Raw genomic sequence first — 115,343 nt, 5'->3', positions numbered from 1 at the left:
GCGTTGTTCTGACCGACAAGGGGGCCATCAGCTTTACGCCCAATCAGGGGCTGCAAATGAACCCGATCTGGCTGCCCGCGCCGGAAACCGTTGTGGCCAGATTCTTCGAGATCGCCAGCGAAGGTTACCAAAACTTCTCGCTGTGGCAGCATCTGGGATGGTCTTTGCTGCGTGTCATCGCAGGGTTTGTCGCCGGTGCATTGGTTGGTATCCCGTTAGGCTATGCCATGGGTCTGTCAGGCTGGTTCCGGGGTTGGTTCGATCCGATCGTCGAGTTCATGCGGCCCGTACCGCCCTTGGCTTTGATCCCGCTGGTCATCATCTGGTTTGGTATTTGGGAAACCGGCAAGATCGTCCTGCTGTTCCTCGCTGCGCTTTGGATCATGACCATTGCGGCGCGGGCGGGCGTATCTGGTGTGAATATCTCGAAGATTCACGCGGCCTATTCTTTGGGAGCATCAAAATGGCAGATCATGCGCTATGTGATCGTGCCGAATTCGCTGCCCGAGATTTTCACCGGTGCCCGCGTGGCCATGGGGGTGTGCTGGGGAACGGTTGTCGCGGCTGAGCTGGTTGCGGCGCAAAAAGGGGCAGGGATGATGATTATCGCTGCGTCAAAATTCCAACTGACCGATATCGTGATCATGGGCATCGTTCTGATCGGCGTCATCGGCTATGGCATCGACATCCTGATGCGCAAGGCCGAGAACTGGTTGGTTCCATGGAAAGGTCGCAGCTAGGCCAAGCTGCGATAGATGTGACACAAAACGGCCCGCGCAATTAAGCGGGCCGTTTTTACATGTCAGACGTTTTTCAGTAGTCCGCTACCAGAAGGAAGTCAGGAGTCGTATCTTCCTCGATGGTGGCAAAACGTGGAATGGGGTCTTCAAAGACATTATCGGTCCGGTCATCATTGACGGTCGACACTTCACCGATCAGACAATCCCCCCGTTCGGCCCAAAATGCGTGCCAGACGCCAGGCATCAGGGTGACGCTTTGGCCGGGTTTCAGGCGCATCAGCTCTCCGGGTTGAACAGTGACCGGGCATCCGTCACTCGGTACAGTCACCGGCGTCTCCCGATCTATCCCGCCTTCCGGGTCCGAGGCATAAAGCTCCATCACCAGATCACCTCCGCCCCGATTGATGATATCTTCGGCTTTCAGGATATGGCGGTGCATTGGCGACAACTGTTTGTCACGGGAAATCAAAAGCTTTTCCGCGTAGAGCATTCCATGTCCTTGGCTCAGGTCATTCACATCACCATTGCGCAGGGTAAACAGAAACAGACCAAGATCGTCGAACCGGCCTTGTCCATAATCCGTAATGTCCCACCCCAGACCGCGCGCACGAATGCCGTCTGCCTCAGAGCTGCGCATTTGTTCGGCAGACCAATCCGCAAACGGAGGCAGAACCGCACCGAAGGATTGAATGAAGGCCTGCGCCTCGGTCTTGATTTGGTTGATTTCAGAACGTTTCATCAGCTTGTCCGATTGTCAGATTTCCTGCGCCCATGGTGGGTTTGCCCCAGCGCGTGATACGGTGATAGCAGCCACCTTTGCGCCCTTTTCCAGCGCGGCTTTCAGATCCTCCGTCGTCAGACTGCGCAAATCCGATTTGTTTAGATGCCCAAGACGATCAAGCTCGGCGAGAACACCGGCGTTGAATGTGTCTCCTGCACCCACGGTATCCACAACCTCGACCGAAGGCACAGGTACAGACACTTCAGAGCCGTCCGCCAGATAACCTGTCGCCCCGAGGCTCCCACGCGTTACGATCACAATTGCCGGGCCAGCCTCCAGCAGCAATGGCACTTTCTCCCCATGGCCTTCCGGACCCGGAATAATCCAGTCAAGATCTTCGTCCGATACTTTGACGATGTCGGATTGCGCAATCATCTGGTTCAGCCGTGTGCGATAGCGCGTTTGATCCTGAATGAATCCGGGGCGGATATTCGGGTCGATCATAACGGCACACTGCGCCCCGTGTTTTTCCAAAAGGGCCGCATAAGCGTCGGCGCAAGGCTCGCAGGCTAGACTGATGCCGCCAAAGTACAGGGTCGTGACCCCCGGCAGCTGAACCGGCATGTCGTCGGGTTGCAGCATTCGCGCTGCCGAGTTCTCGTCGACAAAACTGTATGTGGCGTGCCCGTCTTTCAATTGGACAAACGCCAAAGTCGTCGGTCGGTCCGAGGTGATGACATGGCTGGTATCGACATGGCTGATCTGCAGAGTAGCAGTCAGTTGTTGCCCAAACATGTCACTGGACAGCCCTGTCAGCATTCCTGCCCGCGCGCCAAGACGGCCCAGTGCGATGGCGGTGTTAAAAATGGCACCGCCGGAATGAGGTACAAAACCCTGTTCACCAGACACTGTTGGCGCGCCGATCATATCGATCAGGGCTTCGCCGCAACACAGGATCATCCCAATACCCTCTTCCATCGCTGAATATGCGCAACAGATTTAGTGCGCGAGTGCATTTTTGCAGAAATTGTTAGCGCCAACAATGCCAAATTCATTTTGTTCGGACACGTAAAGATTCATCGATTGCCGCAGCGCCTCGAACCGCCCTCCGGCGTTGAATGCATTCAGGAACGACTGCCCGAACAGCCAACGGTTTTTCTCGGCAACGCCGCCAACCAAAAAGACGCCACCCGACGGGACCAGCGCTGTCGCCAAGTCTCCCATAATGGCCCCGAGATGTTCGGTGAACATCTGTGCGGTCCGAACCGCGCAGGCGTCGGTACCCTCGCGCGCCGCCTGCAAAATTTCCTTGGCCGAATGTGTCCTTGCAACCGGGTCGCCTGCGGCCAGGCCGACCGCCTGATACAGAATGGGAAGTCCTGTTCCGCTCAGGAACATCTCGGCCTCAAGCGCCAGGCTGTCACCAAAGAAACATTCAGGCGCGATCCGTCGGGCGGCGTCAAAGACATCGACTTCGTCGCGGTGTCGGGGTGACAGGCCCATATGCCCACCTTCTCCGGACACCGTATGGTAGTGCCCCTCGGAAAACACCAACGCGCCGACGCCCAAACCGGTGCCAGGCCCAACCACCAGTCTTGTGCCAGCCGGGGGTGTTGGATCGCCTTGCAGAACCTGCACGTCCGAACCGGTGATTTCCGCCACGGACCAGGCGGCAGCCGTAAAATCGTTAATTACGAAGGTGTGCTGGGCCCCTGTCGCCTGGGCAAGTTCCACCTCGGACAATTCAAGATGTGCATTGGTCAGATGGATTATGCCGTCACGCACTGGTCCCGCACCCGCCGCGACCACCGCGCGTGGGTTCGTGCCCACCTCGTCGCGCAAGTCGTGCAGAGCGGCGCGCAAATCCCCCAGGCTGCCAGTTGGATGTCTGCGCAAATCCGTCAATATGCCGTCTGTGACAACGCCCAGCCGGGTATTTGTCCCGCCGATATCTGCAACAAGGTTCCAGTCGGAGCGGGGCGCACCCGAGGGCTGCGCCAAAGGCTCGGGCCCTTCGTCAGAGGAAAGGGCAGATTGCAGACCATCAAGGGCTTCGCCCGAGCGATTTTCCAAGGTGTGCCTCTTTGTAGCAACGGATCGGTTCCCTGCAGCATGTATCAAATCCAGCCGCGCAATTAAATCCGCTTTGATGTCTGTCGAGGTCAAAACGTAAAGCTCAGGTTTTTGGTATGTCGTTGGGAAAGCCGCGCCAAATCAGCGCGTGTTGTATCACCAGAGATGATCCCCCACCAATCCACGGTACCAGAAAACGAATATTATCATATGCTTCGCATCTTCCAACGGCAGTGACGGGCTCAGAAAGGACTCCATCGTGAAAGTTTGAGTGTGCGAATTCCATGCGTGCGACCTGTCAGACGGTGGGCCAGAATATGCGTCACCTATCAGGAAATGTTAGCGTTATCAATTTTTGAATTCAGAGTGTGCAGACGAAATTCAGTCCAACTTGCGGTCTAAAAAGACCACATCACAAGCGCTCAGAGATGTTCCTTCCCAAACCACCGAATGGGCGTTGTAGTTAATCAGAACCTCGTGGGTTGCCGTCTCTCTGCGCCGCAAACCCTTTGGCATGGGACGAAGTTGCAGATCGACGCGGTCCGCCGCTTGTTTGATTATTCTGTCCCAAAGCGTATCGTCCGGGAAACAGGCAAGATACCACAGGCTTTCGCCCCCCTTGAGGACGGATGATCCATCGTCGAACACCATCAAATCCAAAGCCGCGCCCGATAGGCGTTCGACCCAGTGCACACCGGCCCCACCGCCCAGAACCGGGCGTTTTGTGCCGGGGGGTAGGGTTTCAATCAGATCCACCCTGCAATCAAGCTGCGACAGTCCGGGGCGGCCTTGCCGGGGAATGCTGAAATCCTGCGTAATGGCACCGGCGCGCGGTCCATAAATGACCAGATCACTGTCCTTGAACCGTTCTTGAACAGCGTTATCCAGTGTTGCCAGACCCGGCGCAAGAACCAGCTTGTAGGCGTGCGGCGCGGGATCAGTCGCGGATACAAAATCGACAGATAGTCCGGCCCGCCGAAGGGCGCGATAGGCCGAAAACACCAATCTGAAATAGTCGAACCCAGCCCCCTGTGGTTGCGTGGCCCACGCCCAGTCCGAGGCGTAGTCGAACACGATGGCAACCCGCGCTTGACAGGGGTCCAGCTTTCCCAACGCTTCAAGCTCGGTCGCGGTTTGCCTGGCCTCTGCCAGACCCGGCGCATCCCGGTTGTCTGGTGTCAGCAATCCCGCATGCATCTGCTCTTGCGCGAACGGAGCCTGACGCCAGCGGAAGTAGCTGACGACTTCGGCGCCATGAGCGATCGCTTCCAGTGACCAAAGACGAACCATTCCGGGCAGGGGGGCAGGGTTGTAGGGCGCCCAGTTCACGGGTCCGGGCTGTTGCTCCATCACCCACCACCGACCGCGACCAACCGCTCGGTAGAGGTCATGATGAAAGGCCTGCAAATCCGGATCGCCCTGCTGAAGAAAGGCGGTCTTATGCGCCTCGCTGCCCTCAAGCCGGTCCGACAGGAACCCGATGGGATAACTGTCCCATGTGGCGATTTCCAGATCAGCGCCGACCGAGAAATGATCAAATTCCAATGTACGGCCCATATAGTTATGCGACAGCGGTGCATCGGTCAGCGGGCGCAACACCTCGACCTGTGCCTTGTTGAACGCAACCACCTGATCCGAACTGAACCGTCGAAAGGCCAGAACATGCGCTGGGTTGGGCTCGGTCACGGTCAGATTGGGCAGATCGATCTGGTCGAAACGGTCATAATCCATGGACCAGAAGATGTTTCCCCAGGCATCGTTCAGCGCGGTGACGCTGCCATACCTGTCCTGTAGCCAGCCTTGAAAGGCGACCCGTGCTGCATCACTGTAGCTAAGCGCTGTGTCGTGGCAGCTGTATTCATTGTCGATCTGCCACGCGGCAACATGCGGGTTGCGCCCATAGCGTTCGCCCAAAAGCCGGGCGATGCGCCTGCATTCCTCAATATAACCTTGATTGCTGAAGCAGTAGTGTCGGCGAGAGCCGAACTTGCGGGGGTTCCCCTGCGCATCCACGGCCAGCATGTCCGGGTGTTTGTCCAGCATCCAACGGGGCGGCGTTGCAGTGGGGGTGCCCAGCACTATTTTCAGACCGGCAGCTCCAAGCGTTTCGATGGCGCGATCCAGCCAGTCAAAGTGCAGCTCACCCGGCTTGGGTTCGATCCGGCTCCATGCGAATTCGCCAATCCGGACCCAGGACAGCCCAGTGTCGACCATGCGGGCCGCATCTTGCGACCACATGTCCTCGGGCCAGTGTTCCGGGTAATAGCAAACACCAAGTTCGGGTTTCATAGAATAACTCTGTGCTCTGCCTGTCCCTTGCCAGCGTTTTTCACGAGAAAGGTCAGACCGTTCGAAGGTTGGGTGGTCAGTGTTTCCGCATCCAGTCCCTGACGGGCCGTGGTGCAGAACAACGTTGTCAAGTCATGCCCGCCGAATGCGGGGCAAGAGGTGTGAAAGGCGGGAACATCCACGACATTCACCAAAGCCCCATCGGAACCATAGACGGCCACGCGGCTCGCGCCCCATTGCGCAACCCAAAGCTGGCCGTCGGCATCCACGACCGCACCATCGGGGTTGAGCCCCTCGGCACGTAAATCCAGAAAAACGTCACTGTCCCCTTTGGGCCAACCGGTCTCCGGGTCCAGCGCGCATCGCATCACCTGCTGCGTCGCGGTATCCGTATAATGGGCGTAAGTCCGATCAGGGGTAAAACAGATCGCGTTCGAAACCGTGATGCCCCGAAACAGCGGTCTCAGTTCACCCTTCCAAAACCGATAGATTGATCCCGCGCCGTGTTCGGCACGTTTTCCCATCGTCCCGATCCAGAACCCACCCCACGGGTCCGCGCGCCCGTCATTGGATCGGGTCTTGGGCATGTCAGCCTCCAACGAGGCAACCAGTTCCTGCTGCCCGGTCTGCAGATCAAAACGCCACAGTCCGGTTTCCGAGGCGATCAAGAGCGTCTCCTGATCCACCCAGCCTGCCGCTGACACATGTTCTGAAAAGTTCCAGCTTTTCTGTTCTTCGTTTTCCCGAGTCATCAAACGCTTGCCGAGGATATCGAACCAGAACAATTGCTGCCGTGCGGGATGCCACAAAGGACCTTCTCCCAAATCGCAGGGCCTGTCATCAAAGATTACACTCATGCGGCGTCCGTATCATAAGCCGAGACGATCTGTTGCGCCCGATCTGCGATTTCAGATATTGTCATGCCCGGTTTGAACAGGGCAGACCCGATGCCGAACCCATCCGCGCCGGCCTTGATCCAGTCGTCGAAGTTCTCGGCGCCCGCACCACCGACCGCATAGACCTGAGTTCCTTTTGGCAATACCGGGCGCATTGCGGCCAAACCGGACGGGCCCGCCATAACTCCGGGAAACAGCTTCAACCCCGTTGCTCCGGCCTTGAGCGCCGCAAACGCCTCGGTCGGAGTATAGACACCCGGCCAGCTTTGTAGGTTCAGCGCGACCGAGCGCTGGATTACGTCGACGTCGCAATTGGGCGAAACAATTAGCTGCCCCCCAACCCCCGCGACCTGATCAACCTGCTGCGCAGTCAGGACAGTTCCCGCCCCGATCAGAGCGTCCTGACCAAAGCGTTCTGCCAGTATCCCGATGCTTTTGAGGGGGTCCGGCGAGTTCAAAGGCACCTCGATCCGGTCGATCCCTGCCTCAATCACGGCGTGGCCGACCTCGGCCGCCTCATTGGGGGTGAGGCCACGCAGAATGGCGATAATAGGACGGCTCATGCAGATTGCCTCGTCAAGGTTCGGGCGTGCAACAAACCCGCCAGAGTGGATTCCGTATCATTTGCGACCTCGACCATGGCCCCTTGCTGTTTCAGCGCAGTGGCATACACATCCGAAAGGTCTTTGGCACCGATGATCGCCAGTTGTTGTCCCAGCCAATAGGGACGGGTTGCGGCCAGCTCTGCTCCGATCAGATACCCTGACAGACGCGCCCGCGCGGTACCGCCGTCCTGTTGATGCAGCAAGTCTGCGGCGCGCAGGCCAAACAGACGGGTCGCAAGCTGTTCGGGTTTTGAGAGTGAATCGGCCACGGCCTCGGCGAAAGCGGTCGCGTCCCAGCCATCGCTGACCGAATGTCTGAGCACCGATTGACCGCGCAGTAGATCAAACATCTCGCCGGTCATGCAGGTCCGAAAACTGACGACCTCATTGGCGCTGATATGTGCCCACTTGGTATGCGTACCGGGCAGGCAGATCACCCCGTCCCAGTTCTGGCGGCGCGACAGGAAACCGGCAATTTGCGTTTCTTCCCCGCGCATGACATCGGGTGGCATGATCTGTTTCAACCCCGGTACAACAAAGGCGCGAATACGCGGGTCCGTGTTTGGCACGCGAATTGGCGCGTCAGGCAATGGAGCAGTCGGCACGGTCGAATAGGGGGCCTCAACCCAGCCCTGACGCGCGCCAACCATTCCGCAGGCCAATACGTCCACAGGCTCAGCCCCCAGCCAGCCATCGATCAGGCCCATCAGCGCGGGTTGAAATTCGGATTTTGCCAGCCGCGACATACCCTCGTCAGATTGTACGTGATCCCGAACATCACCGCCCTGCATAGCCCAGACCCGCAGGTGAGACGTCCCCCAATCAACAGCGATCCATTCTGCTTTCATCGCGTCACCCCGTCACCACAACGCCGCCATCGACAACCATGCATTGACCGGTCATTGCGCGGCTGGCCTGCGAAGCCAGAAACAATGTGGGGGCGATCATATCTTCGGGTTTCAGGTGTTCCTTCAGACATTGGCGGTCCAAATGCGCAGCCAGATCTTCCGGTGTGGCCCATTGATCAAGCTGTTTTTGCGTGAGAACCCAACCGGGTGCCAGGGCATTGACCCGGATATTATGCGGGCCCAGCTCTCGGGCCAAGGAACGGGTCATCCCGGTGATCCCGGCGTTCGAGGTTGTGTAGATCGGGTAACCGGCATTGCCCATCATGTAACTGATCGAGCTGAAATTGACGATGGACCCGCCTTTGTCCTGCATTTGACGGGCTGCTTCCTGACAGGCGAAGTAATAGGCTTTCAGGTTCACCTCGATCATCCAGTCCCAGAATTCGAGGCTGGTTTCCTCCAAGGAATGCCGCTGATCGTTGGCCGCATTATTGACCAGTACATCGAAGGGCCCGTGGGCTTGGGCAGCTTTGGTCATTGTGGCGTGCAACAATTCGGTGTCGGTCATGTCACCTTGCAAAAACAAGGGCGCGCGTCCGTGTTTTGCGCGCATCTCTTCAACAAAAGCGCTGGCGTCTGAACGCCCTATGAAGGCGACATTAGCGCCTTGGGCAAGGAACCCGTCGGTCAGGGCGGCGCCGACACCCGACCCCCCGCCGGTGATGTAGACAGACGCCTGATCGAGGTCTGGGAAAGTGGCGGTGGATGTCATTTCAGCGTCCCGGTGTTGGATGTCCGCCTGCGTCGCGGTTTTTTTGATTCTGCCAGTGTTGTGCGGTGTTTCATAGCTGCGGCGTGTTTGTTGCAGGGTCAGATTTGAGTATTTTTGAAAAGGTGAAGATCAGGCTGCCCGCGCCGGGCGGCACCAGTCGGGCAGCCAATCGGCATGGGCGGTCAGGAGGTCGTTGACCAGATTTCGGATCTGGCGCAGGTCCAGCTCGGCCGCCGTGTGGGGATCCATCATGGCGGCGTGGTAGATATGATCGGGGTTCTGTTCCGTCAGAGCGCGCACCGTCAGTTCCTGCACATTGATCTGCGTGCGCATGAGCGCGATCAATTGTGGCGGGATATCTGTGACCACCGAAGGCTGAATGCCGTTGGCATCCACCAGGCAAGGGGTTTCCACCGCTGCTCCCAGCGGCAATTGCGGGATTTGGCCGGTGTTGGGCAGGTTGCCATAGGCTGTATAGGGTGTATCTGTGACGATAGCGTTCATCAGATCGGCGGCGAATTCGTGGCTGCGGATCACTTCGATGTCGCGGCCATCGGTCAGGGTCTTGGCTTGCTCTTTCCAGCCGGCGATTTGTTCGATGCAGCGGGTGGGGTATTCGTCCAGCGGGATCGAGAACTGGTCGATCAGGTCCTGCCGGCCGTCCTTGATGAACCATGGCACGTATTCGGCCAGGTGCTCGGAACTTTCAGTGCAGAAATAGCCCAGATGGTCCATCACCTCGTAACGGACCTTGTTGGGGCAGCGAGGCATCAGCAGCGGGGCCTTGGGTAGTTGGCCACTGGCGTATCCCTGACGCAGCGTGGGATAGAGATCGCGGCCATTGTGTTCCAACCGCAGAAAGAACGCGACATGGTTGACGCCTGCGACTTTGAAGCTGAACTCGTCCTGCGGCAGGTCCAGATCATGGGCCAATTCCTCGACCGTGTTCTGGACGGAATGGCACAGGCCCACGTGTTTGAGGGCAGGGAACCGATCCGCCAATGCCCATGTGTTGATGGCCATCGGGTTGACGTATTGCAGCAGCGTTGCATGCGGGCAAAGCTGCATCATGTCCTGAGCCACACCCCACAAAACCGGTACAGTCCGCAGTCCCCGCATAATGCCGCCGATGCCCAAAGTGTCGGCAATGGTCTGACGCAGACCATATTGTTTGGGGATTTCAAAGTCTGTCACGGTGCAGGGTTCGTAGCCGCCCACCTGAAAAGCGGTGATGACAAAATCCGCGCCGTCCAATGCCGCGCGGCGGTCAGTGTGGGTTGAAACCGTGGCCCCTGTTCCGACTGAGCGGATCATGGCCCGCGCCACGGCTTCACTTTCACCCAAGCGTTTCGGGTCGATATCCATCAGCGCAAAATGGCTGTCGGCCAGCGCCGGGGTCAGTAACGCGTCGCCCACGATATTCTGCATGAAAATCGTGGAGCCCGCTCCGATGAAGGTAATCTTATTCATTTTGCAAACCTTTGGTTTGACGTCATTTGACTGCACCGAGGGTCAGGCCCGCGATAAAATGCTTCTGCATCAGAAAGAACATGGCCACCGGCGGCAGGGCCGCGACGATGGAACCGGCGCTCATCAATTGATAGGCGGCGCGGAATTGCGCGTTAAAGCTGGTGATCCCTGCTGTAACAGGCTGGCTCTCGGCACCCTGGGTCAGGACGACAGCCCAGAAATAGTCGTTCCAGATGAAGGTGAAGATCAGCACGCTGAGCGCCGCAATCGCAGGCTTCATCAGGGGCAGGACCACGTACCAGAAGATGCGGACCTCGCTGATGCCTTCGACCCGGGCGGCTTCGATCAATTCAAAGGGCAGGGCGCGGATGAAGTTGCGCATGAAGAGGGTGCAAAAGCCGGTCTGGAAGGCAATGTGGAACAGCACGAGGCCGGTTTTGGTGTTGTAAAGCCCAAGATCGAGTGTCAGGTCGCGCACTGGCACCATGAGGATCTGGAACGGGACGAAGTTGCCTGCCACGAACATGAAGAAGATCCATAGGTTCGATTTGAACTTGTAGATCCCAAGCGCAAAGCCAGTCATGCAGCTGAGCGCTACGGCTCCGATCACAGTCGGGACGGTGATCATGAACGAGTTCAGCAGGTATCGCGGCATGTCCGAGTTAAAGAACACCTGCCCGTAGTTGAAGGCCCCTTCAAAGCTGGAGGGCAGCCCCCAATAATTGGCATTGGTGAAATCTGCCGCCGGTTTGACCGAGAACAGGGCAACTGCCAGCAATGGGCCAAGCCACAGCAACAGCGCCAGAGGCAGCATGGCCTGATAGGTGATCTGCGCCGCGCGGGGTTGTTTTTCGATGGGTTTGGGAAACATCTCAGTGCCCCTTTTCTTCGCGATACATCGACCACAGGAAATAGGCGATGAAGCACAGCATGATGAGGAACAGGATCACGGCAATGGCGGCGCCGTAGCCCATGCGGAAGCCATACTCGGACAGCGCGACTTCGAACATGTAATAGGCCAGCACGCGGGACGACCCAAACGGCCCGCCTTGGGTCATAATCGAAATCAGGTCAAAGGATCGCAGCGCGCCGATGATGGTCACGACGAAGGCGATGAAGGTGGCAGGGCGCAGTTGCGGCAGGATGATGTGCCACAGCATCCGCGCGCCTTTTGCGCCGTCCAGACGTCCGGCTTCGATCTGTTCGGGGTCCACAGCGTTCAGGCCGGTCAGATAGAGGATCATGCAATAGGCGGTTTGCGGCCAAAGGCCTGCGAAGATGATGCCGTAGGTGACGAAACGCTCATCCCCCAGCACGTTCAGCGGGCCCAAGCCGAAAAAGCCCAGGAATTCGTTCAGCAGGCCGAAAGTGGGGTCATAGAACCATGTGAAGACAAGTCCTACAACGACCTGAGAGATGACGAAGGGAAAGAAAAACAGCGATTTATAGAGACGGATGCCCCAGACGGTCTGGTTCAGGAACAGGGCAATAAACAACCCCGCCGGGATCGCTGCGAGATACAGGATCAACCAGATCAGGTTGTTTTTGAGCGAGATATAGAAGGCATCCCGATCGACCCATTCCCAATAGAGGTCTTCATAATTGCGGAGGCCCACATATTCCGCAGCACCCAGCCCGTCCCATTCGTATAGCGACAGGTTGAAGGACTGAAAAACCGGGATGATGACATAAACCATAAAGAACAGCAGGCCGGGGGCCAGAAACAGCCACGGGGCGATGCGCTGCTGGTTGCGGTGGAACCAGCTTTCCTGCTCAGGAGCTTCGATGGCAATGGTCATGGGGACACTCGGATTAGGTCAAAGGAGTAAGGCGGGTTAGGACCCGCCTTACGCAGGTTTTGGTACAGACCGGGCATTGGCCCGGTCTGACCTGATCAGTTGTCGTAGATGCGCTGACGGGCGCGTTCCAGCTTGGCGAGGATGCGGTCTGCATTGTCCGGCTTGACCATGAATTCCTGGAAGCCTTCCATCGATACTTTGGCCATTTCAGCCGGTGCGTCGCGATCCCAGAACTGGGCGACGCCGCCGGGGCTGTTTGAGGACAGCATCTCGAAGCCCTGGTTCAGGAACTTGTCGTCATCCACGGCCGACTGTGCGTTGACCGGAAGCTGGCCGAGGTTTTTGCCATTGTTGATCTCGGTCTGTTCGTCCGGGGACACAACAAAGCGCAGGAACTCGCGCGCGGCTTCCTTGTTCGAGGCGTTCGACGGGATGTGGAACGTGTCGGTGGGTGCGTCTTCGGCCAGTTCAACGTCGGGGTTGATCGCCACGAACTGGTAGAAGTCCAGCTGATCATCGCTCAGACCGGCTTCGCGCAGGGGGGCCACGGCAAAGTTGCCCATCAGGTAAGCGGCGGCTTCGCCATTGACCATGAAGGGCAGGGCCTCTTGCCAGCTATAGGTCTGGTGGTTGTCGATGAAGGCACCCATATCGACCAGCTGTTTCCAGTTGGCGAAGGTCTGCTTGACGCGGTCGTCTTCCCAGCTCACCTCGCCATTGGCCAGTTGCTGGTGGAAGTCGAACCCGTTGGTGCGCATGTTCAGATAGTCGAACCAGCCGCCTGCGGTCCACAGGAACTTGGTGCCGATGGTATAGCAGGCGCGGCCCGAATCCACGATCTTCTGGCAGTTGGCCAGCTCTTCTTCCCATGTGGTCGGCTCGGTCAGGCCCAGCTCGTCAAAGATGTCTTTGCGGTAGTAGACGCCCCACTGATAGTAGGTATAGGGCACGCCCCACTGCTTGCCATCGATGGTCATCGCGCCTTTGGTCGAGGCCAGATTGTCGCCAATTTCGGCTTCGGCCCACAGGTCAGAGACGTCTTCGAACAGGCCAGCGTCGACATAAGGCTTCATGCGGTTGGCGGCATACCATGTGGCAACGTCCGGCGTATCCGCAGTCAGGAAGTTGCGGATCTGGGTCTTGTACGCCTCGCGGTCGATCACGGTGGTTTCGATTTCCAGATCGGGGTGCTGAGCGGCGAACCGTTCGATCATCGCTTCCATCGTCGCGCGCGGCGCCGGGTTGGATGTATCCAGGAAAATCCGCAGCTCGCCGCTGAGTTCAGCTGCTGCCGGAGCAGCAAGTGCAACGCTCATGGCCAGCGCGGCCGTTGTGCGCTTGAAGATGGAATGCATGGTTTCCTCCCTTAGCTTCCATTTATGGTTCCAAATAATGAAACATTGTTTTACATATTGAAAACTACACATCGAATCGGTTACCGTTGTCAAGACCCTCGTGGAGGAGTGAGACGGTCAGCAGGAGGAGGACAGGTACCCGTGGCAGGTGACGGAACAATCGGCAAGGCATGTGACGTGCTGGACCAGGTGGCCTCGTTTGGTCGCCCGGTGCGTTTTGCGGAACTGCTGGAAAGCAGCAGCTTTCCAAAGGCATCGCTTTACCGGTTTCTACAGACCCTGACCAATCAGGGCATGTTGCACTACGATCCCGACCGTCAGACCTATTCACCGGGGCTGCGTCTGGTGCGGCTAGCACATTCTGCGTGGACGCAAAGTTCGCTCGCGCCGATTGCGCGCCCTATTCTGGACCGGCTCAGCCTTGAAACGGGCGAGACCGTGCATCTGGCGCAGCTGGATTCCAGCCAGGTTCTGTATGTCGACAAGCGCAATGCGAAAAACCCGGTTGAAATGTATTCCGAGGCCGGCAAGGTCGGCCCCGCGTATTGTACAGGTGTTGGCAAGGCCATGTTGGCCTTTCTGGACCAGGATCGTCTGGACAAGGCGATTTCATTGCAGAGCTTTCACCGGTTCACCGAAAAGACACTCGCCTCGGAAGAGGCGCTGCGCGCGGATCTGGATGTGATCCGTGACCGCGGCTATGCGGTAGATGATGAAGAGCATGAGCCCGGCATCATCTGCATCGCCTGTCCGGTCCTGTCATCCACAGGTCGCCCCCTGGGAGCGATCTCGGTGACAGGTTCGACCGAACGGATGGGTTTTGATCAACTCAAGGAATGGGTTCCACGGGTTCGGCAATCTGCCGAACAGATCGGAACCGAAGCACAGGCATGGCGGTTCCCCGAGAGCCAGAAAAACAGGATGCAAGCATAATGACCGGCGTGACACTCAACAGCGCAATCAAACGATATGGCCAGACGCAGGTCATTCACGGAATTGATCTGCAGATCGAAGATGGCGAATTCTGCGTGTTCGTGGGGCCTTCGGGCTGCGGCAAGTCCACGCTGCTGCGGATGATCGCAGGGCTGGAGGAGACCTCGGAAGGGGAAATCCATATCGGCCAGCGCGATGTGACCCATATGGACCCGGCCAAACGCGGTGTGGCGATGGTGTTCCAGACCTATGCCCTCTATCCGCATATGACAGTGGCCGAGAATATGGGATTTGGCCTGCGCATGAACGGCGTGCCCAAGGCCGAGATCGACACCAAGGTTCAGGAAGCGTCGAACATCCTGAAGCTGGACCAGTATCTGAAGCGCAAGCCCAAAGCTTTATCCGGGGGTCAGCGCCAGCGGGTTGCCATCGGGCGCGCCATCGTGCGTGGCCCTGAGGTATTTCTGTTTGACGAGCCGCTGTCGAACCTCGATGCCGAACTGCGGGTCGAGATGCGGGTTGAGATTGCGCGCCTGCACAATGAGATCGGCGCGACGATGATCTACGTGACCCATGATCAGGTCGAAGCGATGACCATGGCGGACAAGATCGTTGTCCTGCGCGATGGCCGGATCGAACAGGTCGGCGCGCCGATGGATCTGTACCGCGACCCGGACAATCGGTTTGTTGCCGGTTTCATAGGCTCGCCAGCGATGAATTTTCTGGATTGCGATGTGGTTGACGGTCAGGTGATCCACCCTGCGATCACTCAACCCCTGCCGGTGACGGCCTCTGTCCCGGACGGGATGGGCCGGGTTACACTCGGAATTCGCCCCGAACATATCGGTGTGGATCGGACCGGCGACACCTGCACGGTCGATCTGACCGAGGCACTTGGCGGTGTCAGCTATTCGTATTTGCTGACGTCGAATGGCGACAAGCTCATCGTTGAAGAACGCGAGGACGAGCGCAGCAGGCAAGGCGCGCGGATCGGGATCACGATCCGGCCTGAACGAGCGATGATGTTTGACCCGGAGACTGGTCAGCGCCTGCGATAAGCTTCAAAACAGTAGGTGCGTTTTACGAACGCACCATTACTCTGGATTTTGTATCCAATATCCTTTAGGCACACCGCAACGACAAAGATCGCCTAAGTTCTGCCGTTAAAGGAGCAGCCGATGCCAACCAACATATTCTCGGGTACAATGCCCGCCCTGATGACACCCTGCACCCCGCAGCGACAACCTGATTTCGATGCGCTGGTTCGAAAGGGTCGCGAGATGATCGATGCAGGCATGTCTGCCGTGGTCTATTGTGGATCGATGGGGGATTGGCCATTGCTGAGTGATGAACAGCGCATGGAAGGGGTCTCGCGTCTGGTTGAAGCGGGCCTGCCCGTCGTTGTCGGTACCGGAGCGATCAACACGAAATCCGCAGTGGCTCATGCCGCACATGCACAAAAGGTCGGGGCTGTTGGTCTGATGGTGATACCACGGGTGCTGTCACGCGGCAGCTCTGCGATTGCGCAACGCAACCACTTCAATGCCATTCTGGGCGCCGCACCACAGGTGCCTGCGGTCATCTACAACAGCCCACATTATGGCTTTTCGACCCGCGCCGAATTGTTTTTCGACCTAAGAGCCGCGCATCCCAATCTGATCGGCTTCAAGGAGTTCGGCGGGGCTGCCGATCTGCGCTATGCCGCCGAAAACATCACCAGCCAGGATGACCAGGTGACCTTGATGGTGGGCGTGGACACTGAGGTTTACCATGGGTTCGTCAATTGTGGTGCAACCGGATCAATCACCGGTATTGGTACGGCTCTGCCCCGCGAAGCGCTGCTGCTGGCCGAGCTGTCTAGGAAAGCGGCGAAAGGACATGCCGAGGCCCGTCGGCGCGCCCAAGAATTGACCGAGGCCATTCATGTCTTGTCCAGCTTTGACGAAGGCCCGGATCTGGTGCTCTATTACAAGCATCTTCTGGTGTTGAACGGAGAGGATGAATACCGTCTGCATTTCAACGAAACGGATAAACTGACGGATGCGCAGCGAATCTACTGCGAACAGCAATATGCTCTGTTCGGTGCATGGTTTGCGGACTGGTCTAAACAAGGTGGTGTCATCGCTGAATGCATGTAATCGATAGCCATACGGGCGGTGAGCCGACGCGCGTCATTCTGAATGGCGCGCCAGACCTTGGGTCCGGGACGTTGCAACAGCGCGCGCAGTCTTTGGCAACCGAGCACAGGCAGTTTTATCGCTCGGTCATGTTGGAGCCGCGCGGGCAACCCGCAATGGTCGGCGCGTTGCTGGTTGAACCCATTGATCCAACCTGCGTGACCGGCGTCATTTTCTTTGATGTCGATGCAGTCCTTGGCATGTGCGGCCACGGAACCATCGGCCTTGCGGTCACTCTGGCGCATCTGGGCCGGATCGGCTTGGGGACCCACCGGATCGAAACGCCTGCCGGTGTGGTGACAATAGTCCTGCACGATCCAAACACCGTGACGGTGAAGAATATCGAGAGCCGACGGGTGCATAAGGCCATCACTCTGGACGTCCCCAATTATGGCGCAGTGACAGGCGATGTTGCCTATGGCGGCAATTGGTTTTTCATCGTCGACCCCAGTCCGATACAAGTAGAGCCGGGCAATATCGACGCCCTGACCGATGCGGCTATTGCCATCCGTCAGGCCTCGATCGCGCAGGGGATCGGCGGAGAAAAGGGCGAACCGATTGATCACGTGATCTTTCAGGGAAGCTCGGACACCGAAGGCGTGCACAGTCGGAATTTTACCCTTTGTCCTGATGATAATTATGACCGCTCGCCCTGTGGCACCGGAAGCTCGGCCCGACTTGCGTGTCTGGCGGCGGACGGGGACCTTTTGCCGGGCGACGAGATTGTTCAGGAAAGTGTCATCGGCAGTTCTTATCGCCTTTCGTTTGAGCCCGGGCCAAGGGGTGGGGTCGTCCCGTCGATCAAGGGGCAGGCCTATATCTTCGCCGAAGCAACGCTTTATTTCGCGCCGGAGGATCCGTTTCGCCTCGGGATTGAAACGTGAGCGACCAGATCATTGTGATCGGGGCTGGGGTAATCGGGCTTACGACGGCTTTGGAACTGCAGCGACGCGGTCACTCTGTGCTCATCCTCGACCGCGATGGCGTTGCCGCCCGCTGTTCGGTGGGTAATGCCGGGGCGTTTGCCTTCGCGGAAGTCGAGCCGTTGGCCACGCCGGGTATCCTGCGCAAAGCGCCGAAATGGCTGTTGGACCCTTTGGGTCCGCTGTCTATTCCGCCCTCTTACGCAATAAGGATCGCTCCTTGGATGCTTCGGTTCTGGAAGGCCAGCCGTCCGAAGCGCTACGCGGAATTGCTTGGCGCGCAGGCCGACCTAATGGACTTTTCCAAGGCCGCATTGGATCGCTTGCTTCCCCGGATTTCGGGCGAACACCTGATACAGCGCGACGGGCAAATGCAGCTATACGAAAGCGAAGCGGAATTCCGCGCCAGTCTGCCCGCATGGACCCTTCGCCGCGCACATGGAATTCCTTTCGAACTCCTCACCGACCCCGCCGCGATCGCTGAACGGCAACCCGGTCTGAGCTCCCGGTTTACCCATGCAGGGTTTACACCGAATTGGCTGAACACCCTCGATCCCAAGCTTTGGTGTCAACATCTGGCGCAGAATTTTCGCGACCGTGGCGGCCGGATCGAACGGCAAGAGGTGCTGGCCATCAAGCCTCTTGCTGCCGGGGTTCGGGTGCTGTCGCAGGGAGACAGCCTGGATGCTGCCCGTGTCGTTCTGGCGGCGGGCGCGTGGTCGCATCATCTTGCCCGGACTTTGGGTGACCACATCCCGCTGGATACCGAACGGGGATACAACACGACCCTTCCGCGAGGAGCGTTTGACTTGCGTACGCACCTTACGTTCTCGGGGCACGGATTTGTGGCCAGCCGCATCAACGGAGGCGTACGCGTCGGCGGAGCGGTTGAGTTGGGTGGTCTGACTTTGCCGCCGAACTTCAAACGCGCCGAGACATTATTGAACAAGGCAAGACAATTCATGCCGGGGTTGAAGACCGAAGGCGGCACGCAATGGATGGGGCACCGACCGTCCCTGCCGGACAGCATCCCGGTTATTGCGGCCTCGGAACGGTTGCCCGAAGTGATCTATGCGTTTGGCCATGGCCACCTGGGCCTCACCCAATCCGCCGGAACCGCCGAGTTGGTGGCCGCATTGATTGATCGGCAAACACCACCGATTTCCCTGCAGCCCTTTTCCGCCAGCCGGTTCTGAGGAGCATCCATGCGCAGTTCTAAAACCGTCCACATTGTGTCAGCCCACGCAGAAGGCGAGGTGGGGGATGTGATCGTTGGCGGGGTCCAACCCCCTCCCGGCGATACATTGTGGGAGCAACGCGCCTTCATTGCCCGCGACCAGACCCTGCGCAACTTTGTTCTGAATGAACCGCGGGGCGGAGTGTTCCGGCATGTCAATCTGCTGGTCCCGCCCAAAGACCCCAGAGCCGACGCGGCGTTCATCATAATGGAACCTGAAGACACGCCGCCGATGTCTGGGTCAAACTCGATTTGCGTTGCAACTGTGCTTTTGGATTGTGGCATCATCTCGATGCGCGAACCGGAAACACATCTGACTCTCGAGGCTCCGGGAGGGTTGGTGCGAATCCGAGCCGAGTGCCGAAACGGCAAGGCCGAGCGCATCCATGTGCAAAATCTGCCCAGTTTTGCGGATCGCTTGGGCACCCCGGTTGACGTGCCGGGGCTTGGCACCTTGACGGTCGATACGGCCTTTGGCGGAGACAGTTTTGTTGTGGTCGATGCCGCAGCGCTTGGTTTGGAGATAGCCGAGCACGAGGCCCGGGACATTGCCCGTCTTGGGGTCACCATATCGAAGGCGGCAAATGCTCAGATTGGCTTCGTGCATCCGGACCTTCCGGACTGGAACCATATCTCTTTCTGCGCCTTTTGTGGGCCGCTGCAGCACACAAAATCCGGTCTGATGGGCAAATCCGCAGTGGCAATCCAACCCGGCAAGGTTGATCGTTCGCCCACCGGCACCGCCGTGTCAGCGCGAATGGCATTGATGGCGGCTAAAGGGCTCCTGGCAACGGGGCAGACATTCGAGGCCGTTTCGATCATCGGTTCGCGGTTTACCGGCAGGATCGTGGGGTCCACGCGGGTCGGCAAAGCGCAGGCGATTATCCCCGAGATCAGCGGTCGCGGCTGGATCACAGGCACATATCAGCACATGCTGGATCCGGATGATCCCTGGCCACAAGGGTACAGGCTCAGTGACACTTGGGGCGTTTAGGCCAGAAGCGCCAGAAGATCGGCGTGTAGTTGGGCGGATATTTCAGCATATCCACGCCGCGTATTGCGCGCCCGCGCAGCGTAACGGCGCTGCGACGGAAGCCGCGCGCCTTGATCCAGAATGTCCGCAAACAGGCGTTCTGCGCGCGCTGAATTGTCCTCACCACGCCCGCCACTGAATTGATCAGGCTCAAAGGCCAGAACGATCTGACCGTGAAACGGCGCGCTTCCGTCACCTTTCGCATACGCCATGCTCTCGAGACTGGTCATGTCATCGATCAGGGGCCCGGCCAACAGCTCTATCATGATGGACAGGGCCGAGCCTTTGTATCCGCCAAAGGTCAACATCGCGCCATCCAAAGCCGCCTGCGGGTCTGTCGTTGGATGGCCCTGCGCATCAATCGCAACACCGTCGGGCAGGGGTTTGCCGGCCCGTCGATACAGCTCGATCTCACCACGGGCAAAAGCGCTGGTCGCAAAGTCGAATGTGAACGGGTCGGCATTGTAACGCGGCCAGCTGAACGCCAGCGGGTTGGTGCCCAGGCTGCCTCGCATCCCTCCGGCAGGTGCCACCCAAGAATGGCTGGGCACCATTGTCATAGCTGCCAGTCCGGCCGCCGAAAGACGCTCGACCTCGGGCCAGAGCGCCGAGAAATGGTAGCACCGATTGACAGCCATGGCTGCGATTCCGTGCGTTTTGGCCTTTTCAATCAGAACCGGCAAACCTTGCTGGAAAGCCAGCAACGACATTCCACCCCGGGCATCCACCCGCACGATGGCGTTGTCCGATGGCGCGACAATGGGCACCGCGTGGCCATCAATCTGACCTGCTTTCATAGTCTGGGCACACATGAACAACCGAAACAGGCCATGAGACTGGCAATCGTCCATCTGACAGGTGGTCAGCATTCTCGCAATAGAGTGCGCGTGATCGGACCCAAAACCCGATGCGGTCAGGACCCGAAACGACAGGTCGTGCATTTCGTCCGGTGTCATTCTGACCGTTGCGCTCATCTGGCTGTCTCCTGTCTGCACCTGTTTGGAAAAAGGGATAGCGGGGATTGGCCGCCATGTTCAACCAAAGCTGGCCGGTTAAGTGTTGGAAAACGGGGACAGGGTCGGTATTTGTATCCAAAATTCAAAGACGGAAATTCCATTGGCCGCGCGTATCATAGCCCGACAAAGCCTTCCTGATGTTATCGCCCATGATCTGCGCGAGCGTATTTTGGGCGGCGAGTTGGCGGCGGGCGAGGTCATTCGCCAGGAAGCGCTGGCCGAGGAATACGGTGTCTCGCGTATGCCGGTGCGCGAGGCGTTGAAAAAGCTGGACGCCGAAGGGTTGGTGGTTCTTACAAATAACCGCGGCGCAACTGTCAGCCAGCATTCCCGCACGGAAATTGCCGAGATTTTCGATTTACGCATATTACTTGAGGTCGACCTGTTTCGTCGTTCGATCCCCAATATGACGACAGTGGACCTGACCGCGTGTCAGTGCATTCTTGATCAGATGGAGACGTCGTACGATGCCGATGACGTGGGCGAGTGGGGCGCGTTGAACCAGCGGTTCCATGCGGCTCTTTATGCAGCGGCCGGGCGAAGCCTGACCAATGAAGTGCTGTATAAGGTGTCGTTGCAGTCGGATCGATACGTCCGCATGCATCTGAGCGTGATGAAGCAACGCGAACCCGCCCGGAAGGAGCATCGTGAACTGTTGCGCCTGGCACAGGCGGGCGAGGTAAATTCCGCCTGTGCCGTCTTGCAGGCTCATATCGCCCGCGCCCGGGATCAATTGCTTGATCTTATGGCCGAGCGCTAGGTCCGAGCCAGCCAGTTAACCGTTCAGATTGAACATCAGCCGGGCCGTGACCGGGACTGTGCGGGTAATTCCCGGCAGTTGGGCCAACTCCATCAACTTGTCCACACCAGCGGTGACGCCAGCATCTTCGGCGCTGATGAAGACCATATCATTGGTGGATACCATCACCTGATCTTCTGATACGCGCAGAACATACATGCCGGTGGAGAAATCAACATCCGTGCCGACAAAAGACAGCTTTGCGTCTACTTCAACTACGGTGGACTGGCCCACTGCCAGCGATGAAACAGCCTCCATATCAATCTCTGCCGTCAATTTCGCTGTGGTCGCTTTGCGGAACACATGTTCGATCATCCGTTCGTTGCGGATGTCGATATTGGTTTCCACTGACGACAATTCTATTCCGATTTCGACATGGCCGTCCTGGTTGACGTGCCCGGACAGGTTCCGGAACGAATTGACCTCGCCGATGTCGTCGATCTTGACCGTTCCATACGCCAGATGCGAGGCATCCGAGTTCAGTTCCCAGTTTGCTGCAAGTACCGGTGTTGCAACAATTGTCGACGCAATCGTGATTGCCTTGAGCAGAAGTTTCATTTCTTTCCTCCAAAGTATATGCAAATCCTGACCGCGTGGGCACGGCCCATGACAAAGCAAACACAGATGGGTTGCGATTTATTCGATGGTCGCTGAAATTACTTCCGAACAAGCGGTACGCACTGCGATCCAGACTCATTCGAAACGGGTCTGGCGGTTTGCCCTGGCATTGTCCGGGGCATCTGATGTTGCGGATGACCTGTTACAGTCGACCTGCGTGCGTGCTCTGGAAAAATACCATCAGGTGACGTCATTTGATCGACTGGACAGCTGGCTGATGACGATCTGCCGTTCGATCTGGTTGAATGAGGTGCGCGCGCGCTCGGTGCGCAAGGCGCAGGCCCTGTCTGTCACGCCCGAGGCCGAATTAATTGCCACCGGCCCGGATGCGGAAACGAATATTTTCGCCGCTGAGGTGTTTACTCAAGTGATGCAACTGCCAGAGGCGCAGCGAGAGACCGTTATGCTTGTGTTTGTCGAAGGATATAGCTACCGCGAAACGGCTGCCCTATTGGAAGTTCCCATCGGCACGATCATGAGCCGGTTATCCAATGCCCGGCAAAAACTGAAAGCGGTTGTTCAACAGGACGCCGCTGATACCGTTCGACGGAGTGGCAAATGAAGTTTTCCGATGAAACGCTTGTTGCGTATCTGGAAGGCACCCTTGACGAAGACAGCGCCCGCGCGCTGGAAGAGGCTGTGGCTGAAGACACCGAGCTTGAGGCTCGATTGATGGCGCTTGATCCGTTTGCGCCGGTGGTCCGCCAAGTCTTTGAAAATGTGCCTGCCGAGGCCCCGCAAATCAATTTGCCTGCCCCCGTCCGGGCAGGCGGATCGACAAGCCCGTGGCGTTTGCTGGCAGTGGCAGCATCGGTTGGGGTGATTGCGGTGTCCGCAACATTCTGGGCAACGCGCCCGGCAGAGCTGGGATGGGCTGCACAGGCTGCGATCTATCAATCGCTCTATGTCCCGGAAACCATCGCGTCGCTGGACAATTCCAACCCGGCGCTGGATGCACAATTTGCGCAGGCCGAGGAAAAACTTGGCCGGTCGCTGAACCGAGACACTCTGGAAGGGTTGCCGGGGCTCGACCTCAAGCGCGCACAGGTGCTGTCATTCAAGGGTAAGCCACTGATTCAGATCGTTTTTGCCGATGAACAAGGGCAACCCTTCGCGTTTTGCATCATTAAGCAAGGCGCAGGCGCGCCGAACAAGGACGTGAACCGTGCCATCCTGAGCGGTCTTGCCACGGCCACCTGGGCTCAGGACGGCTATGGCTACATGTTGATCGGCAATGACGGCCAGACGGACCTCGACGGTGAACTGGGTATTTTGACAAACGTTTTCGCAAGCTGAGCGGAAATACGGCGAAAACCTCTTGTGAACATCCGGGATTCTTCGAAGAATACCCGGCATGAAGCCAAAAAACGTCGTGCCAGACTCGGATGACGAGTCCGAAGCCGAGTGGTCGCGCAGCATTTATGACGTCGATCCTCCGGACGATGATGACCTGTGGTTCCTGCCACCCGAGGATGAAGACGAGCCGCAGGACTTTCTGAACCCCAATCGCAAGCCTGCCCAGACTCTGCTGTTCGACCCTCGCGAATGGCGCGCGGCCCAGTCTGAGTTGTCGGTCGAACTGGCTGAATTGGCAGTTGTTTTCGGGGCGCTGGACGAACGACTTCGGGCCGGTCCCGCAGGGTGGACGCATCGTTTGGCTTTGATGGACGTGTCCGATCTGGGGTGGTGGACCGGAGATCGCATCAGCGTGGATCGGCTGGCCCTGTGGACCGGCCTTCGGATTGGGTCCACCGGGGACGATGTTCAGGCCCTGTTTCGAGCGGGCTGGGCGGTTCGGCGTCTGAACTCGGGTATGTCCCCGTCCGAAGAGGGATGGGAGGTCGGGCTGACCGCCTTTCTGGACAGGCAGGGGCAAGGGATGGACGATGTGCCCCAGGCCGTCGCCGATTTGGCGGAGGTGATGGAAAACTGCGACGGGTTGCATCCGGCCACACAGGCCGCTGTCGGATTTCACGCATGGCGCGCCTTGTCGCCCGGGATCGGGCAGGACACGGAAGCGGCCATTATCGCGGCTCGACACGCGGCCAGCATGGGGCGGGGTGGGGCGATGTTCATGCCGCTGGCCTTGTCCGGACCCGGGGCTTTGCGCGGGGTGGGCTCAACCGAAGAGAAACTCTCGGCTTGGTTCAGAGGCGCAAATCAGGCCTCACTGGCGGCACTGCTGCATCTGGAGCGCATCAGCCAGTGGGAAAAGCACGCGCGCCAGACAACCGAAGACCTGAGCGGCAGGACACCGCCCTTGTTAATTGATGTGCTGACAGGTTGGCCAATGGTGTCAGCGCCTCTGGCCGAGAAACTGACACAAGCGTCCCGGGCCACGGTGCAGCGAAATCTGGACAGGTTCTCTCGGCGCGGTTTGATACGCGAAGTCACCGGGCAGGGCAGATACCGAGTTTGGACGGCAGCACTGTAGACGACAGGTAGAATCGTCGCGTTTTGCGAGATTGAGGGCACAAAAGGGCCGGGTTGCAATCCTTCGGGTCTTGCTGTTTGTGGAAGGAAAGGCCGAAAAAGTGAACCGTCGGGGTATAGCATGACCAAAAAAGCGCTCATTACCGGGATCACCGGTCAAGACGGCTCGTATCTTGCGGAATTCCTGCTGGAAAAAGGGTATGAGGTGCATGGTGTCAAGCGGCGGGCATCCTCTTTCAACACCCAGCGCATTGACCACATCTATCAGGACCCGCACGAACCGGACCCCAAGCTGCAGCTTCACTATGGCGATCTGGCCGACACATCAAATCTGACCCGCCTGATGCAGGAAGTGCAGCCGGATGAGGTGTATAATCTTGGAGCCCAGTCCCATGTGGCGGTCAGTTTTGAGGCCCCGGAATACACAGCTGATGTGGATGCGTTGGGGACGTTGCGCTTGCTGGAGGCCATCCGGTTTCTGGGTCTCGAAGGCAAGACGCGATTTTATCAGGCATCGACCTCTGAACTGTATGGGCTTGTGCACGAAACGCCTCAGCGGGAAAGCACCCCGTTCCATCCACGCTCACCTTACGCGGTTGCCAAGCTGTATTCCTACTGGATCACCGTCAATTACCGCGAAGCGTATGGGATGTATGCCTGTAACGGTATCCTGTTCAATCACGAAAGCCCGCGCCGGGGCGAAACCTTCGTGACCCGCAAAATCACCCGCGGGTTGGCCAATATCGCACAGGGCCTCGAATCCTGTCTGTATATGGGAAACATCGATAGCCTGCGGGATTGGGGCCATGCGCGAGATTATGTGCAGGTACAATGGTTGATGTTGCAGCAAGACGCGCCCGAAGATTTCGTGATCGCAACAGGGGTTCAGCATTCGGTACGTCAGTTTATCGAGTGGTCGGCGCAGGAATTGGGAGTGTCTTTAGAGTTTTCCGGCGAAGGCGTGGACGAAATCGCCGTTGTTGCGGATATTCAAGGCGACCGCGCCCCTGCTTTGAAAACCGGAGATGTGGTTATGCGGATCAACCCCCGCTATTTCCGCCCCGCCGAAGTGGATAGCTTGCTGGGCGATGCATCCAGGGCGAAACAGAAACTTGGCTGGGAACCGCAGGGGTCCGTTCAGGACATGTGCGCCGAGATGGTGGCCGAAGATCTGGCAACTGCCAAGCGCCATGCTTTGCTGAAGCAGCACGGTTATGAAACCCCAGTCAGTCTGGAAGCTGGTTGAGAGGCACGCGTGCATAAGATCTACATAGCGGGCCATCGTGGCATGGTCGGGTCAGCGATCCTACGCCAGCTAGAAGCGCGCAAGTCGGCAGGTGCGCCGATTGACCTGATTACACGCACCCGAACGGAGCTGGACTTGTCTGATCAGGCCAGTGTCCGCGACTTCATGCAGGAAGAAAAGCCCGATGCGGTCATATTGGCTGCTGCAAAAGTAGGAGGTATTCTCGCCAACAACACCTATCCGGCAGAGTTCATCTACGAAAACATGATGATCGAATGCAACGTGATCCATCAGGCGTTTTCAGCGGGTGTTCAAAGCCTTCTGCAGTTAGGTAGCTCTTGCATCTACCCGCGCAACGCAGAGCAACCGATGCGGGAAGATGCGCTGTTGACCGGTGTTCTAGAGCCTACGAACGAGCCTTATGCCATTGCCAAGATCGCAGGCATCAAGCTGTGTGAAAGTTATAACCGCCAGTATGGGGTGGATTACCGCTCGGTCATGCCGACTAACCTGTATGGGCCCGGTGATAATTTCCATCCTGAAAACAGCCACGTCCTGCCTGCGCTGATGCGACGCTTCCACGAGGCGGTTCGCGACAATTGCGATACCGTCACCATCTGGGGCAGCGGCCGCCCGCGACGAGAATTTATGCATGTGAATGATATGGCAAATGCGGCTCTGTTCGTACTGGATCTTCCGCGTGATGTTTACGACGCTCAGACGCATCCCATGCTGAGTCATATTAACGTCGGGACTGGTCAGGACATCTCAATCACTGAACTGGCTTCAAAAATGGCCGTCGTTACGGGGTTCGAGGGCCAAACAGTTCAGGATGCCAGCAAACCTGATGGGACGATGCGAAAGCGCATGGATGTATCGCGGCTCACAGAATTGGGCTGGACGGCTGAGATCGACCTCGATCAAGGGTTGCGCGACACCTATGACTGGTTTCTGAAACAGCCCGCCGCTACGCGGCGCGCCAGGTAACCGCCCGACCCAAAGCCCGGGCGGTCAGGGATTTAATACCAGCGGCCCACGGCGACCAGTGAAGGAGCCAGCGCAGTTGCATCCGAAACCGCCGAGAGCACCTGAAAAGTAACCTTCGTGCTGGAGGGTGTCTCGGTGCCTAGAAAACGGGACACGCCGCCGCCATTGCCGCTGATGACAGGCGCACTGCCGGACAGAAAGGAAATCGGGAAATCCCAGTCCGCTGATGGGCTGGCGTAGAGCGCTCCAACGCCGGTTGTGCAGGTGACAGAACCTGCCGCAACGGTGCATAGCTGGGTGCCGTCGGCAAATCGGACATAGTCTCCGTTTACGTTGCTGCCGTGTTCGATCACAGCGCCGGTTGGAACTCCTCCGCTTTCCCCCACGGAGCCCAGTACATTGCCCGGCCCATAGCCATAATCGGCGCGCATCAATCGACCGGATGTCGTATCATCCGCGCTTGCCTGAACAGCGGCGCCATCGACCAGCCCGGACGCAGGATCAATTCGCAACGCCTCGGTCCAGCTTCCACCGTCCGCAGATACCTTGATGGAAAAGCCGGTGCTGCCGGACAAACCCATCTCGGCGTGGCCCGTCCAGTTCGATTGAAACAGCAATGAGGCGGTCTCGCCTGCGTTGGCCTTGTTGATTTTCAGTTGATGTCCCGCGCCGTCGTTGGACAGCAAAGTCGCCGGACCCCGAACAGACAGGCGGTTTGTACTGTCTGATGACGTCGCAATCCCAACACCACTCAGGTTTTCAGTGCTGGCAGGTGCGTCCGCCCAGCTTGTACCGTCCCAAACCTTGGCGCGCCCTGCGCTTCGATCCCATGCACGCCATCCCGTGTCAGGGCTGAAGAAGTACCAGCCATTGTCGATCCACGCGGCCAGACGCCCGGCCTCACCGGCCCAGACACCGGTTGGTGAAGTGCCGAGGGCGTGGATTTCGCCCTGCGCCGGAGCTGGAGGCGGTGTGGTCGCGTTCAGAGAGGACAGGGTCAGCTGGACAACAAGGTCCAGTTGGCGCAACGCCTCATTATGCGTGACGTGTTTCTGCGCCTGCGATGGTTGCAGAAAGGGCAGATTCAAGCGGGGTGAAGTCTGAGACACCGGCGTCCTCCTGTGGCTGTCGATCCGACATGGATCGCGCGCTACATTGACGTAACCGGGGTCAATACTGCCTGACCGGGGCGAACGCCCCGTCAGACATTTGTTTACGAATGGACGAAATGTGCGCTGCTGCCTTACTGCGCCGCGCGGTCCGCTGCAACGATGTCGTGCAAATACGCATGCAGATCAGCGCGCAGATCAGCGCGAGCAAGTGCAAAAGCCACGGTGGCCTGCAGAAATCCGGCCTTGGATCCGCAATCAAATCGCTGGCCGTCGAATTTGTACCCAAACACCGGCACGCCGTTGACGATGTCCTCGGCAATGGCGTCGGTCAGCTGGATTTCACCGCCGCTGCCTTTTTTCTTCTGGTTCAGATTGTACAGAACCGAAGGGCCCAGAACATAACGACCGATTACGGCCAATCTTGACGGCGCATTTTCAGGAGCCGGTTTTTCGACCATCCCTTTTGCCCGAACAACCGAGCCGATGTTCTCGCCAACATCCAGAATACCGTAGGAGCTTGTCTGTTCCTCGGGCACTTCCATCGCGGCAACCATGTTGCCACCGGTTTCCTCATACGCTTCGATCATCTGCTGTAGACACGGTTTGTCCGCCGCGATCACGTCATCCGGCAGCATGACGGCAAACGGTTCGTCCCCGATCAAACGGCGGGCGCACCAGACAGCATGTCCCAATCCAAGCGCCTTGTGTTGACGGATATAGGCAATGGCACCGCTTTCCATGTTGGTTGCATTCAGGGTTTCCAGCAGCTCATCTTTGCCTTTGGCCTTGAGCTCCTGTTCAAGCACCAGATTGTGGTCAAAATAGTCTTCAAGCGCGGATTTCCCACGCGAGGTCACAAAGATAAATTCCTTGATGCCGGCGGCACGGGCTTCGTCGATCGCGTATTGAACCAGCGGTCGGTCCACCAGAGTCATGATTTCCTTGGGAACAGATTTTGTTGCCGGCAAAAACCGCGTACCCATTCCCGCAACCGGAAAAATCGCCTTGGTGACTTTGCGTGTCATGCTACCTCTCAAAATCGATTCGTATTCGTTAAATCACAGCCTCTTTAGGACCGTCTTATGCCTCAACCGCAAATCATTCAATGCGGTGGATCACACAGTGACGCTTTAGGATGAAAAGTGCCACCTTGCGCGGGCAGAGTCAAAAAAACGGCGCAGAACCTGCATCGCCTCTGGCGAGATATGCGCCGAAAGACCGGAGTTTCTGACCCCCCAAAGCCGGCGTACCGGCTTGGGGGACAACCGTCAGACCTGCGCCATAATGGCTTCCAGCGGATCGTGCTCGGCGACGAAATGATCTGGCGCGACTTCGCTAAGACGCGGGATGTAATCCGTCTGTCCTGCCGATAACCGGCTGGGCAGAAAGCGTAATCCGGCTTTGGGATCCATCGGCGACGGTAGCTCACCCGGCAACTTCAACCTTTGGCGCGACCGTTCAATGTCCGGGTCGGGAATGGGAACGGCCGAGATCAGGGATTGCGTGTAAGGATGAATAGGCTTAGAGCATATGACCTCACCATCGCCCAGCTCGACGATCCGTCCCAGATAAAGCACCATAATCCTGTTAGAGACCGCGCGAACCACAGACAGATCGTGGCTGATAAAGATCATCGACAAGCCGAATTCCTGTTGCAGTTCCCGCAACAATTCTACGATCTGAGCCTGAATGGACACATCCAGAGCTGATACTGCTTCGTCGCAGATAATCAGCTTGGGCTTGTTGATCATCGCCCGAGCGATACCGACACGCTGGTTCTGGCCCCCCGATAATTCATGCGGGTAGCGGTTGATCATGTTGGCGTTCAAGCCCACGCGCTCCATCATTTCCGAAACCAGCTCTTTGCGCTCGCGCTCGGTCAGATCGGGCCGGTAGGTTTTTAAGGGCTCCGCAATCGAGGCGGAGATCGTCATCCTCGGATCAAGGCTCGCCAGAGGGTCCTGGAACACAATCTGCAGGTCTTTGCGGTACTTGTTCAACTCTGCCCGCTTCAAACCAACGATGGGGTGGCCCAGCCAACTGACATTGCCCGCGCTGGGTTCGATCAATTGCAGTACGGCCCGTGCCAGCGTGGATTTTCCACAGCCGGATTCTCCGACAACACCCAAAGTTTCACCTTTGCGGATATCAAAGCTGACACCGTCGACCGCTTTCAGTGGCACTTTGCGCCCGAACAGCCCGCCCGAAACCTGAATGGGGAAGTGCACCTTGACATCATCGACAGTCAAAAGTGGGGCTTCCTTGGTCTCCAGCGCTTTCGGCGCATCGCCCGCATCAATGCGCGGCATAGCCTCAAGCAAGGTTCGGGTATAATCATGCTGCGGTGCGCGGAAAATCTCATGCGCGGTGCCGGCTTCCACGAATTGTCCCATGCGCATGACCTGTATCCGGTCGCACATCCGGGCCACCACGCCCATGTCATGCGTGATCAGCGCAATTGCGGTGCCTTCGTCCTTTTGCAGACGCACCATCAGGTCCAGGATGTCGGCCTGAACCGTCACATCCAGCGCCGTCGTCGGCTCATCCGCAATCAGCAGCTTGGGGTTACACAGCATCGACATCGCGATCATGACCCGCTGCCGCATCCCGCCAGACAATTCGTGCGGATATTGGTCCAACCGCCGCGCCGCCTCGGGGATACGCACGCGGTTCAGCCACTCCAGACATCGCGCCCGCGCGGCAGAGCCCTGAAGCCCTTCGTGAATTTGAAGAACTTCCCGCATTTGCTGGCCAATCCGCAGGTGCGGCGTTAGGGCGGTCAGCGGATCCTGAAAGATCATCCCCACATCCGAGCCTCGGATCTTGTTCAACTTGTTCACGGGCAGGTTCAGGATTTCCTGACCGTTCAGCATGGCGGAACCCATGGCCCGGCCCGCAGGCGGCAGCAGACCCATCGCGGCCATGAAGGTCTGGCTTTTGCCCGACCCACTTTCGCCCACGATGCCAAGGCATTCACCGGGGTTGATGTCGAAACTGATGCCCTTGACGGCCTCTATCACACCATCGGGGGTGTCGAACTGGACGCTCAGGTCCTTGACGGAGAACAAACTCATATCAGCGATCCTTCGGGTCCAGAGCGTCGCGCAAACCATCGCCGATGAAGAACATCGTGATGATGATGGTGACGTAGAATGTCAGCGGGTACATCAGTTGCCACAGCGTGCCATAGCTCATCGTACCGGCCCCTTCGGCGATCAAGCGGCCCAACGAGGTGTAGGGTTCCGAGATACCCAGACCCAGAAACGAGATAAAGCTCTCGGTCAGGATCATCTCGGGCACCAGCAGCGAGGCATAGACGATCACCACCCCCAACAGGTTGGGCAGGATGTGGCGGTACATGATGGTGAACTCGCTGACACCGGCGGCACGGGCGGCCTCGATGAATTCGCGGTTTTTCAGGGTCAGGGTCTGTCCCCGTACAATCCGCGCCATGGTCAGCCAGCCCACCGCACCCAGCGCGATGAACAGCATGAAGAAAGACCGTCCCGCTACGACCAGCAGCAGGATGATGACCAGAGTCGCGGGGATCGCCAGCAGGATGTCGACAAAACGCATCATGACGCTGTCAGTACGCCCGCCGATATAGCCAGCGGCGATACCATAGCAGGTGCCCACGATCAGCGCGGTTGCGGCCCCGATCAGCCCCACCAACAGCGAGGTCGTGGTCGCCTGAATGACGCGGCTGTAAAGATCGCGCCCCAAATCATCGACGCCGAAAAAATGCCCCGTCTCAACCGAGGGCATCCCCATGCCACGCACGTCACCCATGACGTTCCAGTCGATTTCCTCATTGTTCCAGACGGCAAAATACGGCCCGAAGATCGTGAACAGCACGATCAGGCCCAAGACGATGACACTCGCCATGGCGGCTTTGTTGCGGACAAACCGCATCCGTGCGTCCTGCCACAGCGAACGACCCTGAATGACCGTATAGTCGGTGACGTCGTCGGCCAGCTGGGCGGCTTTTTGTGATTTTCCAAGCATTGCCAGCCCCTCAGTAGCGGATTTTCGGATCGAACCAGGCATAGGCCAGGTCGGTCAGCAGGTTCACGATGACGGTCAGCGTGCCATAGAGGATCGTGACCCCCAACAGCACGGCATAGTCCCGCGCCAGCGCCGAGTTCACATAGGCCTGACCCAGACCACCGGTCGAGAAATAGATGTCCACGAAGACTGAACCGGTCAGCACGTAGACGAAGACCGGCCCCAGATAGGACACGACCGGCAGCAGCGTCGGTTTCAGCGCGTGACGCCAGATCACGGTTCTGGTCGGCAACCCTTTGGCCCGCGCGGTGCGGATGAAGTTCGAATTCAGAACCTCCAGCATCGACGACCGCGTGATCCGTGCGATCGAGCCCATATAGGACGTGGCCAGCGCGATCACCGGCATGACCAGATATTGCCACTGACCGCCATGCCAGCCGCCACCCGGCAGCCAACCCAGCCACAGGGTGAAGGTCAGGATCAGGATCGGACCCATGATAAAGTTCGGCAGCGCCTGCGCGGCGATGCCCAGACCGACGGCGAAATAGTCGATCCAGCTATTGTGCTTGATCGCAGCGGCAATACCCAGCGCGACACCGATGGATGTCGCCACCAGAAACGACAGCGAACCATAGGTCAGCGAGATCGGGAAACCCTGCGCGATGATGTCATTGACGTCCCGGTCCTTGAACTTGAAGGACGGGCCAAAGTCGAAATGCACCACGATATTATACAGATAGTCCCAAAGCTGCTTCCACAGCGGCTGGTCCAGCCCGTAGCGCGCCTCGATATTGGCCAGTACCTGCGGCGGCAGAGGCCGTTCCGAGGTGAAGGGCCCGCCGGGCGCGACGTGCATCAGAAAAAAACAAGCGACGACCAGCAGCAGGATCGTCGGAATGGCGACCAGCAGCCGCCGCAGACTATAGGCAAGCATTTTCTGCCCCCGTGTTTATTGGCTCTGCCCCGGGACGGTCCCGGAGCAGGGCTTGGTTCAAAGACGGTTACTCGGCGATCTTGTAAAGGTTTTTCGAGTACCAGTTCTGCTCGACGTTATCGACCGGCCAGTTCCCGACATCGCTGTCCATCATGTAGACGCCAGCGTAGTGATAGATCGGGATGACCGGGGTTTCTTGTGCGATGATGCGCTCGACCTCGGTATAGAGCGGCGCCGGATCGTCCGAGGTTTTGGCCTCTTTCAGCAGCTCGTCAACGCGGGCGTTGGCAAACTTGCCGTCGTTGTAACCCGAATCCGACTGCAGCAGGTCGAGGAAGGTCGAGGCTTCGTTATAGTCGCCACACCATGCGCCACGGGCCAGATCGAAGTTCTGGTTGCCACGCTCTTCAAGGAACACTTTCCATTCCATGTTGGCTAGCTCGACCTGAACGCCCAACTTCTGCTTCCACATCTGGCTCAACGCCACGGCGACCTTCTTGTGGTCTTCCGAGGTGTTGTAGACCATCTCAAAGCTCAGCGGATTGCCAGGGCCATAGCCCGCTTCGGCCAGCAGTTCCTTGGCCAGTTCGTCGCGCTCGGCCTGGCTCATCGACGCCATTTCGACCGCCGGAACGGTGAAACCTGCGGTCGCTTCGGGCGCAAAGGTGTAGGCTTGCGGCTGACCACCCGCCATCACTTTTTCAGTGATGATCGCGCGGTCTACGGCCAGCGACAGGGCCTGACGGACATTGGGATCCTTGAACGCCTCAGGGCCACCTTCGGACAGATTGAAGGTGTAGTAGTAGTTACACAGACGCGGGAAGCTGATCGCTTCCTCCGGGTGTTCCTGGCTTAGGCGCGGGAACTGACCGGCGGGAATTTCGGTGCGGTCCAACTCGCCTGCCAGATAGCGGGTCAGGGCGACGTTTTCATCATTGATGACCAGCGACACAACCTTGTCGATGATGGTGTTGTCATTGTCCCAATACATCTCGTTGCGCTCGCGTACCGAACGTTCTTGCGGCAGATGCTCGGTGAGAATATAAGCACCGTTCGACACGATGTTCTCGGGCCGGGTCCACGCATCTCCGAATTCTTCGACGACTTTCTGCGGGGCAGGAAAGGTAGTCGAATGCGTGGTCATCTGTGGGAAATAGGGAAGGGGGGCGCTCAGGCGAACTTCCAGCGTTTTGTCGTCGATGGCCTTGACACCCAGATCGTCGATGGACGCATTGCCTGCGATAATGTCCGCGGCGTTCTCGATCGACATCAGTTCCATGAACCAAGCATAGGGCGAGGACAGTTCGGGATCGACGGCACGTTTCCAGGCGTAAACGAAATCGCCTGCCGTGACCGGATCTCCATTCGACCACTTGGCGTCGTCGCGCAGGGTGAAAGTATAGACGTCTTTGGTGTCATTGACCTCGAAACCGGTCGCGACTCCGGGAACCAGATTGCCGTCTTCGTCCTGGTTCATCAGGCCTTCGAACAGGTCCCGAACGATCTCGGCACCCGAGACGTCTTCGACAACCTGCGGATCGACCGAGCTGTGCTCATCCAGGATGCGATAGGTAAAGGTCTGGTCTTCTGCCAGCGCTTCGCCGGTTTCCGGATGCGTTCCGGCGGCTAAGACCGCGCCGCTAAGCAGGGTTGAGGATAGCAATCCTGCCAATGAATTACGGACAATACGGTTCATGCGGTGTTCTCCCATTTTCTTGGTGTCAGGCGGCACATCGCGTTTCGATGTGCGCAACATTCCGTGTGTTTCGTGTTTTCAGAAGCTCTTTGCTTTGATCTGGATCGCAAAAGGTCAAAATTTGACCGTTTACTCATGTCAGCAAAAACTCGGGAACCAGGTGCGAAATGTGCCTTTCGATGCGGCGAAAATGCCACCATTTAACGAAAGGTAAAAGGTTTTGCTCGCCGCTGAGGCCTCAAAGACGGATTCGATATGTAACAGGGTTCAGGCGTGAAACTTTATTTTGAAACACGTCAATGCCATGACGTTTTCGTGAAGGCATTACCTTAAGAAATTCGAATGTGATGGGCCCGTGAGCGAATCAATCCGTTATCAGAGTCGTCAGTTTGGCCGAGGGAAAACAGGTTGGATCATGACCAGCACCCTCTTGCCAACGCCCAATCGAGCGTCGGGTCCTATAACCCGGTAGCCCATCCACACCGCCGACATCATGGCCCTGATCAACCAACACTTGCTGCAATTTCGCAATATCGGATCGGTAGAGCGTATCGACTTTGCCCCAGCGGGTCCGAAACGAGCCGACTCCGAACTGAATGCGATCCCCGACATGGCCCACGAACAAGGCGTAAAGGTCACTGGTGTTGTAATCCTTCAGGACATAGAAATTTGGCGTCACGACAAAGGCAGGGCCATTCCGCCCGGCGGGCATCATCAGATAGGCCTCGCCAGAAATCTCATGCGCGGGAAAAGGGCGACCCGAAACGCGGGTTATTCCCATATCCATCCAGTCGCGGATTGGACGTCCTTGATCCGGGCCCTCCAGCGCACAGGACACGGAGGCGGGCACCGTCACTTCGAACCCCCAGTCACGACCACTGATCCAACCATGTTGTGCCAGATAATGACCGATTGAGGCCAGAGTGTCCGCTTCAGAGCGCCAGATGTCGGCTTTGCCGTCGCCATCTCCATCGACCGCATAGGACAAAAAGCTGGAAGGCATGAATTGCGGTTGACCCAAAGCACCGGCCCAACTGCTTTTCATCTCGCGTTCGGGTGCATGTCCGGCTTCGGCAATCTGCAGTGCGGCGATCAGCTCAGCGGTGAAGTACTCAGCGCGAGTGCTCATAAACCCTTTGGTGCCCAGAACCCGAAACACATCATGGCGGATGGGCACCCGGCCATAGCCACTCTCGCGGCCCCAGATCGCCAAAAGAATACGCCCCGGCACACCGGTCCGCGCCTCAACCCGAGCCAGCGTGTCCGCATGCCGTCTTGCCATTTTCCGCCCGACCGAGGTCGCGCCTTGAACGGAACCAGCGCTAAAGTAGCGAGCTGGCGCGCCGAACTCGGCTTGGCGCTGGGGTTGGGGTGCATTTTTTGGGGCGCCCGGCGGAACCAAATCAGGCAAGTCCCAGTTCAGAGTCACGCCCGAGAACGCCTGTTGCATCGTCTGGCGCGACACGCCGCGTTCACGGGCCTGAGGCCAAACGGTCTCGTGCAACCATGTTTTGAACTGCCGCTCGACAGCAGCGCGATCCTGCGCCGACAGTGCAGAGGCAAGTGAAACGAGACAGAGGATCATGCAAAGCAGGCGCATCGTATATACACCATCCTTTGATACGACAGGTTGTCAACTGTGCCCGAGGTTAATGCGCGACGCTTGACGTTATCTGTTACATCCCGACCTTTCAAAAAGCCTTGAGAATTCATGGGACTCTGCCAATAGTTGTTCCGAACCCATTGCATCAAAGGACAGGCAGGCGTGAAAGAAAATCGAAACCTTTCTGTGTTTCTGCTGTGTTTTCAGACGCTTTTCTGTGTTCTTGCCTTGGCCTCGCCCGCGGGCGCCAGCGACAGCTTCCTGGACCCGCAAGGCCCGATTGCCGCGGTTCAAAAGACCCATCTTATGCGGGCAACCGTGCTGATCCTGATCGCGGTCGTTCCGGTTCTGGTATTGGTGCCTCTTATCGTCCAGAGGTATCGCCGACGTCCCGACAGCATGGCACAGTATCGCCCCAAATGGGATTTTTCGGCCAAGCTGGAGGTTTTGATGTGGGGCGTGCCGGTTGTCATTGTCGCGATCCTTTCGGTCTACCTTTGGAAAGCAACGCACCGGCTTGACCCCTATGCCGCGACTTTCGGAGAAGAGCCCGCATTGCGGGTTCAGGTGGTGGGGCTCGATTGGAAATGGCTTTTCATCTACCCCGATCTGGGAATCGCCACGGTCGGAGAGTTGGGCATCCCGATCAAACAACAGGTTGCAATGACCCTGACCACTGACACGGTCATGCAGTCTTTCCTTATTCCGGCGCTGGCAGGTCAGATCTACGCCATGCCGGGCATGACCACGCAATTACATCTGGTCGCGGATACCCCCAAAACCATGCAAGGTAAGAACACGCAATATAACGGCCGAGGCTTTACCAAACAGAATTTTCTGACCCAGGCCATGCAAGCAGCAGATTTCAACGCCTGGGTCGACAGTGTCCGGCTGAACGGTATCCCGCTAACCAAAGAGACCTACCAGACACTGGCCATGCGAACAGATCGTGACGAGGTACAGGCGGCTTTGGGAACCGCTCAAATGCCGCTAAGAGCCCTTTATTTTACTTTGGAAGAAGCGGATATATTCCAAACGATCCTTCACAGATATCATAGCGGGCAACCTCTTCCTGCAGATCAACAGCCCGGAACAACATCCTTCGGGCAGGAGGCCACGCAATGACCTCTGCCGATGGTTTTTTTGGGCGGCTCAGCTGGGACGCGCTGCCGATCGCCGGTTTGATTCAGAATCCCGGCGCAAATGAGATTGTTGCCAATGCCGCTGCTGCCGTTGTGGTGATCGGCGCAATTGCGGTTATTGGCCTGCTCAGCTGGTTCCGCCTGTGGGGACCACTCTGGCGGGATTGGCTGACAAGCGCGGATCACAAGAAGATCGGCATCATGTATATCGTCTTTGCCATCGTTATGCTGGCCCGCGGCGTGCTGGAAGGTGTGGTCATGCGGGCGCAGCAGGCGATGGGACCGGGCGACGGCTTTCTGGAACCCGAACATTTCGCTGAATTGTTCAGCACGCACGGCACGATCATGGTGTTTTTTGTGGCAGTGCCCTTTGTCTTTGGGGTCGCGAACTACCTTGTTCCACTTATGATCGGCGCGCGTGACGTGGCATTCCCGGTGATGAACCAGATCAGCCTGGGGCTGACAGTGTCTGCCGGAATGATGCTGATGGTTTCGCTGGTGGTCGGGGAATTCTCAACCGGCGGGTGGACCGCTTATCCCCCTTACACCGGCGCTGCGTTTAACCCAGGGGTTGGGCCGGACTACTGGATATGGGCCATCGTCGTTTCGGGTGTTGGAACCACGCTGACGGGCATCAACTTCGCAGTCACGATCTACAAATTGCGCGCGCCGGGGATGAAGTTCATGCGGTTGCCGATGTATTGCTGGACGATTATCTGCAGTTCGATCCTGATTGTTTTTGCAATGCCACCTTTGGGTGTCGCGGCGTTGTTGCTGGCAGCCGACAGGTATCTGGATTTCCATTTCTTCACCAATGACCTTGGCGGCAACATGATGAACTATGCCAACCTGTTCTGGCTGTTCGGCCACCCCGAGGTCTATCTGCTGGTGCTTCCCGCCTATGGCATCTATTCCGAGGTGTTTGCGACATTCTCAGCCAAACGCCTTTATGGCTATAATTCTCTGGTCATCGCGACCATGTCGATTGCGGTTCTGTCGTTTACAGTCTGGCTGCACCACTTCTTCACGATGGGACAAAGCGCGCTGATCAATGCCGTGTTTGGTATTGCAACAATGCTGATTGCTATCCCAACCGGTGTGAAAATCTATGACTGGATGGCAACATTGTATCGTGGACGCATCCGGCTTTCGGTGCCAATGCTCTATAGCCTTGCGTTCCTGATGCTGTTTGTCATTGGCGGGCTCAGCGGTGTTATTTTGGCCAACCCGACCGTGGATTATCAGGTTCACAACACTCTGTTCCTCGTGGCGCATTTCCACAACGCGTTGCTTCCGGGTGTTCTGTTCGGGCTGCTGGCCGCGTATAATTACTGGTTCCCCAAAGCCTTTGGCTTCCGCCTGAACGAATATTGGGGCCGAGTTTCCGTAGTTTGCTGGACGTTTGGTTTCCTGCTCACATTCATGCCTTTGTATTTTGTTGGCCTGATGGGAATGCCGCGTCGTTCGTTCAGCTATAGCGACCCATCCTTCCAACCTTTCATGATTGTGGCCATCATCGGAGCGATCATCATCACCTGCGGGCTGTTCTCGGTGCTGATCCAACTTTGGATCAGTATCCGCGACCGCGATCAAAGTCGCGTGCCGGTTGGGGATCCCTGGGATGGAAGAACGCTTGAATGGTCAATTCCGGCTCCGCCACCGCCTTATAATTTTGCAATTATCCCGACAGTGTCCGACCGGGACGATTTCGCGGCGGCCAAAGAGAACGGGGCCGCCTATCCCACGCCGGATTCTTATGAAGACATCGAAATGCCGCGCAACACGGGCATTGGCTTCATCCTGTGTGTTCTCAGCGGGATATGGATGTTCGCGCTGGTCTGGTGGATTTGGTGGCTTGCCGCTGCGGTGACGATGTTGATCATTCTCGCTGTCATTGTCTGGAGCTTTGACACCAGTACCGAACTGATCATTCCCGCAGAAGAAGTGCGCCGGGATCACGAAGCGTGGCTGGCGCTGGTTCATAGCACAACCGCCATCGACCGCGATCATGAGGCATCCTCCGAGAATCGCGGTCTCGCCCGTCCTGACATGGAGGCCGTCACATGAGACGCGCGCCAGAGCATAGTTACCCGGGCCTCAATCTGGGTGAAGATCACGCCAGTGCCGACAAAGCGTCCGAAGTAGTGACATTTGGCTTTTGGGTCTTTCTGATGGGTGATCTGGTCTATTTCGGTCTGATGTTTGGTATCTACATCACGATGATCGATGCGCAGGCCGGCGGCCCCGGCCCGCATGAATTGTTTGATCTGAAAAGCATCTTTGCCCAGACCTTGATCCTTTTGACCAGCAGCCTGACCGTCGGATTGGCGATGCTGGCGCTAAAGTACAATCTGCCGCGTCCTCGTATCGTCCTTTGGTTCGGCGTTACTCTGGCCCTTGGACTATGTTTTCTTGCGCTTGAAGTTCGGGATTTCATGAACATGGCAGCCCTCGGCGGGGTTCCACAGCGAAGCGGTTTCCTGTCGGCGTTTTATGGCTTGGTCCCACTGCACGGGTTGCATGTGGCAATCGGGTGCCTTTGGCTGATCGTACTCGGTATCCAGTTGCGGGTCATGGGGATGACCGATCTGGTAAAGTCCCGGGTCGTCCGTCTGGCCTTGTTCTGGCATTTCCTGGACCTGATCTGGATCGGCATCATCACCATCGTGTATTTCGGAGGGCTCACCTATGGATAGACGCGTCGACCTACACAAACGCGAGCGTCGCCGATATGTCATTGGCTACGGCGGTTCCCTGTTGCTTACCTTCGCGGTGTTTTTGATTGCGTATGTTTTCGGGATTGAAACCAAGGGCGTTTATCTGACCATCGGTCTGTTGGGATTGGCGCAGCTATTGGTACAGTTGGTCTATTTCCTGCATATCGACCGCCGCCGCAGCAGCCGAGAGGACCTGGACTTGATCCTGTTTTCGACCCTGGTTTTGCTGATTATCATCGGGGGGACGGTCTGGATTTTAGGTAACCTGGCTTTGCGGATGCACATGCACGTCATGTGAACGCCAGCAGGCGCACGCCTAGCCACAGCGAAAACCAGCACAAAACAAGGCTGATCAGGATGTTTCCGGCAGCCATAGCGATGGATCGGTCGCGGTTAAGCTGCAACGACTGATAGGCAAAGCTGGAAAAGGTTGTGAACCCGCCGCAAAACCCGAAGACAAGCCGCTTTTCCTCTTCTCCCATCTCGACCGGCCCGCCCAGATATCCGATCCAAAGCCCCAGCAGAAAACTGCCCACGACATTCACAATCAGCGTTGAAAGGGGCAGATCATGAGTCACACGCATGGAAAGCCAGTGCCGTGCGACAGCTCCCAGTCCGCCTCCCAACCCGAACATCGCGTGCAGATACAAGTCCGTCATTGACCGGCTCTCCGGTGCCGTTTTCCGATGGTTTCGCCCAAAATCGCCGCTCCCAGACCGATAGCGATTTCGGCGGCAATGGCGATCAGGACGTAAAGACCACTGGTCTCCCAAAGGCGGGCAAGCTCGGCCACGAAAGAGGAAAAGGTCGACAGGCCGCCGCAAAACCCAACCGCTCCGAGATGCAGCACATGTGCATGAACCTTGTGGCGAATTGCATAGAGCCAGCCAAGGACAAAGCACGCCACGATATTGATGCCAAAGGTCCCGGTCAGAAACGGAGCACCGGAAAGGCTGCCGGAAAACGCCTCGCGCAGCAGCGATCCCGCCGCGCCACCCACAAAAACAGCGACATACATGAGGATCCGTTCCCCCTGAGGAATGTCGGATTTGGCCACCGTCTTTGATCCTGCCTTCCCTGCGTTTGGCCCGGCTTATCCTTTGCGCCAGTGCGGATCAACCAAGCCGCGCTGGCGTCCTGTATCTCACATTCTCGTCGGATCGCCGCAGTTGCCGGGCAAACGCTTGCAATCAAATGTCAATCTGTCCAACCATAGGCGCAACTGAGGGGCAAGGTGCCCAGCTACAAATCCGATCCGTCAGGGAGATCGCAATGATTGTTCGCAGGGTGTATTTTGCAGTGGCATTTCTGGCGCTGCCGGTCACGATTTTGCTGGGGCTGCTCTGGGCGCCTGCTTTATGGCTGCTGGTGCTGATTGTGCCCTATACGGTCATCGGGGCGTATGATTTGTTGACAACACGGCACAACGTTCTGAACAATTATCCGGTGTTGGGTCATTTCCGCTATATGCTGGAATTTGTCAGCCCCGAAATCCGACAGTACTTCGTCGAAACCAACGAAAGCGGCCGGCCCTACAATCGGATTGTGCGTGGCCTTGTTTATCAACGCGCCAAAGGACAACTGGATACGCAGGCCTTTGGGACGCAATATGATATCACGGAAACCGGCTACCACCGTGCCAATCACTCACTTGCGCCCAAACATGTGGATGAGACAGAAGAGCGGATTATGCTGGGCGGGCCGCAATGCGAAAAGCCCTATCACGCGTCGCGTTTGAATGTCTCGGCCATGAGTTTCGGAGCTCTGAGTGCCAACGCTATTCGTGCCTTGAACGGAGGCGCAAAGGATGGCGGATTCGCACATAACACCGGCGAAGGGGGTCTGTCCCACCACCATCTTGCGGAAGGCGGAGATATAATCTGGCAAATTGGCACGGGATATTTTGGGTGCCGTACGGCTGACGGCGGCTTCGACAAGGACAAGTTTGCGGAAAAAGCACGCAAAGATGTTGTGAAGGCCATCGAGATCAAATTGTCCCAGGGCGCGAAACCCTCTCATGGCGGTGTATTACCCGCCGCCAAGGTCGACGAAGAAATCGCGGAAATCCGAGGGGTTCCGCTGCATCAGGATGTGATTTCTCCGCCCACGCATTCTGCCTTTGATGGACCCACAGGCCTGATGGAATTCGTTCAACACCTCAGAGAAATGTCCGGCGGCAAGCCCGTCGGGTTTAAACTGTGCATCGGCCGCAGGTCCGAGTTCATGGCGATCTGCAAGGCGATGCTGGATACAGGCATTCAACCCGATTTCATAACGGTCGACGGGTCGGAAGGGGGAACCGGGGCCGCGCCGGTCGAGTTCACCAACCGATTGGGTATGCCGCTGAATGAAGCGTTGGTTTTTGTGGATAACTGCCTGCGCGGAATCGGTTTGCGCGACGACATCAAGGTCATCTGTTCGGGCAAGGTTGCCACGGGTTTCGACATGATCGAGAAATTTGCGCTTGGCGCGGATATGTGCAATGCCGCGCGGGCGATGATGTTTGCCATCGGCTGCATTCAGGCGCTGCATTGCAATACGAACCGGTGCCCTTCGGGCGTGGCAACGCAAGACCCGATCCGCGGACGCGCTGTCAACGTCCCGCAAAAACGCCAGCGCGTTCATCGGTATCACGACGCCACATTGGAAAGCTTCCGCGAAATTCTGGGGGCGATGGGTAAAGCGAAGGTCTCGGACCTGCATCCGTCAGACATTCTGCGACGCACAGCAGATGAGCACGAAGAAACCTATGCTGATCTTTATGAAATTCTGGAAGACCGGGTATTGTTGGGCGAGGATATCCCGCCAGCCTTTGCACAGGACTGGAATACCGCCTCGGCCAGCCATTTCTGATCGGGGCGGTCAGCGTGAGATTGTATTTGGGTTGTTAGATGCGTGTGTGTGGATTTTACGGATGCTCCATTCCACCGCATCCCGCATCGTGCGCCCCAATGCAAGGTCGAAAGCCTCAACAAGATCAGGTGTCTGTCCGCTTGCAGAATTCACATTCTCCTGAAACGAGCTTGAGGCGATGATCTTGTCCTCAAACTCGTCAATGATTTTGATGTTCAGGCGCACTTCGACGCGCACGGCCTGCGAACCATCTTCGTTATTGGTGACAATGGCCTGAAACTCGCGCAGGTCAGGGGCGATGACGTAATCGGCCCGCAGCCCAACTGTGGAGCGTCCCACGGCGGCCACTCTGTTCGAGTTTTCGTAGCTTTCGACCATCAGTGTCTGGACAATCAACGGAGCACGATCCACCCACCGGGCGCGCGGCAGGTATTGCACCTGCAGGGCGCTGGGTTGAATCGCAATCTGATCGGTGTTGACGGCGGCCGTTGCGGTAGGTTCTTCGACGACGATTTGCCGTTTCACCTGCGGCAGCGAGGAGGAAAAGGTGCTTTTGGGCGTCAGCAGGTACAAATCGTTGGGCTTTGAAGCCTGTCTGAGCGTTCCCAACCCTGTGCAGCCACCCAGTGCCGCCGCGACTAAAACAAATATGGCGGGCCTGATCATTGACGAAACTCCGATGCTTGGGTGCCTAACAGAAAGCGGGCAGGATCACGTTCGACCTTATCCACCAACCGGTCCAGGCTGATGACCAGACGCTGAGATTCTTCGATGAACCGGGTAAACTGAGGCAATCCGACACGCAGGAAATCCGAGACCTGCCTGCGGTTCTCTTGCACGATATTATCAATGGTTCCCAACAGATTGGAAGCCGATTGCGAGGCGCTCAGGATATCGGCGGATATCGCATCGATCCGGTCTGTTACCGTGGTGACCGTCGTCGCCACCTGATTGGCCGCGTTGCGGATATCGGCCACGACCGCCGCGACATCTTCGTCCAGCACGCGGTTGGCTGTATCAAACGTCTTTTGTGCAGATTTCAGCGTTGCATCTGCCGAACTCATGGCCGTATCGATTGATCCCAGAGTGCCATTTGCGTTGGCGAAGGTTTCAGTAATGGTTGCCAACGACACTCGACCTTCTTCTGACAGGACAATCAGATTGTCCGCCAATGCCGATCCCCGTTCAATAAACGGACGAATATCCTGCGCAATGACGTCTTTCGCTGTGACCAGCGTATCATTCGCGGTTTCCAAAGCAGCCTTCGCGCTGCCCACAGCATCTTTGATGCTGTTCAGCGTGTCGGTTCCCGTTGTTAGAGTTGTTTCTGCGGTATCGGCCAACTGATCCAGACGATTGGTAAAATCGCCAATTTGCCGCGCGGCACTTCCCAGATCAGATGACAGCGATTCAAAGTCCGACAAGGTCTTGTCCAGACGTCCCGAAGCCGAGGCCAGATTACCCAGAATTTCAGTTACCGAGTCCCGGTTCTTCTCATCGACGACCTTGCTGACATCCTCGATCAGCGAAATGGCGTTTTCCAGAAGCAATGGCGCGCCCTCGAACAAGGACTGAATCGCGCTGCGCTTGCTTTGTATCAAACTGTTGTTCGGCAATCGCTCGGCCGTGGGCGAGCCGCCAGACAACTCAACATAGGCAACACCTGTCACACCCAATGACTGAAGTTGCGCGATCGTGTCTTTTGAAACCGGAATGTCAGCATCCACTTCCAGCCGCACCCTGACTTTTGAAGGGTCTTCTTCATCCAGTTCCAGCGAAATCACCTGACCGACCGGCAAACCGTTGTAGCTGACGCCACCTGCCGCCGACAGGCCCGAGACGTTTTCGAACAGCACCTCGTAGTAAGCGTATTGCCGCGACACCTCGAACTTGGCGAGCCACAGGAAAAAACCGAACGCGCCCAGGATACCTGCAAGAGTAAACGCGCCGATCAGGATATAATTTGCCCGGGTTTCCATCGCCTCTACCTGTTCTGCCCCTTCACTTGTGCCGCTCGGGCGCGGGGACCGGTGAAATATTCCTGTACCCACGGATGATCAACGTCGGTCATTTCTTCTATCGGACCTTCAACCAAGACGTGTTTCTCCGCAAGCACCGCGATGCGGTTGCATATCGCGTAAAGACTATCCAGATCATGGGTAACCATGAAAACCGTGAGCCCCAGCGCCTGCTGCAACTCGCCAATCAGGTCATCATATGCCGCGGCCCCGATCGGGTCCAAGCCGGCCGTCGGTTCATCCAAAAACACGATCTCGGGGTCCAGCGCGAGTGCCCGGGCCAAGGCCGCCCGTTTTCGCATGCCACCAGACAGCTCCGAGGGAAACTTGCCGCAGCTGAGTTGTGGCAAACCGACAAGGCTGATCTTCAATCCACCCAGGGCTTTCATGAGGCTTTCGCTGATGCCGGTATGCTCCCGCATCGGCGCGATGACGTTCTGCATTACGGTGAGCGAAGAAAACAGCGCGCCATCCTGAAAGGCGACTCCCCAGCTTTTTTCGATCCGTTGACGTTCCGCCTCCGGCCCGTTCAGAACGTCAACGCCAAGCACCTCGATATCGCCTGCGGTGGGACGGTTTAAGCCTACAATCGTGCGCAAAAGAACGGATTTCCCGGTGCCTGATCCGCCAACCACACCCAGAACTTCACCGCGCCAGACATCCAGGTTCAGATCCTTGTGCACGACCTGATCGCCGAATTGGTTGGTCAGGTTGCGCACCCGTATTACCGCCTGCCTCTGAGTGTCAGTCTGTGTGGCATCCTGAAGCACGGTTCCGTCCATCTCAGACACCCAACATCGAGAAGAAGATCGAAAACAGCGCGTCCAGCGCAATGACCATGAAAATAGACTGCACGACCGAAGCTGTCGTGCGTTGCCCCACGCTTTCCGATGATCCCTTGACCTGCATGGCCTGCCAACAGGCAATCACGCCAATTACCAATGCAAAGAATGGGGCCTTGATCATCCCGATTGCCAGTTGCCAGACACCTGTGTTCTCCTTCAAACGGGTCATGAACATGCCGGGGCTGACGCCCAGGTCGATCCAGCTCATCAATGCACCGCCAACCAGACCTGCGATATTGGCCACAAAGCCAAGGATCGGCAATGTGATCAGCAACGCGACGACGCGCGGGATGACCAGAACCTCGATCGGGTCCAGACCGAGGGATCGCATGGCGTCGATCTCCTCCTGAACTTTCATCGACCCGATTGAGGCTGTAAATGCTGACCCTGACCGCCCTGCAACGATGATGGCGGTCAGCAGGATACCCAATTCGCGTAGAACCGAGATCGAGATCAATTCGACCACAAAAATCTCGGCCCCGAACTGCCTGAGCTGCGTCGCCCCCTGGAAGGCAAGAACAACGCCGATCAGGAAGCCCATAAGGCCGACAATAGGCAGTGCCTTGAAACCTGTCTGCTCCATCTGGGACACCAAGGCGGCACGGCGCAGACGCCATGGTTTGAAAATCGTACGGACAAGCCGGTGCAGAGTCAGCCCAAGAAATTCCAGCATGGACAACGTGTCCTGCCAGCCTCCGACGGTGCGTTCCCCCAAGCGGCCCAGCCAGTTCACGAACCCACGCGGAGGTTCGGTTACGCCAACCTCTTTCGGAATGCTGCGGGTCACCGTGTCCAGCAAGGACGCATGAGCAGGTTTCAGCCCTTCGATTTTGACGGATGCGCCATTGATGCTCAGCCGGTTGGACAGATCGGCAATCAGCCAGGCGCCGCCGGTGTCCATCTTCTGCAGGCCGGACATATCCAGCACCACATCCGCGCCACCGGGTTTGATAGCGCGAAACCCCTTTTCAACAAATTCAAGCGATTGGGTTACCAACTCACCGGCAATCCGGATGCAAACCCCTGCTGCATCAGTATCGGTGGTTATCGTTGGCTGCGTCATAGCGGTATGTGAAGGAAAATCGCGTTCACCTGCAACGGGTTTGTTTGCCATCTTCAGATTTTCATTGGCCAAATTGCGGCCACGCTACAGATACCGCCAGGTCGCGGCCGCCCTGTGCTGGGGCCCCTTGGCAGCGCGAACCCTCTACACGACCGCCAAATCCGGTGCTAGGACTATATCGTCGGAGGATGGAAGTGGACATTAGCGAACAGCGCATCAAGGCAATGACCAGCGCCGGGCTGAACCTGATCGGTCAGGCTTTGTCCATTTACGACAGTCAGTTACGGCTGGTCTTGTGCAATCTGCGGTTTCAGGAGATGTTCGACCTGCCTGATGAACTGGTTCAGCCGGGGTCGCTATTCAGTGACACCATCCGCTTTCTGGCCGCTCGCGGAGAATACGGGACTGCAGACAACCTTGAAACGCTTGTTGAACAGCGGGTCGAGCAAGCTCGCGCGTTTGAACCCCATTACATGGAACGTGAACGCCCCAACGGTCAGGTCATCTCGGTCGAGGGTGCCCCGTTGCCAACCGGCGGCTGGGTTGCGGTTTATACCGATATCACCCGAACACGCCGGATCGAGACTTTGCTGCGGGCCCGATCAGAAGAGCTGTCAGATCAGGTATTAAGCCATTCCGAGGAATTGTCGGCCACCAACCGCAAACTTGCCGCCACGATCACAACGCTGGAAGAGGCCAAGCGCCAGTTGACCGAAATCGAAGCGCGAACACGCCTGACCACCGAAATGATGCCGGCTCATATCGCCCATCTGGATGCCGACAGATACTATGATTATTCCAACCGACGTCTGAATTCTGTCATGCCCGGGCGGCCTTCGGACATTCTGGGGCTGCATATGTCCGAAGCGCTTGGATCGGCGGCCTATGAGCGCGTGAAGCCGCATTTGGAACAGGCCTATTCCGGCAATCCGTCTGTATTCGAATTCACCGAGGATCACGATTCACGCAGGTTGCGGGTGTCTTTCACTCCGGACGGGGAAGGGGGCGTGTATGTTATGTCCGTGGACATCACCGAAGAAACGCAGGCCCGCGTGGCATTGCAGCAAACCCGGCGCCGCGCGATGGCAGCCCAGATGACCAGCGGGTTGGCACATGACTTTTCTAATTTGCTGACCATCATCCTGGGCATGCAGGCGCGTCTGGCCAAGATGGCACTGCCAGAGGAGGCAGCGAAACTGATCTCGGCAACCCAGCAAACCGCGCGCAGGGGCGGGCAATTGCTGAATCGCATTGCTGATATGACCGGCAGCCGGACGCCTCAACCGCGGTCCACGGATATGCGCGAACTTTTAGAGGATTTGCGCACGCTCGCGTCCCCGTCTTTGCCGCGCGGTATGGGGCTGTCGGTTGTGAACACCTTGCCGGATCGCGCGCTGATGCTGGACCCTGGTATGCTTCAAGACGCGCTGTTGAATTTGGTCCTGAATGCGCGGGATGCCTGTGGTGTATCCGGACAGATCACCATCAGCGCCCATGCCATCGGGACGATCTGGATCGAAATTACCGTTTCAGATACCGGGCCAGGATTTTCGTCTGATGCGCTCGACCAAGCGCTGAACCCGTTTTTTACCACGAAAGGCAGTGACGGGTCAGGGTTGGGGCTGCCAATGGTCTACGATACCGTGAAACTTGCGGGCGGTGACCTGAACCTGCGCAATACGCCGTCCGGTGCATCGGTTGTCTTGCGATTGCCATATCGTCCTGCACCGCCAGCGCAATCCGGACTTGTATTGCTAGTCGAAGATAATGACGATCTGCGCGGGCAATTCCGCGAAACCCTGATCGACCTCGGTTACGCCGTTATCGAGGCGACCTCTGCCGATGAGGCACTGAACCTGATCAACGATATTCAGGATATCGAACTGGTCCTGTCGGATATTCGACTGGAGGGTGCAGGAACGGGTCTCGACATCGCAGAACGACTTGGTCCGGGTTTGTCTTGCATTCTTATGACTTCACTGCCGCCAACCGACCCGTTGCACCGAAAGGCGCTGGCACTGGCCCCCGTGTTGCAAAAACCGTTCAACCATGCGCAATTGGCGGCGCTGATCAGTTGCGAGGCTGCATGATGAACCAGCCATTGGTCACCATACTTGACGATGAGCCTGAAATTCGCCGGATTCTAACGGATACCCTTGAGGACGCAGGATTTCGGACCCAGAGCTTTTCGCGCGCGCGGGAGTTTGAAGCTTCATTGAAGCGGGTCACGCCGGATGTTTGCCTGGTGGATTTATCACTGCCCGATACGGACGGGCTGGCACTGGTGCATCGTTTGGCGCTTGAGCAAGGGGCCTCGGTCATCATTATTTCCGGGCGCGCTCAGGTGCAAGACCGCGTCACTGGTCTTGAGCTTGGTGCGGATGACTATATTACCAAACCTTTTGACCCTGCCGAGGTGGTCGCCCGCATTCGGGCCCGTCTGCGGTCGACCCGACCAGCGATACAAAACTCTGAAGTTGCAGAATTCAACGGATGGACCGCCCATTTCGACCGGTATGTTCTGATTGATGCAAAGGGAATAAATACACCGTTCAGCCACGCCGAAGGTGAAGTGTTGCGCCTGTTTCTTGACAGCCCCAAGCGTTTGATCAGCCGGGCACGCATGCAAGAGATGCTCGGCGGTGGCGCCGGAGACAGTTTTGATCGTGCCATGGATGTCCGGATCTCCCGACTCCGCACCAAGCTTGGCGAAGATCCCAAAAATCCGCGCCTTATCAAAACGATATATGGGGCTGGGTACATCTTCCTTGGTGATGTGAACTGGCGTTGACAGCACATTGGTGGCGATAAATCACTCTCGCAAAGCACGGTCTTTGACCTTATTCACAGGCTGAATCAAATAGGCCCAAACCGTTTGACGACCAGACAAAATGTCCACTTCTGCGACCATTCCGGGTATGATGTCCACCGCGACACCGTCCGCATCCAGAAGTGTATTTGACGTCTTTATTTCCACCACAAACACCTCCTCTTCATTGCGCTCTGATCGTGAAATCGTATCGGCACCTATGCGGGTGATCTCACCGTCCAGACTGCCGTATCTGGAAAAGTCATATGCCGTGATCTTGACCTTGACCGGCTGACCTGCATGCAAAAAGGCAATATCCTTCGGGCGGACATAGGCTTCGACCAGCAACGTGTCGTCAAGAGGAACAATTTCAATCAGTTCTTCTCCACCTCGCGCCAATCCTCCAAGCGTTGAGCGGTGGACCCGGTTCACGATTCCTCGAACCGGCGCGCGAATTTGCGCCCGAGCTGCGCGGTCCCGCAATGCGGGCAATGTCGGTTGCAATGTGGCAATCTCCGCCGTCACCAATGCCAGATCGGTCAAAGCCGCGCTTCGAAACCGGCTGCGAACAGCATCCTTGCGATCCTCGATTTCCTCCAGACCGGTTTCAAGCCTACGGACAACAGCTTCGGCTCTGACTTTTCGACCCTGCCACTCGGCCTCGCTGCGGCGGAGCGCCAGCAAGGTGGTTGCAGGCTCCATGCGTTGCTTCACCAAAGGGGCCATCATCGCGCGTTCCTCGGCCAGAACTTTTAGTGTTTCGACGGCAGTTACTTTGTCCACCAATCCTTCTTCATATTCCTGTTGCCTTTGCAGTCTCTGCCTGTCGAAAATCGCGATTTCGGCATCCAGTTCCGCGCGCCTTCCCTGGTAAAGTGCAGTTTCGGACCGAACCACATCCGGCGCATGAAGCAAAAGATCGGGTTCGAAATCCAACGGTTGACCGTCAATTTCGGCACTCAACCGTTGAGCACGCGCGCGCAGCCCAAATGCACGTTGCTGCTCCTGACCCAACTCACTGTCGATTTGGGCTGAATCCAGTTCCATCAGCAACGCACCTGCCGCCACAACCTCGCCTTCGCGCACATGCAAACCCTGGATCACACCCGATTCCGTTGCTTCGATGATCTGGATATCGCGTGACGGGACAATTCGACCGTCCACGCGTACGACCTTGTCCAATTCAGTGAATTTCGCCCAAATGACTGCCGAAACAAGGCACCCAATTATCACGACAAGCAGCAACGACGCCCTTAGTGGCGAGCGACCTCGCATCTCTCGTGCCAGACTGTCGAGATCAGGATGCCGCGACATTCAGGTGCCTCCCCGGTTTGCGAATATGTTGTGTGAGGATACTCTTGGGCCCGTCTGCACCAACTTTGCCATCTTCGATGACGATTATTCTGTCTACCAACTCCAGCAGGCTGGTGCGGTGCGTCACAACTACCATCGTTGTTCCGACTGAAGCCGCCTTTAGCCGCGCGATGATCTCAGCCTCGTTTTTGACATCCATGGCGCTTGTCGGTTCATCCAGCAAAAGAACCGGCGGTTTGCCGATGAGTGCCCGCGCCAGTGCAATCGCCTGCTGCTGCCCCCCGGAAAGACCTTCGCCGCGTTCGGCCAATTGCATGTCGTACCCGCTGGGATGGCGGGAAACAAAATCCTCAACACCCGATATTTGACCCGCCCGTATCAGGTCCTCATCCCGAGGCCGGACAGCACCACTGTTGATATTCTGCCGGATCGAGCCGCTGAACAGCCAAATATCCTGCAAAACCGTACCTATGTTGCGCCGCAAATCGCGTGGATCGATCTGTCGGATGTCGAGCCCATCCATCATCACCGACCCGACCCGCGGTTGATACAATCCGAGCATGAGGCGAGCGATTGTGCTTTTCCCGGATCCTATCTGCCCAAGGATCGCAACTTTTTCTCCGGGCTCTATCGTAAAGCTCAGCCCTTTCAACGCATCTTCTGACTGATCTGGATAGCGAAAATGCACATTGTTGAACGAAATGCAGCCATTCAGGTGCGTACGCTTGATCCAGTTGCGCCCACTCGGGCGTTCACTTTCGGCTTGCATTAATCGGTTTAGACTTCGGTAGGCGCTGCGCGCCTGATTGGTTCGGGTCAGAGTTTGGGACAATTGCCCCAACGGTGCCAAGGCTCGGCCCGTCAGCATGACTGCTGCAACCAGCGCGCCCATACTGGTCTCACCATTGGAAATCAGAAAAACCCCATAGAACACCACGAGAACTTGCGTGGTTTGCTGGGTAAATCCCGTGAAATTCAAGGCGAATTGCGATATTGCGCGACTGCGGCGACCATGTGACGAATGCCGATCCATCGCATCGCTCCAGCGATTTCGCATCTGCGCGCCTGCCGCAGTGGTTTTGATTGTCTCCAGACCTGTTACGGTTTCCACAAGCACAGACTGTTTGGATATCCCATCCTGCATGCTTTGTTCCGCCAGTTTTGACAGCATGGGTTGGATCGCAAGACCTGCCAAAAAAACGACAGGCACTGCAAGCGCCGGAATCCAAGCCAGAGGCCCGCCAATCAGGTAGATGGCACAGATGAATATCGCGATGAATGGTAAATCAACGACGGCAACCAATGTGGCCGAGGTAAAGAACTCCCGTAGCGTTTCGAACTCTCGCACTGTGCTGGCCGTTGCCCCGGCTGACCCGACCCGCGATTTCAATCTAATATTCAAGAGCTGATCAAAGACGCGACGACCGACGAATAGATCTGCATTGCGACCGGCCCGATCGATGAACCCCGCCCTGAGAAGCTTCAGTACAAAATCAAAGATCAGAGCCAAGCCCACGCCGATAGTCAACGCAGCAAGGGACTCGGTCGCCTCGTTTGGAAGGACGCGATCATACACGATCATGATAAAGACTGAAGTGGACAATCCCAGCAGGTTAGCCAACGCGGCAGCTAAGACAATCTGGACATATGACCACCGGTTTGCGGCAAGTGCTGACCACAGCCAATGGCCACCGATATCAGACGCTGTCGGATCTACATTCGCGCACACCTCTCGTCGAAAGAGAATTGCATGTCCGGCATATTCCTTTTCCAACTTGCTTTCCGGCACTTCTCCGATCCCGTCGCCAAGCGACGGGTCGAAGATCCGCACATGGCCCTTGGGGGAACGCCCATGGTATACAACGGCCCGATCACCGTCGAGAAGTAGGATTGCCGGGGTAAGCGTTGCGTCAAAGGTCTTTAACTTACGTGCGCCAAATGCGGTCAGCATGTTCTTGCGACGGGCAACCATGACAACATCCGGTATTGTCAAATTGTTGGCGTCCCCTGATTGTGCGTCGTAAATGTCGGCCAAACTCATCTGCCGCCCCAAAGTCTCGGCAACATTCAGCAAACACCTTTCCAACGCGGTCAGTGGCAAGGCGGCATCCATCATCGCGAACCCTCCCATGTGTTCAGAGAGAGGTCGAACAGGTCCAGGATATCCCCGGTTAGTGCAAGGGCTGCGTAATTGGTCAAAAAGAATTCTTGCTCAGCCAGAATTAGAACCTCCTGCGCGTTTACATAGTCGCGCTGAGTGTCAAGGATTTCGATGAGGCTCCGACGTCCGATCGAAAACTGAGCACGCGCGGCAGAAACGCTTTCGGCGTTGGCCTGAACCGCAAGACGCGCTTGTTGCAGGCGGTCTGCACCCGCCTTCTGGTCGGATCGAATAAAACCAAGTTCTCGTCGAATTTCCCGAACCAGCGCGTCCCGGTCTGCTGTTGCTTGCTGGACCCGGGCACTGGCAGCAGCGATGGATGCTCGGCGTTGTCCCGTGCTGTCCAATTCGTAGTTCACGACCAAATCGACCCCAAAATCTGAGTCGTCGAAATCCTCCTGAACCGCAAAAGCGGATGCGCGAACCTCGGGCTTTCTGCGCGCTTGGGCCGCCGCATATTCGGCGCGGGCCGCTACCAATGCGGCGTCGGCCCGTCTGACTTGCGGGCTATCCAAAACGATCTGCATATCGCTGCGTTGCAATGCCGGCGCGGCGATCACCGCTGACAATGCGTCAGGTCGTAGTCCAAAAACCTCCTGATAACGGGCCTCAGACCGATCCAGGCGCGCTTGGGCATCCGCGAGCCGTGTTCTGGCATCCGCCGTCCTTGACCGGGCAGTCAGCGCATCTGCGTTCGACCCGGCCCCGCTGGCCACACGGTCGAAAATCTGGGTTTGCAATTCAACATGTTCAGCCACGTTGCGCCGGGCCACTTCCAACAGAGCCCTTTGATCCAGAACCACCTTGTACGCCTCGACAGCGGCCATGGTCGTCGCCGAAACAGACTGTAGTTGACTGCCGCGGCTTTCGAAAACGCGCGCGCGCGCCGCTGCCAGATCGCCAGAGGCAACGCCACCATCATACACCAGCTGAGATACGCGCAGATAGGGCGACACTTCGCCAAAGTTCGTGCGCGCCGGTTCGCTTCGGGTATTTAACCCGAGAGAAACCTGTGGCAGGAACGCCCCTCTCGCCACGTCTTGATCCGCCTGCGCGATTTGCATTTGTGTTTTCGATTGGGCCAGCGCCGGGTTATTCCGAACGGCCGCTTGCACGCGCTTTCCAAAATTGCTGCGGGTCAGAGCACTTGAAGGTTGAATGGCCTTTGAGCCCAAGGTTCCACTTTCAAACGAGACCTCGACAGGAAGCAAGTCTGGTGTCTTGGTACAGGCGATTAGGCCAAGGCCTGACATCAGCAACGCAACGAATGGCTTAAAGGGTTCACAAGCACGCATGAAGACCCCCACTTGGCTGAACGGTTGCGTCCACGTCTTCCGCCATAGCGGTCAGGAAACTGCTCAACTTTTTCTTATGTCTCTTCGCAATTTTTGCTCCGCCTGTTTGTAGCTGATAAAGCCACGCAAAATGCGCGCACGAGACTTGATGTGCATGGATCAAGCGCAATGCGCCATTGGCGGCCAATGTTGTCAATTGACTCGTGCTGAGGGTTTGGAAGCGCGCCTTTTTCACTTGAAACGAGCTCGGGATGGCAGGCCAAGGATCGTCTGACGCCATCGGCTCAAGCAGATCCATATCAGCCATGACCTCGCAAAGTTCTCTTGTTTGCGCCAGCGCAGCCGATCGCGCTTTGATAAATGTACAAACTTCCTGTAGTTTTTGATCCAATCGACCTGTTTCGTCAAAAAAACGAAATCCTCCAGGGCCGTCACTGACCAACCCGGATGCCTCGTTTACCAGTAACGAAAAGTGTCCGTCTGGCTCCCTTTTAACTTCCGGCGATGGAACGTAGCAGAACGGAAAACACCTGAACTCGGATGGGACATAACCTGCCCGCCAGCTGCCATCGGTCCCGACAAACGGATTTTCTTGTTCTGTAAACAGACTGAATACAGCGACTGGTTGGATGCCTTCGGCATCTTGGAAAACAATCGGAAAAGCTGCTGCTGTTCGCTGGACCTCGGTTGCAACAACAGTGCACCGTGTAACATGTCGTGCAAAGTCGTACGAAGTGAATGGATGCCAAAACTTGTGTTCGTGGCGGTCGCGACTGACGGGGAATAGGCCCTTCTGTGCCATCTGATAAACCTTGTTACAAATGGGCGTGCGGAACGGGCCGCAACGCGCAATGGTATTGGGAGATCAGGCTGTTGCGCCTGTCGGATCGCTGATCAGAATGTTGTCAGCCCTCAGATCATTGAGGTCAGACAGATCATCGAATTGCGCCATTTTCTGAACCGAGGCTACATTTGGTGCCGAGTAATCGACCTTAACCAACACACTGTCAGCGCCGTCTGTAGCTAAAAGATACAGTTCGTCGCCGGACTGCGCCCCTGTCAGGGCACCAGCTGCGGTCGCAATTGCGTTTTCACCAAGATCCGACAGTACAGAGCTCAACGCGACAAACCCCGTATCAGCGCCCAGTGTGCCGCCCGAAGATAAAACCTCGATGTCGGTGCCATGGCCCCTTAACGCGCTGGTATTAAGCCCCTCAAAAACAAGGGCGTCTGAAAAATTCGCTGCCTGTCCCAAGTTAAACCCGGTTATTGTGTCGAAACCATTGGCGGCTGCGTCCGCTTCGATAACCACGACATCCCGCCCTGCGCCCGAGACATCAATAGCATCATCGCCACCACCACCGCGCAGAACATCGTCAACGTTGCTTCCAGTCAGGGTATCTGCGCCGGTTGTACCCAGATGAAATTTGCTTGGCCCACCATCGGCCGTCTTGATCGACAAGGTAATTGGCTGACCAGGTGTTTGGATGGTCATGGAAAAGGTCACGACCGGTTGAGACAAGTCACCATAACTGGTCGCTGCGCCGCCGAACTTGATCGTGTCGGGACCCGTTTGGTTGGTGAGGAACAGATCAAAATCAGAGTTTTCAACCTCGGATCCGCTGTCAAAAGTGACGATGGAAGGGTCAAAACCCAATTCGGCATCAAACGCCAGTCCGCTGGAGATATCGCGCCCGGAATCGGCGTAAACCTCAAAAGTGATCGTTGATCCGCTGCGTCCGGCCTCGACAATGACATAGGCGGATTGGGTGTGGGCAAAAACCTGTTCGCCAGCGGGTGCGGGATCGGGCCCGCCGGAAACCGTCGCCTGAACGGTAAAGTCCAGTGCATCTCCGGCGGCAGAGCTTGCGAAAGCAGTGTTTGGAACTAGAAGGCTCCAGCCACCATCCGAACCGACATTTGCGTTTCCGACCGAAGAGCCATTCAAAAGAATATCGACAACCTGACCGGATGATAGGCCACTGGAACTGCCCGAAACCGTTATTCCACTGCTTTGAGCATTTTGCAGATCGACCGAACTGTTCATTCCGATTGGGCTTATTTGCAGAACCGGAGTGAAATCCGTGGTAAAAGTCGTCGTTGCGTTCGATGACATGTTGCCCGCGTCATCCTCGACCGACGCTGAGATCGTAAATTGGGTGGCATCAGCCAAGACGGCCAAATCTGAGGTAGGGATGGTCGCTGACCATGTGCCGCTTGAAACTACGGCCGAATAGTTCAATCCATTCAAACTGACGGTCACGGATTGACCATCCTCGGCCGTCGTCGCGCCAGACACGCTCAGATCAACGCCCCTTTCGACAATATCAAGGACGGAACCGATCGACAAAGGGTTCAAAGCAACAGTTGGAGGTGTAAAGTCAGTCTGAAAACCTGCTGTGGAACTGGTGTTGTTTCCTGCCGTATCAGAAACTGCGGCGACAACGCTGTAGGTTTCTCCATCCGCTAATGCACTCAGCGCCGACGCCGTCGCGGTATAAGACCAGCTTCCCCCTGACACTGTTGTGGTGCCGGAAACATCAATCGTGCCATCCGGCCTTTCGATCTGGACGGACACCACTGTTCCATCTGAGCCGTCGGATGATCCTGCGATCACAAGATCTGTGGCCTGCTCTGAGGCGTTCATGACCGCCCCGTCTGACAAAGATGAAATCGTCAAACTCGGCGCTGTGAAATCCGTGGTAAAACTGCCCGAGGCTTGGACCGCCGGATTGCCCGCCGCATCGGTAACATCAGCCAGAACGGAAATGTTTGCGCCATCTGAAAGCGCGCTGAGTGCCGATGCCGGGACGGTCACATTCCATGATCCGCCAACGGCAGAAGTGGAATACATCTGACCATTCATGGATACCGTCACCGTTTGACCGTCTTCCGCCGAAGTCGAGCCTGTGATTGTGAAATCTCCGGCTTGTTCGACCGCATTCATGATGCTGCCCGTCGAGAAACCATCGATACTCAGGCTGGGGGCCGATGCGTCTTTGGAGAAGTTTATACTGCTTTGGGGTGCGGCAAGCCCGTCGGAGTCCGTGACATCCGCAGTCAAAGCGAAACTGCCTCCGTCCGTCAGACCGGCAAGATCAACTGCCGGGATCGAAATGGACCAATTGCCTCCTGACACCGCACCTGTGTAAGTTTTTCCATCCAGGGACAGCGTTACAATTTGGCCGTCCGATACATTGCCCGTGGTGCCCGTGACACTCAGGTCTGACCCTGCTTCGGCAGCGTTTAACACTGCGCCCACGCTGAGAGGCGCGATCGCGACAGAAGGGCCCGTCAGATCGACAGGAACGGAGACGTTGACAGAATTGGCAGGATTACCTGCCGCATCGCTGACGGAGACACTGAAAGCAGCAGGCGATCCTGTGGTTAACCCCGACAGATCAGCGTTTGGGATCGTGACGGACCAAGCACCGCCAGATGCCGCGCCCGTGTATGTCTGGCCCCCGAACCAAAGCGACACGACCTGACCGTCTTCGGCGGTCGTTGTCCCTGTAACAACCAGATCGCCGGTGGTATCCACAAGGTCAATCGAGCCTCCTGCGACTGGGTCCAGCGTCAGCAACGGCGCGTCAAAGTCAGTCTGGAAGCTGGCCGTAGCCTGAGCCGCCGGATTTCCAGCCCGGTCCGACACATCTGCGGTCACCGCGATTACCGAACCGTCCGAAAGAGTTGCGAGATCCGAGGCGGGAACATCTACAAACCAAGCCCCGTTCAAAGCGATGCCAGTATAGGTCTGCCCGTCAACAGAGACCGAAACGGTCTGCCCGCTTTCGGCAGAAGTCGTGCCCGATACCCGCAAATCGGTACCTTGCTCGATAGCGTTAATAACAGCGCCCGCTGAAAAGGTCGTTACAGCGATATCCGGCGGAATCGTATCGACAAAGAACTCTTTCACCGACGACGCGAGCTCGAGCCCGCCTGAGTCATAGCTTTTGACAATAACAGACTCCGTGCCTTGCGGCAGCCCCGCTGCCTCGACCTCTGTCAGAGACACATTCCAACTGCCATCTGGCGCAGGCGTTACGGTTTTTGTTACCGACCCGATTGTCACGTCGAGCGTAGCGGCACCGTCGGGTGCCGTGGTGTTTGTGCTGGTATTGCTCAGAGCGCCAGCTTGCAGATCCGCAAGATTCAGACTTGGAGGGCGCGGCGCAGTGGGCGCGCTTTCCGTTTTCTCATCGTCATCGTTGTCGCTGCCGCCGCCTCCGCCGCCACCTCCGGCAGCGGCCGCGCCAGCGAGGCCAAGCCCGCCCAAGGCCAGCCCGACGCCGCTAATGCCGCTGGCCGCGGCTGTGGCGGCACCCGCTTCGGCCACGGCGCTCAGCTCAGCGATTTCCAACGCCGAGGCTTCCGCGATCATCACTGTCCCGTTGTCCAGTATCTGAACATTTTCCGCCGCAACTCGCAGCGTTCTGCCATCGGTCATAACCAATTGCACATCGCCATTCGGAAGAACCTTTGCTGACTGGACACCGGGAATGGCTTCTGCAAACTGAAATTCGGCCAGCTCAGCGTCGGTCGCTTGAGCCAATGCAGGCAGGGCCAAAAGAGTCGACCCCAGACCGCCCAGCACACCACGGCCCGAAGCGCGCTTTAGCTTGGCGTCTATCCATTTTTTAACCCGGCGCGCCTTGGTGCCATCCATTGGTGTAACGTTATTTGAAACGGTTTCTTTGGTCATCGTGCCCTCGCGTCGGATAACCCTACAAAGCCAAGCAGCAGATCACTCCGTAAGAGGAACTTTGTTTGTTTTGCCAACTGGTACTTCATAGGTTCGAACCAGAAAAATTGAGTTAATCTGAAACTGAACTCCCTGTTTTCACCACATTTCCGCTCGGGTTTCGGGCGGAGCATCTGATCATCTGCCTCTGGGTGCCAAGGTTGGCGTGGGGTGATGACACATGATGCTTCAGGTCGAAAGAGTGGTCGCAACGGGGACCGCAGCGCTCGATTCAGGTATCGGCGATACGGCTTTAAAAACGTTTAACGGCGACACCTATCTTTACAGCGTCACCGGAAAAGGCGGCGGGATCGTGTCGTGGCGGCTCGTCGATGGTGCTGCACCGCAAATAGAAGATCAGCAGTATTTCGACGTCTCGATTGCTCCGTATGTTGGACGCATCGGCATGCCAGTTACGCTCGCAGGCAAGGACAAGCTGATTCTCGACGTCAGCACTGCGACAGGGCTGGTCGGATATGATCTGAACCCGGACGGTACGCTGGGTGCGTTGGTGGAAACAGACAGCCTTACATCAGGCGGAAGCATAACCGGCGCCGTCCAGCTTTCGGTTGGAGGGACCGGCCTGCTGACACTGGCACATCAAGCGACCGGTCAGATTGGATCTTATTGGATTAACAGCGACAGCTCGTTGACACCCGCAGATGTTTTGGCCGGGCACGCAGACAGCCTGAAGTCACTGCAAGTCGGTAGCCAAAGTTTTGTGGTTGCCTCCGACTCGGCCAGCAGCACCATTCGCGCCTATTCAGTAAACCAGAGCACGGGCGCGTTGGGTCAGATCGATGACCAGAATGCCATTCAGATGCTGGGTATCAACGCGCCGACCTCCATCGAGGTCACGCAGGCCTATGGGCAATCCTGGGTCGTGGTGGCTGGCTCCGTATCCAATTCGCTGAGTGTCATGAGGCTCGATGCCACCGGGCAGCTCATTCCAACCGATCATGCGCTTGATACGTTGCACACTCGGTTCGCCTCGGTGCAAGACTTATCGGTTGTCAAAGTCAACGGGCATGTATTTGTGCTGGCCGGAGGCGGGGATGACGGGATCACCTTGTTTACGTTGACCCCTGACGGGCAATTGATCCACCGGGACAGTATCGCAGACACTCTGGCAAGCGGCTTGCAAAACGTTGAAAGCCTGACTGTGGCTCATATCGGCGAAGAGTTGCAGATTTTCGTGGCCTCGCAAGAGGATGCTGGGCTGACGCAACTGAGCGTATCGGTTGCGAATTTGGGCATAGTAACCGAAGGCTATGGACTTGTATCGGGAAGCGCCGGAGATGATCTGCTCAGCGGAGGGCTCCTGGATTCGACACTGATCGGCGGTGGCGGGGATGATATTCTGATCACAGGCACCAGCGCCACAACTATGACCGGCGGGGCAGGGGCAGACATCTTTGTCATCCGGCAAGACAGTGGACGGACCACGATCACGGACTTCCAGGCAGGTCAGGACCAGTTGGACCTGACCAACTATGCCTTCCTTCGATCTCCGGCGCAGTTGAGCTTTACTTCAACATCCCAGGGCGCACAAATCCAGTATCAGGGAGAGGATATTGAGCTTGTATCGGCATCCGGCGGACCCTTGACCAGCACTGACGTCTTCGGGTCCGGATTCACGGGCGCAGACCACATTCCCACAACCCTGAACAGCGGGCCGGACAATAACGCCGCCCCGGGAGTGCTCGGGCATGTCACGATTGACTCCCGGGCACCAAATGACAGCCTGCGCGGAGCCGAGGTTCAGTTCACCCCTGCTGGCGGCAATATGATCACCGCCCAAGCCAACGCTATGGGACAGTTCGATCTGGGTCTTCCCGATGGCACATTTGCCGGCCAACTGGATATTCTCAAATCTTATTCGACAGCAAGCAACGAAATCACCGCACTCGACGCTTTGCAGGTCCTGCGCATGGCGGTTGGTCTTGACCCGACATGGGGCCCCGCAGCCCCGGAGAACTGGATTGCGGCGGACATAACCCGAGACGGAACCGTCACTGCGTTGGATGCACTTGCGGTGCTTCAGGTGGCCGTTGGCCTCCCCACGCCCAATGAGGCGGGTTGGGTCTTTCTGGATGCCAATACGGACCTTTCGGGGATATCCAGATCTGCGGTGAACTACCAGACTGGCGCGCCAGTTACGGTTGTCGATGATGTATTTACCGCTGATATGACATCCATTCTGTTGGGAAATCTGGAAGCGGTTTGAACCAGGACAACCCTATTCACGAAACGCACGATAGAAATAATCCGAAAGCGGTTTGATCAGATAAGACAACGGAGTGCGCTTGTCGGTCTTGATCATGGTTTCAACCGGCATACCGGGCAATAGGGCCTGGCCGTTCAATCTCTCGATCTGACCTTCGTCAGGAACCACTTCGGCGCGATAGAAGGTGAAACCCGTTGCCTCATCAGTGAAGGTGTCAGCCGACACGTTCATGACGCGGCCCTCAAGCTCGGGTGTTTCGCGTTGATTGAACGCGGTGAACCGCAGCGCGACCTCTTGCCCTTGATGCAATTGGTCCACATGCACCGCGTCCACACGTGCAGCCACAAGCAGTGGTGTATCCTGCGGCACAATATACATCATGGGCTCGCCTGGCTGAACAACCGACTGAATGGCAAAGACCTGACTGTCATAGACCGATCCGGTGACCGGAGAGCGAATGTCCAAACGTGACAATCTTTCTTTCAGGGACAGCCGACGCTCGGAAAGCTCCGCCACGCGGGCTTCAACCTCTCTCAGCTCGGTAATCGCTTCTTCCCGGCGTGTGGCCTGCAATTCAACAATCTGTATCTCGGTGGATGCGATTTCACCGGCCAACCGAGCAACGGCAGATTCCAGACGTCCAATTTCACCCGTTAAATTTGCCTCTTCGCGCAGTAGGGCGGAAACCCGACTGGCCTGAGTCAACCCCCTTTGCAACAGGTCCTGCTGGTCCTTCAACTCGTCTTGGATCAGCTCTACCTGAGTACGTAAAGATATCAGTTGAGCGTTGGTGCCATCGATTTCATTCTCAATCTGTACCTTTTGCCTGCCCAACTGCTCGATCTGTTGAGTCAGCGTTTCCAGCCGTGCCCCGAACAGGCGTTGTTGGCCGGCCAATAGCTCTGCATCGATAAGCTCAGCATTCTGCAGTTCGTTCAACCGGGCCGACAACTCTGACGCATCGGCCCCGTCCCGCTCTGCCTCAAGCCGGGTTTTTCGGGCCAGCAACTCGAACAATTGCGCTTCGACGATCGTTTTTTCCGAGGCCAAGAACGTGTCATCCAGCCTGAGCAGCAATTCGCCCTGCATGATCACGTCCCCGTCTCTGACGAAAATCTCACCGACCACGCCACCGTCGGGGTGTTCGACGACCTGACGATTGCTCTGCACTTCGACAACGCCGGGCGAGATGATCGCACCCGAAAGCTCGGTCACGATGCTCCAGACACCCAGTCCCAGAACGAGCACGACCAAAGCCAACAGACCAACCGTGGCCGGGAATGTTATGCTCCAAACGGGTTTTTCAAATTTATCGGCCATCACTCGCCCACCTTGTTCAGGTGCCGTTTGATCAGATTTGCATTCTGCACCATCGTGTTCAGCACTTCATCCCGCGGGCCCGATTTAACGATTTGGCCCTTTTCTACAACAGCCAGATCGTCACATTCGGAAATCGCCTGCGGTCTGTGGGTCATTATGATCGCGGATTTTCCCGCCAGTTTAAGGGTTCGAACCGCCGTGTTCAGCGCCATTGTCCCATCGGCATCCAGGGCCGAATTCGGTTCATCGAGGATCAGCAGAACCGGGTCGCCATATAGTGCGCGTGCCAGCGCAATCCTTTGCTTTTGACCACCGGACAACTGGCTGTCATTGCCTTCCAAAAACGTGTCATAGCCCTTCTCCAGCCCCAGAATCAGGTCGTGGGCATTCGCCATTTTGGCGGCGGCAACGACGGCATCGGCATCAGGTGTCTCGGACATACGCGCAATATTCTCGGCAACCGTGCCATTAAACAAAGTCACCTGTTGGGGCAGGTATCCTATGTGACTTCCCAAATCATCCGGGTCGTATTGGTCCAGCGTGGCACCGCCCAATCGGATTTCGCCTGCCGCTGGCGGCCAGAGACCCAGCAGGGCTTTGGCCAGCGTCGTCTTACCGGAGCCGCTTTTCCCAATAACACCCAGGGCTTTGCCTGGTTGCAACTGGAGCGCTGCGTTGCTGAGGGTGGGGGAGTCCGCACCTGGGGGGACCACCGTCAGTCCTTTGGCGATCAGTTCTGCCTTGGGTGTCGGAAGTTTGGTGCGTTTCACCTCGGGCGGCGTTTCGTCCAGGAACTTGTTCAGGCTGATCCACGAGGTGCGCGCACGTTCGATCAAGGCCCATTGCCCAACTGCCATTTCCACCGGAGCCAGGGCGCGACCCAACAAAATAGAACCGGCAATCATGGCGCCGGGAGTCATTTCGTTGCGCAGCACCAACCATGCGCCTAGCGCCAGCATCGCGGATTGCAGGAACAGCCGCAGTGACTTGGTCAGCGACGAGAAACTGCCCGTCCAATCATTGGCCGCAATGGTCTGAGACAGCGCCTCGGATCGCTGTTTCAACCAGCGTTTTGACACATCCGCCTGCATCCCTTGCGAGCGCACGACCTCGGCCGCTTGACGGGCATGTTCCGAAAATCCGTTTGCGCGCGCAGTCGCACGCTGTGCCTCGGCAACTTTCTGACGCGTCAGGGATTGGTTCACTACGGCTATGACGATCAGAATCGCACCGCCTGCAACGGATAACCATCCCAGCAAGGGGTGGAACAGAAAAATCGCGGCCAGGAACACCGGTGTCCATGGAATATCCATTACCGCCAACAAAACCGGCGAAGAGCACAATGTCCGAATGGACTCCAGATCGCGCAAGGCCGTTGCGGGGGCGGATCGAATTTGCGGGATCAAAGCTCGGCGCATCGTGCCCTCAAAAACACGTTCATCCAGCGATGACTGAAATTGTGCCCCGAACCGCGCAACGATCCGCCCGCGCGCATAATCCAGCATAGCCATCAGTGCATATAGCAGCGCGACCAGCAAAAACAGGGCTGACAGGGTTTCGACCGAGCGTGAGGACAAGACCCGATCATAAACCTGAAGCATGAACAGCGGGCCTGTCAGCATCAGCAGGTTTACAAATATGCTGAACAGAAACGCCAGCGCCAGAAATCTGTTGCCCTGCTTGCGCACCTTCTGCAGCTCATGCTGCGGCGACACCGGTGGTCGGTTGATATTGCTCACGCGGTTTTGTCCTCAATCGCTTCCAGGAAGCACCCATCATTATCCAGCCTTCATCCCCGGAAGGCAGGTTTTTTTGCACTATATCTTTGCGCATCACCCTGAACAACGGGCGTGTCAAAATCGTTAAGCGCGATTTGGCCTGTTTCGGGTTCTCAGCATCCTTGTGTCAGCAAGAAGGTGCCAACGCGCACCTTTTGACGCCACGTTAGACGTTCAAGACCTAGATGGCCTGTTGGGAATCTGGCTGATCAGGCCCGAAGCAACTCAAAACCAGGGTCATAGGGTGAAGGCGCGATGACCTGAGCCTCAACTCTCTCGCCGCACATATCCACTGACAAAACCGACCCCTCGCTTGCAAATTCTGGCTGAACAAATGCATAGGCCAGGTTCTTCTCTACCCTGTACCCCCACGCGCCCGAGGTGACTGTCCCCACAACGCTGTTACCGACCATAACTGAAGCTCCGGCATGGGTTGGGGCATGTATCGCGGAAACATTCAATGTGATCAAGTGTTTGCGCGCCCTTTCCTTTTGGCGCGCAATCAGCGCATCGCGTCCGACGAATGGCCCTTTTTCTATTTTGACAAACCGCTCCAACCCGGTTTCAAAAGGGTCATACTCTGTAAGCAGATCGGATTTCCAATGCAGAAACCCTTTCTCCATGCGCATCGATTCCACTGCCCGCGCTCCAAATAAACGCATGCCAAACGATTCGCCTGCGGCGCGCAGGGCCAGATAGGCAGCATAGAGCGATGCGTTTGGAACGTGGATCTCATAAGCCAATTCGCCAGAAAAACTGACACTCATGACCGTGGCGGGTGCCTGACCGATGAAGCATGACCGCACCGATAGCCATGGAAAGGCCGCGCTGGACCAATCTGCACGGGAACATTCTGACAAAACCTGCCGCGAACGGGGTCCGGCCAGAACGAGAATCGTCTGATCATTGGTCAGACTTCGGATCTGCACATCTTCGGACGGAGAAAGGTTGCGGCACAGCCAGTCCATGTCATGGCTTTCGGCTGCCGCAGCCGAGCCGTACCAAACCCGGACTGGTCCCCGATCAGATGCCGGCAGATTGGCAACTGTTGCCTCGCCCTTGACCATGCCTTGTTCATTAAGCAGGTATCCCAGCCCCACGCGACCGTCGCGGCGGTTAACAGCCCCGCAAAACACGCGGTCCAGAAAGGTATGCCGATCGCTGCCGGTTATTTCAAAACGGTTGAACCCGTTTACCTCGCATAAACCGACGTTTTCCTGAACATTGCGCACTTCGGTCCCCACAACCTCAAACGCTTCATCAAAATCAAATGTCAGGGAGGGATGAAAATCCGGGGCAGGCTTGATATAATCGACACGTTCCCATCCATTTACAACGGTGAATTCGGCACCTTCTGCCGCAAGCGCCGGGGTGAGAGGTGTGGTCTTGGCCGGTCGTCCGGCGGGTCTGTGCTCGTGAGGAAAGTGAAAGCGGAACTCGTTCTGATAGTCTTCGATGGCCTTCAGCGCTGTCAGCTCTACATTGGCATGTCCGGTGAATCTGCGCGGGTCCAGGCACCAGGTGTCATAACATGCTTCGCCATGAACGATCTGCTGTGCCAACAGCCAGCCATGACCACCCCCTTCGCCGATGCCCGCGCGCAGACCAATAATGCAAAAGGCATTTCGTTTGCCCGGAATCGGTCCGACCAACGGCGCACCGTCGATCGTGTATGTAATCGGTCCGTTCACAACCCGTTTGATCCCGACCTCTGTCAACGCGGGCATGCGTTGAAACGCACCCTCCAAAACATCCATGACGCGGTCGAGGTCGTCCGGGCACAGATCGTTCGAGAAATCGGGGCTGATCCCCTCCATTCCCCATGTTTTGCAGTCCTGCTCGTAAAACCCGACCAAAAGCCCGTTTTTTTCCTGTCGGGAATAGAAATCGGAAATCGGGCATCGCAACAGCGGCATTCTGTGCGCGGCATCAATAATTGCCTGGATATCTTCGGTTACAAAATACTGATGTTCCATGGACGCAACGGGATGATGCACGCCCATCATCGCGCCGACTTCGTTTACCCGATATCCGCAGGCATTGACGACAAAATCCGCATCTATCGTGCCTTTGTCCGTCTCAATGGTCCACGTGTCATCCTTGTGCTGTGTCAGACCGGTGACCGCAGTGTGCCGATAAACCTCTGCCCCTGCCTTGCGCGCATGATAAGCCAGCGCCTGACACAGCTGAGCCGGATCGATATCGCCATCTTCGCTGTCCCAAAGTCCCCCGACGAGGTTCTCGGTTGAAATCAGCGGATGGCGACGGGCGCATTCCGCGGCATCAATGACCTCGAATTCTACGCCCATGCCTCGGGCCATCGAGGAAAAATGCCGATATCCCTGCATTTGCTCTTGGGTGTTGGCCAGACGAATGCCGCCATCCCCGTGATGGTATCCGACCGGATATTCGGGATCGTCCCGCAACTTCTTATACAGCTTGATTGAGTGAGATTTCAGCCCAACCATGGTCTGGTTCATGCCGAAATTCGTCACCTGTGCAGCTGAATGCCAAGTTGTGCCCGAAGTCAGTTCATCCCGCTCAATTAACACGACATCCGACCATCCTTCCTGTGTCAGATGGTAAAGCGTAGAACATCCGGCGATGCCGCCTCCGATGACGGCAACCTTGGTGCGTGATTTCATTTCCGTGCCCCTCTCGACATTCGTGCGGCGTATTCAACTGACCTTGGTCAGTTTTGCACGGGCAAGAGAGTCGCGCGACACAATATTTGTCTTTAACTGAACAGACTTGGCAGGTTTTTGCTGCTCGATCCTGTTGACCAGAGCTTGCGCAGCCTTACGCCCCATTTCGCGATGCGGCACATGCACGGTAGTCAGTCCGGGTCGCACGATGCGCGCCAGTTCAATGTCGTCAAACCCGGTAACGGAGACGTCCTGAGGCACGCGGATGCCCATCTCGTCCGCCTGCCGCACGGCCCCGGCGGCCAAAACGTCATTGCCGCACATCACCGCTGTCGGTGAGGTCTTCGCCGTCATCAAACGCCTGAATGCTTCGGCTCCGGCCTCGATTTCATAAGGCATTTCCAGGATTGCCAAGGCATTGGAGGGCAAACCATTCAAGCGCGCGGCGTCCCTGATACCCTCGATCCTAAGGCGTGCCCGATCATTCCCCTTGGTAATGCCCGAAATGACACCAATCCTGGTATGCCCCAGCCGGATCACCCGCTCCGCCAGCGCCTGCATCGCTTTTCTGTTGTCAAATCCGATGGAAGGCACAGGTTCACCCGGTTGGAACGACCAGGCTACAACAACCGGGACTTTTTGACGGTCCAGATAAGCATACAAATCGTCGTCACGATCATGCCCGATCAGCAAAAGACCGTCGGCCCCACGCGCCACAAGCTTGCGTATCTGCTCCTCCTCGATCGTGGGTTTGTAAGCCGAGGACGATACCAACAAGGTATATCCATGCAGGTAGAGCTCTTCCTGGAACGCCTGCAATCCTCTTGCAAAGATTGCGTTTTCCATCGTTGGAATTATCGCGCCAATCGTAAAAGAGCGTTTTGCTGCCATGACGCGAGCTGCGAAATTTGGTGTATATCCCAGCTTGTCCACGGCCTCCAACACGCGTTTGCGTGTGGCCTCAACCACGCGCTCGGGATCGTTCAGACATCGGGAAACCGTCGCAGTGGAAACACCTGCCATACGGGCGACGTCGTTCAGAGTCGGGGCTGATCGGAGATTTGACATTCTTGAATCTGATTATCGTTTTTCTCAATTGTAAGGGCGTTCGGGGGTTATGTGAAGTAATAATGTAAGCGCTTGCATTTACGATGTAAGCGCTTACAAAGAAGATCAGGGCCGATTCTACCGGGAGTCCGAAAAATGTTCCTTGCTGCATCCATCTTTGTATTTGCCATCTATTTTGCGAACGTTGCCATGGGCGCTTTCGCAAACAGCGCATTTCTTGGGGATGTCAGCGAGATGTTGGTTCTGTTCGCGGCGTCGATTCTGTTCGTTGTCGCAATTCTGAAGAAGGAGGCTGATCGCAACGCAGAACGCGAGAGCTGAACTTTGCTTGGGAGGGCAATTGATGAACAACGATAGAAATGAACTTGCGTCAGCAGAGCGCCGCAACTTTCTGAAACTCAGCGCCAGCGGTGCGTTTACCGCGGCATTGGTCGCCGGGGCAGGGGGGGTGTTGTGGTCATCCGAGGCCGCCGCTCAAACTGCAAAGGAAGAGCGCGAGCGTGAACAGGCCGCCGATCACGTGATGACCATCGCGACCGCCTATGTTCTTGGCGCATCGCGCAGCTATCCGATCATGCAGCTGGACCTGAAGGAAAACATTCAGAACGCCACGAACGGCAAGGTTTATGTCAAGCTTGCACCGGGTGGTCAGCTGGGCGCAGGTGGTTCGCTGGTCCAGAAAGTGCAAGGCGGCACCATTCAGGCCGCACAGCATTCGCTGTCGAACTTTGCGCCGTTCGCATCGACCGTTGATCTGATCAACATGCCCTATCTCTGCGGCTCGAACCAGAAATTCACCAACCTTGTGAATTCGGACACCTGGAAAAACGAAGTTCACCCCAAGGTCGAGGCCGCCGGGTTCAAGGCGTTGTTCTATGTGGTTATCGATCCACGCGTGGTTGCTGTGCGTCAGGGCGGCGACGCGGTCTTAACGCCGGGCGACATGAGCGGTATCAAGTTCCGCGTGCCCGGATCGAAGATGCTGCAGCAATACTACCGGATGGTTGGCGCGAACCCGACACCCGTGGCTTGGGGCGAGACTCCTTCGGCCATCAAGCAGGGCGTTGCAGATGCGCTGGATCCGTCCGTGGGCGCGCTGTTCGTCTTTGGTTTCAAGGACATCCTCAGCCACGTGACCTTCACGCAGGCGGTGCCGGACAGTCAGGTCTATTCCTGTAATCTGGAATGGTTCAACTCAATGCCCGCAGACGTTCAGGACGGCATCATGTGGGGGTCGGAAATGACCGCGCACCAGAACCTGTCCAAAGTGCCCTCGGCCCGCGCCTATGCCATGGCCGAACTCAACAAGGCAGGCGTGCAATTCCATTCGCTCAATTCTGATCAGTTGGCCGAATGGGAAAGCGCCGGCGGATACCAGAACGCAGACTGGGATCCGTTCAAGACCGAACTGGCCGGATCGATGGACAACTTCGAAAAGCTGGTCGAAGCCGCAGGCACGCAGGGCAAATACTACGTCCACGACGCATAACAAACAGACGGCGGGCGCAGCAATTGCGCCCGCGATCTTCCTTAGCAGCCGGACCTGAGGCGGGCCCGTATAAGAAGGCTTTGGCCCGGCTGCTCTTTTGCCGAGGGACAGGATGACGTTTCTTCAAAACATAGACCGCAACGCCGAACGCTGGCTGCTGCTGGTGTTCTACGTGATGCTGGTCATCACCATGGCCATCGAGGTTCTGCGGCGCGAGATCTTTGCATTCTCGTCGATCTGGGGCGAAGAGATCGTTCGTTACTCCTTTATCTATCTGGCCTGGATCGGGGCGGCGGCCGCGGTCAAGGAACGGGCCCATATCCGCATTGACGTCATCATGCACTACCTCGGGCCGCGCCCCAAGGCACTGCTGTATATCTTCGGCGATCTGGTGATGTTCGTGGTCGCGGTGATCGCTTTGTACTGGTCCTATGAGGCGGTGCATGTCTCGGCCAAGTTCGGCTCGGTCACGGACGGGCTGCGGGTGTCGAAGGTCTGGTTTCTGATGGCCGTTCCCACCGGTTTTGCGTTGATGATCTGGCGGCTGATCCAATCGCTCATGCGCGATCTGAAATGCCTGCGAGACGGTAAACCCGTCTTCGAAGGCGACAAGCTGTTTGACTGAGGAGAGATCGGATGCTGTGGAATTCCCTCAATCAAACTGTCGAGCTGGGCTGGGACTTTTACCTGCCCGTGATCCTGTTCGTTGGTCTGATCGCACTGGCCGTGCCCGTCTGGGCCGCCATCGGCACCGCCGCGATTGTGATGCTGGTCATGTCGGGCGATCTGCCGCTGAGCCTTGTGGGCGAAAGCCTGTTCACTGGTATCGACGCCTTTGCCCTGACCGCCGTGCCGCTGTTCATCCTGACCGGAGACGTGCTGGTCCGCACCGGCCTGTCGCGCAAGTTTCTGGACGTGGCCGAGGCGTTGACCTGTTTTGCCAAGGGCGGCTTTGGTTCGGCCACCGTTCTGGTCTGCGGCATGTTCGCGGCCATCTCGGGCTCGGACGCGGCGGGGGCTGCAGCGGTGGGTCGGATGACCATCAATCGTCTGGTCGAAAGCGGCTATCCCCGCCCCTATGCCTGTGCGCTGGTGGCCGCCGGGGCCTGTACTGGCATCCTGATCCCGCCCTCGATTGCCTATATCATCATCGGTCTGGTGCTGGGGATATCTGCCTCGACCCTGTTTCTGGCAGCGCTGATCCCCGGTCTGGCCATTCTGGTCTCAATCCTGGTCACCAACATCATCATGAATCGCCTTTATGCCTATGAGGGCGGCGGCATGATGACGATGGGCGAATGGCTGGCCAATCTGGGCAAAGCGCTGAAATCAGGCTGGTATGCGTTCATCGTGCCCGGCATCATCTTCTACGGCATCTTCTCGGGCCGCCTGACGCCCACCGAGGCCGGCGCGACCGCCGTGGTTGTCACCATCATCATGGGCTTCATCCTGCGCACGCTGACGCTGGCCGATTTCCCCTCGATGCTGGTGAGTTCGGCCAAGGTAAACGGGGTGATCCTGCCGATCATCGCCTTTTCCGCCCCGCTGGCCGAGGCGTTGGCGATCATGGGTGTACCGCAAGGTTTCGTGACCGCCGTCACCTCGCTGACGGACGATCCCTATTTACTGATCCTGCTGATGATCGGCATCCTGATCGCTGCCGGATGCGTCATGGAAACGACGCCGAATATCGTTATTTTGGCCCCCATCCTGAAACCTCTCGCCGACAATATCGGCATGAACGAGATCCAGTTCTGCATCATGATGATCACCGCTTTGGGAGTCGGCTTTATCACACCTCCGCTGGGCCTGAATCTTTTTGTGGTCTCAGGCATTACCGGCGAGTCCATCCTCAAAATCGCGGCGCGCGCCGTACCTTTTGTTTTGACAATGTTGATTGTGGTCATTCTGATCGCTTACGTCCCAGCTGTGTCGACCACGCTGCTTCCCGAAATCTACCGATAGGACCTGCCAACGATGCCTCGTGAATACCTGAAAAAGGCAACGCTTACCCCGCAATCTCATGCGTCCGAGGTTCATGACACGGTCAAGACGATCCTTGCCGATATCGAGGCGGGCGGCGATGCCAAGGCGCTGGACTACGCGGTCAAGTTCGATCGCTACGAAGGCAACGTGCTGATGGCTGCGGACGAAATCGAGGCTGCCTGCGCGCGGGTTCCGGAAAAACTCAAGGCCGATATTCGGTTCGCACACGACAATGTGCGCCGGTTTGCCGAAACACAAAAGGCGACGGTGTCTGATGTCGAGATGGAGATCGTTCCCGGGTTCGTCGCAGGCCAAAAGGCGATCCCCGTGGATGCGGCAGGGTGCTATGTACCCGGAGGACGGTATAGCCATATTGCCAGCGCAATCATGACCGTGACCACCGCCAAAGTGGCCGGATGTCGACATATAACCGCCTGTTCTCCGCCGCGACCCGGCGAAGGCGTCGCGCCTGCAATCGTTTATGCCGCGCATATCTGCGGCGCCGACAGCATTCTCGCGATGGGCGGTGTGCAGGGTGTCGCGGCCATGACATACGGTCTGTTCGGACTCCCCCGCGCCAATATCCTAGTAGGACCGGGTAATCAGTTCGTGGCTGAAGCCAAGCGAATTCTTTATGGTAAAGTCGGGATCGACATGATCGCCGGACCGACTGACAGCCTGATTCTGGCGGACGGAACATCAGACGCGCACGTAGTTGCCACGGATTTGGTCAGCCAGGCCGAACATGGATACAACTCACCCGTCTGGCTGGTGACGGATGACCGGGGTTTGGCAGAAAAGGTCATGGCGTTGGTTCCAACTCTTATTGCTGATTTACCTGAGTTGAACCGGGAAAACGCCGCAGCTGCATGGCGTGATTATGCCGAGGTTATTATTTGTTCGGATCGCGAAGAGATGGCGAAATGCTCGGACGAATACGCGCCGGAACATTTGACGGTGCAGGCCGAAGACCTCGACTGGTGGCTGAATCGCTTGACCTGTTACGGATCCCTGTTTCTGGGCGAGGAAACAACCGTTTCATATGGGGATAAGGCAACGGGTACGAACCATGTTCTGCCCACATCAGGCGCAGCCAGCTATACCGGTGGTCTGAGTGTCCACAAATATATGAAAATCGTTACCTGGCAGCGCGCCACGCGCGAGGGATCAAAATCCATTGCCGTCGCAACGGCCCGAATTTCCCGGCTTGAGGGGATGGAAGGGCACGCCCGTGCAGCAGATGTTCGGCTGGCTAAGTATTTTCCGGATGAACAGTTCGACCTGACTGCAGATGGCTGATCCACGCGCGCTTTTCGACCTGGAAGGTCGCGTTGCATGTGTCACCGGGGCCAGTTCGGGCCTGGGACGGCAGGCGGCCAAAGTGCTGGCAGGTGCTGGTGCGCAGGTTGTCGGTGTCGCAAGGCGGGCCGAGGCGCTGGATACGTTGTGCGAAGAGATTGGACAGAATTGCGCCTCCGTGGTCGGGGATGTGGCTGAACGCTCAGCGATTGGCGCACTGACGGCGGCCATTTCAAACAGGTTCGGCCCGCCGGACATCGTGGTTCACGCCGCCGGAATTAACACCCGCCAACCCGCCGATGAAGTGACTTCGGACGGGTGGGACGCAACGCTTGCCCTGAATCTCAGCGCGCCGTTTTTCCTGAGTCAGGCAATGGTCCCGGCGATGAAGGAACGTGGGTGGGGGCGCATTGTGAACTTTGCTTCCTTGCAGACGACCAGAGCCTTTCCCGCTGGCATCGCTTATGGCGCGTCAAAGGCCGGGATCGGCCAACTGACCCGGGCCATGGCCGAGGCCTGGTCGCCGTTCGGCATTACAGCCAATGCGATCGGGCCCGGTTTCTTTCCCACCGAACTCACGCAATCGGTGTTTGATGATCCTGAACGGGCGCAGCGCAACGCCGCTCAGACTTGCCTGCAACGCAATGGGCGGATGGAGGATATCGACGGTTCAATCCTGTTTTTGTGTTCGAAAGCATCGGATTATGTAACTGGTCAGGTCCTGATGGTGGACGGAGGGTTTACAGCGAAATGAAAGCACTTGTGTATGAGGGTGTCGAACAATTGTCCTTTCAGAATGTGCCGGACGCAAACCCAGCCGAAGGCGAGCATCTGATACGGATTGAGGCTGTGGGCATTTGCGGATCAGACATGCACGCTTATCTCGGGCACGACGCGCGGCGACCCGCCCCCTTGATCCTTGGGCATGAGGCCGCCGGGATCATCCAAGGTGGGCCAAAGGACGGAACACGGGTGACGATCAACCCACTGGTGGCTTGTGGAACTTGCGATGCATGCCGGACGGGCCGCGAAAACCTGTGTGCGCATAGGCAGATAATTTCAATGCCACCGCGGGAAGGGGCTTTTGCCCAATACGTTTCCATGCCCTACAGCAATCTGGTCGAAGTGCCGGATCATGTCCCGTTGTCCAAAGCCGCTTTGGCCGAACCCTTGGCTGTCAGCTGGCATGCCGCACGTCTTGGGCTGACGGCGCTGCACCCTGAGGCTCGGTCCAATGCCCTGATTATAGGCGGCGGTGCTATTGGCTTGGCTGCTGCCTTGGCTCTGAAGGCGATGGGCGTCAGGGAGGTAACGATCACCGAGCCGAATTCTGCACGACGGAACTATCTGAACACGCAATGCGGCTGCCGCGCTTTGGAAACGTCCCATGAAACCTACCCGTTGGTGGTTGATGCCGTCGGATTTGCCGCCACCCGAGTCACTGCATCAGCCAGCGCTGAACCCGGCGGTGTCATTGTACATATCGGACTGGGGGAAGATACCGGCGGGCTGGATGTACGACGCATGACCCTGCAAGAGATCACGTTTATCGGCACATACACCTACACTGCGCAGGATTTCCGCGACACCGCACAGGCCATATTCGAAGGCAGGCTGGGACCACTGGACTGGATACAGCAACGCCCTTTGTCTGAAGGGGCGGAAGCGTTCCGTGCAATCCGTGCTGGCGAAGTGGCCGCGCCCAAGATTATCCTGAAGCCCTGGGAATAAGCCCGCCCAAAATGGAGATGACCATGTATCAGAAGATTCTTGTCCCAATGGCTCTGGACCACGGCATATCGCAACACACACTGAAAGTGGCCCGGGCACTTTCCGGGGACGGAGCCGAGATTGTGGCCTTGCATGTTTATGAAATGCCGCAAGGGTCGGTGAATGCCTATCTCGACAAGGACCTGGTGTCCGAAGGATTTCGTGCCGCCACGGCTTTGCTGAATGAAAAACTATCTGGCATCGGTGGGGTCAAAGCGGAAATCGTGAAAGGCCACACCGCGCGCACGATCATCGATTTTGCCAACGAGCAGGATTTCGACTGCATTGTCATCGGTTCGCATAAGCCGGGCCTCAGCGACTATTTTCTGGGATCAACTGCATCCCGGGTTGTACGTCACGCGCATTGCGCCGTGCATGTGCACCGCAGGCCTTAACCCGTAAATCGCGCCCTTTGCGCCTCAGACAGGACTTTCAGACCGGAAATGAACATAGACAAGAAGATCACTGACGATCTGGTTGCAAACGATGTCTCGTTTGTGACCACCGTTCCGTGCAAGCAATTGGCGGGTGTTATCGCAGAAATCGATGCGCGCGACGGTGTTTTTCACATCCCTTCCAACAAGGAAGATGAAGGCATGGGCCTGTGCGCCGGGGCATGGATGGGGGGAAAGCGCCCCGCAATCATAATGCAGAACACAGCGATTGGCGTGACGATCAATACGCTGGCCACTTTGATCCAATATTACCGGATGCCGCTGCCAATGCTGATTTCCTATCGCGGTGAACTGCGTGAACCTATCGCGTGTCAGGTGGAAATGGCCGTACATACCAAAGCGCTGTTGGCACAGTTGAACATCCCCACCTACCACTTCCATCACCAGCAGGATGTCGAGGAACTGGACGCGATCCTGAAATACACCTTCATGTGCAACAAGCCGGTCGCCATCCTGACCGACGCCAATTTCTGGGGAGGCTATGGCGACCAATGATCCGTTCCGAGATTCTGAAAGAAATCGCCCCGATCCTGCGTGACCAGTTGGTTGTCTGCAATATCGGCATTCCCAGTCAGGAATTACACGCGATCGACGACCAGCCCAGCAACTTCTACATGCTGGGCACGATGGGGCTGGCCTCAAGCATCGGTCTGGGGTTGGCGCTGTCGCAGCCCAAACCGGTGATCGTAATCGATGGGGACGGCTCGGTGCTGACCAATCTGGGTACTCTGCCGACCATCGCCAACAACGTGGCCGACAACTACATCCTGCTGATCGTGGACAATGGCTCCTATGGCTCGACCGGCGATCAGCCCACCTATGCCGGGCAAAAGACCTCTCTGACCAAAATGGCCGAAGCCGCGGGTTGTGAGCGTGTGATCGAGTGTCGGGCCGAAGAGACCGGACGGGTTTTGCAAGACGCGCTGGACGCCAAGCAGATGACAATCATCGTCAGCAAATGTGAAAGCGGAAATGCCAAGATGCCGCCGATCACGATGGATCCGGTGGTAATCCGCGACCGCTTCATGAAGGCCGTTCAGGCTTAATGCCAGCCAGCGCCATCCACAGCGCCGAAGACGCCCGCCGCCTGGCCCGGCGGCGTCTGCCATGGATGGTGTTTGACTATATCGACGGGGCTGCGGGGGCCGAGATCGGAGCCGCTCGTAACCGGGCCGCACTGGATGCGACATGCCTGCGTCCGCGCATTCTGCGCGATGTCAGTCAAAGGTCCTTGGCAAGCGCCATTCTTGGCAAACCTGCGCAGCGTCCGTTTGGGATTGCGCCCATGGGAATGTGCAATCTGTCTGCGCCCGGCGCCGACCTCATGCTGGCAAGACTTGCCGCGCGATATGGTATTCCGTTGGGCGTCTCGACGGTCGCGTCCACATCGATGGAAAAGATCATTGAGGTCGCACAAGGCAACGCCTGGTTTCAGCTGTATTTCAGCGGCGACGGGTCCGGGACGTTCAAACTGGTCGATCGCGCGAAAGCCGCCGGCTACGATACGCTTGTCATGACCGTTGATGTGCCCGAGGTCGGACGACGACCGCGAGAGTTGCGCCACGGATTCCGTATGCCTTTTCGTATGGGCCCCCGTCAGTTTCTGGATTTCGCCCTGCATCCGCGCTGGTCGGTTTCGACTTTATTAAACGGCAAACCGCAAATGGCGAATTTCCAGAAGGACGGTTATGAATTTGACCGAACTGAAAGCCGCGCCAAAGCCACGTGGGACACGCTGGCCCGGTTGCGGGATCAGTGGACTGGCCATTTGGTGGTCAAAGGCGTTCTGGATGCCGAAGACGCAATCGCCCTGAAACAGGCCGGGGTCGATGCCATTCAGGTCTCAAGTCACGGCTCTCGGCAACTGGACAGCGCCCCGGCCCCATATCTGATGTTGCCGGAAATCCGCGAGGCTGTTGGTCCTGATTTCCCCCTGTTTTTTGACAGCGGCCTGAGATCAGGTGAAGACATCGTCAAAGTGTTGATGGCCGGCGCGGATTTCGCCTTTTTCGGTCGTATTCTGCAGTTTGCGATAGCCGCGGAAGGCGAGCGTGGTCTTGAACAGCTTTGGTCGGTTCTCAGTGATGAGATCGAAATTGCGATGGCCCAGATGGGTGTCACATCCATCGAAGAACTCAAGTGCGTTACTCGCCAGCCAGAGCTCTGATCATTCGCACATGGCGTTCATAAATCTGCGTCGGGTTGCAGACAGGTGCCGGTGCATTGCAGCGCGGGCCTTTCGTTTGTCCCGTTTCAGGATGTTGTCGATAATGACCAGATGATCCGTTATCGCCTTGTGATGGTGATCTGTCTGATCCTCCAATGGCCAAAGGTAGTGGTAATTGAAGATCATTGCGATCGCGTCCTGAAACCCGACAATTAACCCGTTTCCCGCCTTTTCATTGAGAAACCGGTGAAATTTCGCATCCAGAGAGGGAAAGTCCACCCCTGAGAAATCTGCATACGCCGAAAGCTCCCGATGTTCCTGCTGCAGACGTAACAACCCGCCCCAAAACGGATCTCCTTCGGGAATACAGCACACTTTCTCAATCGCGCGGCTTTCGAACAGTTCGCGAACTTCGTGAAGCTCCAGCGCATAGGTTTTGCTGACCCCCTCTAGAACCCATCGGCGCTGGTGATCCTTACGCACAAATCCAAACCGGCTGAGGCTGATCAGAAATTCCCGAACAGTCTGTACCGACACATCCAGTTGAAGGGCCAATTGCCCTTCGCTGAGATATGATCCGGGGGACAGTTCCTGATCCCTGATCTTACGCATGAAAGCGACCTCCAGCGCATCGCGCACCTCCATCGTCTCGGATCCCGGGAAATAATCTGACTGTGACGGCTGGCGCAGCTTTTCGTATGACTGACCTTTGAGAACCACGATGTCTTGCGCCTCCAACCGGGTCAGTATGGATCGAACGGTGGTTCGGCTGACGCCAAGTTCGCGAGCCAGCATCGATTTGTTTTCGATCGAAGCCTCGGCCACCAGCCTGTCCAGCATTGTGTTATATGTGTTTTTGAAAACGCGATCCGGGCGCGGCATCCAAGCGGTCCTGACTGTTCAATAACGTGGTTTTAACCCAGTTAAAGACATTTGAGAACAGCGTCTCGGTCCCATAATATCTGGCGACCACTTCTTTGATCGTCTGCTGAGGCTGAACCGACAAAAGTGCTCAGCTGGACATACCAAGCTATTAGACAGGACAGTTCTAATGACCCATTCCCGCTACGTGCCCAATGCGGCGCGGTATCAGAACATGACCTATAATTCCTGCGGAAACAGCGGGTTGAAACTGCCCGCGATTTCGCTGGGTCTTTGGCACAACTTCGGGGATGACAAACCCCACAGCCTGAAACAAGACCTGTGCCGTACGGCGTTTGACCTTGGGATCACGCATTTCGATCTGGCCAATAATTATGGTCCCCCGCCGGGCAGCGCCGAAGAGGCTTTTGGTCAGATTCTGAAAACAGACTTTGCGGCCCATCGTGACGAATTGGTTATCTCATCCAAAGCCGGATACGAAATGTGGCCCGGGCCTTATGGCGAATGGGGCAGCCGGAAGTATCTGATTGCATCCTGTGATCAAAGCCTCAAACGTATGGGATTGGATTACGTCGACATCTTCTATTCGCACCGGCACGATCCCAACACGCCCTTGGAAGAGACCATGGGCGCATTGGATCAGATCGTCCGTTCGGGCAAAGCGCTGTATGTGGGCATCTCTTCCTACAACTCCCAGCGCACGCGGGAGGCGGCGGCGATCCTGAAAGAGTTGGGCACGCCCTGCATTATCCACCAGCCCAGCTATAACATCATCAATCGATGGGTTGAAACGGATGGCCTGAAAGACACGCTGGCCGAGCTGGGCATTGGATCGATTGCCTTTACACCGCTGGCTCAGGGCATGTTGACCGGCAAATATCTGAACGGCATCCCCGGCGACAGCCGAGCACGTGGGGACAAATCACTGAATCCCAATCTGCTGTCCGAACAAACAATCGCGAACCTGAAAAACCTGAATTCGATTGCACAACGGCGCGGGCAAACGCTGGCACAGATGGCGATTGCCTGGGTTCTCAGGGACGGAGGAATTACCAGCGCGTTGATCGGCGCCTCAAGACCAGAGCAGATCACCGATTGCGTTGGCGCACTTGGCAATACACAGTTCACCGAACAAGAACTGGCCGAGATTGATCTCTATTCGGCCAATGGTGACGTAAATCTCTGGACGCAATCGTCTGAGTCCTAAAGTAGCCCGATGTCAGAAAGGAATTCTCATGTCTAAACCCGTTATAGGCTTCATTGGTGTTGGTTTGATGGGTCATGGCATGGCCAAGAATATCGTGGAAAAAGGGTATCCTTTGGTCGTCATGGCCCACAGGAACCGTCAGCCCGTAGACGATCTGTTGCGACGGGGCGCGACCGAGGTGGGAACGGCGTCGGAGATGGCGCAGCAGTGTGACATTATCCACCTATGCGTTTCCGGAAGCCCGCAGGTCGAGGAGTTGATACGCGGACCGCAGGGCATCCTTGCATCGGGAAAGAAGGGGCTCATTGTCATCGATTGTTCGACCTCTGATCCTGTCTCGACGCAACAGTTGGTCGAAGAGCTGCGTCAGGCCGGAATGGATCTGGCCGACGCACCACTGGCACGCACCCCGAAAGAGGCCGAAGCCGGAACGCTGGACGCGATGGTCGGTGCCGCGCCCGAGACTTTTGAGCGGATCAAGCCGGTGATAGACTGTTGGGCCGGTCTGGTCGTGCATCTGGGTGACGTCGGGCTGGGGCATAAGGTCAAGCTGATCAACAACTTCCTCGCCATGGGTTACGCGGCGATGTATTCCGAGGCGCTGGCGATTGCGCGCAAGTCCGGGCTGAGCGTCGAGCAAGTGGATTCGATCATCCGCCCCGGCCGTCTGTCCAACGGGTTCTATGAGACCTTCATGAAATGGACGCTTGAGAAGGACGAGAACGCCCACAGGTTCACCATTACCAACGCGCACAAGGACATGCGGTATCTGGCCAATCTCGCCAACAGCGTGGGGGCGGTGGCACCCATGCAGGCAGACATCAAGAACATCTTTGCGGCCATGGATGCTGCAGGGCAGGGAGATCGCTATGTCCCGATGCTTGCGGATTTCGTGGCCCAGGTGAATGGGTTGACCGACGAGGAACGTTAATCCCGGCGCTTCAGGCCCCGGCTGAGTTTACGAAGATGGAATAGACGGATGTCGACGCGGTGATGAACAATACATTGCCGCGAGCACCGCCAAATGTCAGGTTCGACACGGTCTCGGGCGTCCGGATTTTGCCCAAAAGTTCTCCGCTCGGTGAAAACACATGAACGCCATCCGCCGCCGAGCACCAGATATTGTCATGTCGATCAACCCTCAATCCGTCGGGCAACCCGTTGTCGATCTCTGCAAACTCTTGCCCGCCCGCCAAAGTTCCATCTGATGAGACGTCATACACGCGCAAGATGGACGGGACCGAGGGGTCATGGCTACTGCCGGACTCAGCAATGTAGAGGCGGGTCTCGTCTTTGGAAAATGCAAGCCCATTGGGTTGGGTAAAATCCTTGGCGACCACCTGTATCGCCAAGTCGTCAGGGTCAACGCGGTAGACAAAGCTACCATCTTGTTCGGGTGCTGCCTTATAACCTTCAAGGTCTGATAGAATTCCATAGGTCGGGTCCGAGAACCAGATTGATCCGTCCGAGCGTACAACAACGTCGTTTGGTGAATTCAACCGCCTGCCATCATGGCTGTCAGCAATAACTGTCCGGCTGCCATCATGTTCAGTGCGCACCAACGACCGGCTGCCATGGTGACAGGTCAGCAATCGCCCATTCGGATCGCGCGTATTGCCATTGGCGTATTCGGAATGTTGCCGGTACACGCTGACACCACCATCCTCGGTCCAGCGATATATTCGCGCGTTCGGAATGTCCGAGAACATGAGAAGCGCATGCGCTGGAAACCACACGGGGCCCTCGGTCCAGATGTGGCCTTTCGAAATCCGTGAAAGCCCGACATTTGTATGGATCAGGTCGCGAAACTCGGGACGAATGATGTCATAAGGTTTCATATGTCATATCCTTTGCGACTGGCCAGTGCGACGACAGCGACGATGATCAGGCCGGTCAGGATCAGGCGGATGCCTGCGCCCAGACCGTAAGAGTTCAGCATCGATACGATCAGGAACATGAACAAGGCCGCGCCCCATATCCCCGGTACGTTCGAATTGCCCCCTCCGATCGACGAGCCTCCGATCACCACAACCGCAATCGACATCAGCATGTATTCCGTACCCATGTTCAGGTTGGCTCCGCCGGAAAAACTGGCCAGTAGAAAACCCGCCAGTGCCGCGCAGACGGCCGAATTCACATAGACGCCAAACCTAACTGCGTTCACGGGAACGCCACTCAGCCGGGCAGCACGCAAGTTCTGGCCAATGGCAGAGATCCAGCGCCCGGCAATCGCTCGCTCCAGCAGAAGCCATGCGCCGACCGCCAGCACGATCCCCACAACCGCGACATTGGGAATGCCCAGTGCACCGCCGGTTGCGAAATCGGCCAAAGGTTCAGGCGGCTTGATCCGAAGCCCTCGGTTCGACCAGATCGCAAGGGACTGATACAGAAATGATGCCGAAAGCGTGGCGATGATCGGAGGAATGCGCAGCAAGAGGATCAGTGCGAAGTTAACCAATCCGCACCCGACACCCACGCCAATCGCCACCATCAAGCCCGGCAGTATCAATGCTGTTTCGCTGTCCATGAATTTCAGCGACAACGTGGCGGCCAGCGTCATGGAAGCGGGAATGGACAAATCCACGTTCCCCGGCCCCAGCGTGATCACCAGCATCTGACCAATCCCGACAATGGCCGAGAATGACGCGAAAGTCAGCGCAGCATAGAACAATGACCCGGCGCCGGACCCGGCGATAAGGCTGGTGGCCCCAAATGTCACCGCAGCCGCCAGAAAAGCCCAGATCCAAGGCTTGCCCAACAAAAGACGCACAGGATTCAGCTGACCTTCGGTCGCAGAGGTGTTCCCGGTCATGTTGTGGCCCCCTTGCGGACAAAGATAAGCCGGACGGCAAGAACAAGGATCAGGATCGCCCCTTGCGCGCCGATCTGCCAATCCGGCGACAAGCGCAGGAACGACAAGAAGCTGGCGGCCAGTGTCAAAGTCAGTGCGCCGACGACTGCCCCAAAGGGCGATATTCGCCCGCCGACAAATTCACCACCACCCAGGATGACGCCAGCGATGGACAGAAGCGTGTAGCGCAGCGCGATATTCGCGTCTGCAGCCGTTGTCAGCCCGACCAGAGACATCCCGGCAAGAACTCCGAACAACCCTGCCAGCCCATAGGCCGAGGCGCGCAGTTTAATGACCGACCAGCCCGCACGCTCCATCGCGCGTTCATTACCGCCAACGCCCTGCAGAATTACACCGACCCATGACCGCTTGATCAACATGTGCACCACGACCGCAATGACCAAAGGCGCAATAACAGCGATAGGTACCAATGGAGTTTTGAGGCTCATCAGTGATTTCAGCCATTCCGGCGACGCGCCACCCGGCGAAGGCAGGATCAATACCGCCAAACCACCCCAGACAAAGGACATACCCAGCGTCACCACAATGGCAGGCAGGCCACGCAGCTGGATCAAAGCCCCCAGCGCCGCATAGGCAAGGATGGAGGCGGCCAGAATGGCATACCCAAGAAATGGCGTGTCATGCACAAAGGTGGCGGTCACACAGGCGCAGAAACTGACAAAGGTCCCAATCGACAGGTCAATGTCGTTAACCATGATAATCATCATCTGGGCAATCGTGGCCAAAGCGACCGGAATAGCCAGGTTAAACAACAGGTTCAGGCCAAAATAGCTCATGGCCCGGGGCTGCAGATAAAATACCGCCCCCAACAACACAGCCAGCGACAGGACAGGTAAAAGCAGGCGCAGTCGATCACTGGTCAAAGCGCGGTCTCCTGCATCTCGAACGAGGCCTTCAGGATGTTTTCCTCGGATATCTCCGTGCCCACAAGTTCGGCAGCAATTTCGCCCGCGCGAAAAACAAACACGCGGTCGCATTCGAGGATTTCATCGGTTTCGGTGGAATACCACAAGAAGCTGCGCCCCTTGGCGGCTTCGTCCTGGATCATCTGATAGACTTCTTTCTTTGTTCCGACATCTACACCCCGCATCGGGTCATCCATGACGACAAGTGGCGCACTGGATGCCAATGCGCGGGCGAACAGAACCTTCTGTTGGTTTCCACCGGACAAGGACAGGATCGGGTTAAGCAGGTTGTCGGTGCGAATTCCAATGCGCTCTTTCCAGCTTTGGACCAGACCGCTTTCCCGATTTCGGTCCACCATCACGCGGGTGCTGAACTCGGGCAGGGTGGACAGAGACAGGTTGCGCAGGATCGACCACAGCGGCATGACGCCGTCGCGGGCACGGTCGCCTGCCACAAAAACCACCTCGGGCTTGGCTGAGGATTTCCAAACCGATGCGTGGTTGAAAAATATCTGAGCCAAAGCCTCGGCCTGACCATGACCGGCCAAACCGGCCAAGCCGACGACTTCGCCTTGTCGTGCATTCAGCCCGTTGCTGGCCTGGACCACTTCCGGCCCTAGCTCGCGTTGCGCTTTTGTTGTGCTATCCGCCTCATCGTCAGGGGCCACATGGCCCATCGCGTCGACGATGCTTGAACGTGTGAAGGCTTCGGCGAGCTGGTCATCCACGATCTGCCCGTCCTTCATAATGATAATACGGGTGGAAACCTCGAAAATCTCTCCCATCATGTGCGAGATGAACAGAACGGCACCACCAGCCGCGCAAAAACGTTTGATGTGATCCAACAGCTGCTGCGCAATTGCGGCATCCAGAGAGGATGTGGGTTCATCCAGAATGACAAGGCGGGGTTCACTGTCACGGTCGGCAAATGCGATAGCGATCTCGACCATCTGGCGCTCCGCAATAGTTAGGTCGCCGACTGTGGCGTGGGGACGGATTCCATGGCCTGGAAAAACCAGATCCAAAGCATCCTGCATCTTTTGTTGCGCCACTCGCCGCCAGTTCTTGCGCGGCATCGACCGAAACGGAATGCGCAGGTTTTCCAGGACTGTCAGGTTCGGACATAGTGACAATTCCTGGAACACACTTCGTATGCCCGAAGATTGCGCATTCTGACTGTTTGTCTGATTTGCGTCGCTCGTGCGGTAGGCAACAGAACCCTGAGTCGGGCTCAGGCGTCCATTGATGACATTGGCGAGGGTCGATTTCCCGGCACCATTATGGCCCACCAATCCCACACATTCGCCCGACCCAATTGCCATAGAGGCCGCGCGCAGCGCATGAACCGGCCCAAACGACATGTGGGCCGCGTTCAGCGTGACAACCGGCGCATCAGATGCGCCGGGTATCGATTGAGTGTCTTTCATCAGATTACTTGGCTGACGCGATCACGTTTTTTGCCTCGTCCAATGTATATTCGACATTGGCGACCGAACCTTTGGGCGTGGTCTTCAGCGAGTCCTCAAGATCGCCCTGAGTGATCGTCAGGAACGGGACGGTCAGATCTTTTGGCACCTCATTGCCGTCCAGCACCTGCTGTGCGACCCAGAAAGCCAGCGTGCTGACGCCCGGCGCAATTGAAAGCGAGGTCGTCTCATACCCGTTTTCCGCCTTTTGTTCGGACCACCACTGCAGTTCGTCCTGACGGTTGCCCATGACAATTGTCGGCATGTCCCGGTCGGTCGCACCAATCGCCTGAGCCGCCCCATAGCCGTCACCGCCCTGGGTCACGACGCCGACGATCTCGGGCAGGCTGGGCAGAATACCGGCAACGGCTTTTTGTGCCACGTCCTGTGCCCAGTCGCCGTGGACCGACCCCACGATTTCAAAGTTGGAGTTCTTGACCTCATCATGGATACCAGCGCTGATCTCGTCGTCCACAAAGACGCCCGCCAGACCGCGGATTTCCAGCAGGTTGCCGCCGTCAGGATAGCGTTCGGCCAGATATTTCACCTGCTCGCGGCCCATCTGCTGAAAGTCTACAGCGATACGCCAGGCGCACGGTTCCTGCACGATACCATCGAACGACACGACGGTGATGCCTGCGTCACATGCCGCCTTGACTGCACCGTTGATGGCGGTGGGCGAGGCTGCGTTGATGACAATTGCATCATAGCCTTGAAGGATCATGTTCTGAATTTGAGCGGCCTGTTCGGTCGCCTGGTTTTCCGAGGTGGTGAACGCGTCAGCTGCGGCAACAGTTCCGTCGGCCACTGCCGCCTCACCAACTTTTTGCCAGCTTTCCAGCATTGCCTGACGCCACGAGTTGCCCGCATAGTTATTCGACAATGCAATGCGTTTGTCGGACGTATCCGCCCCGGCGCCAGTTGCAGCAAGCACAGTGATCCCGGCCGCCGCGCCGAGCATGATAGCCTTGAGTTTCATACTTTCCTCCCTGAGCGGCTGAACTGCCGCACATCTTTTGCCCGCTCTGCAGAGCCGACGCCGCAAGGATTCCGCGCAACACCCAAAAGCGTAAGAGTAGGATGCGCGCAAAGCATGCGGGTTCCCGCAAATCTACTGCGGCGATCCGCATGACAGGGCCGGGCATCAGTCCTATACTCAGTTTCGCCGGTCGTCGCGGACCGGTCAGGAGAAGACACAAATGGCCGATCTTGCCTATTACTTGCGGATTTCCAATCATCTGGCGGGCAATCTGGATATCAAATCCGCGCTACGCTCGGTCAAATCCGAAATCGACCGGATATTGCAGATCGACCATCTTGATGTCTGTCTGATCGACGAAGAGGGGCAGTGGAACACAAGCTACGAAGTGGGCCTTCGCACCAGCTGGAGTCGCACCCGCGCTCCCGTCGAGGTCTCGCCCGTCAGGGATATTCTGTTGGGCCGTTGCGACAGTCTGTTGACCGGGAACGCGTTGGAAGATCCGCGGTATGTCTTTGACGGGGCCGATTGCGAACCCATCATCAAACATCAGATGCGCAGCCGTGTGAATGTTGCGATGAAAGTGCTGGGCCGCACCATCGGCGCGCTGAACTGTTCATCGCAAAAACGCGACTTTTACGATGAACACGCCGTGGAACAGGTCCGCAATATTGCAGACATTCTTGCCCCTTATTTCTATGCGCTTCGGGCCAACGAGCAGGCCAAGCGCGAAGCGATCATGCGGGCCGAGGTGCAGGCACGCGAGGAAGGATTGCGGCTGGGTGCACTCAGCCTGACGGACGCGCTGGAGTTGGAGCGACAGCGCATCGGGATGGATCTGCATGACCAAACTCTTGCCGACATGACCCGGATCGGGCGCGAACTGGAACGCTGCAAGTCCCGCAAGGATATCGAGGCGCTGCGTGAAAGCATGCAAAGCTGTATTCAGGGCTTGCGTGAGATCATTGACACGTCGATCCCCTCACTGTTGGAGTTGTTCGGCTTTCAACATGCGGTCCGGACACATCTTGAACGTGCTGTGGGCACCGATCAGGACATTGACATAGATGTGCGCGACCTGTCGGACGGCATGATCGACGACCTCCCGCAAACCAAGCGCATTGCCATGTTTCGCATTGCGCAGGAGGCGATCAACAACGCGGTCCGGCATGCGCGCGCACAAAACATTCGCGTCGAGATTGAGTGCCGCGATGGGCTGCATCTTCGGATCAGGGATGACGGAGCCAGCGCCGCCGCCATTCAATCGACCAAAGCGTCGGGCGGTCTGACAAATATGCGGACCCGCGCCCGGCTGATCGCTGCGCATTTCGAAATTCACTACGCACAAGGCACCGAGATCAGCGTGCGCCTTCCTGCTTCCGAATGTCCACGCAAAGAGGTGATGGCATGAAGGTTCTTCTGGTCGAAGATGACACGATGCATGCCAGCTACCTAAAAGAGCTGGTCAGCGAGGCGCTGCCCGAAGCGACTGAAATCACCCTCGCCACTAACGGGCGGGACGGAGAAATCAAAGCACGCCAAAGCCGGGTCGAAGCCATCGTGATGGACCTGCGCATGAAAGAACGTAACGGGATCGAAGCTGCCCGCACGATATGGTCGGAACGGCCCGACACCCGTATTCTGTTCTGGTCCAACTACTCGGACGAGGCGTACCTGCGAGGCATTGCCCGGATCGTCCCGAAAGAAGCCGCTTACGGATACGTCCTCAAGACCGCCAGCCCGTCGCGTATGCATCTGGCGCTGCGCGCGGTGTTGCTCGAAGCGCAGATCATGGTCGATCGCGAGATTCACCAGATCCAGCGGGATCAAAGCCGCTCGGGCGAGGCCCTGACAGAGGTCGAGCTTGCCATCCTGACCGATCTGGCCCTCGGGCTGCCCGACAAGGCGATTGCCACACGACGCAAACTGGCCTTGCGCACAATACAAAACCGCTTGTTGTCCATTTACGAAAAGCTGGATGTCAGTGATTTGTCCCTCGATATCGGTGACGTCACGATCAACAAGCGCGTTCGGGCTGTCACCAAGGCGATGACCACGCAAATATTGAACAATGAGTCCATCGCTGCCGCGGAAAAAGACCTGGCCGAGTGGGTACTGCGGGCCACCGTCGACCTGCGCTGATCGTAGTTTCCCGCGAAATGGGACTCTGTCGGCGCGGCGGTTCAAACCTTTCTGAGTATTAATTGGTCGGGCCTCAATGTCCGAAGGCAGCCGAATAGATGCCAAAACCGCCAACAAGGATCAGGCTAATCGCCCAGACAACATCAAGGTTGAACCAGCTTTTCGAGATGAAGGTAAGTCCTAACCAATAGTACACGGCTACCGCAATTATCACTCCGGCGGCGGTCATCGCCAGCGTGTGGACAATAGCGACTGAAAGCGCGGTCAGGACATCATTGCCCATAAGAACCTGCACCGCAGCATGCCCGGTGTCGGCAACGCTCCCGGGTTCCAGCAGGCCGCAGATGCCCAAATATATGGGAACCAGCATCAACCCGGCCCCATGCGCCATCGCTGCCAGAAACGACCACAGCACCAGGCGGGCCGGGTGGATCCGGGATAGTATCTTTGGATGTTTGCGGTTGATCAGAAGATAGACGCCCATCGCAACCACGATCACACCGGCCCCAATTCTGATCTCGGCTTCGCGTTCGACCAGAATGATCATCAGCGAAAAGGGCAGCAAAATCCCGATCATCGCCAGAAAATGACCCAGCGCAAGCATCGCCAGAGCTTTGGCCATGGCGGACGGCCTGCGCTCCATCAATGCAGAAGACACGGCGAGCGGCCACCCCATTCCCGGGTTGATGCCATGATAGAACCCCGAAAAAATGACGGCCCACCACAGGGCCGTCAATGACAGGTCTTCCATGTGCGTCAGACCGAGGGATAGCAGAAGCTGTCCGTTGAACAGTCGCCTCCCTCAAGACGGATCTGGTGGGCACGGGTCCCTTCGGGGAAATCGACGTAAAAATCATGATCCAACGCAAAACCGCCATCGTCCCCGACATTGGCCATGACCATCTGACCGCCTTCATGGTGCGGGTAGAACTGATTGTCCCAAGTGGAATACAGCGAGTTGGTCCAGTAAACACGCTTTCCATCGCGGCTGATTTCCACCATCTGCGGACCGAAGACAAAGCCTTTGCCATTGGGGTGTTTGGTTTCCCGCGCGATGCCGCCAAGCTCCACTTTGCCGGTCAAAACCGGATTGAAGGGGTCCGACACGTCATATTGGTGCATCTCACCAAGGCCCCAACAGGCGACATACAGATATTTGTCATCCAGGCTCAGGTCGATATCGGTGACCAGAGGCGGCACGGCGCTGAAACCTTTCAGCAAATCGGGAAGGTTGTCGGGATCCTCGGGGCGGGGGTCGATGGTGATGGTTTTTTTTGCCTGCCATGTCCCGTCATCACCGCGCCACCAGGTGAAGATCGCGCCTTGCAGGTTGGTGGTATCAACCACTACGCCGCAAAAACCGTAGGATTTGGTCGGGTCATGGGCCGGCCTGATTTCCAGCGCCATCTGATGGTTCTCGCCAAGGTCAATCGTCTGGATATTCTTGCGGGCCCGCAGGTCCCAGAAATGGATCGCGTGACCGTATTTGTTGCTGAGCAAGTCCTCGGGCACCAGGCCGTTCTCGAATTGCGGTGGCAGACCCCATTCCGAACTGACCATATAGTCTTGCGGTAGGTTCCACCAGAAATCGTAGTGCTTGTCCTGCTTGCCCCGATCCATTTCGTACCGACCGATGATCTCGAAACTTTCGCAATCCATGATGAATATCCCCGGAGGACCATCCGTTCCGTCCGGCCCACCCCCACCAAGGGTCGAGACATAGATGCCTTCGGGGCCGCAATGGATGGTATGGGGGCGCGAATAGCCGGTTTTTGCAAACACTTCCTCTGGTTCGATAATCTTGTGTATCTTGGCGTTCAGCGGTTCCTTCACATCGAATATGTAGATGCGGCTTGAACGGATACCCGGTACAATCAGATAACGCCGCTCGAGGAAAGCGTGACCGGACAAAGGTGACAGTGACGAGGAACAGGCGTTCCAGCCAAAGTGATGAAACTCGTCCCCAGTGCTTGGTGTCATCACCGTATGCACGATCTGGCCATATGTATCAGAGCCGTCCCGCAAGTCGATCACGGCAATACCGTCATGCTGGCTGGCATCCTTGCCCAGCATCACGGTAAAAGCAAAATTCTCGACCGGGGCCTGCATGGCCAGTTTTGGCGACGCGTGAAACGTCGGATCTGGTCGTAAGTTCATTGCATTTCTCCCAAGTACCTTCGAGGGTTGGACACGGCCCAAAACACCCGTTCAGGACGTTCGGATCGCACACTCACAGCGCTATTGGGGCCGCCAGGTCCGGCGGCCAACTGCGGATGCGGTTTTGCCTGACTGCGCATCGCCAACTTGACAGCGCGCCGAGCCTCAGGTGCCCGCTGTCTGCATTGGCGCCCACGATCAGATTGTGGATCTACCATCCGGGATTTCCCCGGCCATGCAGCATGGGCTTTGATCAGGTATCGCTTTTGCGACATCCTTGATCACAGGATGAAGAAAAGCGCTTTTGGATCAAGTTCTTTTTCAACCCAAGTCTCAAGGCTAGCAAGCAAACTCACGTGTCGCAAACATGATTGTCATAGCAGATGTTTTAACACGACCGCGCGCCGCGCTGCGTTTCCTTTGGCTTCCGAGGACGTTTGAGCGTAAGTTATTTCTGGCCGAACGCGTTCTTTAGTGCATCACTCATCGCGTTGTTCTGGGATACTTCACGACCTTTTTTGGCCGCAGGTTTGTGACCGTTTTGCTTCTCGGTTGAAACTGCTTGCTTTTTGGATGATTTGTTCTGCCGGGCAGGTTGACCACCATCCTTGCGCATGGACAAACCAATGCGTTTGCGCGCTGTATCAACCTCGACCACACGCACTTTGACGACCTGACCAGTTGTAACCACATCATGAGGGTCTTTGACGAACCGGTCGGCCAGCTGGCTGACATGCACAAGCCCATCCTGATGCACACCGACATCAACAAACGCGCCGAAGGCCGCGACATTTGTCACTGTGCCTTCCAGAACCATACCCGGTTTCAGATCGGAAATGTCCTCGACCCCATCGGCAAAAGTTGCCGTGACAAAGCCGGGGCGCGGGTCCCGGCCCGGTTTCTCCAACTCGGCAAAAATATCGCGAATGGTCGGCAAGCCAAATGTGTCATCGACAAACTGCTCGGCCCGGACACCTTTCAAAGCGCCGTCATGCCCCATGATCTGCCGAATGTCGCGCCCACAGGCAGCCACAACGCGCCGCGCGACACCATAGGCTTCGGGATGAACAGAAGACGCGTCCAACGGTTCAGCCCCGTCGCGAATACGCAGGAACCCGGCGCATTGCTCGAACGCGCGCGGTCCAAGCCGCGAGACCTTCAGCAAATCCTTTCGCGATGAGAACGCGCCGTTCATATCGCGATGCGCCACGATCGCCTCGGCCAACCCGGGGCCAAGGCCCGAGATGTGCGACAACAAAGGGGCCGAGGCCATATTCAGGTCTACCCCAACCGCATTCACCACATCTTCGATCACGGCCTCAAGTGCCTGCGTCAGACGATGTTGATCCACGTCGTGCTGATATTGACCAACGCCAATGCTTTTGGGTTCAATCTTGACCAGTTCGGCCATGGGGTCCTGCAACCGCCGCGCGATTGAAACCGCACCACGCAACGAGACATCGAGATCGGGAAACTCCCGCGCGGCCAGCTCGGAGGCGGAATAGACCGAAGCACCGGCTTCGGACACAACTACCTTGGTTGGCGCTTTGGCCTTATTTGGCAACATCGCCACCGTGTCCCCGACCAGCCGTTCCGTCTCGCGGCTGGCTGTGCCATTGCCGATGGCGATAAGCTCGATGTTGTGCTCGGAAATCAGTTTCAGGATTGTCGCCTGAGCTCCGCGTACATCATTCTTTGGCTGAAACGGATAAAGCGTATCCGTCGCCAGCACCTTGCCCGTCGCATCGACCACGGCTGCTTTGATCCCCGTGCGTATGCCCGGGTCCAAGCCCAGTGTGGGCCGCGCACCGGCGGGGGCTGCAAAAAGCAGGTCCTTAAGGTTGCGTGCAAAGACCTGAATGGCGTCGTCCTGTGCACGGCTGCGCAGCTCCGCCATCAACTCGACCATCATCGTGAGCGACAATTTCACCCGCCAGGTCCAGCCAGCGACCTTGCGCAGCCAGACATCACCCGGCGCATCCGTACGTGTGTTCAGAAAAGCGGCAACAATGGCTTCGGCCCGCGCAGTCCCCTGCTCGAGATCTGGCGCGATATCCAGCGTCACAACCCCTTCTTTCGACGCCCGCAACATCGCCAGCGCGCGGTGTGAGGGCACTTTCGACCACATCTCGGCATGGTCAAAATAATCACTGAATTTCGCGCCGTCCTTTTCCTTGCCATCAATAACCTTCGACGTCAGCATCGCGTTTTGATGCATGAAACTGCGCAATTGCCCCAGCAGTTCAGCGGTTTCTGTCAACTGTTCCGTCACAATGTCCCGGGCCCCGTTCAGGGCATCTTTGACAGTGGGAACAGCATCGCTGAGGAATTGTTCAGCCAAAGTCTCGGGGTCGACCGTGCGATCTGCGCGGATCGCATCAGCTAGAGGCTCCAGCCCGTTTTCCCGGGCAATCATGGCTTTGGTTCGGCGCTTGGGCTTGTAGGGCAGATAGATATCTTCCAACTGCGCCTTGGTCTCGGCTTGCACAAGCCGTCTAGTCAGCTCATCGGTCAGCTTGCCCTGTTCCCGGATCGAATTCACAATAGTCTCGCGCCGCGCCTCCAACTCGCGCAAATAGATCAACCGATCCGCCAGAACCCTAAGCTGGCTGTCATCCAGACCGCCCGTGGCTTCTTTGCGATAGCGCGCAACAAACGGGACCGTCGCGCCGTCGTCCAGCAGTTTGACAGCCGCATCAACCTGTTCCGGGCGCGCGTTGATTTCCGTGGCGATGGTGCGGGCGATACGGTCCAAGGGGGCCTCCGTTACAGGGGTTGGACAGCCGTTCTAGACGCCCTGCAGGTCCGGGGGAAGAGCGCGTTCGAAAAAAATCTCAGAACTGCAAGAACAGACGAGTTTGTCTAACTTTCACCCCAATGCTTCGGCACTGTGCCTCCAGAGGTCAGTGTTTTGCGCCGTTTGGTTTCGAGCGAAGATGGCTAACTGAAAATATGCTCAGATCACCGCTACCTAAAGTTGAGTATTGATTGACTAAGGAGTTTGAATGAAGGTCCGTCTTGCCGCTTTGACCACGATCTGCGCCGCTGCTTTGCTGTGGTATACCGAGCCGTTGAAATCGGACGAATTACTTGGAACGTGCATACGGGGGCATGGGGCCCCGTCCCAATCCATCGCGGCCTGTACCGCACTGATCGAAACGCAAGATTCCCGGCCCGAATACCAGTTTCTGTATTATTCCAAACGAGCTGAGGCGTTTTGCCGAGCTAATACCTATGACAAGGCCCTGTCGGATGCCAACCACGCGCTGTCACTTTCGCCGGACCACCCGCGAATGCTGGTATGGCGAGCCTACGCGCACAATGCGCTTGGGGATCGGCAGGCGTCAGATGCCGATTTCGAACGGGCGTTGCAGATCAACGAAAACGATACCTATGCCCTATACAGCAAGGCCAAGCTGCATCGCGCGCGCGGAGAAATAGACTCAGCAGCGCGCAACTACGAAAGGGTTCTTGAGATTGCGCCTGACCATCAGAGCGCGATGAAGGACCTCATTAATCTGCGTCTTGGCCAGAGTGAATTTAACAACGTAGAAAACCTACTGGATCAGGCTGCATTGACATGGCCCGAGAAAGAGTGGGTCTATACCTATCGCCTTGGTTATGAGCTTAAGTATTCCGGCGACATGGACATCGCGCTATCGACGGCAAAGATGGCAGTTGAGCTTTTCCCAAAGTCGTCGGAAGCCCTTTTGTTTCTTGCCGTTACAAATTTTCGGTTGGGATACGATGCCGACGGGATTGCAAGTGTCGAAAAATACGTGGCGTTGGAAAACCAAAACCAGAGCTTCTTTGAAAGACTAATGCTAACGGTCCCGAGTTTCCTCGTGGTTGGGCAGAACACGGAGTGGATTGCGCGCGCTGTTCTTTACGCCGGCATTGGAAAGACCCAGCTTGCGACAGCTGAGATAAAGTCATTTCTGGACGCGACTGGGGAGAACGGTCTAAAAGTCGTGTTGCACGGGTTCGAACAGGAGGGGTTTCCGATTTCCAAAGACGCGTCTGATGGCGTGCCGGAGGCGATGGATGCCCTGATTGCAGATTACGTCGCCAAGAAACAGGCCGAAGTCGGCCTGAGCCACCTCGTCTTTCCTGATCAACCCAAGCTCTGAGCCACCCCGTGTCAATTTGCGCCCCCAAACCTGATTGATCCCAAACCAATCCTGCTATAAGCGGGCCCTGTCACATCAGAGTCACCCGTGAGGCGTCGTTGCCTCGTAACGGCTCGGTGCCGGTCTTCAGCATTGGCACATACTCTTGGATCGCACGCCCCGAAAGGCTTTAAAAAAGGTAAGGGAATATGGCAGAAAATTCGAACTTCGATATATTGTATACCATTGTAGACGAAGCGCCCGAGCTGGCGAGCGCGTCGTTCCTGCCCATCATCCGCAAGTTCGCATCATCGGCGGGCGTCAGCGTTGGCACCAAGGACATTTCGTTGGCCGGGCGCATCATCGCGACCTTCCCCGAGAACCTGACCGAGGCGCAGCGAATCACCGATGATCTGGCTGCTCTGGGCGAGCTGGTGAAGACGCCGGACGCCAACGTGATCAAGCTGCCGAACATTTCGGCCTCGGTCCCGCAGCTGGTGGCGGCCATCGAAGAACTGCAGTCGCAGGGCTATGACATTCCGAACTACCCAGAAGAACCCTCGACCGATGACGAAAAGGCGATCCGTGCGCGCTATGATGCGATCAAGGGCTCGGCAGTAAATCCGGTTCTGCGCGAAGGCAACAGTGACCGCCGCGCGGCGCGGGCAGTAAAGAACTACGCCCAGAAGAACCCGCATTCGATGGGTACGTGGGCGTCGGACAGCAAGACCAAAGTGTCCTCGATGCCGGGCAATGATTTCTATGCCAACGAAAAGTCAGCCACCATCACCGCCGCGCAGGCCGGGGATGCGAAGATCGAATTCGTGGGCAAAGATGGCAGCGTGACCGTTCTGAAAGACGGCTGGCCGCTGGAAGAAGGCACCGTCGCCGATGCGACCTTCATGTCGGTCAAGGCGTTGTCGGCGTTTCTGGCCGAGGCCATCGAAGACACCAAAGCAGACGGCACCATGTTCTCGCTGCATATGAAAGCGACGATGATGAAGGTCAGCGACCCGATCATCTTTGGCTATGCGGTCAAGGCGTGGCTGGCCCCTGTGTTCGAGAAATTTGGTGCGGAACTGGATGCGCTGGGTGTGAACCCGAACTCGGGTCTGGGCGATCTGCTGGAACGGGTTCAGGGCAATGCCGAAATCATGGCCGCTATTGATGCGCTGAAAGGCGACCGCCCGTCCATGTATATGGTCGACAGTGACAAGGGCATCACCAACCTGCACGTCCCGTCGGACGTGATCATCGACGCCTCGATGCCTGCGGTGATCCGCGCGGGTGGCAAGGGCTGGGATGAAACCGGTGCCAAGGGTGACACGAACTGCGTGATCCCCGACCGCTGCTATGCGCCCGTTTATGATGAATCCATCAAGTTCTTCAAAGCCAATGGCGCGCTGAACCCGGCCACCGCTGGGGCCGTGGCCAATGTCGGCCTGATGGCACAGAAGGCCGAGGAATATGGCTCGCACCCGACCACTTTCCAGGCCCAGGCCGATGGCACCATCCGCATCGTTCTGGCCAATGGCGAGACGTTGCATTCCCATGAGGTCGAGCAGGGCGATATCTGGCGCTCCTGCACCGTCAAGAAGGCCCCCATCGAGAACTGGATTCAGCTGGCCATGGACCGTCAGCGCCTGACGGGCTCCGAGGCGATCTTCTGGCTGGACGCAAACCGCGCCCATGACGCCGAGCTGATCAAATACGTCAAACCGGCGCTTGAGGCGGCTGGCGTGGCAGACAAGTTCCTGATCATGGCCCCGCGCGAGGCGACCCGCCAGTCGCTTGAGACCATCACGGCGGGCAAGGATTCGATTGCGATCACCGGCAACGTGCTGCGGGACTATCTGACCGACCTGTTCCCGATCCTGGAACTGGGCACCTCGGCCAAGATGCTGTCGATCGTCAAACTGATGAATGGCGGCGGTTTATTTGAGACGGGCGCGGGCGGATCAGCCCCGAAACACGTGCAGCAGCTGGTCGAGGAAAACCACCTGCGCTGGGACTCGATGGGTGAGTTCTGTGCGCTGGGTGAATCCCTGAACTTCCTGGCCGACAGCAAGGGCAACGCCAAGGCGGGTGTTCTGGGCGCAGCCGCTGAGGCCGCGACACAGGGCATTCTGGACAACAATAAATCGCCCAGCCGGAAGGTCGGTCAGCCGGATAACCGCGACAGCCACTACTGGTTTGCGCGCTACTGGGCCGAAGCCCTGGCCGCGCAATCCGACGATGCCGATTTGGCGGCAGAGTTCGGCCCATTGGCAAAAGAACTGGTCGAGCAAGAGGGCCAGATCCTGAATGAACTGGCAGCAGCCCAAGGTGCCCCGGCCGACCTGGGCGGCTACTACCACACCGATCCGGCAAAGGCTGCCGCCATCATGCGCCCCAGCTCCACGCTGAATGCCATTATCGGTTAAGTGTCAAATTCAGGGGTTGTGCGGCCCCTGTGATTGCAAAAAACCGGCCTGAAAGGGCCGGTTTTCCTTTTCCCAAATTAGAAAAGGGCCGACCCCCATAGCCAGCCCCTTTCTGAGTGAGTGATGGGGCTTTCGCCTCACCGGTGTAGTTGAGATTGATAGTATTGATTGGGGCCCGGCTGGGTATTGGGGGTTTCCCGTAGTGCGCATCTTTTTTCGCGCAAAGAGCAGACCTGAAAGACGTTTAGCCCATACAACACTAACGGCTATCCACATTTGACTGCAAACAATCAGCGCGAAGAAATCGATTCGTTTCCAAATAAAAAATGGGCCGATCCTAAGACCGGCCCAAGTAAAAGCGTAAACCGAGGGATCAGTTTGACGCTGCATTCAGTTTCTGGTTCTGTTCGCGCAGAGTATCCGAGATGATCGCATACCATTCGCCAGATTCGCGCATCTCGTTGAGACCTTTGTTCATCATCGCAATATACTCCCGCGCGAACGGGTTGGTGCGATGGGCAAGGAAGCTCATAGACGACAAGGTCGAAACATAAGGGTTTTCGACGATGTCAGACGAGGTCAGTCCCATGTCATTCATCGTAGACGCGAACAGTTCAACTTCGAACGCGGCTACGTCCACGGTACCGGTCAGAACGGCGTCCAGACATTCCCGTGCGGTGTTGGGTTGTACAACGGTGGTATTGGTGCGGTTCAGACCGACTTCCTCCAGAACGACCATGCTCCAACCGTGCATACGGCAGATGGTTGAGCCTTCCAGATCTTCAAAGGTTGTCGCATTTGCATAGTCGCTTTCGGGCAGTGTGTAGAAGCCGCCAACGACGTCATAAACCGGAACTGACGCGACAAACTGTGTGCAGCGGGCTTCGGTTTCTGCCGACCATTCGTACGAGCGGTTGGTGCAGTCCGGGACGGTCCACGCGATTGAGATATCGAACGCGCCCAACGGCAATAGTGTATCCAGGTGCGAGCTCCAGTCGTCGACAAAGCTGACCGAATAATCACGGCTGTTTCCGGCACGCTGCAGGCTGGTCGTGGCCAGACGGGTCATGATGCCGCCGCCGCCCAGCGACTCGGTGGTAAACGGCTCCCAGCCGTTGCCAGCCACCATCTTGATTGGGGGCGCATACACATTTGAACGCTTGATGCTTGCTGCGCGCTGCTCTTCGGCTGCGATCAGTTCCTGCGCGCTTTGACCATTGGGCAGGCTGCCGTCTTCACAGGGCAGGGCCAGAACCAATCCCGGCTCAAGCGCACCGGGGTTCGAGATGATGTTCCGGTTCGCGTTAAAGATGGGCTGGTAGTTCGAAGTTCCATAAGCCGCGATGGCAATGGTCGCCATCGTGTCACCATCGGTGACCGTGTAGTTTGAACAGGCTTCCTGCGCGGCTGCGGCACCCGCGCTCAGGGTGGTGACGGCGGTGGCCGACAGTACTGCTCTTTTCAGTTTCTGATCCAACATGTCCACTTCCTCCAGACTTTTATTTTATCAGGCCTTTTCTGGGCCTTAGCCATTTTCCATTTGATAGCGCAGGGCGGTCGACACGATGTCACGCCACTCGCCAGATTGCTGCATGATCGCCAGACCCTGGTTGAGCGTCTCAAGGATCGCTTCCCCATCCGGATTATCTTTGTGGGTCATGACGTTAAGCGACTTGATCGCCGCCAGGTTGGGGTTTTCGATAATACGGTGTTCGTAACCCAGCCGCCCGATGGCTTCGACGGCGACATGGGCCTCGATCGCGATGATGTCAGCGGTCCCATCCATCAACGCGTGAAAGCAGTCGTCCGGTGACACGGGGCGCACCAGCTCAATGGCGGGTTCATAAAGGCCAACCGCATCCATATGCGACAAGGACCAGCCCTCGGGACGACAGATCGTTGCACCCGCAAAATCTGAATAGGTCAAAGTCAGCTCATACCCCGAACCTTCGCGGGCAAAAAAAGTATCTACAACCTCATAGAAAGGATTTGAAAAGTTGTAGGTTTCACAGCGCCCGCGATCACTTTCGGACAGGGCTGCCGCGTCGTCACAGTTTGGACGGGACCAGGGGAAGGTCGCGTCAAAGGCCAGAGTCGGCATCAACAGGTCCAGATGTGAGGACCAGTCATTGACGAACTGAATCTTGTAACCTTGCTCGGGCGCGGCGCGCAGCATCGCGGTTTCCACGAGGTTTGTGTAAAGGCCACGGTTCGGAAGCGCTTCGTCCGTGAATGGTGCATAGTTGCCGCCGGTGATCATCAAAAGCTGACGGTCACGAACTTGGGTGCTGTCCTCGCCTCCGGCATTCCGGATCAGTGCAGCCGCTTCAATCCGGGCCGCTTCGATTTCTTCCTTGGCGGCTGCTTTGGCGGCAATCACAGCCTCTTCGCTAGTTTTTTTTGCCTCCGCCTTTGCCGCAGCAACCTGCGCTTCGGCCTCGGCAACGGCCTTTGCTGCCCGTTCCTCAGCTGCTTTTACCAGTTCTTCGGCCATTTCAGCAGCAATGCGGCCCGCCTCCGTGTCCGGCACCAACGCCTCCAGCCCGAGGTCTTCGCGGCATGGGAAGGTCAGGATATCGCCAACCCGAATAATATTCGGGTTTGAACCGATTACGTCCCGGTTCGCGGCAAACAGAGGCCGGAAATCCTCGGTCGCGTAAGCTGCAATGGCCAGCTCCCGCAGGCTGTCGCCACGTTTGATTTCATAAGTCGAGCATGCCTCCTGAGCCGAGGCCGCCCCGGTTGCGGCTGCAAGAGCCAGGCTGGATATGATCAGATGGTTTCTCATTTGTCCTGTTTCTCTGCCTTGTTTAGGGTCTTGCCGGTTTGATCACGGCGATTGAAATGTTGTCCTGGTCGGGGTCGCCCTTGTTCAGAACCGCCTGCAACAGCGCGTCGGCAATATCGCGGGCAGGGGACTGTGACAGGGTATTCGCAAGAGCTTCGATCTCGGGGTTGCTAAGGGTCTGCAAGCCATCGCTTCCCAAAATCAGGATGTCAGATGCAACCAGTAGCAAAGGGTCTTCGGGGCAATCCACTTTGGGAATCGCCGCCCCCATGATGACCGAGGTCAGCTGGTTGCGATCCGGGTGGGCTTGTGCCTGCTCTTGGGTCAATTGACCGTCGGCCACCTGCTGGTCGATCACCGGTGCCATGGAATGATCTTCGTTGATCTGGCGCAGGCGACCGTCGCGCAACAGATATAGCGGGCTGTCCCCGATGGATATCCAGTACAGCTGGTGATCAAGCACGAGTACGCCCAGCAAGGTTGACCCCAGCTGAATACCCTGTGCCTCGCTATACCGTGCTACAGCGGCGTTCGCCTGCATGGCCGAAATGGGCAGAGCGTCGAGCAGAGCGCCTTCTTCCACATCCTGACCATAAAGAAGATCATCAAAAATCTCGCGCCAGCTTGAGATCACGAGGGCAGACGCAGCTTCACCCGCATCATGTCCACCCATTCCGTCTGCGACAACGACATAGCCCAGATCGGCCGTGTCGAAGACCCGTGCGGCGACGGCGTCCTCCTGCGTGTCGCGCCGGCCCTGATCCAGGACCAGCGCAATGTCATATGCAGGGGTTGCCAGCATCAATCAGCATCCCGCCAGTCAAAGCCGTCATCACAGAACGCCGTGAACCGGATCGAGGTTTCGCTGATGCGGATCAGATCGCCGCTGGACAGCGCAACGGTGCTGAGAACGGGCTTGCCATTCAGACGCACAAGGTTGGCTTTACCACCATGACCCAGATAGCATTTGCGGTCTTCAGGGTCATAGGCGATCACTGCGTGATTGCTGCGGGAAATACCGGTGTCGCCAAAATCAAGCTGGATGGCCTGATCGTCGTTACGACCGATCTGCATCAGACCTTCGGTCACGGTGATGCTGGTGCCGCGGCCCGGGCCGTTGGTCACAACCAGCCAACCCACAGGATATGTCTGTTCGGTCGAGGTTGGCTTTGCGACAGGATCAGAGGTTTCGATCAACTCCTGCACATGTGTGTCGCCCCGTTCAAATCCCAGGAACGTGGTTTTGACACGCCCACGCCGCTCGGCGCTTGGGGCAGGGGCCGCGACGGGCGCTTCCGATTCGACCATCGTGGCAACCGGTTCAGGCTGCGGAGCCGGGACAACGGCTTCGACCTCTGGCTCTGGTGCCGGAGCGGGGGCCTCCATCTCGGGTTCAGGCGCGGGTTCCGGCATAACCTCGACGATTTCGGGTTCCGGTTCAGTCACTTCCACTTCGGCGACTTCCTCGGGTTCGGAGGCCATTGCCGGTTCGGGAACGATTTCAACCACCGCCTCGTCCTCAGCGATGGACGCTTCGGCAACTGCGGCCAGCATATCGTCTTCGGTCGACAACATGTCATCCGTCTCCAGACGAAGGGTCACGACGGGGCTAACCTCCGGAGCTTCCGGTTCAGGGACTTCGGCCTCGGAGATATCGGTTTCGATCGTCTCGTCCGCGAATTCCGGCATATCTTCTTCGGGAAGCAGATCGTCTGTTTCCTCATAGCTTTGCGGCGCCATATTGCCACCACCCAGAGCCGCGCGCAGGGCATTGAAATCCGCTATGGGCTCCGCTTTTTCTTCCTGCTCTTCAGGGGCTTCAATCGTCTCTTCCGCGTTAGCCTTGCCGGCACCTTCGAGAAGCCGGCTGAGAGGGCTTTTATATTTGAACATGGTGTCGACACCTTCTTGAATTCTGGCACGGGACCTGTCCCGTGGGGCTGCAACTGGCCTTCGGCCCGAGGGTCCGAAGAGACTGATGAAAGGAAACAGGGAAACTTTTACCTATCGCGACGGTCCGGTTCCCGTCGGGGTGACGATGTTGGCCGTCACCCTCAGCACACACACGCTGGCGAATTTCACATCAAGAACCGGTCGAATTACTCCTGTGCAAGCTGCATCACTGCAGCCGTTTCAGTGCCATCGCGCAGGACAGACATCTCTGCGTTGGGCAAGTTTTCGGTAACAAGCTGGGTAAGAACGCCGTCAAGGCTTTCCGGGGCATCGATTGACAGGCCTGTCTGCGTCTCGCTCAGCACCACATCACCCGGACGCAGATCACCTGCGCTGCCCTGCGGAACTGAGGACACGACGGTCTGCCATCCGTCCTCACCTGCGTTGCGCACTTCGAAAGTTATTCCGTTTTGCAGGCCGAACATCCGGTGCGCGGGCAAGGCCAGCAGCCCGTTTTGTGCGCGTGTTTCGCCGCGTGCGCGATACCGGACTGCCGCGCGGATGTATCCGTCTGGATCGACCGAGAACTTCTCCATCGCCTGCGCCACAAATTCAATATCTGCGCGCACCGGTTCACCATTGAGCGTAAAGATTGTCGCTCCACGCTGTACCCAGTCACCGATCATTGACAGATCGGTGCCCGGATCGACCGCCGTGATCGTATAGACGCTGCCAGTTGAAACACGGCGTTTGGACAATGTGAACGGGATGTCCACGTCCCAGTGACCATAAGCCATCTGGTTTTCGACCAGATTTACAGGTTCAACAGGGGCTGGAGAGGTTTCTGGTTCTGCTGCAAATTCTGTGGAAGCAATTGGTGCGTCTTCTGAACCGGCGTCGATTGCAACCGTTTCGGCGGGTGAGGCTTGATCCGCAACCGCGACCTCAACTGGCGCTGTGTCTGACTCGATCACCTGCTCGATAGGTTGATCCTGAGCCGCCTGAGTTTCAGGTTCCAATGCAGGCGCGACCAATTCTGGCTCTGTTTCTGCATTGATGGTCTGCTCGACCGGTTCCACTTCTGCTTGTACCGGAGTGGTATCTTCCGTCGGCTCTTCGGCCGGTTTTAAAACTTCAGCCAATGCGGCCGGTTCATCAGTAACGGCTGCGGTCTCCTCAGATTCTGCTGGCGCTTGCGCCGGGGTGACATCGGTCGCTGATGTCTCGTTCGTCATAACAAAGAAACCACCTGCGGCAACCGCGGCCAGCACGAGGGCAACCCCCGCGATCATCCGACCGCTGCCTCCGGATCCGCTTTTGACAACAGTGTCAACGGCCACCGGCTCGCTTTCCTTGGGGGCGAATTCGGCCAGTTTGTCGTCCGGCTTTTCTTCGTTGCCCAGAACCAGATCCGCATTCCCGGCCAATAGCGCAGTCACAACTGCCTCGGCGTTCTCGCTTTCGGCCTTGATCCGCTCTTTCTCGGCTTCCTCATCCTTGCGATCCATTCCAGCAATCACTGAAATCGGACGGTAGGCGAATGTTTCGAACTTCACACCAGGGCCACGGAACATGCGTAGCCAGTCCAGCGCGGACTGAAGGCGGTCCGTCGCATGGACCTCCATTGCTCTGTCGATCGCCTCCAGGAACCCTTTGGGATATCCCTGATAGCGCCCGGTCAAACCACGATAAGGGTCAGGCTTGCCGCTGTTGAATGCGTTCAGGCGGGTTTGCCCATCAATCGGGCGTTCGCCGCTGATGGCGTGATACAGCGTAGCCGCCAGCACGTACAGGTCACTGCTGGGCCCCTGATCCGCGCCTCGCACATAAAATTCGTGTGGGGAATAGCCATCCTTGATCACACGCAGGGTCAGCAGTGCTGCCGACTGTTGCGCCGCCTGTTCGCGCGCGGCCCCAAAATCTATCAGCACCGGATCGTTGTTTTCATCGATCAGAATGTTGTCGGGCGAGATATCGCGATGCAACATGCCGCTTTGATGAATGAAAGACACGGCGGACAGCATCTTTTCGGTGACCTGAACGATAAAATCCGGACCTGCGTCGTTTTTGGGGTTCTCTACATAATCCAACAGATCGCATCCACGGATCAGATCCATTGCGATATAGGCGGTGTTGTTGTCCTCGAACACCTGATGCACGTCGACGATATTGGGATGGACCAGCCGCGCATGGTTGCGGGCTTCCTGAATGAAAAGATCGATGATGGCGCGCAAATCTTCCTGATGATCCGGATTGGCCGGTTCGACCAGATCGCCGTTCCTCTGACACAATGCGCCCGGATAGCACTCCTTGACGACAACGTCGCGTTCAAGGCTGTCGCGCGCCAGATACGTGATACCAAAACCGCCGTTGCTGAGATAACGGAGGATTTCATACTGCCCCCGCAGCAACTTGGCACCTGGCTGAAGCCCGTCGACCTGAGGTTCGTCTTGCGCTGCACCTACAGCGTGGCTGTGACCCATTTTCTTCCCGCCCATTTTGCACAATCTGCGGTATGGATAACCAGGCATTCCGCCCGAGCACTCACAACCAAACACAACCGCAGGACACTTAATGAACGTTAGACGGTTCAAATTTGACTTTATTGGGGCCGCCGCATGGCTTCACTATGGATCAATTTCTCGATAATCGCACATTTTGTGAGTATAGACCTGAGTCCAACAATATGTTGTAATTCGAGGGCGAGAAAATCCACCCTTATCCTAGCTAAAATCTCAATTGGTTCCTGATTTGGAAACAATGACGACCCGATTCTAAGCCACCCGAATCGGATCGAAATGACTCAATTCAGGCGGGAATCGTCAGGTTCCGGTGCGGGGAGGGGCGGTTGCGACCGTGCTGCCAGCCCATGCCAGACTGTCGCTCAACTGCGTCAGAATGCTGATCGCGTCCTTCAAAGGCGCATCGCCGCTTTCGAATTGAAGCAGCAACAGCAGGTCCGTGGCCTTTTCAAACTCGCCCGGTATCCAGTCTGCTTCGGGATCAATCTCGGAGCCGCTTTCCAAACGTTCGGCAAAATCCTCGACGATCTCCTGACAGCTTTGCAGGAATGCGGCAGGCTCCATATCAGTGTTTTCGCGCAGATCTTCGTAGATGCTGGCAATTGCTGCCAGCCAATCCTCGAGAATGGGGTTATCCAGGGCGGGCAGGGCGGTTTCCAAAGTTGCGTGCAGAGAGACACCATCCTTCGGTTCTTCCTGTGCGTCCTGGTCGTCCAGATCAGAGAGGTAGGGCAGAAAGTGATCTGTTAAATCCGCCCGCGCCGCATCCAGATCTTTGCTACGGTAGTTGGCTGCCAGCGTCAGCACGTGTTCGGCCAGATTTTGTCCACCGCAGGTTTCCCACAGGTCGAAATCCGGCTCGGGCTCTTGTGCCATGGCACGCACGGCAACCGGTGTTCCAATGGGAACAACCGCCTGAAACAGGTTTTCAGTGGATTTGACCAAACGAGACACAACCCGATCCAACGCATCCCGCACCGGTGGCAGGTCAGCGTGAGTTACCGCCAAAAGGCTGTTGTCACGCAGCTTTTGCGGAGCCTGAGACCACAGATGGCGTTCGGTTTCACGCCACGCATTGGTGCCATTGGTGCACCAGATGGCGCAGTCAACATATTCCAGAAGGTCCAGAGTTTGTTTGTAGCTCTCATCCAAAGCGCCTGACCCTGGCAAATCGAACAGCGAAATCTCTTGCAGGGCAGGGGTGTTCAGACCGACAGAGATGAAATCGGGTTCGTCTTCTGCTGCTTTTTCAAGCACGATGCCGGAATAGGTTTTCGGATCTTTTCCCCACCAGCCCACGGTTGTCTCGGGCGCGTCAGCATAAGCCACGATGACAAGCGGCAATTTCAGGTGCTGCGGACCTGTGGGCAAAACATCAGCCCCGGCCAACATGTTGGCAAGACTGGATTTGCCCGCCCCGAATTCTCCGGCGAAACCAATCGACACCGCATTCGACAACCTTTCGGCATGGGCCAGCGCGCGGGCGCGCAACTGCTCCAGCTCTGCCGAAGCGGGTGCTTTCTCGGTCACGTTCAAAAAGCGCTCCAGCTGACGCACTTCCTGTTCGGTTCCGGGGAATTCTATCATTCTGCAGCCTCTGCCTGTCGAATGTCCGCAGGCGACGCCCCGCGAACCGTGTCAAGTTCATCTACAATACGGCGCGCCTGGTCAACCGCAAGTTGCGCTTCAGCGCGCGCATTTGCACCATCGGGGTTACTGCGCTGCTCCAGATGTCCAGCCAGCAACGCCAAGTAATGATCGAGGACCGTTTTCATCCGGTCAGACAAATGGCTATGCGCGGTATCGACCAAATCGTCGCCGATCATCTCGAACTCCTGCACGATCATCCGTTCGGCCCGGTTCAGCACGCTGCGCCGGGAAATCAGCCGCGACAGCCAGTTGACCCGCAGCTCCACCGTGATGCCGCGGGTCAGGGCGCTTGTGTCCGGGCGGAACCAACGCACGGCGCTGGTGTTCATCCGGTTGTCCGCCGGTTCCTGCCACCCGGGTAGGGCACGCAGGGCCGAGTTGCATTGCATGTCAATCGCGTACAATTCGCTGAGCATGCGTTGGCGCACGACCTGCGTCGCGCCCTGCACCAACTCGCGCATCCGTTCTCGCAATGGGGTAAAATTCAACTCGGTTTCACCATCCTTGGCCAGCAGAGGAGACTGCCCATTCGGACCGCGCACAACGATCGAGACAGCCTCGGCCACGGTATCGTCCATCACACCGCGCAGATTGGCCAGAACATCATCCATGTCTTTGACAATGGTTTCGGTCTTCTCGGCGATCATTGCTCGCAAATCGGCCAGAGTCTTGTTGCTGTCGTCGGCCTCATCAACTCCGGGACCTTGCTCGGCTTCCAGCGCACGCAACCGGGCAGCGCTGCGTTCCAATTCTCCATTGGCAAAGCTGCTCAGGTGTTGCCAAGCCATCCGCAATTGTTCGTTGCGCGGACCCTCGGTGAGGGCGCGTGTCACATGACGACGCAAATCCGGCAAACCCGACGCAATCATCGCCGCAAACCGCAGAACACCTTCGCGGCTGATCGGGCCTGGGCCCTGTTTGATCTCTTCGACACCTTCCAGATATTGCTTCATCTGCTCCGGATGCGCACGCAACCAGGACAGCACCTGGTCATGATCGACCCCGGTGTCGTCGCCCGTCAACGCGTAGTGCGCCCATTGAGCGCTGCCCATCAAAACGTCGATCTCCGAGTTTCCAAGCGCCTGCGACAAACCATCCACAACATCGGCGCGCACTTTTGATGCATCTTCCGGGCCACCGCCCAATTCATCTACCCGGTTAATGAACACAACGATCTGCCCAAGTTCCAGCGCCTGCATCAGGCGGAACAGTTTCAAATCTGCGCGGGACAAAGCCTGATGAGCCGACAGTACCACCACAAAGAAATCGGATTCCTTGAGGTATTGCCGCGAAATCTCTTCGCGGATCAAAAGCGGATCGTTGACGCCAGGTGTATCGGTGACGGTGACCGGATACGGGAAATGGCCGAGTTCAAAATAAACTTCGGCTTTGCGTGTTATGTCGCTGTAAAGTCCGCGATCCGATCCGGGATCATAAGTGCCTTCTTCCGTCGGATCATCACCAGCACAGACATAGCGCGCCAGATCGTCCGAGTTCAGTTCATCCAGATCGTGATGCTGGCCCAGCAGATGCTTGTAGCTTTCGCCCAGACGCAGTTTCGCGCGAGTCTTCATCGCCTCGACCTGCTCTTCGATCATCTCGCGCTTATAGCTGTCCTCTTCATCCGGGAACATGTTGCGCAGCTCTTCGCCTTCGGCGATCAACGCCTGCCATTGGCGGTTATCAAAGAAGTGAAACTCGGCCCCGTTCGTCCGACCCGAAGGATGACCGAAATGCATATCTGTGATTACGGTCGTCCAGGGATTCACATCCGAGGGCAAATACTCGGCCTGACCGGTAAAACCATTAATCAGGCGCGACTTTCCGGCTTTAATCTGACCGACAAAAGCGATCGAAGGTTTGAGATTGGACAGATCGTCGACAATGCGCGAAATAAAGTGGCGGGTCTCATCATTGCTGGACCCGTTCATGTCTTCGGCGATGCGAATTAGCTCGCGGCGGTTAAATTCACTCATAAGCTTTACCCTGGTAACTCGTATTTTTAGACTGGTTTAATAAAAAGGACTAGATTGGGCGGGATCGCGGTCATTCGGCGGCGCGCAGAGATTTCCAGATGTTGACCACAGCCCCAAGTTTTCGGGTGTCGTGCAGTGCAATCGCGGTTTGTTCCCCATCGCGCAAAACGGCCAAACCGGTACCCTGACCGCCTGATGGGCGCATCACGATCAACTGTGGAGGGGTTAAAGTGCCATCCCCATCCGATTGCCAACCGTCCAGATCACGCAGGAACTCCGACAAGTCCTTCGCCTTTGGATGCAAAGGTTGATCTGCATCGCATACGCCATCCAACCGCATATCAGTCGCATCGTGCGACCCTGCAAGAACCCGCCCGCGCGCGTGTTTCGCCGACGCCTCATAGAATTGTGCGGCCAATCCTTGAGTGTCCGGTTCGGGTGTTGCGGTGGGGACGACGGAAATTTGTGGTTCTTTCGGGAATTCGATCTTTGCACAAGCCGCTTCAACCTCGGAATAGGTGATGCCGACATCATCCGCCTCCAAGATCGCGTCCGGGCGTTTTGAGACCAGTTCGAGCGGCCCGGGCGCCGCAGCTATATCCGTCATCAAATGCGCCAGCTTTTCGGTAAGATCTTTGCGAGCCTCGGTCTCAAAATCTGGAATGGGTCCCGAGACACAGCGAAACACATCCGTGATCCGAGAGCTGTTGACCTCAATAGCCAGAACTGAGCCATCAGCCGCGGTAAAGTCCAACCTGCGTGGGAGGATGGTGCCGCGAATGGTTCCCAGCACCTCCTGACGTCTTAGCTCTGCGCTATCGCCCGACAGATAAACCGACGGCGACATCCGAGCCACGGATGTTCGCCCGATATCCCCGAGCAACTCAAGTATTTCACCGTCCATCATAGCGTGACCCCCTCTGGCCCCGTCTAAACCTCGGCCGCAACGCGCCTGAGGCTAAGATGTGCTTTTGTAAGTGTTAACCCGATATTTGCGTTTTCCTGGCAGATGTAACAGACCACATGATCGGGATAATCCTGCGTGCGCAGGAAGATGTGCAGACGATCATTCGAAAACACCGCGATTTCCCCAAATCCCGGATGCTCGACATTCTCTGTCTCAGACTCTTTCAGCATTTTCTCAAAGGCTCGCACGCCTCGCCCCTGAAACAAGTTGGCCACAGCCAGCGACAGGCTTTCCAGCGCGTCGCCATCTGTTGAATTGGGCGCGTTCGATCCCAGCAACATGCCGGTCTCCATGTCAACATACCCGGCTGCAAGGCAGTCGGGTATGGTTTCAATGGCGGCGGCCAGAGCACCTTCAATGGACATCAGACGCCTCGCGTTTCAGGCAGGCACTCGGGCAAAACCCTAAAGAACATGCCATTCCGCTCTGCCTTGATTGCCGCTTGTCGGGATCACCGGTGCATCTCCTTTCTCGGTCCGCGCATGGTATTCCCGTGCGATTTCATCATATTCGCTCAGGAAAGCAGCGAAGGCGCTTTGCAATCCCTTGGCATCTTCCGGCAGAGGTTCCCGCGCCGAAAACTCGTTCCACATGGCTGTCGCGCTCAGCGGTTGATCCGAGGTGTCTTGCACTTCTCTTGCTGGCTCTTCGACCTGTTCGACCTTGGTGTCTTTTGTGTCATCCACAATCGACACGACACGCACCGGGGCCAAAGCACTGGATTCCGGTTCAGGTTCATAGTCTTCGCCAGACTTCTCATTCTGTTCGGTCAATAGTGCCGTGATCGATGAGACCGAGACTTCGATTCCGGAAGCTGGGGACGCTTCTATCGCCTCCTCAACCTCAGGTTCTTCGGGTGCAGCTTCGGCTTCGGCTTCCATGTCAGCAGCTTCCGGCATTTCCGCTTCATCCGAAGCAACCAGCGTCAGATCCGGGTTTTCGTGGTCGTAGTCATCGTCCATGAAGTCGAACTCATCGACGTCGTTTATCGGATCAGCCAGGGCATCCAGATCCAGCAACTCTGTGCCCTCGTCAGCAAACAGGGCACGCAGGTCATCCTTCTGGGGCGGAACGTCCGGCACCATTTCGGCGCGCAGACGCTCGGCTTCTTCTGCATCGATGCGAGGGCGTTCTGTGTCTTCGACGCGACGCTCAACCCGTGCGGGCCGAACCGGGAAGCTCGTTACAACGTCGTCATTCGTAACCTGCGACACCGGCTCAATCGGCTCTGCTCCTGGTTCCAGGTCATCCGAAACCGGTCGTGCGACAGTCGAGGCCGGTTCATCAGACATGGATTTATCGATCTGATACCGGGCAAGCTGATCGGCACGGCCATCCATGATCTGTTCGGTGATTTCAAGGAAGCTGTCCACCATCTTGCCGCCACCGCTGCGCGCCCAAAGCTCGGCATCGCCGGTTTTGTCACGTGCCATGATTGCATCGCGGGCCGAGAACAGAATGGTTCGGTTAAACAGATGCCCAGCTTCACGATTGACGCGGCGCAGCACTTTCTGGCGATCTTTTTGACCCAGCGCATCCGCACGCGTGATCAACAACAAAGACTTGTGTTGCAGCCGTTCGGGCAACGCGACCCATGTGGCGCGCTCGGTTTCGCGCCAGGCTTGTGTCGCGTGGGTGCACCATAAAACACCATTTGCCTGACCCACCGCACGTCGCCAAACGTCCGTCGAAATCTTGGGATCGGAAATTCCGGGCGTGTCGATCAGATCGACCGCTTCAAGAATATCGGCTTCCAGGAAGATACGCACAAACTGCGCATCATTGACGCCAACCTGTTCCAACTGATCTAGCGTGATATCCTGCGTACTGCCGTCGTGACGCTTGATATAGGCGGATTTGTTGCCCCAACTGAACCAGATCGGCGGCAACTGCGTCGCCGTCACCTGCGTCGGCAAGGCCTGCTTACGCAGCAAAAAGTTCATCAGAGTGGATTTTCCGGCACTGAATTCCCCCATAAGCGCAAAAACGGGTTTGCGTCGGGACCACTGCTCGATGCGGTTCCAGGCCTTGGGAGAGACGAAGCGGGTTTGTGAATCTTTTACCATAACTCTTCTTATGCTGCTTCGTTGCTGAGATCTTTGAGGATGTCGCCCAATATGTCGTCGCGCGACTTCTGCGGTTGCAGTCCGGCCGTCAATGCAGCGCTTTGCTGTCCGCTTTGATCGCCGGATTGCGAGATGCTAAGCAGCGTTTCCTTTTGCTCCTGCATGAAATCCGCAAGCGTCGACCGGACATTTTCCAACACGGCCGCGATTTGGTTTTCCTCGATATCCTTCGTGATCGAGTTCGCCTCGGATGCGATCAGACGGGTGTAATCAGCGGCGAAAGCTTCAAAACCCTTACGACGCTGCCACCATCTGCGCCACCATGTGCTTTGCAGATCCAGGGCAATCGTCCGTCCAATCCCAAGCGGCGGCGGAACACGTGGTACAATCGGCGCTTCAATGCTGAATTCGCCCAGATGATTGCCCAACAGCTGATGATACAGTGCTTCGACATCGGTGGCTGCTGTTGCGTAGAGCTGCCCAGCTTCTTTGCGCATGGCGCGGGCAAAGCTGAAATAGGCCGCTTTTTGCAACGTCCTTAAGCCAGCAGGATCGTATTGCCACGTCCCTTGTTCACCGCTTTTCTCAAGATGAGAAATCAGCGAATCCGTCGCGCGTTTCACAAAGTTTGTCTCGGCCGAGGCCAGACGCTCCAAGACTTTGTCCCTCAATTTTGTGGTAAGTTCTGCGACCTTCTTTTCGTATTCCGCTGACACGGTCGCAATCGCCTCTTCAGGGCTGGTGCCGTCCAGATCGCGAACAATACCTTCGCCTCCGGACAATGTTTTTGCGACAGCACCGGCGCGGATCTGGCTGGCGATGTTGCGCGCACGGTGACGTACACGATCCAACAGCCGTGTCCCCGCGCCTTCTGCGATACGTTCATTCATGGCCAGCAGAAGGTCCGGCAGACCTGACAGAGCCCAAATCTTGTCCAGCGACGCGGCCTGATCGCCGAACCCTGCCGCCAGATAGAATGTGTTCAGCGCCTCGCGGGAGTCTTCGGTCAATACGTCCGGATTTCCGGTCAGCGCCGCCTCGGCCCAAAGCGCGCTGCCAAATACAACGCTCGTGCTGGTGTCGATTCCGTTTTGCTTCAGCGTATCCTGAATGCGATCCCTGATTTCCGGCACTTGATTGACTGGGTCTGACAGTTCGTCGATCCGGTTGACGAACAGGATGATCTGCCGGTTCTCGAACTGCGCGATGATGCGCATCAGCGCCATGTCCATTGTGGTCAGCGCCTGACTGGCTGCTAACACAACAATGCAAACTTCAGATCCACGCAGGCTGCGCAGCGTAATCTGCTCGCGCACCATGAACGTGTCATTCACACCCGGCGTGTCGCAAAGTTTCAGCGAAATCGGATATTGCGGAATGTCCATGAACAGCTCCGCCGCCTTGGTCACATCGGCAAAACGACCAGTTTTCGGATTGATATCGGGGTCATCCTCATCCCCCAGACACACGTAGCGCTGTATCAGTTCCTCATCAAAATAGTCGTATTGGTGGCTTTGACCCAGGATCAAATCGAAGTGCTTTCCAAGACGCTCTTCCGATTTGGCTTTCATCTCACCGACCTGACGCCGGATATCATCCATTTCATCATCAGCACCGGCGCGGTTCGCCAACTCGCCCAGACGACCGCCGCCGACCATCAGATTGTCCCATTCTTCCTGTTCGAAGAACGTGAACTTTGAGCGTGTGTCGCCCGGCGTTCGTGTATTGATGTTCAGCGTGGTCACCACCGATGTCCACGGGTTCACATCCGAAGGCAGCAGATTCGGACGCCCGGCCAGGATGTTGACGATCGAGGATTTCCCAGCCTTCACCTGCCCCACAAACGTGACGCTGGCGGTGAAATTCTCCATACGCGTCTTGAGCGTTGCAAGACGGGCGGAAGAGCGCGCATCCGCCACTTCTGTCAATTGGTCGATCTGCGTTGTCAGCGCGGTCATGGTCTCTGTCATCGGGGACAGAGCTTCATTTCCAACGGACAGAAGATGGTCGTTGCGCGCCATTTATTACCCTCCGGTACCTGTTGCGGCGATATGGGTCCGAGAAAGATCCGGCATTCCGCCGTTAGACAGACCAGCCATCGTGTCGATCCGCGCAATCAAATCCAGCGCGTCTCCGAGAATTTCGGCCTCGGCACGTGGTGAGATCGAATCGAAAGCATGAGCATCGGCCAACACCTCGATCGAGCGGAACTGATCGCCGTTCTCAAGACAGGCAACGCGACGACCCGTCGGAAAGTCTTCGGATTTATGCGCGGGCAACGGCATCCTTGCATTTGCCATCAAATAACGCTCACCCGAATGGGTTTTAAGAGCGATGCCAAATCCCGTGCCGGGATATTGCCGGTTCAGCGACTTCAGCTCGCCGATGAAGCTTTCCCGGGCAAGCGAAACAGCGTCTTGCTCGGCAGCAGCGGTATGAATCTGTCTGGTCACGATATGGGACCCTTATTTCTGGAGTTGAGCAGAAACTCGTAAGATGCCGTCAGGCAAAAAGACTCATTAACTCCTGCGTCCCATCAACTACGATCACCACGGTGTTATTTTGACGCGAATAAGATTTTTTGGCGTTTGAAATGTGGCGCAAATGTGGTCCTCTACTCTGCCCAAGGTTGTATCACCATAGATTTCCAGCCAACAATCTCTCGGCGCCAAGAAAGCTTTTGACAATCTCGCATGGCGCAAGACTTTTCCTCTCGCACTCCCTCACAAGCTTTGCTATGCACCGCCTCATTGCGATGTTTTGGCATCGGGATGCGGGTGTGGCGAAATTGGTAGACGCACCAGATTTAGGTTCTGGCGCCGCAAGGCGTGGGGGTTCAAGTCCCTCCACCCGCACCATTCTGTTTTCATGAACATATCTTGCATCTTGCTCGATCCACCTCTTTGGTTGATCTTGAGAGCTTCACACTTTCACGTTCTGTTTCGTTTCAACGGTCCCTCCACCGTTGTGCGCACCTTGAATTTGCCTTTTGGTTAGCCTGCGCTTGGTACTTTTGAACCATCGCCAACGTCTTGCGGCCGGTGACGGCCTGAATTTCGGTGTCCGTGCAGCCTGCTTCAGCCAACAACCGGGCTGCTGTCTAGCGCCATCCGTGTGGAACACGGCGATTGTCTCCGTGCATGACGCCAATGGCATTGCGAACCTCCTCGACGGTTTCTTGAACGCCCCGCTTGCCGATCGGCTGCGTCAGTTTCTTAGACAGGATATGTTTGCCATTCTAGGGAAGAAGCGCGAGATATGACTGCAATCGCTTCGGGCAGTAGATCCAGATCTTCTGGCCGGCCTTGTCCTGCACAACGCGCATGAACTCGCCGTCGAAGTCATTCCAAATCACTTTGGAGCAATCACCAATGCGTTGACCGGTCCCTACCCCGAGCTCACACGCAGTACGGGCCGTTGTCGCGTCGTGCTTCGCGCGATAGGCCTCATATGCCTCTAACGCCCTGTCCGGCCACGCTTCGTATTCGCTGCCTTTGAGATTAGCGAGATCGACAACGAGGTTCCGATCTATCCACTCAAGATCGACGGCCAGCTTGCATAGAATCGAAAGAATGGCGACGCGCTCATTGGCTTTTGACAAAGTGTCCTGCAGTGCATCACGCGCGGCGCTTGCGACGGAAGCGACACTTATCGTTGTCGCCTAAACTCAAACAGAAATTGAACCAGAGCCTTCGCTATGAAATTACCTCAGGATTCCGGAAAACTGTGACGACGGACACCCTCGATAGGCCGCAGTGCCTTAATAGTGAATGATCAATTTATTCCAAGTGGTTCGGGCAGGTGCATTGCGCTTGCCGTCGCGGGTCGCCCAATATTCGCGGCTGAGCTTTTTGGTATCCGGATTATCCGGTAGACCCGCACAGCACGCCGCGGACAAGTATGTCCCAAATCATCCAGACCGGCCAAACGCAAAAGGCGACATACTAAACCGGTCGTATGCCGCAATTGCAATTCGGCTGGCACCTTCACGTCAGGCAAGTCTGGATGGCTGCATTGCTGAACTGTTGTTGACGCCCCCTTGCCGTTTTGGCGAACCTCAACTTGTTCAACAATGCTAAATGAGCCCTAGGGTCAGGAAATCTCGCCCATGCAGAGATACTTGATCTCAAGGAAGTCCTCGGTGCCGTATTTCGACCCTTCGCGACCCAGGCCAGACTGTTTGACACCGCCAAAGGGTGCAACCTCGGTCGAAATGAGCCCGGTGTTGATACCCACCATGCCCGATTCCAACCCTTCGGCCACGCGCCAGACGCGCGCCAGATCGCGGCTGTAGAAGTATGAGGCCAGACCGAACTCGCTGTCATTGGCCATGGCGATCACGTCATCCTCATCCTCGAACTTGAACAGGGGCGCAACAGGTCCGAAGGTTTCGTCCTTGGCCACGACCATTTCAGATGTGACGCCGGTCAGAACGGTGGGTTCAAAGAACGTACCGCCGAGGCCCGAGCGTTTGCCGCCCAAAGTCACAGTCGCGCCTTTGGAGACCGCGTCCGAGATGTGTTCCTCGACCTTGGCAACAGCTGCGTCGTTGATCAACGGGCCGGTGGTGACACCATCGCCGAAACCGTTGCCCACGTTTAGGGCCTTGGTCTTCTCGGCCAGCTTGGCTGCGAATTCGTCGTAGACGCCCGCCTGCACATAGATGCGATTGGCGCAGACGCAGGTCTGGCCGTTGTTGCGGAACTTGGCGATCATTGCGCCGTCCACGGCGGCATCCACATCGGCGTCGTCGAAGACGATGAAGGGCGCGTTGCCACCCAACTCCAGCGACATCTTCTTGATCGTGCCTGCGGCCTGACGCATCAGGATCTGACCCACGCGGGTCGAGCCGGTAAA

The 115,343-nt window shown here is 57.1% G+C and carries 97 protein-coding genes and 1 tRNA gene (2 of these 98 cut by a window edge); 39 read left to right on the top strand and 59 right to left on the bottom strand.

Translation table 11 applies throughout. The annotated features are described in order from the left end of the window. On the top strand, positions 1-740 hold the 3' portion of the coding sequence (locus ACR0K4_RS13075) for an ABC transporter permease (RefSeq protein ID WP_480518923.1). It extends 526 nt beyond the left edge of the window; the window shows 740 of its 1,266 coding nt (coding positions 527-1,266); its start codon lies off the left edge, out of view; the stop codon is at positions 738-740. 73 nt (positions 741-813) lie between these two features. On the opposite strand, the gene ACR0K4_RS13070 is transcribed toward ACR0K4_RS13075, so the two are convergent. The 12 genes from ACR0K4_RS13070 to ACR0K4_RS13015 form a co-directional block, all read right to left on the bottom strand. After that, a complete protein-coding gene (locus tag ACR0K4_RS13070) occupies positions 814-1,479 on the bottom strand; it encodes a D-lyxose/D-mannose family sugar isomerase (RefSeq protein ID WP_480854322.1) in 666 nt (221 codons plus the stop codon). Positions 1,480-1,494: 15 nt separating this feature from the next. Continuing rightward, positions 1,495-2,421: a carbohydrate kinase family protein gene (locus ACR0K4_RS13065; protein ID WP_480518919.1), complete on the bottom strand. Its 927-nt coding sequence runs from the start codon at positions 2,419-2,421 to the stop codon at positions 1,495-1,497. A gap of 39 nt (positions 2,422-2,460) precedes the next feature. After that, positions 2,461-3,534, bottom strand: coding sequence for a glucokinase (locus ACR0K4_RS13060; RefSeq protein WP_480518917.1), 1,074 nt, complete (start codon positions 3,532-3,534; stop codon positions 2,461-2,463). A gap of 381 nt (positions 3,535-3,915) precedes the next feature. Beyond that, a complete protein-coding gene (locus tag ACR0K4_RS13055) occupies positions 3,916-5,823 on the bottom strand; it encodes a beta-galactosidase (protein ID WP_480854321.1) in 1,908 nt (635 codons plus the stop codon). Then, entirely contained in the window at positions 5,820-6,680 is an 861-nt protein-coding gene (locus tag ACR0K4_RS13050) for an SMP-30/gluconolactonase/LRE family protein (protein WP_480854320.1), read from the bottom strand. Before ACR0K4_RS13050 ends, ACR0K4_RS13055 begins: the two co-directional genes overlap by 4 nt. Beyond that, on the bottom strand, positions 6,677-7,282 hold the full coding sequence (locus ACR0K4_RS13045) for a 2-dehydro-3-deoxy-6-phosphogalactonate aldolase (protein ID WP_480854319.1): 606 nt from the start codon (positions 7,280-7,282) through the stop codon (positions 6,677-6,679). Before ACR0K4_RS13045 ends, ACR0K4_RS13050 begins: the two co-directional genes overlap by 4 nt. After that, on the bottom strand, positions 7,279-8,172 hold the full coding sequence (locus ACR0K4_RS13040) for a 2-dehydro-3-deoxygalactonokinase (protein WP_480854318.1): 894 nt from the start codon (positions 8,170-8,172) through the stop codon (positions 7,279-7,281). Before ACR0K4_RS13040 ends, ACR0K4_RS13045 begins: the two co-directional genes overlap by 4 nt. 4 nt (positions 8,173-8,176) lie before the next feature. Beyond that, entirely contained in the window at positions 8,177-8,944 is a 768-nt protein-coding gene (locus tag ACR0K4_RS13035; protein WP_480854317.1) for an SDR family NAD(P)-dependent oxidoreductase, read from the bottom strand. Positions 8,945-9,073: 129 nt separating this feature from the next. Next, entirely contained in the window at positions 9,074-10,414 is a 1,341-nt protein-coding gene (gene melA, locus ACR0K4_RS13030; protein ID WP_480518905.1) for an alpha-galactosidase, read from the bottom strand. A 22-nt stretch (positions 10,415-10,436) separates the two neighbouring features. Further along, positions 10,437-11,285 carry a carbohydrate ABC transporter permease gene (locus ACR0K4_RS13025; RefSeq protein ID WP_480518903.1) on the bottom strand — a complete coding sequence of 283 codons (849 nt, stop codon included), beginning with the start codon at positions 11,283-11,285 and terminating at the stop codon, positions 10,437-10,439. A 1-nt stretch (position 11,286) separates the two neighbouring features. Beyond that, a complete protein-coding gene (locus ACR0K4_RS13020; RefSeq protein ID WP_480518901.1) occupies positions 11,287-12,213 on the bottom strand; it encodes a carbohydrate ABC transporter permease in 927 nt (308 codons plus the stop codon). Positions 12,214-12,308: 95 nt separating this feature from the next. After that, positions 12,309-13,568, bottom strand: coding sequence for an ABC transporter substrate-binding protein (locus ACR0K4_RS13015; RefSeq protein WP_480518899.1), 1,260 nt, complete (start codon positions 13,566-13,568; stop codon positions 12,309-12,311). A gap of 141 nt (positions 13,569-13,709) precedes the next feature. Here ACR0K4_RS13015 and ACR0K4_RS13010 point away from each other — a divergent pair, with 141 nt between their 5' ends. The 6 genes from ACR0K4_RS13010 to ACR0K4_RS12985 all read left to right on the top strand — a co-directional run bounded on the left by ACR0K4_RS13010 (position 13,710) and on the right by ACR0K4_RS12985 (position 19,832). Continuing rightward, positions 13,710-14,501, top strand: a complete 792-nt coding sequence (locus ACR0K4_RS13010) for an IclR family transcriptional regulator (RefSeq protein WP_480518897.1) — start codon at positions 13,710-13,712, stop codon at positions 14,499-14,501. Further along, positions 14,501-15,559: an ABC transporter ATP-binding protein gene (locus tag ACR0K4_RS13005; protein WP_480518896.1), complete on the top strand. Its 1,059-nt coding sequence runs from the start codon at positions 14,501-14,503 to the stop codon at positions 15,557-15,559. The genes ACR0K4_RS13010 and ACR0K4_RS13005 overlap by 1 nt, the downstream gene beginning before the upstream one ends. A gap of 120 nt (positions 15,560-15,679) precedes the next feature. Continuing rightward, positions 15,680-16,639, top strand: coding sequence for a dihydrodipicolinate synthase family protein (locus ACR0K4_RS13000; protein ID WP_480854315.1), 960 nt, complete (start codon positions 15,680-15,682; stop codon positions 16,637-16,639). Then, complete coding sequence (locus tag ACR0K4_RS12995) at positions 16,630-17,562, top strand: 4-hydroxyproline epimerase (RefSeq protein WP_480854314.1); 933 nt, start codon at positions 16,630-16,632, stop codon at positions 17,560-17,562. The genes ACR0K4_RS13000 and ACR0K4_RS12995 overlap by 10 nt, the downstream gene beginning before the upstream one ends. Continuing rightward, complete coding sequence (locus ACR0K4_RS12990; RefSeq protein WP_480854312.1) at positions 17,559-18,797, top strand: NAD(P)/FAD-dependent oxidoreductase; 1,239 nt, start codon at positions 17,559-17,561, stop codon at positions 18,795-18,797. Before ACR0K4_RS12995 ends, ACR0K4_RS12990 begins: the two co-directional genes overlap by 4 nt. Positions 18,798-18,806: 9 nt before the next feature. Further along, positions 18,807-19,832: a trans-3-hydroxy-L-proline dehydratase gene (locus ACR0K4_RS12985; protein WP_480854311.1), complete on the top strand. Its 1,026-nt coding sequence runs from the start codon at positions 18,807-18,809 to the stop codon at positions 19,830-19,832. Here the strand turns inward: ACR0K4_RS12985 and ACR0K4_RS12980 are convergent. Further along, on the bottom strand, positions 19,829-20,845 hold the full coding sequence (locus tag ACR0K4_RS12980) for an Ldh family oxidoreductase (protein ID WP_480854309.1): 1,017 nt from the start codon (positions 20,843-20,845) through the stop codon (positions 19,829-19,831). The two genes, ACR0K4_RS12985 and ACR0K4_RS12980, sit on opposite strands and share 4 nt — an antisense overlap. Before the next feature lie 142 nt (positions 20,846-20,987). On the opposite strand from ACR0K4_RS12980, the gene ACR0K4_RS12975 reads away from it, so the two are divergent. Beyond that, the gene (locus tag ACR0K4_RS12975; RefSeq protein WP_480518884.1) at positions 20,988-21,647 is read left to right on the top strand and encodes a GntR family transcriptional regulator; all 660 of its coding nucleotides are present in this window, start codon (positions 20,988-20,990) and stop codon (positions 21,645-21,647) included. A gap of 15 nt (positions 21,648-21,662) precedes the next feature. Here ACR0K4_RS12975 and ACR0K4_RS12970 read toward each other — a convergent pair whose 3' ends face one another. Next, positions 21,663-22,244 carry a YceI family protein gene (locus ACR0K4_RS12970; RefSeq protein WP_480518882.1) on the bottom strand — a complete coding sequence of 194 codons (582 nt, stop codon included), beginning with the start codon at positions 22,242-22,244 and terminating at the stop codon, positions 21,663-21,665. A gap of 85 nt (positions 22,245-22,329) precedes the next feature. On the opposite strand from ACR0K4_RS12970, the gene ACR0K4_RS12965 reads away from it, so the two are divergent. The 5 genes from ACR0K4_RS12965 (at position 22,330) to fcl (ending at position 26,970) form a co-directional block, all read left to right on the top strand. Beyond that, on the top strand, positions 22,330-22,866 hold the full coding sequence (locus ACR0K4_RS12965) for an RNA polymerase sigma factor (protein WP_480518880.1): 537 nt from the start codon (positions 22,330-22,332) through the stop codon (positions 22,864-22,866). Beyond that, positions 22,863-23,600: an anti-sigma factor family protein gene (locus ACR0K4_RS12960; protein WP_480518878.1), complete on the top strand. Its 738-nt coding sequence runs from the start codon at positions 22,863-22,865 to the stop codon at positions 23,598-23,600. Before ACR0K4_RS12965 ends, ACR0K4_RS12960 begins: the two co-directional genes overlap by 4 nt. Positions 23,601-23,658: 58 nt before the next feature. Further along, positions 23,659-24,738 (top strand): helix-turn-helix domain-containing protein, encoded by a 1,080-nt coding sequence (locus tag ACR0K4_RS12955; protein ID WP_480854307.1) that lies wholly within the window; start codon positions 23,659-23,661, stop codon positions 24,736-24,738. A 120-nt stretch (positions 24,739-24,858) separates the two neighbouring features. Further along, entirely contained in the window at positions 24,859-25,983 is a 1,125-nt protein-coding gene (gene gmd / locus ACR0K4_RS12950; protein ID WP_480854306.1) for a GDP-mannose 4,6-dehydratase, read from the top strand. Positions 25,984-25,992: 9 nt separating this feature from the next. Then, positions 25,993-26,970, top strand: coding sequence for a GDP-L-fucose synthase (gene fcl / locus ACR0K4_RS12945; RefSeq protein ID WP_480854305.1), 978 nt, complete (start codon positions 25,993-25,995; stop codon positions 26,968-26,970). Between the two features lie 32 nt (positions 26,971-27,002). Here fcl and ACR0K4_RS12940 read toward each other — a convergent pair whose 3' ends face one another. From ACR0K4_RS12940 to ACR0K4_RS12910, 7 genes are all read right to left on the bottom strand, one after another. After that, positions 27,003-28,079 (bottom strand): DUF2793 domain-containing protein, encoded by a 1,077-nt coding sequence (locus tag ACR0K4_RS12940; protein ID WP_480854304.1) that lies wholly within the window; start codon positions 28,077-28,079, stop codon positions 27,003-27,005. Positions 28,080-28,213: 134 nt separating this feature from the next. Next, on the bottom strand, positions 28,214-29,107 hold the full coding sequence (galU, locus tag ACR0K4_RS12935; protein ID WP_480518869.1) for a UTP--glucose-1-phosphate uridylyltransferase GalU: 894 nt from the start codon (positions 29,105-29,107) through the stop codon (positions 28,214-28,216). A 243-nt stretch (positions 29,108-29,350) separates the two neighbouring features. Beyond that, positions 29,351-31,156, bottom strand: a complete 1,806-nt coding sequence (locus ACR0K4_RS12930; protein ID WP_480518867.1) for an ABC transporter ATP-binding protein — start codon at positions 31,154-31,156, stop codon at positions 29,351-29,353. 1 nt (position 31,157) lies between these two features. Then, positions 31,158-32,087 (bottom strand): ABC transporter permease subunit, encoded by a 930-nt coding sequence (locus ACR0K4_RS12925; RefSeq protein ID WP_480854301.1) that lies wholly within the window; start codon positions 32,085-32,087, stop codon positions 31,158-31,160. Positions 32,088-32,097: 10 nt separating this feature from the next. Continuing rightward, positions 32,098-33,021 carry an oligopeptide ABC transporter permease OppB gene (oppB, locus tag ACR0K4_RS12920; RefSeq protein WP_480733413.1) on the bottom strand — a complete coding sequence of 308 codons (924 nt, stop codon included), beginning with the start codon at positions 33,019-33,021 and terminating at the stop codon, positions 32,098-32,100. Positions 33,022-33,088: 67 nt separating this feature from the next. Then, positions 33,089-34,717, bottom strand: coding sequence for a peptide ABC transporter substrate-binding protein (locus tag ACR0K4_RS12915; RefSeq protein WP_480854299.1), 1,629 nt, complete (start codon positions 34,715-34,717; stop codon positions 33,089-33,091). A 364-nt stretch (positions 34,718-35,081) separates the two neighbouring features. Next, on the bottom strand, positions 35,082-36,317 hold the full coding sequence (locus ACR0K4_RS12910; protein WP_480854298.1) for a lytic murein transglycosylase: 1,236 nt from the start codon (positions 36,315-36,317) through the stop codon (positions 35,082-35,084). 165 nt (positions 36,318-36,482) lie between these two features. On the opposite strand from ACR0K4_RS12910, the gene ACR0K4_RS12905 reads away from it, so the two are divergent. The 4 genes from ACR0K4_RS12905 to ACR0K4_RS12890 are packed head-to-tail and all read left to right on the top strand — an operon-like array spanning position 36,483 to position 40,477. After that, the gene (locus ACR0K4_RS12905; protein ID WP_480854297.1) at positions 36,483-37,445 is read left to right on the top strand and encodes a cytochrome ubiquinol oxidase subunit II; all 963 of its coding nucleotides are present in this window, start codon (positions 36,483-36,485) and stop codon (positions 37,443-37,445) included. Further along, positions 37,442-39,529: a cbb3-type cytochrome c oxidase subunit I gene (locus ACR0K4_RS12900; protein ID WP_480854296.1), complete on the top strand. Its 2,088-nt coding sequence runs from the start codon at positions 37,442-37,444 to the stop codon at positions 39,527-39,529. The genes ACR0K4_RS12905 and ACR0K4_RS12900 overlap by 4 nt, the downstream gene beginning before the upstream one ends. Then, on the top strand, positions 39,526-40,158 hold the full coding sequence (locus ACR0K4_RS12895; RefSeq protein WP_480518853.1) for a cytochrome c oxidase subunit 3: 633 nt from the start codon (positions 39,526-39,528) through the stop codon (positions 40,156-40,158). The genes ACR0K4_RS12900 and ACR0K4_RS12895 overlap by 4 nt, the downstream gene beginning before the upstream one ends. Then, a complete protein-coding gene (locus tag ACR0K4_RS12890) occupies positions 40,151-40,477 on the top strand; it encodes a cytochrome o ubiquinol oxidase subunit IV (RefSeq protein WP_480518851.1) in 327 nt (108 codons plus the stop codon). Before ACR0K4_RS12895 ends, ACR0K4_RS12890 begins: the two co-directional genes overlap by 8 nt. Here ACR0K4_RS12890 and crcB read toward each other — a convergent pair. Together crcB and ACR0K4_RS12880 are read right to left on the bottom strand one after the other, a co-directional pair. Beyond that, positions 40,470-40,838 (bottom strand): fluoride efflux transporter CrcB, encoded by a 369-nt coding sequence (gene crcB / locus ACR0K4_RS12885; protein WP_480518849.1) that lies wholly within the window; start codon positions 40,836-40,838, stop codon positions 40,470-40,472. The two genes, ACR0K4_RS12890 and crcB, sit on opposite strands and share 8 nt — an antisense overlap. Beyond that, complete coding sequence (locus tag ACR0K4_RS12880; RefSeq protein ID WP_480854295.1) at positions 40,835-41,236, bottom strand: fluoride efflux transporter FluC; 402 nt, start codon at positions 41,234-41,236, stop codon at positions 40,835-40,837. Before ACR0K4_RS12880 ends, crcB begins: the two co-directional genes overlap by 4 nt. 215 nt (positions 41,237-41,451) lie before the next feature. Between ACR0K4_RS12880 and ACR0K4_RS12875 the strand changes: the two genes are divergently transcribed. Then, on the top strand, positions 41,452-43,032 hold the full coding sequence (locus tag ACR0K4_RS12875) for an FMN-binding glutamate synthase family protein (protein WP_480854294.1): 1,581 nt from the start codon (positions 41,452-41,454) through the stop codon (positions 43,030-43,032). A 9-nt stretch (positions 43,033-43,041) separates the two neighbouring features. Here the strand turns inward: ACR0K4_RS12875 and ACR0K4_RS12870 are convergent, their stop codons facing one another. Genes ACR0K4_RS12870 through ACR0K4_RS12855 form a run of 4 tightly spaced genes read right to left on the bottom strand, consistent with a single transcriptional unit; the run spans position 43,042 to position 46,958 of the window. After that, positions 43,042-43,698 (bottom strand): ABC-type transport auxiliary lipoprotein family protein, encoded by a 657-nt coding sequence (locus ACR0K4_RS12870; RefSeq protein ID WP_480518843.1) that lies wholly within the window; start codon positions 43,696-43,698, stop codon positions 43,042-43,044. Next, positions 43,695-45,011, bottom strand: coding sequence for an MlaD family protein (locus tag ACR0K4_RS12865; protein ID WP_480518842.1), 1,317 nt, complete (start codon positions 45,009-45,011; stop codon positions 43,695-43,697). Before ACR0K4_RS12865 ends, ACR0K4_RS12870 begins: the two co-directional genes overlap by 4 nt. A 5-nt stretch (positions 45,012-45,016) precedes the next feature. Next, on the bottom strand, positions 45,017-45,832 hold the full coding sequence (locus ACR0K4_RS12860) for an ABC transporter ATP-binding protein (protein ID WP_480854293.1): 816 nt from the start codon (positions 45,830-45,832) through the stop codon (positions 45,017-45,019). Position 45,833: 1 nt separating this feature from the next. Next, positions 45,834-46,958, bottom strand: a complete 1,125-nt coding sequence (locus ACR0K4_RS12855; RefSeq protein WP_480854391.1) for an MlaE family lipid ABC transporter permease subunit — start codon at positions 46,956-46,958, stop codon at positions 45,834-45,836. Between the two features lie 188 nt (positions 46,959-47,146). Between ACR0K4_RS12855 and ACR0K4_RS12850 the strand changes: the two genes are divergently transcribed. Both ACR0K4_RS12850 and ACR0K4_RS12845 read left to right on the top strand, forming a co-directional pair. Then, entirely contained in the window at positions 47,147-49,048 is a 1,902-nt protein-coding gene (locus ACR0K4_RS12850; RefSeq protein WP_480854292.1) for a PAS-domain containing protein, read from the top strand. Continuing rightward, positions 49,048-49,749, top strand: a complete 702-nt coding sequence (locus ACR0K4_RS12845; protein WP_480518836.1) for a response regulator transcription factor — start codon at positions 49,048-49,050, stop codon at positions 49,747-49,749. Before ACR0K4_RS12850 ends, ACR0K4_RS12845 begins: the two co-directional genes overlap by 1 nt. A 21-nt stretch (positions 49,750-49,770) precedes the next feature. Here the strand turns inward: ACR0K4_RS12845 and ACR0K4_RS12840 are convergent, their stop codons facing one another. The 5 genes from ACR0K4_RS12840 to ACR0K4_RS12820 form a co-directional block, all read right to left on the bottom strand. After that, a complete protein-coding gene (locus tag ACR0K4_RS12840; protein ID WP_480854291.1) occupies positions 49,771-51,081 on the bottom strand; it encodes an HlyD family type I secretion periplasmic adaptor subunit in 1,311 nt (436 codons plus the stop codon). Continuing rightward, a complete protein-coding gene (locus ACR0K4_RS12835) occupies positions 51,065-53,197 on the bottom strand; it encodes a type I secretion system permease/ATPase (protein WP_480854289.1) in 2,133 nt (710 codons plus the stop codon). The genes ACR0K4_RS12840 and ACR0K4_RS12835 overlap by 17 nt, the downstream gene beginning before the upstream one ends. Further along, the gene (locus ACR0K4_RS12830; protein ID WP_480854287.1) at positions 53,194-54,537 is read right to left on the bottom strand and encodes a TolC family protein; all 1,344 of its coding nucleotides are present in this window, start codon (positions 54,535-54,537) and stop codon (positions 53,194-53,196) included. Before ACR0K4_RS12830 ends, ACR0K4_RS12835 begins: the two co-directional genes overlap by 4 nt. Continuing rightward, entirely contained in the window at positions 54,524-55,339 is an 816-nt protein-coding gene (locus ACR0K4_RS12825) for a SapC family protein (RefSeq protein ID WP_480854286.1), read from the bottom strand. The genes ACR0K4_RS12830 and ACR0K4_RS12825 overlap by 14 nt, the downstream gene beginning before the upstream one ends. Positions 55,340-55,402: 63 nt before the next feature. Then, positions 55,403-59,239, bottom strand: a complete 3,837-nt coding sequence (locus ACR0K4_RS12820; protein WP_480854285.1) for an Ig-like domain-containing protein — start codon at positions 59,237-59,239, stop codon at positions 55,403-55,405. Positions 59,240-59,459: 220 nt separating this feature from the next. Between ACR0K4_RS12820 and ACR0K4_RS12815 the strand changes: the two genes are divergently transcribed. After that, on the top strand, positions 59,460-61,505 hold the full coding sequence (locus tag ACR0K4_RS12815) for a M10 family metallopeptidase C-terminal domain-containing protein (RefSeq protein ID WP_480854284.1): 2,046 nt from the start codon (positions 59,460-59,462) through the stop codon (positions 61,503-61,505). Between the two features lie 12 nt (positions 61,506-61,517). On the opposite strand, the gene ACR0K4_RS12810 is transcribed toward ACR0K4_RS12815, so the two are convergent. From ACR0K4_RS12810 to ACR0K4_RS12795, 4 genes are all read right to left on the bottom strand, one after another. Beyond that, complete coding sequence (locus ACR0K4_RS12810; RefSeq protein WP_480854283.1) at positions 61,518-62,825, bottom strand: HlyD family type I secretion periplasmic adaptor subunit; 1,308 nt, start codon at positions 62,823-62,825, stop codon at positions 61,518-61,520. Then, complete coding sequence (locus ACR0K4_RS12805) at positions 62,825-64,564, bottom strand: type I secretion system permease/ATPase (RefSeq protein WP_480518821.1); 1,740 nt, start codon at positions 64,562-64,564, stop codon at positions 62,825-62,827. Before ACR0K4_RS12805 ends, ACR0K4_RS12810 begins: the two co-directional genes overlap by 1 nt. A gap of 248 nt (positions 64,565-64,812) precedes the next feature. After that, positions 64,813-67,248 carry a GcvT family protein gene (locus tag ACR0K4_RS12800; protein ID WP_480854282.1) on the bottom strand — a complete coding sequence of 812 codons (2,436 nt, stop codon included), beginning with the start codon at positions 67,246-67,248 and terminating at the stop codon, positions 64,813-64,815. Positions 67,249-67,281: 33 nt separating this feature from the next. Beyond that, positions 67,282-68,316, bottom strand: coding sequence for a LacI family DNA-binding transcriptional regulator (locus ACR0K4_RS12795; RefSeq protein WP_480854281.1), 1,035 nt, complete (start codon positions 68,314-68,316; stop codon positions 67,282-67,284). A gap of 135 nt (positions 68,317-68,451) precedes the next feature. On the opposite strand from ACR0K4_RS12795, the gene ACR0K4_RS12790 reads away from it, so the two are divergent. The 11 genes from ACR0K4_RS12790 to ACR0K4_RS12740 all read left to right on the top strand — a co-directional run bounded on the left by ACR0K4_RS12790 (position 68,452) and on the right by ACR0K4_RS12740 (position 77,482). Then, the gene (locus tag ACR0K4_RS12790) at positions 68,452-68,637 is read left to right on the top strand and encodes a hypothetical protein (protein ID WP_480854279.1); all 186 of its coding nucleotides are present in this window, start codon (positions 68,452-68,454) and stop codon (positions 68,635-68,637) included. Between the two features lie 22 nt (positions 68,638-68,659). After that, the gene (locus ACR0K4_RS12785; protein ID WP_480518813.1) at positions 68,660-69,805 is read left to right on the top strand and encodes a TRAP transporter substrate-binding protein; all 1,146 of its coding nucleotides are present in this window, start codon (positions 68,660-68,662) and stop codon (positions 69,803-69,805) included. 112 nt (positions 69,806-69,917) lie between these two features. Then, positions 69,918-70,430, top strand: coding sequence for a TRAP transporter small permease (locus ACR0K4_RS12780; protein WP_480518811.1), 513 nt, complete (start codon positions 69,918-69,920; stop codon positions 70,428-70,430). A gap of 11 nt (positions 70,431-70,441) precedes the next feature. Then, on the top strand, positions 70,442-71,770 hold the full coding sequence (locus ACR0K4_RS12775) for a TRAP transporter large permease (protein ID WP_480854278.1): 1,329 nt from the start codon (positions 70,442-70,444) through the stop codon (positions 71,768-71,770). A gap of 12 nt (positions 71,771-71,782) precedes the next feature. Then, the gene (gene hisD, locus ACR0K4_RS12770; RefSeq protein ID WP_480854277.1) at positions 71,783-73,090 is read left to right on the top strand and encodes a histidinol dehydrogenase; all 1,308 of its coding nucleotides are present in this window, start codon (positions 71,783-71,785) and stop codon (positions 73,088-73,090) included. Further along, positions 73,083-73,844 carry an SDR family NAD(P)-dependent oxidoreductase gene (locus ACR0K4_RS12765; RefSeq protein WP_480854276.1) on the top strand — a complete coding sequence of 254 codons (762 nt, stop codon included), beginning with the start codon at positions 73,083-73,085 and terminating at the stop codon, positions 73,842-73,844. Before hisD ends, ACR0K4_RS12765 begins: the two co-directional genes overlap by 8 nt. After that, positions 73,841-74,821 (top strand): zinc-dependent alcohol dehydrogenase, encoded by a 981-nt coding sequence (locus ACR0K4_RS12760; RefSeq protein ID WP_480518805.1) that lies wholly within the window; start codon positions 73,841-73,843, stop codon positions 74,819-74,821. Before ACR0K4_RS12765 ends, ACR0K4_RS12760 begins: the two co-directional genes overlap by 4 nt. 23 nt (positions 74,822-74,844) lie before the next feature. Next, a complete protein-coding gene (locus tag ACR0K4_RS12755; protein ID WP_480518803.1) occupies positions 74,845-75,255 on the top strand; it encodes a universal stress protein in 411 nt (136 codons plus the stop codon). A gap of 48 nt (positions 75,256-75,303) precedes the next feature. Then, a complete protein-coding gene (locus tag ACR0K4_RS12750; RefSeq protein ID WP_480518801.1) occupies positions 75,304-75,810 on the top strand; it encodes a sulfopyruvate decarboxylase subunit alpha in 507 nt (168 codons plus the stop codon). Then, positions 75,807-76,361 (top strand): sulfopyruvate decarboxylase subunit beta, encoded by a 555-nt coding sequence (gene comE / locus ACR0K4_RS12745; protein WP_480854275.1) that lies wholly within the window; start codon positions 75,807-75,809, stop codon positions 76,359-76,361. The genes ACR0K4_RS12750 and comE overlap by 4 nt, the downstream gene beginning before the upstream one ends. Then, complete coding sequence (locus ACR0K4_RS12740) at positions 76,361-77,482, top strand: alpha-hydroxy acid oxidase (RefSeq protein ID WP_480854274.1); 1,122 nt, start codon at positions 76,361-76,363, stop codon at positions 77,480-77,482. Before comE ends, ACR0K4_RS12740 begins: the two co-directional genes overlap by 1 nt. Here the strand turns inward: ACR0K4_RS12740 and ACR0K4_RS12735 are convergent, their stop codons facing one another. Further along, complete coding sequence (locus ACR0K4_RS12735) at positions 77,483-78,364, bottom strand: GntR family transcriptional regulator (protein ID WP_480854273.1); 882 nt, start codon at positions 78,362-78,364, stop codon at positions 77,483-77,485. A gap of 169 nt (positions 78,365-78,533) precedes the next feature. Here ACR0K4_RS12735 and mgrA point away from each other — a divergent pair, with 169 nt between their 5' ends. Beyond that, the gene (gene mgrA, locus ACR0K4_RS12730; RefSeq protein WP_480854271.1) at positions 78,534-79,571 is read left to right on the top strand and encodes an L-glyceraldehyde 3-phosphate reductase; all 1,038 of its coding nucleotides are present in this window, start codon (positions 78,534-78,536) and stop codon (positions 79,569-79,571) included. Positions 79,572-79,599: 28 nt separating this feature from the next. Then, a complete protein-coding gene (locus ACR0K4_RS12725; RefSeq protein ID WP_480854270.1) occupies positions 79,600-80,502 on the top strand; it encodes an NAD(P)-dependent oxidoreductase in 903 nt (300 codons plus the stop codon). Between the two features lie 10 nt (positions 80,503-80,512). Here ACR0K4_RS12725 and ACR0K4_RS12720 read toward each other — a convergent pair whose 3' ends face one another. From ACR0K4_RS12720 to ACR0K4_RS12700, 5 genes are read right to left on the bottom strand one after another with little or no spacing between them, the layout of a single operon-like run. Then, entirely contained in the window at positions 80,513-81,409 is an 897-nt protein-coding gene (locus tag ACR0K4_RS12720) for an SMP-30/gluconolactonase/LRE family protein (protein ID WP_480854269.1), read from the bottom strand. After that, positions 81,406-82,383, bottom strand: a complete 978-nt coding sequence (locus tag ACR0K4_RS12715) for an ABC transporter permease (RefSeq protein ID WP_480854268.1) — start codon at positions 82,381-82,383, stop codon at positions 81,406-81,408. The genes ACR0K4_RS12720 and ACR0K4_RS12715 overlap by 4 nt, the downstream gene beginning before the upstream one ends. Continuing rightward, positions 82,380-83,306 (bottom strand): ABC transporter permease, encoded by a 927-nt coding sequence (locus tag ACR0K4_RS12710; protein ID WP_480518785.1) that lies wholly within the window; start codon positions 83,304-83,306, stop codon positions 82,380-82,382. Before ACR0K4_RS12710 ends, ACR0K4_RS12715 begins: the two co-directional genes overlap by 4 nt. Continuing rightward, positions 83,303-84,775 carry an ATP-binding cassette domain-containing protein gene (locus tag ACR0K4_RS12705; protein ID WP_480854267.1) on the bottom strand — a complete coding sequence of 491 codons (1,473 nt, stop codon included), beginning with the start codon at positions 84,773-84,775 and terminating at the stop codon, positions 83,303-83,305. Before ACR0K4_RS12705 ends, ACR0K4_RS12710 begins: the two co-directional genes overlap by 4 nt. Before the next feature lie 4 nt (positions 84,776-84,779). Continuing rightward, entirely contained in the window at positions 84,780-85,793 is a 1,014-nt protein-coding gene (locus ACR0K4_RS12700) for a substrate-binding domain-containing protein (RefSeq protein WP_480854266.1), read from the bottom strand. A gap of 220 nt (positions 85,794-86,013) precedes the next feature. On the opposite strand from ACR0K4_RS12700, the gene ACR0K4_RS12695 reads away from it, so the two are divergent. After that, a complete protein-coding gene (locus ACR0K4_RS12695; protein ID WP_480854264.1) occupies positions 86,014-87,204 on the top strand; it encodes a GAF domain-containing sensor histidine kinase in 1,191 nt (396 codons plus the stop codon). Continuing rightward, a complete protein-coding gene (locus ACR0K4_RS12690) occupies positions 87,201-87,935 on the top strand; it encodes a response regulator transcription factor (protein ID WP_480854263.1) in 735 nt (244 codons plus the stop codon). Before ACR0K4_RS12695 ends, ACR0K4_RS12690 begins: the two co-directional genes overlap by 4 nt. A 73-nt stretch (positions 87,936-88,008) precedes the next feature. Here ACR0K4_RS12690 and ACR0K4_RS12685 read toward each other — a convergent pair whose 3' ends face one another. The 3 genes from ACR0K4_RS12685 to ACR0K4_RS12675 form a co-directional block, all read right to left on the bottom strand. Continuing rightward, positions 88,009-88,686 (bottom strand): hypothetical protein, encoded by a 678-nt coding sequence (locus tag ACR0K4_RS12685; protein WP_480518775.1) that lies wholly within the window; start codon positions 88,684-88,686, stop codon positions 88,009-88,011. A gap of 5 nt (positions 88,687-88,691) precedes the next feature. Further along, positions 88,692-90,092: a selenium-binding protein SBP56-related protein gene (locus tag ACR0K4_RS12680; RefSeq protein ID WP_480518773.1), complete on the bottom strand. Its 1,401-nt coding sequence runs from the start codon at positions 90,090-90,092 to the stop codon at positions 88,692-88,694. A 448-nt stretch (positions 90,093-90,540) separates the two neighbouring features. Beyond that, positions 90,541-92,847 (bottom strand): Tex family protein, encoded by a 2,307-nt coding sequence (locus ACR0K4_RS12675; RefSeq protein WP_480854262.1) that lies wholly within the window; start codon positions 92,845-92,847, stop codon positions 90,541-90,543. Positions 92,848-93,097: 250 nt separating this feature from the next. Between ACR0K4_RS12675 and ACR0K4_RS12670 the strand changes: the two genes are divergently transcribed. Both ACR0K4_RS12670 and ACR0K4_RS12665 read left to right on the top strand, forming a co-directional pair. Then, positions 93,098-94,222, top strand: coding sequence for a tetratricopeptide repeat protein (locus ACR0K4_RS12670; protein WP_480854260.1), 1,125 nt, complete (start codon positions 93,098-93,100; stop codon positions 94,220-94,222). A gap of 188 nt (positions 94,223-94,410) precedes the next feature. Beyond that, positions 94,411-96,624 carry an NADP-dependent isocitrate dehydrogenase gene (locus ACR0K4_RS12665; RefSeq protein ID WP_480854259.1) on the top strand — a complete coding sequence of 738 codons (2,214 nt, stop codon included), beginning with the start codon at positions 94,411-94,413 and terminating at the stop codon, positions 96,622-96,624. 373 nt (positions 96,625-96,997) lie between these two features. On the opposite strand, the gene ACR0K4_RS12660 is transcribed toward ACR0K4_RS12665, so the two are convergent. The 12 genes from ACR0K4_RS12660 to ACR0K4_RS12605 all read right to left on the bottom strand — a co-directional run bounded on the left by ACR0K4_RS12660 (position 96,998) and on the right by ACR0K4_RS12605 (position 112,939). Further along, a complete protein-coding gene (locus ACR0K4_RS12660; protein WP_480518765.1) occupies positions 96,998-98,104 on the bottom strand; it encodes a peptidoglycan-binding protein LysM in 1,107 nt (368 codons plus the stop codon). A 45-nt stretch (positions 98,105-98,149) separates the two neighbouring features. After that, complete coding sequence (locus tag ACR0K4_RS12655; protein WP_480854258.1) at positions 98,150-99,412, bottom strand: peptidoglycan-binding protein LysM; 1,263 nt, start codon at positions 99,410-99,412, stop codon at positions 98,150-98,152. Positions 99,413-99,434: 22 nt separating this feature from the next. Further along, positions 99,435-100,214, bottom strand: coding sequence for a PP2C family protein-serine/threonine phosphatase (locus ACR0K4_RS12650; RefSeq protein WP_480854257.1), 780 nt, complete (start codon positions 100,212-100,214; stop codon positions 99,435-99,437). Further along, positions 100,214-101,305 carry an FHA domain-containing protein gene (locus ACR0K4_RS12645; protein WP_480854255.1) on the bottom strand — a complete coding sequence of 364 codons (1,092 nt, stop codon included), beginning with the start codon at positions 101,303-101,305 and terminating at the stop codon, positions 100,214-100,216. The genes ACR0K4_RS12650 and ACR0K4_RS12645 overlap by 1 nt, the downstream gene beginning before the upstream one ends. Positions 101,306-101,511: 206 nt before the next feature. Next, entirely contained in the window at positions 101,512-103,803 is a 2,292-nt protein-coding gene (locus ACR0K4_RS12640; protein WP_480854254.1) for a serine/threonine protein kinase, read from the bottom strand. A 324-nt stretch (positions 103,804-104,127) separates the two neighbouring features. After that, complete coding sequence (locus tag ACR0K4_RS12635) at positions 104,128-105,414, bottom strand: dynamin family protein (RefSeq protein WP_480854253.1); 1,287 nt, start codon at positions 105,412-105,414, stop codon at positions 104,128-104,130. Further along, positions 105,411-107,453 (bottom strand): dynamin family protein, encoded by a 2,043-nt coding sequence (locus ACR0K4_RS12630; RefSeq protein ID WP_480854252.1) that lies wholly within the window; start codon positions 107,451-107,453, stop codon positions 105,411-105,413. Before ACR0K4_RS12630 ends, ACR0K4_RS12635 begins: the two co-directional genes overlap by 4 nt. A 70-nt stretch (positions 107,454-107,523) precedes the next feature. After that, positions 107,524-108,360: a hypothetical protein gene (locus ACR0K4_RS12625; protein WP_480854251.1), complete on the bottom strand. Its 837-nt coding sequence runs from the start codon at positions 108,358-108,360 to the stop codon at positions 107,524-107,526. 23 nt (positions 108,361-108,383) lie between these two features. Continuing rightward, complete coding sequence (locus ACR0K4_RS12620; RefSeq protein WP_480854250.1) at positions 108,384-108,785, bottom strand: hypothetical protein; 402 nt, start codon at positions 108,783-108,785, stop codon at positions 108,384-108,386. A gap of 39 nt (positions 108,786-108,824) precedes the next feature. After that, on the bottom strand, positions 108,825-110,486 hold the full coding sequence (locus ACR0K4_RS12615) for a dynamin family protein (RefSeq protein WP_480854249.1): 1,662 nt from the start codon (positions 110,484-110,486) through the stop codon (positions 108,825-108,827). An 8-nt stretch (positions 110,487-110,494) separates the two neighbouring features. Then, a complete protein-coding gene (locus ACR0K4_RS12610) occupies positions 110,495-112,507 on the bottom strand; it encodes a dynamin family protein (RefSeq protein WP_480854248.1) in 2,013 nt (670 codons plus the stop codon). Between the two features lie 3 nt (positions 112,508-112,510). Continuing rightward, positions 112,511-112,939: a hypothetical protein gene (locus tag ACR0K4_RS12605; protein WP_480854247.1), complete on the bottom strand. Its 429-nt coding sequence runs from the start codon at positions 112,937-112,939 to the stop codon at positions 112,511-112,513. A gap of 320 nt (positions 112,940-113,259) precedes the next feature. Here ACR0K4_RS12605 and ACR0K4_RS12600 point away from each other — a divergent pair. Continuing rightward, positions 113,260-113,344: transfer RNA gene (locus ACR0K4_RS12600), tRNA-Leu, on the top strand. A gap of 380 nt (positions 113,345-113,724) precedes the next feature. Here ACR0K4_RS12600 and ACR0K4_RS12595 read toward each other — a convergent pair. Then, positions 113,725-114,087 (bottom strand): hypothetical protein, encoded by a 363-nt coding sequence (locus ACR0K4_RS12595; RefSeq protein WP_480854245.1) that lies wholly within the window; start codon positions 114,085-114,087, stop codon positions 113,725-113,727. 491 nt (positions 114,088-114,578) lie between these two features. Beyond that, positions 114,579-115,343: the 3' portion of an NAD-dependent succinate-semialdehyde dehydrogenase gene (locus ACR0K4_RS12590; RefSeq protein WP_480854244.1), read on the bottom strand. It continues 711 nt past the right edge of the window; the window shows 765 of its 1,476 coding nt (coding positions 712-1,476); the start codon falls outside the window, past its right edge — the gene reads right to left on this strand; its stop codon occupies positions 114,579-114,581.

The organism is Ruegeria sp. K11 (genome assembly GCF_056531905.1).
Note: the sequence above shows the minus strand (reverse complement) of the source record. Positions and strands in the feature narration are given on the sequence as shown.

Excerpts from the sequence above, each read along its gene's own strand:
- ACR0K4_RS12775 (WP_480854278.1), top strand. The coding sequence starts at position 70,442 with ATGCTGTGGAATTCCCTCAATCAAACTGTCGAGCTGGGCTGGGACTTT.
- ACR0K4_RS12915 (WP_480854299.1), bottom strand. The coding sequence starts at position 34,717 with ATGAACCGTATTGTCCGTAATTCATTGGCAGGATTGCTATCCTCAACC.
- ACR0K4_RS12645 (WP_480854255.1), bottom strand. The coding sequence starts at position 101,305 with ATGTTCAAATATAAAAGCCCTCTCAGCCGGCTTCTCGAAGGTGCCGGC.
- ACR0K4_RS12765 (WP_480854276.1), top strand. The coding sequence starts at position 73,083 with ATGGCTGATCCACGCGCGCTTTTCGACCTGGAAGGTCGCGTTGCATGT.
- ACR0K4_RS12750 (WP_480518801.1), top strand. The coding sequence starts at position 75,304 with ATGAACATAGACAAGAAGATCACTGACGATCTGGTTGCAAACGATGTC.
- oppB (WP_480733413.1), bottom strand. The coding sequence starts at position 33,021 with ATGCTTGCCTATAGTCTGCGGCGGCTGCTGGTCGCCATTCCGACGATC.
- ACR0K4_RS12825 (WP_480854286.1), bottom strand. The coding sequence starts at position 55,339 with ATGGCACAGAAGGGCCTATTCCCCGTCAGTCGCGACCGCCACGAACAC.
- ACR0K4_RS12810 (WP_480854283.1), bottom strand. The coding sequence starts at position 62,825 with ATGGCCGATAAATTTGAAAAACCCGTTTGGAGCATAACATTCCCGGCC.
- ACR0K4_RS12720 (WP_480854269.1), bottom strand. The coding sequence starts at position 81,409 with ATGAAACCTTATGACATCATTCGTCCCGAGTTTCGCGACCTGATCCAT.
- ACR0K4_RS12795 (WP_480854281.1), bottom strand. The coding sequence starts at position 68,316 with ATGTCAAATCTCCGATCAGCCCCGACTCTGAACGACGTCGCCCGTATG.
- ACR0K4_RS12650 (WP_480854257.1), bottom strand. The coding sequence starts at position 100,214 with ATGCTGGCAACCCCTGCATATGACATTGCGCTGGTCCTGGATCAGGGC.
- ACR0K4_RS12615 (WP_480854249.1), bottom strand. The coding sequence starts at position 110,486 with ATGGTAAAAGATTCACAAACCCGCTTCGTCTCTCCCAAGGCCTGGAAC.
- ACR0K4_RS12980 (WP_480854309.1), bottom strand. The coding sequence starts at position 20,845 with ATGAGCGCAACGGTCAGAATGACACCGGACGAAATGCACGACCTGTCG.
- ACR0K4_RS12860 (WP_480854293.1), bottom strand. The coding sequence starts at position 45,832 with ATGGACGGAACCGTGCTTCAGGATGCCACACAGACTGACACTCAGAGG.
- ACR0K4_RS12735 (WP_480854273.1), bottom strand. The coding sequence starts at position 78,364 with ATGCCGCGCCCGGATCGCGTTTTCAAAAACACATATAACACAATGCTG.
- ACR0K4_RS12850 (WP_480854292.1), top strand. The coding sequence starts at position 47,147 with ATGGAAGTGGACATTAGCGAACAGCGCATCAAGGCAATGACCAGCGCC.
- ACR0K4_RS12760 (WP_480518805.1), top strand. The coding sequence starts at position 73,841 with ATGAAAGCACTTGTGTATGAGGGTGTCGAACAATTGTCCTTTCAGAAT.
- ACR0K4_RS12970 (WP_480518882.1), bottom strand. The coding sequence starts at position 22,244 with ATGAAACTTCTGCTCAAGGCAATCACGATTGCGTCGACAATTGTTGCA.
- ACR0K4_RS12890 (WP_480518851.1), top strand. The coding sequence starts at position 40,151 with ATGGATAGACGCGTCGACCTACACAAACGCGAGCGTCGCCGATATGTC.
- ACR0K4_RS13035 (WP_480854317.1), bottom strand. The coding sequence starts at position 8,944 with ATGACATCCACCGCCACTTTCCCAGACCTCGATCAGGCGTCTGTCTAC.
- ACR0K4_RS12635 (WP_480854253.1), bottom strand. The coding sequence starts at position 105,414 with ATGATAGAATTCCCCGGAACCGAACAGGAAGTGCGTCAGCTGGAGCGC.
- hisD (WP_480854277.1), top strand. The coding sequence starts at position 71,783 with ATGCCTCGTGAATACCTGAAAAAGGCAACGCTTACCCCGCAATCTCAT.
- ACR0K4_RS13040 (WP_480854318.1), bottom strand. The coding sequence starts at position 8,172 with ATGAAAGCAGAATGGATCGCTGTTGATTGGGGGACGTCTCACCTGCGG.
- ACR0K4_RS12705 (WP_480854267.1), bottom strand. The coding sequence starts at position 84,775 with ATGAAAGACACTCAATCGATACCCGGCGCATCTGATGCGCCGGTTGTC.
- crcB (WP_480518849.1), bottom strand. The coding sequence starts at position 40,838 with ATGACGGACTTGTATCTGCACGCGATGTTCGGGTTGGGAGGCGGACTG.
- ACR0K4_RS13065 (WP_480518919.1), bottom strand. The coding sequence starts at position 2,421 with ATGATCCTGTGTTGCGGCGAAGCCCTGATCGATATGATCGGCGCGCCA.
- ACR0K4_RS12755 (WP_480518803.1), top strand. The coding sequence starts at position 74,845 with ATGTATCAGAAGATTCTTGTCCCAATGGCTCTGGACCACGGCATATCG.
- ACR0K4_RS12855 (WP_480854391.1), bottom strand. The coding sequence starts at position 46,958 with ATGACGCAGCCAACGATAACCACCGATACTGATGCAGCAGGGGTTTGC.
- ACR0K4_RS12660 (WP_480518765.1), bottom strand. The coding sequence starts at position 98,104 with ATGTTGGATCAGAAACTGAAAAGAGCAGTACTGTCGGCCACCGCCGTC.
- ACR0K4_RS12930 (WP_480518867.1), bottom strand. The coding sequence starts at position 31,156 with ATGAGTTTGTTCTCCGTCAAGGACCTGAGCGTCCAGTTCGACACCCCC.
- galU (WP_480518869.1), bottom strand. The coding sequence starts at position 29,107 with ATGACACGCAAAGTCACCAAGGCGATTTTTCCGGTTGCGGGAATGGGT.
- ACR0K4_RS13050 (WP_480854320.1), bottom strand. The coding sequence starts at position 6,680 with ATGAGTGTAATCTTTGATGACAGGCCCTGCGATTTGGGAGAAGGTCCT.
- ACR0K4_RS12620 (WP_480854250.1), bottom strand. The coding sequence starts at position 108,785 with ATGTCCATTGAAGGTGCTCTGGCCGCCGCCATTGAAACCATACCCGAC.
- ACR0K4_RS13070 (WP_480854322.1), bottom strand. The coding sequence starts at position 1,479 with ATGAAACGTTCTGAAATCAACCAAATCAAGACCGAGGCGCAGGCCTTC.
- ACR0K4_RS12680 (WP_480518773.1), bottom strand. The coding sequence starts at position 90,092 with ATGAACTTACGACCAGATCCGACGTTTCACGCGTCGCCAAAACTGGCC.
- melA (WP_480518905.1), bottom strand. The coding sequence starts at position 10,414 with ATGAATAAGATTACCTTCATCGGAGCGGGCTCCACGATTTTCATGCAG.
- ACR0K4_RS12690 (WP_480854263.1), top strand. The coding sequence starts at position 87,201 with ATGAAGGTTCTTCTGGTCGAAGATGACACGATGCATGCCAGCTACCTA.
- ACR0K4_RS12965 (WP_480518880.1), top strand. The coding sequence starts at position 22,330 with ATGGTCGCTGAAATTACTTCCGAACAAGCGGTACGCACTGCGATCCAG.
- ACR0K4_RS12685 (WP_480518775.1), bottom strand. The coding sequence starts at position 88,686 with ATGGAAGACCTGTCATTGACGGCCCTGTGGTGGGCCGTCATTTTTTCG.
- ACR0K4_RS12610 (WP_480854248.1), bottom strand. The coding sequence starts at position 112,507 with ATGGCGCGCAACGACCATCTTCTGTCCGTTGGAAATGAAGCTCTGTCC.
- ACR0K4_RS12820 (WP_480854285.1), bottom strand. The coding sequence starts at position 59,239 with ATGACCAAAGAAACCGTTTCAAATAACGTTACACCAATGGATGGCACC.
- ACR0K4_RS12780 (WP_480518811.1), top strand. The coding sequence starts at position 69,918 with ATGACGTTTCTTCAAAACATAGACCGCAACGCCGAACGCTGGCTGCTG.
- ACR0K4_RS12700 (WP_480854266.1), bottom strand. The coding sequence starts at position 85,793 with ATGAAACTCAAGGCTATCATGCTCGGCGCGGCGGCCGGGATCACTGTG.
- ACR0K4_RS12790 (WP_480854279.1), top strand. The coding sequence starts at position 68,452 with ATGTTCCTTGCTGCATCCATCTTTGTATTTGCCATCTATTTTGCGAAC.
- comE (WP_480854275.1), top strand. The coding sequence starts at position 75,807 with ATGATCCGTTCCGAGATTCTGAAAGAAATCGCCCCGATCCTGCGTGAC.
- ACR0K4_RS12800 (WP_480854282.1), bottom strand. The coding sequence starts at position 67,248 with ATGAAATCACGCACCAAGGTTGCCGTCATCGGAGGCGGCATCGCCGGA.
- ACR0K4_RS13015 (WP_480518899.1), bottom strand. The coding sequence starts at position 13,568 with ATGCATTCCATCTTCAAGCGCACAACGGCCGCGCTGGCCATGAGCGTT.
- ACR0K4_RS12895 (WP_480518853.1), top strand. The coding sequence starts at position 39,526 with ATGAGACGCGCGCCAGAGCATAGTTACCCGGGCCTCAATCTGGGTGAA.
- ACR0K4_RS12740 (WP_480854274.1), top strand. The coding sequence starts at position 76,361 with ATGCCAGCCAGCGCCATCCACAGCGCCGAAGACGCCCGCCGCCTGGCC.
- ACR0K4_RS12625 (WP_480854251.1), bottom strand. The coding sequence starts at position 108,360 with ATGATGGACGGTGAAATACTTGAGTTGCTCGGGGATATCGGGCGAACA.
- ACR0K4_RS12670 (WP_480854260.1), top strand. The coding sequence starts at position 93,098 with ATGAAGGTCCGTCTTGCCGCTTTGACCACGATCTGCGCCGCTGCTTTG.
- ACR0K4_RS12725 (WP_480854270.1), top strand. The coding sequence starts at position 79,600 with ATGTCTAAACCCGTTATAGGCTTCATTGGTGTTGGTTTGATGGGTCAT.
- ACR0K4_RS12835 (WP_480854289.1), bottom strand. The coding sequence starts at position 53,197 with ATGATGGATGCCGCCTTGCCACTGACCGCGTTGGAAAGGTGTTTGCTG.
- mgrA (WP_480854271.1), top strand. The coding sequence starts at position 78,534 with ATGACCCATTCCCGCTACGTGCCCAATGCGGCGCGGTATCAGAACATG.
- ACR0K4_RS13045 (WP_480854319.1), bottom strand. The coding sequence starts at position 7,282 with ATGAGCCGTCCTATTATCGCCATTCTGCGTGGCCTCACCCCCAATGAG.
- ACR0K4_RS12875 (WP_480854294.1), top strand. The coding sequence starts at position 41,452 with ATGATTGTTCGCAGGGTGTATTTTGCAGTGGCATTTCTGGCGCTGCCG.
- gmd (WP_480854306.1), top strand. The coding sequence starts at position 24,859 with ATGACCAAAAAAGCGCTCATTACCGGGATCACCGGTCAAGACGGCTCG.
- ACR0K4_RS12995 (WP_480854314.1), top strand. The coding sequence starts at position 16,630 with ATGCATGTAATCGATAGCCATACGGGCGGTGAGCCGACGCGCGTCATT.
- ACR0K4_RS12840 (WP_480854291.1), bottom strand. The coding sequence starts at position 51,081 with ATGTCGCGGCATCCTGATCTCGACAGTCTGGCACGAGAGATGCGAGGT.
- ACR0K4_RS12630 (WP_480854252.1), bottom strand. The coding sequence starts at position 107,453 with ATGAGTGAATTTAACCGCCGCGAGCTAATTCGCATCGCCGAAGACATG.
- ACR0K4_RS13000 (WP_480854315.1), top strand. The coding sequence starts at position 15,680 with ATGCCAACCAACATATTCTCGGGTACAATGCCCGCCCTGATGACACCC.
- ACR0K4_RS12870 (WP_480518843.1), bottom strand. The coding sequence starts at position 43,698 with ATGATCAGGCCCGCCATATTTGTTTTAGTCGCGGCGGCACTGGGTGGC.
- ACR0K4_RS12665 (WP_480854259.1), top strand. The coding sequence starts at position 94,411 with ATGGCAGAAAATTCGAACTTCGATATATTGTATACCATTGTAGACGAA.
- ACR0K4_RS12900 (WP_480854296.1), top strand. The coding sequence starts at position 37,442 with ATGACCTCTGCCGATGGTTTTTTTGGGCGGCTCAGCTGGGACGCGCTG.
- ACR0K4_RS12960 (WP_480518878.1), top strand. The coding sequence starts at position 22,863 with ATGAAGTTTTCCGATGAAACGCTTGTTGCGTATCTGGAAGGCACCCTT.
- ACR0K4_RS12910 (WP_480854298.1), bottom strand. The coding sequence starts at position 36,317 with ATGCGCCTGCTTTGCATGATCCTCTGTCTCGTTTCACTTGCCTCTGCA.
- ACR0K4_RS12955 (WP_480854307.1), top strand. The coding sequence starts at position 23,659 with ATGAAGCCAAAAAACGTCGTGCCAGACTCGGATGACGAGTCCGAAGCC.
- ACR0K4_RS12785 (WP_480518813.1), top strand. The coding sequence starts at position 68,660 with ATGAACAACGATAGAAATGAACTTGCGTCAGCAGAGCGCCGCAACTTT.
- ACR0K4_RS13025 (WP_480518903.1), bottom strand. The coding sequence starts at position 11,285 with ATGTTTCCCAAACCCATCGAAAAACAACCCCGCGCGGCGCAGATCACC.
- ACR0K4_RS12830 (WP_480854287.1), bottom strand. The coding sequence starts at position 54,537 with ATGCGTGCTTGTGAACCCTTTAAGCCATTCGTTGCGTTGCTGATGTCA.
- ACR0K4_RS12845 (WP_480518836.1), top strand. The coding sequence starts at position 49,048 with ATGAACCAGCCATTGGTCACCATACTTGACGATGAGCCTGAAATTCGC.
- ACR0K4_RS13055 (WP_480854321.1), bottom strand. The coding sequence starts at position 5,823 with ATGAAACCCGAACTTGGTGTTTGCTATTACCCGGAACACTGGCCCGAG.
- ACR0K4_RS12865 (WP_480518842.1), bottom strand. The coding sequence starts at position 45,011 with ATGGAAACCCGGGCAAATTATATCCTGATCGGCGCGTTTACTCTTGCA.
- ACR0K4_RS12655 (WP_480854258.1), bottom strand. The coding sequence starts at position 99,412 with ATGAGAAACCATCTGATCATATCCAGCCTGGCTCTTGCAGCCGCAACC.
- ACR0K4_RS12715 (WP_480854268.1), bottom strand. The coding sequence starts at position 82,383 with ATGACCGGGAACACCTCTGCGACCGAAGGTCAGCTGAATCCTGTGCGT.
- ACR0K4_RS12695 (WP_480854264.1), top strand. The coding sequence starts at position 86,014 with ATGGCCGATCTTGCCTATTACTTGCGGATTTCCAATCATCTGGCGGGC.
- ACR0K4_RS12815 (WP_480854284.1), top strand. The coding sequence starts at position 59,460 with ATGATGCTTCAGGTCGAAAGAGTGGTCGCAACGGGGACCGCAGCGCTC.
- ACR0K4_RS12925 (WP_480854301.1), bottom strand. The coding sequence starts at position 32,087 with ATGCTTGGAAAATCACAAAAAGCCGCCCAGCTGGCCGACGACGTCACC.
- ACR0K4_RS12640 (WP_480854254.1), bottom strand. The coding sequence starts at position 103,803 with ATGGGCGGGAAGAAAATGGGTCACAGCCACGCTGTAGGTGCAGCGCAA.
- ACR0K4_RS13020 (WP_480518901.1), bottom strand. The coding sequence starts at position 12,213 with ATGACCATTGCCATCGAAGCTCCTGAGCAGGAAAGCTGGTTCCACCGC.
- ACR0K4_RS13005 (WP_480518896.1), top strand. The coding sequence starts at position 14,501 with ATGACCGGCGTGACACTCAACAGCGCAATCAAACGATATGGCCAGACG.
- ACR0K4_RS12985 (WP_480854311.1), top strand. The coding sequence starts at position 18,807 with ATGCGCAGTTCTAAAACCGTCCACATTGTGTCAGCCCACGCAGAAGGC.